Origin of the sequence: Psychrobacter sp. PSP, from assembly GCF_024085615.1 — a bacterium.
In the GTDB taxonomy this organism is placed as follows: Bacteria; Pseudomonadota; Gammaproteobacteria; order Pseudomonadales; family Moraxellaceae; genus Psychrobacter; species Psychrobacter pacificensis.
Map to the genome: position 1 here is coordinate 230,687 of NZ_JABLTF010000015.1, position 115,343 is coordinate 346,029.

Annotated in this window: 99 protein-coding genes and 2 tRNA genes (2 of these 101 running past the window's edge); 51 read left to right on the plus strand and 50 right to left on the minus strand. The window is 44.2% G+C overall.

The genetic code is table 11. From position 1 onward, the window contains the following. From HL061_RS05015 to HL061_RS05050, 9 genes are all read left to right on the plus strand, one after another. On the plus strand, positions 1-221 hold the end of the coding sequence (locus tag HL061_RS05015; protein ID WP_252962585.1) for a phage baseplate assembly protein. The gene continues 259 nt to the left of window position 1, outside the view; 221 of the gene's 480 nt are visible here — the last part of the coding sequence; the start codon falls outside the window, past its left edge; the stop codon is at positions 219-221. After that, positions 211-582 (plus strand): phage GP46 family protein, encoded by a 372-nt coding sequence (locus tag HL061_RS05020; protein ID WP_240366044.1) that lies wholly within the window; start codon positions 211-213, stop codon positions 580-582. Before HL061_RS05015 ends, HL061_RS05020 begins: the two co-directional genes overlap by 11 nt. Beyond that, complete coding sequence (locus HL061_RS05025; protein ID WP_240366043.1) at positions 582-1,628, plus strand: baseplate J/gp47 family protein; 1,047 nt, start codon at positions 582-584, stop codon at positions 1,626-1,628. Before HL061_RS05020 ends, HL061_RS05025 begins: the two co-directional genes overlap by 1 nt. Then, positions 1,625-2,149 (plus strand): hypothetical protein, encoded by a 525-nt coding sequence (locus HL061_RS05030; RefSeq protein ID WP_240366042.1) that lies wholly within the window; start codon positions 1,625-1,627, stop codon positions 2,147-2,149. The genes HL061_RS05025 and HL061_RS05030 overlap by 4 nt, the downstream gene beginning before the upstream one ends. 9 nt (positions 2,150-2,158) lie before the next feature. Continuing rightward, positions 2,159-2,869: a hypothetical protein gene (locus tag HL061_RS05035; protein WP_252962586.1), complete on the plus strand. Its 711-nt coding sequence runs from the start codon at positions 2,159-2,161 to the stop codon at positions 2,867-2,869. A 155-nt stretch (positions 2,870-3,024) separates the two neighbouring features. Beyond that, on the plus strand, positions 3,025-3,249 hold the full coding sequence (locus tag HL061_RS14030) for a Com family DNA-binding transcriptional regulator (protein ID WP_083328859.1): 225 nt from the start codon (positions 3,025-3,027) through the stop codon (positions 3,247-3,249). After that, entirely contained in the window at positions 3,200-3,373 is a 174-nt protein-coding gene (locus HL061_RS05040; protein WP_240366039.1) for a hypothetical protein, read from the plus strand. The genes HL061_RS14030 and HL061_RS05040 overlap by 50 nt, the downstream gene beginning before the upstream one ends. Continuing rightward, the gene (locus HL061_RS05045) at positions 3,370-4,461 is read left to right on the plus strand and encodes a GNAT family N-acetyltransferase (RefSeq protein ID WP_240366038.1); all 1,092 of its coding nucleotides are present in this window, start codon (positions 3,370-3,372) and stop codon (positions 4,459-4,461) included. Before HL061_RS05040 ends, HL061_RS05045 begins: the two co-directional genes overlap by 4 nt. Then, positions 4,454-4,984 carry a formyltransferase family protein gene (locus HL061_RS05050; protein ID WP_240366037.1) on the plus strand — a complete coding sequence of 177 codons (531 nt, stop codon included), beginning with the start codon at positions 4,454-4,456 and terminating at the stop codon, positions 4,982-4,984. Before HL061_RS05045 ends, HL061_RS05050 begins: the two co-directional genes overlap by 8 nt. Positions 4,985-5,218: 234 nt before the next feature. On the opposite strand, the gene HL061_RS05055 is transcribed toward HL061_RS05050, so the two are convergent. From HL061_RS05055 to HL061_RS05065, 3 genes are all read right to left on the minus strand, one after another. After that, a tRNA-Ser gene (locus HL061_RS05055) sits at positions 5,219-5,309 on the minus strand. 92 nt (positions 5,310-5,401) lie between these two features. After that, on the minus strand, positions 5,402-6,550 hold the full coding sequence (locus tag HL061_RS05060; protein ID WP_071002100.1) for a type I glyceraldehyde-3-phosphate dehydrogenase: 1,149 nt from the start codon (positions 6,548-6,550) through the stop codon (positions 5,402-5,404). Between the two features lie 144 nt (positions 6,551-6,694). After that, positions 6,695-8,632 carry an AAA family ATPase gene (locus tag HL061_RS05065; protein ID WP_252962587.1) on the minus strand — a complete coding sequence of 646 codons (1,938 nt, stop codon included), beginning with the start codon at positions 8,630-8,632 and terminating at the stop codon, positions 6,695-6,697. Between the two features lie 341 nt (positions 8,633-8,973). On the opposite strand from HL061_RS05065, the gene HL061_RS05070 reads away from it, so the two are divergent. The 8 genes from HL061_RS05070 to HL061_RS05105 all read left to right on the plus strand — a co-directional run bounded on the left by HL061_RS05070 (position 8,974) and on the right by HL061_RS05105 (position 18,919). Next, the gene (locus tag HL061_RS05070) at positions 8,974-10,500 is read left to right on the plus strand and encodes an aldehyde dehydrogenase family protein (protein ID WP_252962588.1); all 1,527 of its coding nucleotides are present in this window, start codon (positions 8,974-8,976) and stop codon (positions 10,498-10,500) included. A gap of 237 nt (positions 10,501-10,737) precedes the next feature. Next, entirely contained in the window at positions 10,738-11,766 is a 1,029-nt protein-coding gene (gene adhP / locus HL061_RS05075) for an alcohol dehydrogenase AdhP (protein WP_252962589.1), read from the plus strand. 203 nt (positions 11,767-11,969) lie between these two features. Beyond that, on the plus strand, positions 11,970-12,296 hold the full coding sequence (locus HL061_RS05080) for a DUF779 domain-containing protein (RefSeq protein WP_058023776.1): 327 nt from the start codon (positions 11,970-11,972) through the stop codon (positions 12,294-12,296). Positions 12,297-12,920: 624 nt separating this feature from the next. Beyond that, positions 12,921-14,561 carry an ABC transporter substrate-binding protein gene (locus HL061_RS05085; RefSeq protein WP_212564283.1) on the plus strand — a complete coding sequence of 547 codons (1,641 nt, stop codon included), beginning with the start codon at positions 12,921-12,923 and terminating at the stop codon, positions 14,559-14,561. Positions 14,562-14,803: 242 nt separating this feature from the next. Beyond that, the gene (locus HL061_RS05090; RefSeq protein WP_058023778.1) at positions 14,804-15,820 is read left to right on the plus strand and encodes an ABC transporter permease subunit; all 1,017 of its coding nucleotides are present in this window, start codon (positions 14,804-14,806) and stop codon (positions 15,818-15,820) included. Between the two features lie 141 nt (positions 15,821-15,961). Further along, positions 15,962-16,876, plus strand: coding sequence for an ABC transporter permease subunit (locus tag HL061_RS05095; protein WP_058023779.1), 915 nt, complete (start codon positions 15,962-15,964; stop codon positions 16,874-16,876). Between the two features lies 1 nt (position 16,877). Continuing rightward, positions 16,878-17,951: an ABC transporter ATP-binding protein gene (locus HL061_RS05100; RefSeq protein WP_252962590.1), complete on the plus strand. Its 1,074-nt coding sequence runs from the start codon at positions 16,878-16,880 to the stop codon at positions 17,949-17,951. Then, the gene (locus HL061_RS05105; protein WP_071002104.1) at positions 17,948-18,919 is read left to right on the plus strand and encodes a peptide ABC transporter ATP-binding protein; all 972 of its coding nucleotides are present in this window, start codon (positions 17,948-17,950) and stop codon (positions 18,917-18,919) included. Before HL061_RS05100 ends, HL061_RS05105 begins: the two co-directional genes overlap by 4 nt. A 12-nt stretch (positions 18,920-18,931) precedes the next feature. Here the strand turns inward: HL061_RS05105 and HL061_RS05110 are convergent, their stop codons facing one another. The 5 genes from HL061_RS05110 to serS all read right to left on the minus strand — a co-directional run bounded on the left by HL061_RS05110 (position 18,932) and on the right by serS (position 26,237). Then, entirely contained in the window at positions 18,932-19,927 is a 996-nt protein-coding gene (locus HL061_RS05110) for an NERD domain-containing protein (RefSeq protein WP_071002105.1), read from the minus strand. A 40-nt stretch (positions 19,928-19,967) separates the two neighbouring features. Next, the gene (locus tag HL061_RS05115) at positions 19,968-21,485 is read right to left on the minus strand and encodes a hypothetical protein (RefSeq protein WP_071002106.1); all 1,518 of its coding nucleotides are present in this window, start codon (positions 21,483-21,485) and stop codon (positions 19,968-19,970) included. A gap of 64 nt (positions 21,486-21,549) precedes the next feature. Next, positions 21,550-22,557, minus strand: a complete 1,008-nt coding sequence (locus tag HL061_RS05120) for a hypothetical protein (protein WP_071002107.1) — start codon at positions 22,555-22,557, stop codon at positions 21,550-21,552. Positions 22,558-22,639: 82 nt separating this feature from the next. Continuing rightward, positions 22,640-24,637, minus strand: coding sequence for a transketolase (gene tkt / locus HL061_RS05125; RefSeq protein WP_093071429.1), 1,998 nt, complete (start codon positions 24,635-24,637; stop codon positions 22,640-22,642). Between the two features lie 313 nt (positions 24,638-24,950). Continuing rightward, complete coding sequence (gene serS, locus HL061_RS05130; protein ID WP_093071428.1) at positions 24,951-26,237, minus strand: serine--tRNA ligase; 1,287 nt, start codon at positions 26,235-26,237, stop codon at positions 24,951-24,953. Between the two features lie 486 nt (positions 26,238-26,723). On the opposite strand from serS, the gene HL061_RS05135 reads away from it, so the two are divergent. Continuing rightward, on the plus strand, positions 26,724-27,383 hold the full coding sequence (locus tag HL061_RS05135) for a YcxB family protein (RefSeq protein WP_093071427.1): 660 nt from the start codon (positions 26,724-26,726) through the stop codon (positions 27,381-27,383). Between the two features lie 256 nt (positions 27,384-27,639). Continuing rightward, positions 27,640-28,125, plus strand: coding sequence for a Dps family protein (locus HL061_RS05140; protein WP_071002111.1), 486 nt, complete (start codon positions 27,640-27,642; stop codon positions 28,123-28,125). A 119-nt stretch (positions 28,126-28,244) separates the two neighbouring features. On the opposite strand, the gene HL061_RS05145 is transcribed toward HL061_RS05140, so the two are convergent. The 3 genes from HL061_RS05145 to HL061_RS05155 all read right to left on the minus strand — a co-directional run bounded on the left by HL061_RS05145 (position 28,245) and on the right by HL061_RS05155 (position 31,276). After that, entirely contained in the window at positions 28,245-28,946 is a 702-nt protein-coding gene (locus HL061_RS05145) for a DUF2057 family protein (RefSeq protein ID WP_071002112.1), read from the minus strand. A 103-nt stretch (positions 28,947-29,049) separates the two neighbouring features. Next, positions 29,050-29,853 (minus strand): DnaA regulatory inactivator Hda, encoded by an 804-nt coding sequence (gene hda / locus HL061_RS05150; RefSeq protein ID WP_071002113.1) that lies wholly within the window; start codon positions 29,851-29,853, stop codon positions 29,050-29,052. A 316-nt stretch (positions 29,854-30,169) separates the two neighbouring features. Then, the gene (locus HL061_RS05155; protein ID WP_071002114.1) at positions 30,170-31,276 is read right to left on the minus strand and encodes an AI-2E family transporter; all 1,107 of its coding nucleotides are present in this window, start codon (positions 31,274-31,276) and stop codon (positions 30,170-30,172) included. A 323-nt stretch (positions 31,277-31,599) separates the two neighbouring features. Between HL061_RS05155 and purM the strand changes: the two genes are divergently transcribed. Both purM and purN read left to right on the plus strand, forming a co-directional pair. Further along, entirely contained in the window at positions 31,600-32,649 is a 1,050-nt protein-coding gene (gene purM, locus HL061_RS05160; protein ID WP_071002115.1) for a phosphoribosylformylglycinamidine cyclo-ligase, read from the plus strand. Continuing rightward, positions 32,649-33,332: a phosphoribosylglycinamide formyltransferase gene (purN, locus tag HL061_RS05165; RefSeq protein WP_071002116.1), complete on the plus strand. Its 684-nt coding sequence runs from the start codon at positions 32,649-32,651 to the stop codon at positions 33,330-33,332. The genes purM and purN overlap by 1 nt, the downstream gene beginning before the upstream one ends. A 270-nt stretch (positions 33,333-33,602) precedes the next feature. Here purN and HL061_RS05170 read toward each other — a convergent pair whose 3' ends face one another. Next, on the minus strand, positions 33,603-34,982 hold the full coding sequence (locus HL061_RS05170) for an NAD-dependent succinate-semialdehyde dehydrogenase (RefSeq protein WP_071002117.1): 1,380 nt from the start codon (positions 34,980-34,982) through the stop codon (positions 33,603-33,605). Between the two features lie 366 nt (positions 34,983-35,348). Then, a complete protein-coding gene (locus tag HL061_RS05175) occupies positions 35,349-36,338 on the minus strand; it encodes a LysR family transcriptional regulator (protein ID WP_071002118.1) in 990 nt (329 codons plus the stop codon). 653 nt (positions 36,339-36,991) lie between these two features. Between HL061_RS05175 and HL061_RS05180 the strand changes: the two genes are divergently transcribed. Together HL061_RS05180 and HL061_RS05185 are read left to right on the plus strand one after the other, a co-directional pair. After that, entirely contained in the window at positions 36,992-38,578 is a 1,587-nt protein-coding gene (locus tag HL061_RS05180) for an isocitrate lyase (protein ID WP_071002119.1), read from the plus strand. Positions 38,579-38,732: 154 nt separating this feature from the next. Next, entirely contained in the window at positions 38,733-40,319 is a 1,587-nt protein-coding gene (locus HL061_RS05185; protein ID WP_071002120.1) for a CYTH and CHAD domain-containing protein, read from the plus strand. Positions 40,320-40,571: 252 nt separating this feature from the next. Here the strand turns inward: HL061_RS05185 and HL061_RS05190 are convergent, their stop codons facing one another. Beyond that, positions 40,572-41,087 (minus strand): L,D-transpeptidase, encoded by a 516-nt coding sequence (locus HL061_RS05190; RefSeq protein ID WP_071002121.1) that lies wholly within the window; start codon positions 41,085-41,087, stop codon positions 40,572-40,574. 141 nt (positions 41,088-41,228) lie between these two features. Here HL061_RS05190 and HL061_RS05195 point away from each other — a divergent pair, with 141 nt between their 5' ends. Further along, on the plus strand, positions 41,229-42,506 hold the full coding sequence (locus tag HL061_RS05195) for a hypothetical protein (protein ID WP_071002122.1): 1,278 nt from the start codon (positions 41,229-41,231) through the stop codon (positions 42,504-42,506). A 49-nt stretch (positions 42,507-42,555) separates the two neighbouring features. Here the strand turns inward: HL061_RS05195 and HL061_RS05200 are convergent, their stop codons facing one another. From HL061_RS05200 to HL061_RS05210, 3 genes are all read right to left on the minus strand, one after another. Further along, positions 42,556-43,119 (minus strand): transposase, encoded by a 564-nt coding sequence (locus tag HL061_RS05200; protein ID WP_197496735.1) that lies wholly within the window; start codon positions 43,117-43,119, stop codon positions 42,556-42,558. Next, on the minus strand, positions 43,094-43,399 hold the full coding sequence (locus tag HL061_RS05205) for an IS630 transposase-related protein (RefSeq protein ID WP_071002123.1): 306 nt from the start codon (positions 43,397-43,399) through the stop codon (positions 43,094-43,096). The genes HL061_RS05200 and HL061_RS05205 overlap by 26 nt, the downstream gene beginning before the upstream one ends. A gap of 165 nt (positions 43,400-43,564) precedes the next feature. Continuing rightward, complete coding sequence (locus HL061_RS05210) at positions 43,565-44,803, minus strand: argininosuccinate synthase (protein WP_071002124.1); 1,239 nt, start codon at positions 44,801-44,803, stop codon at positions 43,565-43,567. Positions 44,804-45,096: 293 nt separating this feature from the next. On the opposite strand from HL061_RS05210, the gene pyrC reads away from it, so the two are divergent. From pyrC to HL061_RS05225, 3 genes are all read left to right on the plus strand, one after another. Beyond that, entirely contained in the window at positions 45,097-46,167 is a 1,071-nt protein-coding gene (gene pyrC, locus HL061_RS05215; protein WP_252962591.1) for a dihydroorotase, read from the plus strand. 164 nt (positions 46,168-46,331) lie between these two features. Next, positions 46,332-47,111, plus strand: a complete 780-nt coding sequence (gene rnt, locus HL061_RS05220) for a ribonuclease T (RefSeq protein WP_252962592.1) — start codon at positions 46,332-46,334, stop codon at positions 47,109-47,111. Positions 47,112-47,642: 531 nt separating this feature from the next. Beyond that, positions 47,643-47,718: transfer RNA gene (locus HL061_RS05225), tRNA-Glu, on the plus strand. 275 nt (positions 47,719-47,993) lie between these two features. On the opposite strand, the gene HL061_RS05230 is transcribed toward HL061_RS05225, so the two are convergent. The 12 genes from HL061_RS05230 to HL061_RS05285 form a co-directional block, all read right to left on the minus strand. Continuing rightward, on the minus strand, positions 47,994-48,602 hold the full coding sequence (locus HL061_RS05230) for a BLUF domain-containing protein (RefSeq protein WP_071002126.1): 609 nt from the start codon (positions 48,600-48,602) through the stop codon (positions 47,994-47,996). A gap of 350 nt (positions 48,603-48,952) precedes the next feature. Continuing rightward, the gene (gene ispD, locus HL061_RS05235) at positions 48,953-49,687 is read right to left on the minus strand and encodes a 2-C-methyl-D-erythritol 4-phosphate cytidylyltransferase (RefSeq protein ID WP_071002127.1); all 735 of its coding nucleotides are present in this window, start codon (positions 49,685-49,687) and stop codon (positions 48,953-48,955) included. 130 nt (positions 49,688-49,817) lie between these two features. After that, positions 49,818-50,126 (minus strand): septum formation initiator family protein, encoded by a 309-nt coding sequence (locus HL061_RS05240; protein WP_058024088.1) that lies wholly within the window; start codon positions 50,124-50,126, stop codon positions 49,818-49,820. Positions 50,127-50,287: 161 nt separating this feature from the next. Continuing rightward, positions 50,288-51,604 (minus strand): phosphopyruvate hydratase, encoded by a 1,317-nt coding sequence (gene eno, locus HL061_RS05245; protein WP_058024089.1) that lies wholly within the window; start codon positions 51,602-51,604, stop codon positions 50,288-50,290. 325 nt (positions 51,605-51,929) lie between these two features. Continuing rightward, entirely contained in the window at positions 51,930-54,287 is a 2,358-nt protein-coding gene (locus HL061_RS05250; RefSeq protein ID WP_240366018.1) for a cation-translocating P-type ATPase, read from the minus strand. Positions 54,288-54,632: 345 nt separating this feature from the next. Beyond that, positions 54,633-54,857 carry a cation transporter gene (locus tag HL061_RS05255; protein WP_071002129.1) on the minus strand — a complete coding sequence of 75 codons (225 nt, stop codon included), beginning with the start codon at positions 54,855-54,857 and terminating at the stop codon, positions 54,633-54,635. 232 nt (positions 54,858-55,089) lie between these two features. Next, positions 55,090-55,344 (minus strand): heavy-metal-associated domain-containing protein, encoded by a 255-nt coding sequence (locus HL061_RS05260; protein WP_093071246.1) that lies wholly within the window; start codon positions 55,342-55,344, stop codon positions 55,090-55,092. A gap of 27 nt (positions 55,345-55,371) precedes the next feature. Continuing rightward, positions 55,372-56,247, minus strand: a complete 876-nt coding sequence (gene kdsA / locus HL061_RS05265; RefSeq protein ID WP_093071247.1) for a 3-deoxy-8-phosphooctulonate synthase — start codon at positions 56,245-56,247, stop codon at positions 55,372-55,374. Positions 56,248-56,480: 233 nt separating this feature from the next. Then, entirely contained in the window at positions 56,481-58,115 is a 1,635-nt protein-coding gene (locus HL061_RS05270) for a CTP synthase (RefSeq protein ID WP_252962593.1), read from the minus strand. Between the two features lie 230 nt (positions 58,116-58,345). Continuing rightward, complete coding sequence (locus HL061_RS05275; protein WP_240366017.1) at positions 58,346-59,533, minus strand: porin; 1,188 nt, start codon at positions 59,531-59,533, stop codon at positions 58,346-58,348. Positions 59,534-59,728: 195 nt separating this feature from the next. Then, positions 59,729-60,838 (minus strand): porin, encoded by a 1,110-nt coding sequence (locus HL061_RS05280; RefSeq protein WP_071002135.1) that lies wholly within the window; start codon positions 60,836-60,838, stop codon positions 59,729-59,731. A 610-nt stretch (positions 60,839-61,448) separates the two neighbouring features. Then, a complete protein-coding gene (locus tag HL061_RS05285; protein WP_071002136.1) occupies positions 61,449-63,647 on the minus strand; it encodes a malate synthase G in 2,199 nt (732 codons plus the stop codon). 872 nt (positions 63,648-64,519) lie between these two features. Here HL061_RS05285 and HL061_RS05290 point away from each other — a divergent pair. Further along, a complete protein-coding gene (locus HL061_RS05290; RefSeq protein ID WP_071003663.1) occupies positions 64,520-65,176 on the plus strand; it encodes a tRNA-(ms[2]io[6]A)-hydroxylase in 657 nt (218 codons plus the stop codon). Between the two features lie 173 nt (positions 65,177-65,349). Here HL061_RS05290 and HL061_RS05295 read toward each other — a convergent pair whose 3' ends face one another. The 6 genes from HL061_RS05295 to mtgA form a co-directional block, all read right to left on the minus strand. After that, on the minus strand, positions 65,350-65,544 hold the full coding sequence (locus tag HL061_RS05295) for a hypothetical protein (RefSeq protein WP_071002137.1): 195 nt from the start codon (positions 65,542-65,544) through the stop codon (positions 65,350-65,352). Positions 65,545-65,675: 131 nt separating this feature from the next. Beyond that, entirely contained in the window at positions 65,676-66,035 is a 360-nt protein-coding gene (locus HL061_RS05300; protein WP_252962594.1) for a hypothetical protein, read from the minus strand. 58 nt (positions 66,036-66,093) lie between these two features. Next, positions 66,094-66,339: a hypothetical protein gene (locus HL061_RS05305; RefSeq protein WP_252962595.1), complete on the minus strand. Its 246-nt coding sequence runs from the start codon at positions 66,337-66,339 to the stop codon at positions 66,094-66,096. Between the two features lie 69 nt (positions 66,340-66,408). Further along, positions 66,409-66,579 (minus strand): hypothetical protein, encoded by a 171-nt coding sequence (locus HL061_RS05310; protein ID WP_197496744.1) that lies wholly within the window; start codon positions 66,577-66,579, stop codon positions 66,409-66,411. Between the two features lie 360 nt (positions 66,580-66,939). Continuing rightward, positions 66,940-69,084 (minus strand): polyphosphate kinase 1, encoded by a 2,145-nt coding sequence (gene ppk1 / locus HL061_RS05315; protein ID WP_071003664.1) that lies wholly within the window; start codon positions 69,082-69,084, stop codon positions 66,940-66,942. Positions 69,085-69,441: 357 nt separating this feature from the next. Beyond that, on the minus strand, positions 69,442-70,128 hold the full coding sequence (gene mtgA / locus HL061_RS05320; protein WP_071002140.1) for a monofunctional biosynthetic peptidoglycan transglycosylase: 687 nt from the start codon (positions 70,126-70,128) through the stop codon (positions 69,442-69,444). Positions 70,129-70,336: 208 nt separating this feature from the next. On the opposite strand from mtgA, the gene HL061_RS05325 reads away from it, so the two are divergent. The 4 genes from HL061_RS05325 (at position 70,337) to HL061_RS05340 (ending at position 73,974) form a co-directional block, all read left to right on the plus strand. Then, the gene (locus HL061_RS05325) at positions 70,337-70,648 is read left to right on the plus strand and encodes a glutaredoxin family protein (RefSeq protein ID WP_058024101.1); all 312 of its coding nucleotides are present in this window, start codon (positions 70,337-70,339) and stop codon (positions 70,646-70,648) included. Between the two features lie 38 nt (positions 70,649-70,686). Next, on the plus strand, positions 70,687-71,874 hold the full coding sequence (locus tag HL061_RS05330) for an alpha-hydroxy acid oxidase (protein ID WP_071002141.1): 1,188 nt from the start codon (positions 70,687-70,689) through the stop codon (positions 71,872-71,874). Between the two features lie 106 nt (positions 71,875-71,980). After that, entirely contained in the window at positions 71,981-73,018 is a 1,038-nt protein-coding gene (locus HL061_RS05335; RefSeq protein WP_240366015.1) for a rhomboid family intramembrane serine protease, read from the plus strand. 140 nt (positions 73,019-73,158) lie between these two features. Continuing rightward, positions 73,159-73,974, plus strand: coding sequence for a MipA/OmpV family protein (locus HL061_RS05340; RefSeq protein WP_071002143.1), 816 nt, complete (start codon positions 73,159-73,161; stop codon positions 73,972-73,974). Positions 73,975-74,119: 145 nt separating this feature from the next. Here HL061_RS05340 and HL061_RS05345 read toward each other — a convergent pair whose 3' ends face one another. Both HL061_RS05345 and fumC read right to left on the minus strand, forming a co-directional pair. Continuing rightward, positions 74,120-75,211 (minus strand): DUF4238 domain-containing protein, encoded by a 1,092-nt coding sequence (locus tag HL061_RS05345; protein WP_071002144.1) that lies wholly within the window; start codon positions 75,209-75,211, stop codon positions 74,120-74,122. Positions 75,212-75,401: 190 nt separating this feature from the next. Then, positions 75,402-76,805 (minus strand): class II fumarate hydratase, encoded by a 1,404-nt coding sequence (gene fumC / locus HL061_RS05350; RefSeq protein WP_240366014.1) that lies wholly within the window; start codon positions 76,803-76,805, stop codon positions 75,402-75,404. A gap of 207 nt (positions 76,806-77,012) precedes the next feature. Between fumC and HL061_RS05355 the strand changes: the two genes are divergently transcribed. After that, a complete protein-coding gene (locus HL061_RS05355) occupies positions 77,013-77,678 on the plus strand; it encodes a 5-formyltetrahydrofolate cyclo-ligase (RefSeq protein ID WP_252962596.1) in 666 nt (221 codons plus the stop codon). Then, complete coding sequence (locus HL061_RS05360; RefSeq protein ID WP_240366012.1) at positions 77,678-77,932, plus strand: hypothetical protein; 255 nt, start codon at positions 77,678-77,680, stop codon at positions 77,930-77,932. Before HL061_RS05355 ends, HL061_RS05360 begins: the two co-directional genes overlap by 1 nt. Before the next feature lie 113 nt (positions 77,933-78,045). Here HL061_RS05360 and HL061_RS05365 read toward each other — a convergent pair whose 3' ends face one another. After that, positions 78,046-79,407: a Na+/H+ antiporter NhaC family protein gene (locus tag HL061_RS05365; RefSeq protein ID WP_252962597.1), complete on the minus strand. Its 1,362-nt coding sequence runs from the start codon at positions 79,405-79,407 to the stop codon at positions 78,046-78,048. Between the two features lie 425 nt (positions 79,408-79,832). Between HL061_RS05365 and lon the strand changes: the two genes are divergently transcribed. The 3 genes from lon to HL061_RS05380 all read left to right on the plus strand — a co-directional run bounded on the left by lon (position 79,833) and on the right by HL061_RS05380 (position 84,450). Further along, positions 79,833-82,433, plus strand: a complete 2,601-nt coding sequence (gene lon / locus HL061_RS05370) for an endopeptidase La (RefSeq protein ID WP_252962598.1) — start codon at positions 79,833-79,835, stop codon at positions 82,431-82,433. 142 nt (positions 82,434-82,575) lie between these two features. Further along, positions 82,576-83,697 carry an META domain-containing protein gene (locus HL061_RS05375; RefSeq protein WP_252962599.1) on the plus strand — a complete coding sequence of 374 codons (1,122 nt, stop codon included), beginning with the start codon at positions 82,576-82,578 and terminating at the stop codon, positions 83,695-83,697. A gap of 195 nt (positions 83,698-83,892) precedes the next feature. Next, positions 83,893-84,450 carry a superoxide dismutase family protein gene (locus tag HL061_RS05380; RefSeq protein WP_212564267.1) on the plus strand — a complete coding sequence of 186 codons (558 nt, stop codon included), beginning with the start codon at positions 83,893-83,895 and terminating at the stop codon, positions 84,448-84,450. An 80-nt stretch (positions 84,451-84,530) separates the two neighbouring features. Here the strand turns inward: HL061_RS05380 and topA are convergent, their stop codons facing one another. Continuing rightward, a complete protein-coding gene (gene topA, locus HL061_RS05385) occupies positions 84,531-87,197 on the minus strand; it encodes a type I DNA topoisomerase (RefSeq protein WP_252962600.1) in 2,667 nt (888 codons plus the stop codon). A 293-nt stretch (positions 87,198-87,490) separates the two neighbouring features. Continuing rightward, positions 87,491-88,093 (minus strand): hypothetical protein, encoded by a 603-nt coding sequence (locus HL061_RS05390; RefSeq protein ID WP_075106813.1) that lies wholly within the window; start codon positions 88,091-88,093, stop codon positions 87,491-87,493. A gap of 400 nt (positions 88,094-88,493) precedes the next feature. Here HL061_RS05390 and HL061_RS05395 point away from each other — a divergent pair, with 400 nt between their 5' ends. After that, positions 88,494-89,027, plus strand: coding sequence for a DUF2799 domain-containing protein (locus tag HL061_RS05395; protein WP_071002154.1), 534 nt, complete (start codon positions 88,494-88,496; stop codon positions 89,025-89,027). 200 nt (positions 89,028-89,227) lie between these two features. Here HL061_RS05395 and HL061_RS05400 read toward each other — a convergent pair whose 3' ends face one another. From HL061_RS05400 to HL061_RS05410, 3 genes are all read right to left on the minus strand, one after another. Continuing rightward, positions 89,228-89,629, minus strand: coding sequence for a biopolymer transporter ExbD (locus HL061_RS05400; RefSeq protein ID WP_240366009.1), 402 nt, complete (start codon positions 89,627-89,629; stop codon positions 89,228-89,230). A gap of 50 nt (positions 89,630-89,679) precedes the next feature. After that, a complete protein-coding gene (locus tag HL061_RS05405; protein ID WP_071002156.1) occupies positions 89,680-90,366 on the minus strand; it encodes a MotA/TolQ/ExbB proton channel family protein in 687 nt (228 codons plus the stop codon). A 108-nt stretch (positions 90,367-90,474) separates the two neighbouring features. Beyond that, positions 90,475-91,431, minus strand: a complete 957-nt coding sequence (locus HL061_RS05410; protein WP_252962601.1) for an energy transducer TonB — start codon at positions 91,429-91,431, stop codon at positions 90,475-90,477. A gap of 509 nt (positions 91,432-91,940) precedes the next feature. Here HL061_RS05410 and HL061_RS05415 point away from each other — a divergent pair. From HL061_RS05415 to HL061_RS05430, 4 genes are all read left to right on the plus strand, one after another. Continuing rightward, entirely contained in the window at positions 91,941-92,978 is a 1,038-nt protein-coding gene (locus HL061_RS05415; RefSeq protein ID WP_252962602.1) for an ABC transporter substrate-binding protein, read from the plus strand. Between the two features lie 82 nt (positions 92,979-93,060). Continuing rightward, on the plus strand, positions 93,061-94,155 hold the full coding sequence (locus HL061_RS05420; protein WP_083328863.1) for an iron chelate uptake ABC transporter family permease subunit: 1,095 nt from the start codon (positions 93,061-93,063) through the stop codon (positions 94,153-94,155). A 114-nt stretch (positions 94,156-94,269) separates the two neighbouring features. Beyond that, positions 94,270-95,355, plus strand: a complete 1,086-nt coding sequence (locus HL061_RS05425; RefSeq protein WP_093070511.1) for an iron chelate uptake ABC transporter family permease subunit — start codon at positions 94,270-94,272, stop codon at positions 95,353-95,355. Between the two features lie 75 nt (positions 95,356-95,430). Further along, positions 95,431-96,201 carry an ATP-binding cassette domain-containing protein gene (locus HL061_RS05430; protein ID WP_186473877.1) on the plus strand — a complete coding sequence of 257 codons (771 nt, stop codon included), beginning with the start codon at positions 95,431-95,433 and terminating at the stop codon, positions 96,199-96,201. 93 nt (positions 96,202-96,294) lie between these two features. On the opposite strand, the gene HL061_RS05435 is transcribed toward HL061_RS05430, so the two are convergent. Together HL061_RS05435 and HL061_RS05440 are read right to left on the minus strand one after the other, a co-directional pair. Continuing rightward, entirely contained in the window at positions 96,295-97,635 is a 1,341-nt protein-coding gene (locus tag HL061_RS05435; RefSeq protein WP_252962603.1) for a PepSY-associated TM helix domain-containing protein, read from the minus strand. 266 nt (positions 97,636-97,901) lie between these two features. Beyond that, positions 97,902-99,989, minus strand: coding sequence for a TonB-dependent receptor (locus HL061_RS05440; RefSeq protein ID WP_252962604.1), 2,088 nt, complete (start codon positions 99,987-99,989; stop codon positions 97,902-97,904). A gap of 514 nt (positions 99,990-100,503) precedes the next feature. Here HL061_RS05440 and HL061_RS05445 point away from each other — a divergent pair. The 4 genes from HL061_RS05445 (at position 100,504) to HL061_RS05460 (ending at position 104,285) form a co-directional block, all read left to right on the plus strand. Continuing rightward, positions 100,504-100,779: a Trp family transcriptional regulator gene (locus HL061_RS05445; RefSeq protein ID WP_093070521.1), complete on the plus strand. Its 276-nt coding sequence runs from the start codon at positions 100,504-100,506 to the stop codon at positions 100,777-100,779. Positions 100,780-100,866: 87 nt separating this feature from the next. Continuing rightward, on the plus strand, positions 100,867-102,285 hold the full coding sequence (locus HL061_RS05450; RefSeq protein ID WP_252962605.1) for an anthranilate synthase component I family protein: 1,419 nt from the start codon (positions 100,867-100,869) through the stop codon (positions 102,283-102,285). Between the two features lie 71 nt (positions 102,286-102,356). Further along, a complete protein-coding gene (locus tag HL061_RS05455) occupies positions 102,357-103,004 on the plus strand; it encodes an aminodeoxychorismate/anthranilate synthase component II (protein ID WP_102090496.1) in 648 nt (215 codons plus the stop codon). Between the two features lie 327 nt (positions 103,005-103,331). After that, on the plus strand, positions 103,332-104,285 hold the full coding sequence (locus tag HL061_RS05460) for an EamA family transporter (protein WP_186473863.1): 954 nt from the start codon (positions 103,332-103,334) through the stop codon (positions 104,283-104,285). Between the two features lie 132 nt (positions 104,286-104,417). On the opposite strand, the gene HL061_RS05465 is transcribed toward HL061_RS05460, so the two are convergent. The 5 genes from HL061_RS05465 to HL061_RS05485 all read right to left on the minus strand — a co-directional run bounded on the left by HL061_RS05465 (position 104,418) and on the right by HL061_RS05485 (position 108,737). Beyond that, the gene (locus HL061_RS05465) at positions 104,418-104,930 is read right to left on the minus strand and encodes a hypothetical protein (protein ID WP_152978606.1); all 513 of its coding nucleotides are present in this window, start codon (positions 104,928-104,930) and stop codon (positions 104,418-104,420) included. Positions 104,931-105,241: 311 nt separating this feature from the next. Continuing rightward, positions 105,242-105,985 carry an amino acid ABC transporter ATP-binding protein gene (locus tag HL061_RS05470; protein ID WP_240365996.1) on the minus strand — a complete coding sequence of 248 codons (744 nt, stop codon included), beginning with the start codon at positions 105,983-105,985 and terminating at the stop codon, positions 105,242-105,244. 76 nt (positions 105,986-106,061) lie between these two features. Next, positions 106,062-106,799 (minus strand): amino acid ABC transporter permease, encoded by a 738-nt coding sequence (locus HL061_RS05475; protein ID WP_071002167.1) that lies wholly within the window; start codon positions 106,797-106,799, stop codon positions 106,062-106,064. Then, positions 106,799-107,635, minus strand: a complete 837-nt coding sequence (locus HL061_RS05480) for an amino acid ABC transporter substrate-binding protein (RefSeq protein ID WP_071002168.1) — start codon at positions 107,633-107,635, stop codon at positions 106,799-106,801. Before HL061_RS05480 ends, HL061_RS05475 begins: the two co-directional genes overlap by 1 nt. Before the next feature lie 349 nt (positions 107,636-107,984). Continuing rightward, complete coding sequence (locus HL061_RS05485; protein WP_240365995.1) at positions 107,985-108,737, minus strand: UTRA domain-containing protein; 753 nt, start codon at positions 108,735-108,737, stop codon at positions 107,985-107,987. A 292-nt stretch (positions 108,738-109,029) separates the two neighbouring features. Between HL061_RS05485 and hutU the strand changes: the two genes are divergently transcribed. From hutU to HL061_RS05510, 5 genes are all read left to right on the plus strand, one after another. After that, positions 109,030-110,742, plus strand: coding sequence for a urocanate hydratase (hutU, locus tag HL061_RS05490; RefSeq protein ID WP_071002170.1), 1,713 nt, complete (start codon positions 109,030-109,032; stop codon positions 110,740-110,742). 63 nt (positions 110,743-110,805) lie between these two features. Further along, positions 110,806-112,368 (plus strand): histidine ammonia-lyase, encoded by a 1,563-nt coding sequence (gene hutH / locus HL061_RS05495; RefSeq protein WP_071002171.1) that lies wholly within the window; start codon positions 110,806-110,808, stop codon positions 112,366-112,368. A 42-nt stretch (positions 112,369-112,410) separates the two neighbouring features. Further along, positions 112,411-113,442 (plus strand): formimidoylglutamase, encoded by a 1,032-nt coding sequence (hutG, locus tag HL061_RS05500; protein ID WP_071003668.1) that lies wholly within the window; start codon positions 112,411-112,413, stop codon positions 113,440-113,442. Positions 113,443-113,504: 62 nt separating this feature from the next. Continuing rightward, entirely contained in the window at positions 113,505-114,830 is a 1,326-nt protein-coding gene (hutI, locus tag HL061_RS05505; protein WP_197496746.1) for an imidazolonepropionase, read from the plus strand. A gap of 243 nt (positions 114,831-115,073) precedes the next feature. Continuing rightward, positions 115,074-115,343: the 5' portion of a roadblock/LC7 domain-containing protein gene (locus tag HL061_RS05510; RefSeq protein WP_071002172.1), read on the plus strand. The gene runs 93 nt beyond the window's last position; only the first 270 of its 363 coding nucleotides appear in the window; it begins with the start codon at positions 115,074-115,076; the stop codon falls past the right edge of the window.

Consider the following 115,343-nt stretch of genomic DNA (forward strand, 5'->3'; position numbering starts at 1 on the left):
CAGTAGTCTATAACCAGCACGGCGTGGAACTAAGACTGCTTAAAGACAAAATAAAAAGTAATGTCAGCCTAGAAGTTGATGGCGATATCAAAGCCACAGGCGATGTATCAGACAAAGCTGGCTCTATGCAAATCATGCGCGGGGCATACAATATACACGGTCATACAGCTGAAGGCACATCACCGCCAACTGTACTAATGGGAGCTGCTGATGCGATTTGACCAAATCACTAATGACTACACACTGGATGGTATTAACGCGCCACCATTTACAGGTACTCAAGCACTAGCAGAAGCGGCCTATTTGCGCTTATTAACGCCAAAAGGGTCGTATTTTGGTGATAGTACGCTAGGTAGTGAATTGCACAAGCTTAGGCGTAGCAAAGATATACCACGTATGCGTAGGCAAGCACTAGCATGGGCAAAACAAGCGTTAGAACCATTACGAGCGCCTTACTATCTAAACAATATTATTGTGACTGCGGGCAATGTTGAGTCAGGCCATTTATTAATAAAAGCTGAATTGGTACAAGCGGACGGTAGTGCCACTAATACATCTATTAACGTACAGGTAGCTGGATAATGTATCAAACCCCTAAATATAGCAATATCAAAGCCGTCATCATGCAAGAGTATGTCAATCAAACTGGCATACTGCCCCAGCGTGATTCCGATGCAGACGTGCGCGCATCAGCCACAGCGGCAGTTGCTGAGGGCTTATACAGTCATCAAGAGTATATTTTAAAACAGCTTTTTATTCAGACGGCAGATGAGCCTTACCTCTATATACACGCCGATGAGCTGGATTTGCCCCGTCTTGGTGGCTCGACAGCAACGGGTCAGGTATGGGCTTCAGGTAACACTGATGGGATCATCTTGCCCGTTGGTAGCAAATTGACAGATGGTTTTGGGCGCTATTGGCAGACCACTACAAATGCCACTTTGTCTGCTAAAAAACAGGTGGCTGTACCAGTGCAAGCAAGCAATAACGGCGCGGCCTTTAATGTCACTGGCACGTTGAGATGGGTATCACCAGTCGCGGGACTACAAAGTATAGCAGGTGTAGATATAATCAGCGGTGGATCAGACGGAGAAAGCCTTGAGCGATGGCGCTCAAGGCTCTGGAACAAGAAAAAGCTGGGTAAAAGTTTGTCACGCACTGAAGACTTACGTCAGGCAGTATTGGGTGTGTCTGGTGTCGCTAATGCTTACGTTTATCCCTTACGTCGCGGCGCTGGTAGCGTTGATGTCGCCATCACCGCACAAGGTGCGGATGGGGCAACTTTACCAAGCGACAGCTTACTGGCTCAATCTGAGCAAGTTTTAAAAGACACTACCGCATTTTGGGAAGACGTCCGTACATTTAAACCTACCATTATTGCGTTTGATGTGACCGCCAAAATCACAGGCGTTAATGTTAATACGGGTGAGATTAGCGCAATCATCAATGACTATCTAAAAGCAATGATACCCGCTGAGAGCTACAAAGCAGCGGTGCTGTATAGTCTTATTATGGCTGTAGAAGGCATGATTGATGTGCAGTTAACGCCAAATGTCAATGTCAACCCCACCGTCAGTATGGAGCAAGTAGGCTGGATACGCCCTGCCAATGTCATGGTGACCTCATGAGTGAGACAAACAAAATAGCAGATGCGCTCATGCAACACCTACCATATGGGGCATATGACCATAGCCATAAGACAGTTATATATAAAGATATAGTAGCACATAGCAAAGCGTTAGAGTTGGTCAAGGTGTCAGCTGCGCGTATTTTTGCGGTATTAAATGGCATACCAGATGAGCTGATTGATGAGTTTGAGCGTGAGTACGGATTGCCATTATTGTGTGGTCAAAGTGATGTCGGCAATACAATCGATGATCGACGCGCCGAGATTGAGCGTGTCAAACGTGAAGGGCACGTACTGCTTAATTTAGCGGGTCTCTACAAGCTGTTTGCTCGCTACAATCAGACCGTGCTTGCAGTGCAAACTTACGTGCCTATGCAATGTTTAGGGTCGTGTGTCGATCCGCTTAATACGGCGCGATTGCGCTTTCGCGTGACGCTCACCCTTGCCAAACCTATCAAAGCTGATATGGACTGCTTATCTAAAAACTACCTACCGGCATCGCTCCGGCTTGATATAAAATAAGGACACACTATGCATCGTATAGATTCGGCTACCGCCCGCGCTGACGCCAACGGCGAGGGTAAAACGGGCTTCAGTGATAATAGCGATCTGCCCAATCAGGACGCGACTTATTTCACACCTGAATGGTCTAATGCGCTTCAGGAGGAGGTCGCAGGAGTCATTGAGGGTTTGGGGTTGACGCTTGATAAATCAGATAACGGTCAGTTACTTAAAGCGCTAGTACAGAATTTTGGCGAAAAGAAAGTGCTCCAAGATGCTATTAATGAGTATAAAGAAATGATTAAGGCGGATCGTAGGCGTTTAGAAGATCTTGAGTTACGCACATACGAGGACACACAAGTAGGGGAGCTGTTTTGGACGACAGAGCACTTTGAGACTGCCGATCAGGTTGCTATATATAAAGGCTATGGCACATGGGAGCGAGCACTACAGGGCCGTGTGGCGGTTGGTTTTTCAGATGATCCTGAGGATCATATAGATTTTAGGACACATGGTAAAGAGTACGGCGAGCATGAGCATATTTTGACTGTAGAAGAAATGCCAAGTCATGGTCATACCGCTGATATTCATTCGGGCAATATCGACGGCAATATACGTGCTGGTACACAGAATACGAGCGGTATGGAAGCTAATGTCGTTACAAGTAATACTGGTGGTGGTCAGGCTCACAATAACATGCAACCATCTAAGACACTTGATTGCTGGGAACGGATTGAATAAAGAAAACGGAGCGGTAATAAAATGTTGGAGCATTATATTACCACTCTTTGACAGACAGTACCTGTCGCAAAGCCGAGGCTCCGCCGCCGTGTACACAGCGAGCGGAGTTTAACACAGAATCTAACGCGATTCTAACGCTAAGCACAGGAAAAATTATGCAGTTTATTTCATGCCAAGAGTGTGGCAAAAAACTACTCAAAATCGGCAATTTTGACAAACTATCTATCAAATGTAGCCGTTGTAAAACTATTAATCTCTTGAGCGTCGAGAACGCCGCTAATTTCAGCAAAACAGAAGACCACGAGTCTCAAACTAAACAAGGAATATCTCGTGGCCACACGCAAAAAGACTCAAAAGGTCGACCCAAAAGCACCTGCTAAAAATGGCTTTAAATATAAGCCTAAGTTTGGTGTCATCGTAAATTGTGATGATGAATCTCATCAAAAATATGTGTACGATCAACTTAACACGCAAGGCTATAGCCTTAAGGTGGTGGTCGTATGAAGATTGATATCCATCATCAGTGTACTGATCACGATAGCTATCGAGCCGCTCGTATTAAAAGCCTGTTCAATGTTGAGCAAGGCGCAAACGTCCATATCACTGCCGACCTACCCATTGAAGACAATGATTGGCAGATTGGCGTCATTGTCGGTGGCTCAGGCACTGGTAAAACGAGTATCGGTAAGAAGCTATGGCGCGGTACTCCTATCCATAGCCCCAAATGGGATAAGACAAAACCCATCATTGATCAGATAGCCGTCGATGGCAGTATTGATGATGCCACCGCGTGTCTTTCAGCAGTCGGTCTAGGTACAGTACCCGCATGGCTACGACCATATCATGTGCTGAGTAATGGTGAGCAATTCCGTGCCAATCTTGCTCGTGCTTTAGCCGATGAGCCTGAACGACTAATCATAGATGAATTTAGTAGTGTCGTTGATCGTCAGATTGCTTGTATCGGGGCTAATGCCTTTGCAAAGTCTTGGCGTCGTACAAAAGGTAAGCAGGCGGTACTTTTAACCTGCCATTATGATGTGCTTGATTGGCTACAGCCAGATTGGGTGTATGACACCTCCAAAGGTGAATTTACACGGGGGCGTCTTTGGCAACGCCCACCTATTACATTCGAAATCTATCAAACCAACTGGCAGTTTTGGCACTTGTTTGAGCCGCATCACTATCTAAAAATGCCACTTATGATTGCTGCTACCAACTATGTGGCTGTAGTCGATGGAGAGCTAGTCGCTCATCTTGCAGTCTCAACGCGCCCTGGTCTCATCGAAGCACGAGCATGTCGACTGGTAGTAATGCCTGAGTGGCAAGGTGCAGGCATCGGTATGCGTTTTCTTAATCAGGTATGTGAACACTGGTTAAATGCTGAAAATCGTTATAACAAGCCATTGCGTACTATATTTCACACTAGCCATCCAAACTTGGCGACTGCTCTAAGACGCAATCCGAAATGGACGCAGATTAGCGGGCAGCTACATGGTGGTAGAGCTTCCCGCGCGCTCACTGCTGGTGGTAAATACGGCGGCCACTTTCGCGCCGTACAAGGATTTCGTTATTTAGGGGCTGACTATGATTAAAGTGATGATAGTCGGTCAAAAATGGTTAGCTGAGCAACTGCTTAAGCGTTGCACTGATATAGATAGTATTGAGGTCATATTAGTATCAGTACCGTGTATTGATGATAGAACGGCGATACTGGCTGATAGGTTAGCTATCCCCGTGACTACTCATAGTAAAACGTTGATGACAAACGCAGTACCAGATGGCATCGACGTGATATTGATGGCACATGCTTACTGCTTTGTGGATGCTGATGCTCGAGCTAAGGCTAGACTTGGTGCTGTAGGCTATCATCCAAGTCTCTTGCCAGCTTATAAAGGGAAAAATGCTATCGCCGATGCCTTTAATGCAGGTGAAGTTGTGACAGGTGGCTCTTTATACCAGTTAGATGATGGGTGGGACACGGGTGTGGTTGTTGATCAAGCTAGTGTAAAGATAGATAATAACGATACTATCAAATCACTTTGGCAGGATAAATTAGCGCCGTTGGGTTTGCTGCTTTTTGAGAATTATTTAAAGAGTATCAGGCATGAGCTATAGTTATTAACTATATAGTAGTGGTGCGAGGCATTTATGTCATCGCACTATTTTTTTTGAATGGAACACCTAGTGCAGAATAATTTATAAAAACTTAGTGCAGAATGAACTACAAATTAGTGCAAAATAAATTCGCAAATTACACTTTTATGAGGTTTATAGAGCCTGTCGTCCAGTATTTATAAAATATACCATAAAAAAAGCCCCAATCATCACTGATTGGGGCTTTTTAGCATTTGGCGGAGACGGAGAGATTCGAACTCTCGAAGGGCTATGAACCCTTGCCGGTTTTCAAGACCGGTGCATTCAACCGCTCTGCCACGTCTCCATTGGTGCATCATTATATAGATATACTTTTATAATGCAAGCCCCTAATCTAAAAAAATTCAATTAATTTGCAAATACCTTTGAACCACTGGTTTATCGCTTGCTTGAGGCCAGATGCAGGCACATATCGAGCAGTCTGTTGGCATAACCCCATTCATTATCGTACCACGCAAAAACCTTGTACTGCTCGCCTACCTGCATGAGCTGCTGACCATCTATGATAAGCGATTCAGTTTGATGAATAAAATCACTAGAGACCAATGGCTCATCCGTATAAGCCATGATGTCACGTAAATGCGTCTGACTGGCAGATTGAAGGACGTCACGGATAATATCAACGCTGACCTCTGGCGTATCAAATACAAAGGTCACATCAATCGCTGCCACATCGATGGTGGGCACCCGTATTGAATGTCCATTTATTTTGCCCGCCATCGCTGGCAATACCCGCTCCGTCGCAGCAATACTACTCGAGGTCGTTGGGATAATATTGTAGCCAGAAGCACGCGCCCGTCTGGGATCTCGATGCGCTTGATCGAGCACCGTCTGATCGGCGGTAACCGCATGAATCTCTGTCATCATAGCGGACTTGACGCCGAACGCTTTATCCAATGTGTCAATCAGCGGCACCAATGCCTGCGTGGTACAAGAAACGCTGGAGATAATCGGTAAATCAAGCATGAGCGCATCTGTATTGACCCCCATAACGATACAAGCATCCACATTATCGAATGGCGCTGCACCGATGATCACCTGCTGTGCGCCTGCATGGATGTGCAGCATCGCTTGCTCATACGAGCGAAAGTGACCGGTGCACTCTAGTACCACATCGACCCCTAGCGACTGCCAAGGTAGGTTTTGTGGATTGGGTTCTGAAAGCATATTGATACAATAAGTCAAAGTGTTTTTGGTGAGACAGAGCTGAGTTTTATGCTCATTATCGGCCCCGCTCTCGATAATATCAGCACTGACCCCCAAGCGGCTTAAGCGACCATGCGTGCTATCAAATTTTAATAAATGCAACAAAATATCTGCTGGTGCCAAGTCATTAATCGCGACGACATGGATTGCACGTCCTAATACTTCAAAGCGCTCTAGCAAGGCACGCAGTACATTGCGCCCGATACGACCAAAACCATTAATAGCCACTCTCAATGGCTGTGAGTGCTCACCAGTGGTACGATAGGTCGCCGCTATTGGGTCAGAGGTCAATTGATAAGTGGCGCTAGAAAAATCAGGCATAAAAGATATCGCTATAAAGGGATATAAAGAATGGGCGTTGTCGCTTTAGACGTGCTCTAACAGTTGGTTCAATATTTTTTGTTCAAAAAACCGACAGTGTCGTAAAATCTATCTTGTCATAACAAACTATCTTGTCATAACAAACTATGGCGTGATAAAAATCAATGCCAAACGAATGGTGTTGTAGTCAATGCTTTGCTTGAGATGATCGAATATCGGACGCAGTTTGATACTGCCATCATCATTAAAATCGTTTGGGTTATTGGCAACTTTGATGGCGACATAAGCGTTGCCAACCGCTGTCATGACCTCATCCTCTGGACGCAGATGATCGCAGGCAAGGCTTGGATCTTGTGATTTTAGCTCGCCGATGTGGCGCATGATGGTGGACTGCGATAGTTGACGCGCTTGCGAGATTTCCGCAATAGTCAAGCTCTCTTCTAATAGCACTCTGGTTGCAAGCAAAGTGCTCTCTGATTTGTCAGAGACTTGATTGCCTAATTTCTGTTTTTTATCGATTTGCGCTTGTTGCTGTTCGCGGCGCTTTTTTTGCAGCGCGGCATAGGCGTCAATCACGGATTGACTGAGCGTACCACCTGACTTTAAAACAAACTTCTCATGCGCCTGCTGCATACTTTCTTCATCCAGCATCGCATAGTTGGCATCAGCCTCTTCAGACAGGACCAAAAACCGCTTGTCTGCGCCGCGTGCCAGTGGATCAAGTTGCAAGCTCATATCATTCATACCCAGTAGCTGCAATCCTGCCAGCGATTTGAGACGTGATAAGGCCACATAACCTTGTCCCAACTCAAAGGTACGCGATAAATCAATCTCAGCGGCATCGAGGGTCATGCCTTGCGACTTGTGAATGGTGATCGCCCATGCCAGACACAGCGGTACTTGTAAGTAACTTGCTAGCACCTCACCCGTCTCATCTTCGATGATCCACTCCTCAGGCTCAGCGATGACTTCTCGTCCTGAATTAAGCCGCACGACAGGCATTTTCTGGGTCGTTGGTTTCTTCGACTTTGGCTTTTCTTTGTCTTTTTTAGCAGCGGACTTCTTAGCTTTTGCCGTTTTTTCGCCAGCAGCTTCCTCATCAATGTCATCGCTGCTATCGTCTTCGATTAACGCGTCACTACTTTCCTTATCCTCTATTTTGACCGCAGCAAAACCAATCAGCTCACCCATCGTCCCGTTGGACACCCCAAGCTCGGCATTGTTTTTGATAAACATGACCTTGGCGCCCACCTTGAGAACCAACTCGTCTTGAGTACGTACGGTCTTTTTTAAGGTTTCAACCAGCTTACTATCGCCCGTGGTTGTGGCTTCAAAACGCATCATCTCACCGTCTAACAGTGCCAGCTCCTTGTCATTAATCTTATTGACATTGAGATTGTGCGTGTACAGGCGAGTACGCTTGATATCGACGCTTTGATCGTAAGTATTCTCTAAAGCGGCAATCGCCTCAAAGGTCACTTCCTGACGACGGATTTGGTTGAGAATATCATCTAAGTCTAAACCGCCATTTGCCGCTTCGCTAACCTGTCGATGCTGCTCTGACAGATAGCAAATATGAAATTTGGCATCGAGCCACGCCTCAGACATAAAGGCGAACTTTTCACGATTGCTCTCGCCTTTACTACCAATCGGTGGCAACTGAAAAAAATCTCCTGCGACGACGACTTGGATGCCGCCAAAGGCTTTGTCGTTTTTGCGGACATGCTTGAGTACTTGATTGACTAAGTTGAGCTGCTTGGCATGTAGCATCGATATCTCATCGATGACCAGTACTGCCGTGTCTTTTAATCTGTCTGCCAAAAACTGCTTACGAGATAAATTGGTCAAATCTCGGTCGCTCAGCTCATCTTTGATACCAATACCCGACCAACTATGAATCGTCGTGCCGTTCATGTGGGTAGCAGCGATACCGGTACTGGCTGTGACTGCAACCGGTACACGGCGAGCGCGCAGATAATCGATGTATTGATTGAGGGTATACGTCTTACCTGAACCTGCTGAGCCAGTCAAAAAGACGTTTTGACCTGTTTTTAGAATATCAAGAGCAGAAGATTGACGCATAGACCCAAACCAACCAATATTATGAAAAGAAATAGTATAAAAAAGAAAGCCGCTCTGGTTAATTAATTGACCACAGCAAGCCAAAGTAGATGCTCACAATTATAACAGCTGCATCCGCTTTGCGAACCACTTTAACCGCCCTATATCGTATAACCGAAAGTTTTGTGATACAAATTATATCATTAGAAAAAGTCATTATCGTCCTGTACAAAAGTTCAGTACGATAGAATAATAAATTGGTTAGGAATACCAAGGGTTTATTTTTCAATGGCTATCTCTAAAATGGCTATCTCTAAATAGTCATATTTTAAATAACCAACATACACAACAAGGAGTGGTTAATGTTATACGCTTATCCCAACACTGAAAACAGTCCGGTCCAATTCCGCGAAAAATACGATAACTTTATTAATGGTGAGTGGACCGCTCCTGTCGATGGAGAGTATTTTGATAACACAAGCCCCATCGATGGTAAAACTATTTGCCAAGTCGCCCGCTCAAAAGAAGCCGATATCGAAAAAGCCCTAGACGCGGCGCATGCTGCCAAAGACGCATGGGGCAAAACCAGTGTTACTGAACGTGCCAACTTGTTACTCAAAATAGCTGACAGCATGGAAGCCAACCTAGAAGCGATTGCGATTGCCGAATGTTACGAAAACGGCAAACCTGTTCGTGAGACACTCGCAGCCGACATCCCTCTAGCCATTGATCACTTCCGTTATTTTGCCAGCGCCATTCGCGCACAAGAAGGCGGTATCAGTCAGATTGACGAAGACACTGTGGCTTATCATTTTCATGAGCCACTTGGTGTCGTCGGTCAAATCATTCCTTGGAACTTTCCTATCCTAATGGCCGTATGGAAGCTAGCACCTGCCCTTGCTGCTGGTAACTGTGTCGTTCTAAAGCCAGCCGAACAAACGCCAGTTTCTATTCTGTTCATGTTAGAGACCATCGGCATCGCTGATATCTTGCCAAAAGGCGTGCTAAACGTCGTCAATGGCTTTGGTGTCGAAGCGGGTAAACCACTTGCCTCAAACCCTCGTATCAATAAAGTTGCCTTTACAGGTGAGACTACCACTGGCCGCCTCATTATGCAGTACGCGAGCGAAAACATCATTCCAGTGACGTTAGAGCTTGGTGGCAAAAGCCCTAACATCTTCTTTGCCGATGTTATGGATGAGGACGATGACTTCTTGGACAAAGCTGTCGAAGGTCTAGTGATGTTTGCACTGAACCAAGGTGAAATCTGCACCTGTCCATCGCGGGCACTCGTTCATGAGAGCATCTATGATGAATTCATCAAACGCTGTATCGCCCGCGTTGAAGCCATCAAGATGGGTAACCCATTAGATACCGACACCATGATTGGCGCGCAAGCCAGCTCAGATCAATTAGAGAAAATCCTATCTTATCTTGATATCGGTAAAAAAGAAGGCGCAAAAGTGCTCGTCGGCGGCGAACAGGCTAAGCACGATGGCGATTTGACCGACGGTTACTACGTCAAACCAACGATCTTTGAAGGCACCAACGATATGCGCGTGTTCCAAGAAGAGATCTTTGGACCTGTCCTTGCCGTGACTACTTTTAAAGACGATGACGAAGCCATGCAGATTGCCAATGACACCTTGTATGGTTTAGGCGCGGGCGTATGGACACGTAGCGTACACAAAGCTTACCGCTTCGGACGTGGTATTCAAGCTGGACGCGTATGGACCAACTGCTATCACATCTACCCTGCGCATTCTGCATTCGGCGGTTATAAGCAATCCGGTATTGGACGCGAAAACCACTTAATGATGCTCGACCATTATCAGCAAACCAAAAACATGCTGGTGTCGTACAGCCCTAAAAAAATGGGCTTCTTCTAAACCATCATTTCTAATCATGGAGCGGGTTATCACAAGTGTTACATAGCCCGCTCGCTACAACGATCTAAATAAAAAAACTGAAACGAATTTTTATATCCTCTAATGCGCTTAGGCGCACAGCAGGAAAAATTTGTAGCAGTCTTGCGTTCAAAATAAGGTGTTTGCATATTTTGAATGCAACATCGCAACAACTTTTTATATCGACATCTATCAATCACCCATAAAAGAGAACTTATCATGACTAACAAAATGAAAGCCGCTGTATTACATGAGTTCGGTCAAGACTTAAAAATCGAAGAAGTCGACATCCCAACCGTAGGTGCCGGTCAGATTTTAGTAAAAATGGAGGCCTCAGGCGTCTGTCATACTGATTTACATGCGGTTGAGGGGGACTGGCCTGTTAAGCCAAACCCGCCATTCATCCCAGGCCATGAAGGTGTTGGCGTAATCACGGCGGTCGGTGACAACGTCCATCACGTCAAAGAAGGCGACCGAGTCGGTGTGCCCTGGCTCTATTCTGCTTGTGGTCACTGTACGCATTGTCTGGGTGGCTGGGAAACCTTATGTAAAAAGCAAGAAAACTCTGGTTACTCAGTGAACGGTAGCTTTGCAGAATACGTCCTTGCAGATGCCGACTATGTCGGTATCATCCCTGAAGGCGTCGACTCTATCGAGATTGCCCCTGTTTTATGTGCGGGCGTCACGGTATATAAAGGACTTAAAATGACCGACACCAAGCCAGGCGACTGGGTTGTTATTTCAGGTATCGGCGGCCTTGGTCACATGGCTGTACAATATGCCATTGCCATGGGGCTCAATGTTGCTGCTGTTGATATTGATGACGAAAAACTTGAATTCGCCAAAAAGCTGGGGGCAACAGTGACGGTAAATGCCAAAAATACAGACCCAGGCGAGTTGCTACAAGAAAAAATCGGTGGCGCTCATGGCGTGTTAGTCACTGCAGTATCATCAAAAGCTTTTGATCAAGCCTTAAGCATGTTACGTCGCGGTGGTACTTTAGTATGTAACGGGCTCCCCACTGGCGACTTCCCGGTGTCAATCTTTGATACTGTACTCAATGGTATCACTATACGCGGCTCTATCGTTGGCACACGTCTTGACTTACAAGAGTCGTTAGATATGGCAGCGGCTGGCAAAGTCAAAGCGACCGTCAAAGCTGAGCCGCTTGAGAACATCAATGATATTTTTGAGCGGATGCGTAATGGCAAAATCGAAGGTCGTATCGTCATCGACTATAATCAATAACGGATAGCAAAATGACAGTGTTATAAGCTTCTTATTACATAGTTATTCCAACTGTCAATTATCAGCCGAAGGTCGTATCTTTTTAGTCATATGCCAGTTGTGATGTGTCTGAAGATGATGCGACCTTTTTGATTTGACTGTGGCATACTGATACTAGAGAGCAATTATATAAACCATGGATGGGCCATAAGAAGGAGTACGATATGAAACTGGCAGCAACAGAGTCGTGTAAGGCGTTGATTGAGCTACTAAAGTCCAAGCATGGAAAGCTGATGTTTCATCAGTCAGGTGGCTGCTGTGATGGTAGCTCGCCGATGTGCTATCCATTAGGAGAGTTTAAGGTAGGCGGTCAGGATGTGCTGGTTGGTGAGCTTGTTGGCTGTCCATTTTATATGGGACGCGCACAATACAATCTATGGCAGCATACCGATTTGACCATTGATGTCGTCAATGGTCGCGGTGCGAGTTTTTCGTTAGAAATCCCTGAAGGCAAACGCTTTATCGTACGCTCAGAAATCTGTACGATATAAGGACGTTTGACGCAAAACTAGGTAGCATTAATCTTAAATAATGTACCCCATATGACAGTCTTAGCTTGTCCTATGATATTGGGGAAAAACTGGCTGATTTAATAAAAACAAATCATAGCAGCACTTAATAACCACAGCATCTAATAGCTACCGCACCAAATAGTCAGCAGCTGCTCAATAATTCACTGATTTTTACAAATCATTGTCATTTATACGTTTGTCTATCATCACAACAATAAAAATATTTGTATCCGAAAAGTAACTAATTTATTAATATATATGTATATTAATAACTTTTTATTATGAATTTTACTGTCAAAATTCGTAAAAGTTACCTTTTTTGGGTGTATTAGCTCTCTAAAATAATAGAAATCGTCTTTTTTATTAAATTATTTCAAAGATTTCTTGCATTATCGCTATTTATGAGAGTATATTCAAACGACTTATTTATAACGATATGTTCTACATTATATAAATTAAATCTTTCTCAACTTTATATATGTATCTTTTTGTAAAGAATATATCTTCAAAATAAATATACCAAAAGCAGTTGAAAGTTTGCTAATTCTTTAAACAGGCATAGCACTTTATAAGCAACTACCTATCATTACATGGGACGTAATAATGCAAAAATCATTCTTTAAACTGACGCTGTTGACCACGCTTATCTTGGGTATGAGTGCTTGTAGTGGCGACAATAAAACCACTGACGAGTCTGCTGCCAGCTCAGATGCAAAAGCCGCTAAAACCCTACTTTATTGTTCAGAAGGCAGCCCAGCTGGTTTCGATCCCGCACAGTACACCGCCGGCACCGATTTTGATGCGAGTGCTTATCCTATCTATAACGGTTTGGTACAGTTTAAAAGAGATGGGACTGAAATTCAGCCAGGACTCGCTGAAAGCTGGGATATTAGCGAAGATGGTAAGACTTACACCTTTAATCTACGTAAAGGCGTCAAGTTCGGTAAAACCGATTATTTCACACCAAGTCGCGATTTCAACGCAGACGATCTGATTTTTACATTAAAACGTCTCACCAACCCAGACTTTGAATTTAACAAAGCTTACCCTGCAGAGTTTCCCTATTCAGTTGGCATGGGATTACCTGATATCATCTCAAATATCGAAAAGGTCGACGACTATACTGTCAAAGTCACGCTTAACGAAGTCAATGCCCCATTTTTACAAAACCTAGCGATGCCATTTGCTTATATCAACTCTGCTGAATATGCAGATCAGTTGATGGCCTCTGGTAATGAGCCTGATATCAATAACAAACCTGTTGGTACTGGGCCTTTCGTCTTTACGTCCTATCAAAAAGACGCGCAAATCCGTTATACCAAAAACCCAGACTATTGGGACAAAGATAACATCTACATCGACAACCTTGTGTTTGTTATTACTAAAGATTCAGCCGTTCGTGCGCAAAAAGTTCAAGCGGGTGAATGTCATGTATCGGCATATCCAAAACCTGCCGAAATTGAATCGGTCAAAAAATCTGGTAAAGCCACCGTTCTTGATCAACCAGGTTTTAACGTCGGTTATGTCGGCTATAACGTTGAAAAGCCGAAGCTAAGTGATCTTAAAGTACGTCAAGCACTGGATATGGCGATCAATAAAGACGCAATCATCAATGCTGTCTATCAAAGCGAAGGTCTCAAGGCAACCAACCCAATGCCGCCTACGCAGTGGGGTTATGACGACTCTTTAAAAGATGCACCTTATGATGTTGAAAAAGCAAAAGCGCTGATTAAAGAAGCTGGCGCGGACAATATGAACATCAACTTATGGTACATGCCTGTTCAACGTCCATATAACCCTAATGCCAAACTCATGGCTGAAATGCTCCAAGCAGATTGGGCGAAGATTGGCGTCAATGCCAAACTGGTTACTTATGAGTGGGGCGAATACCTAAAACGCGCGGCAAAAGGCGAGCCTGATGTGATCTTGGCAGGTTGGACGGGGGATAATGGTGATCCGGATAACTGGTTGGGCTCATTACTGTCTTGTGACGCGGTCGGTGGTAATAACTACTCACGTTGGTGTAATAAAGACTTTGATAATTTAGTCATGAAAGGACGTCAGGTCACCAATCAAGATGAACGTATGGATGACTATGTACAAGCTCAGCAGATCTTCAAAGAGCAGCTTCCTTGGACGACTATGGCGCATTCGGTAGTCACCGTATTCACTGCACCAAACGTTGTGGATTTCAAAATCAGTCCACTTGGTGCTGTACGCTTCGATGGCGTGAACGTTGAATAACCTTAGCTAATTACGTCCGGTACGACATGCACTATTATTTGATTTGTATTCGGCTGGCTCAGAATCTCTGTTCCAGCCGTATTTATATGGGTTGATTGCTTTTTGACTCACATACTTTTCATTTGAGCAACTTTCACTTGAGTACTTTTGATTTAAGTGCTTGGTCATTTAAGGGCATGGTCACGGACGACCTCATTCATTGCTACTACTCCACTCATTGAATCACAACTATTGAGCAGCCCATGCTACTTTATATTCTGCGCCGTATCGCCATTCTTATTCCTGTCTATCTTGGCCTCACGCTATCGACTTTTACTCTGATCCGTCTCGTACCAGGCGATGCAGTCGAGATCATGATGGGTGAGCGTATGGTGGATCCAGAGCTACATGCTCGCGCCCTAGAAAGACTGGGATTAGACAAACCCCTTATCGTTCAATACTGGGATTACTTGACGGGTATATTGACGGGTGACTTTGGTCAATCCTTTCGTACTCGCTCTCCTGTGTTACAAGACTTTTTTGCGCACTTCGTTCCAACGTTAGAGTTGGCGCTATGTGCGATTGTCATTGCTAGTGTGATTGGTGTGAGCTTGGGTATCTTTGCCGCGCTACGCCGTGGTACTTGGATTGACTATACTCTGATGTCAGGGGCGCTGGCAGGATACTCGATGCCGATCTACTTACTAGGCCCTATTCTGACAGGTATATTCGCTCACTATCTTGGCCTTTTACCCGTTGCTGGTGTGATCTCTGTCGCACAGTTCTTGGATGTCCATCCCTTGTACGGCTCATGGTTGCTTGGCTCTCTCACATCAGGGGAACCGGGCGCTTTTTGGAATGTGGTCAAACACTTTATCTTGCCATCGATTGCCTTATCGACCATTCCACTCGCGATGATCGCGCGGATGACACGCTCTGCGATGTTGGAAGTGTTGGATGAAGACTATGTGCGTACGGCTCGCGCCAAGGGCTTATCGCCACGCCGCGTGATCATGGTACACGTGATGCGTAACGCGCTAATCACTGTCGTCACTGTGGTTGGCTTACAAATGGCAACCTTGCTTGCAGGCGCGATTATTACCGAGACTATCTTTAGCTGGCCGGGTGTTGGTAATTGGCTTCTCGATGGCTTTTTCACTCGTGATTACCCCATTGTGCAAAACGGCATTTTGTTGGTCGCCACTGCCTTGATTTTGGTCAGTTTATTTATTGATATTTTGTATGGTCTGATCAATCCGCGTATTCGACATACCTCTTAATGTTGCAATGTCACATTGATAAATACTCATATGATAAATAGTGATGATTGGCGCTGAAGTGATGTTTTAGCAATGCTTAGTACTTTTTTAGGAACAAAATTCTAAAAAATGTCACTGCGCTAGCCACTATAGGAACTGCTCATGAAGCCTTCTGTTCTCCCCTCTGATGTCAATCTGATGGCTGCCACACCGCCATCGTCTTGGCAGCTATTTTTATCGACCTTTTGCCGAAACAAGGGCGCGGTGTTGGGTTTTATTATTCTCATGCTAATGGTTATTGTTGCCATACTCGCGCCCGCAATTGCCCCCCATGACCCTTACGAGTTGTTTACGGGTCAAGAGCAGCTGCCGCCAGCCTTTTTAAGTGGTGGTGATGCGATGTTTTGGCTAGGCACGGATGATGCTGGACGAGATACCTTGTCTCGGGTGATGTATGGCGCGCGTTACTCTCTGTTTATCGGTCTGAGCGCGACGACCCTTGCGATGTTGGTCGGCATCTCTTTAGGACTTAGTGCTGCCTTTTGGCCCAAAGTTTGGGGCAAAGCGGTCATGCTGGTCAATGATATTTTGATGTCATACCCAAGCTTACTACTAGCGATCATCATTGCCGCTATCTTAGGGCCCTCTATGACCAATACGATTATTACGATTGCACTGGTCTGTACGCCGCCTTTTATTCGTCTGACTCGCGCCACCGCGATGGTGGAGTTGCAACGTGAGTACTTTATCGCTTCGCAGGTGATGGGTGCTGGTGTGCTGCGTTTATTATTTATCACGATTCTACCCAACTGCATGGCACCGCTCATCGTACAAGCAACGATGATTTTTTCCTCTGCTATTTTAGAAGCGGGTGCGATTGGTTTCTTAGGCTTTGGGGTACAGCCACCTGATGCTGAATGGGGCGCGATGCTCGGTACGGCTCGTCAATACATTCAAAGTAACGTTTGGCTCGCTATTTGGCCAGGTGTCGCTATCTTCTTGGCTGCATTGTCGATTAACTTGACGGGTGATGGCCTGCGTGACGCGCTCGATCCCAAATTAAAGCAGGTGACCTAAGATGACTGATACTTTAATTAAAACGCCTACCGCTCATACTTCTATGAATGGTGCATCAACAACAGACGCGCCGCTGTTATTGGACATCGAAAATCTGTCGGTCACTTTTGGTCAAGGAAAGCGTGCCTTTCGTGCTGTCGATGATGTGTCTTTAAAAATCACACAAGGTGAAGTCATCGCTGTCGTTGGTGAATCCGGCTCAGGTAAGTCAGTCACGATGATGGCGCTAATGGGGCTACTGCCGCCGTCTGCCACCGTCCGCGCAAAGCGTGTGATGTTTGATAATAAAGATATGATCAGTATGCCTGCCAAAGAAAAACGCGGCATCATTGGCAAAGACATCTCCATGATCTTTCAAAACGCGATGTCTTGCCTCAATCCAAGCTTTACCGTTGAGATGCAGTTAGGTGAAGTACTGCGCAAGCATTTAGGCTTGCGCGGTTCGGCAGTACAGGCACGCATATTAGAGCTGTTAGAGTTGGTCGAAATGCCTGACGCCAAAAACCGACTCAAAGTGTATCCACATCAACTCTCAGGCGGTATGAGCCAGCGCGTTATGATTGCGATGGCGCTTGCGTGTGAACCAAAACTGCTCATCGCCGATGAACCGACCACCGCACTTGATGTCACCGTACAAGCGCAGATTATGGACTTGCTCGGTCGATTGCAACGCGAAAAACAAATGGCGATGGTTTTGATTACCCATGATTTGGGCCTTGTTGCACAAAACTCGCGTGATGTCGCGGTCATGTATGCTGGACAAGTGGTTGAAACCAGTACCGTGCCAGAGGTTTTCCAACATCCTGCACACCCTTATACAGAGGCCCTTTTACAAGCCATTCCTGAGCTGGCTATCGGACAAGAACGATTAAATAGCTTGCCTGGGGTCGTACCAAGTCAATATGATCGCCCAAGCGGGTGCTTATTATCTCCTCGCTGCCCATATAAAGAGCCTGCTTGTGACGTGCCGCCGCCTATTTTGGACACACCAAATGGCAAAGTGCGCTGCATTTATGCCGATCCTACTGCTCGCACCCCTATCTCTCACGCTGCTATTTTGGAGTCACAAGTATGAGTAATAAAGTGGTTTTAAAAGCAGACAATCTACATAAGCACTATCCGGTATCACAAGGATTGGGCAAACCAAAAGCGCACGTCAAAGCGCTGAACGGTATCTCTTTTGAGCTTGAGGCTGGCAAGACATTGGCAGTCGTTGGTGAATCTGGCTGCGGCAAATCTACCCTTGCCCGCCAGCTGACACTCATTGAGCAGCCGACGCAGGGCGAGCTTTTTATCAACGATGAAGGCACCACTGGCTATAGTAGAAAGGCGCTCAAAAACTTACGTACCGAAATTCAAATGGTCTTCCAAAACCCTTATGGTAGCTTGAATCCGCGCCATACTATCGCCTATCAATTGACAGAGCCGTTGAATATTCATACCAACCTGTCGAAAGAAGAAAAGCGTGACAAAATCAATGAGATGATGAGAAACGTGGGTCTACGTCCTGAACATGCTGGGCGTTTCCCACATATGTTTTCGGGTGGTCAGCGCCAGCGGATTGCCCTTGCCCGTGCCATGATGCTCAATCCAAAAATTGTCGTCGCTGATGAGCCGACCTCCGCGCTCGACGTATCGATTCAGGCGCAGGTCTTAAATCTGTTTATGGATTTGCAGGATGAGTATCGTACCGCTTACGTCTTTATCTCACACAACTTGTCAGTCGTACGTCATGTCGCTGATGATGTGATGGTGATGTATTTGGGTCAAGCGGTCGAGCACGGGCCCAAAGAAGCGATCTATAATGCGCCAAAACATCCGTATACCATCGCATTACTGGCGGCCGCACCAACAGTAAATGGCCAAAAGAAAGATTTGACGCTACAAGGTGAGCTACCAAGCCCGCTTAATCCGCCAAGCGGGTGCGCTCTACATAAACGCTGTCCATATGCGACCTCGCAGTGCAGCGAAATCGAGCCACAACTGCGCGAATGGGATGGTCGATTGGTGGCTTGTCTGCGCTTGGAAGAGATATACGGGTAATGTGACTAGTAGTTAATCAATATTTACTACGCCGCGGCATTTAGGAAATTGGATACAACCAAAAAAGGTCTGACTTTGATTCTGGCCTTTTTTTGCTACTCTCTTAATCATCTCGCCGTTGCATCTTGGGCAGATTGGCGCTTGATCGATATTAGCGTCATGATCTGTCGCTTTAAGTATCTCAGGTTTATTCACTTTTGGCTCAGATTCTACAATCTCAAACGGCGTCATAAACAGTTTATTGGCCATGTCATGCGACATACTGGTAGGCGGTGTGATGGTCTGCTGAGTATTCAAACTATCGATCGGTAACTCGCTAGATTCAATCTCAGTTTGACCAGACCATCGATGCACTTCTCTACTCTTTAGGATAGTTCTATCAACGGTTTCTTTTATTATAGACTCAGGTGTAGGGTTATCAGTATTCTTGCTAGCATTGCTATGCTTGTCTTTTAGATAGGCTTTGTGTTGGCGATTGGTGCGCCATGACTTGCTAAATTTATTGCTCTCGATCTGCTCGACGATAGATGTGACCTCGTCTTCGGTGAGTATTTTATCTTGCTTCTTCTTCACATAAGATACCATACCACCTGTTAACACGTGTTCGGGTAGCTCATCACGGGTTTTTAGCTCGCACTCACCGATAAAAGCAATCATCGAATGAAAGTAGCTCAGCTCCAAGTCTAATAAATCAGCGAGCGTCTTTATGTGCAAGTAGTTCTGACGCAATGGATTTTGGAATTTGAATTTACTTCCATTTTGGAAAACTTGTGTCCACTGCTTTTGCTTCTCGCTACCGTATATCCAACCTTTATAGTTTTTGGTTTCAATCACAAAGATGCCGTATACGGAGACGATAACATGATCGATTTGCGTACTACCACCATTGGCTAATGGCAAAGTGACATTGTTTAGACGGTGATAGATGTCTTTTTCAAGCTTGAGCCACATGGCGACGTTGATGACGGTTTCACCGAGGAAACCTTTAAAGCTAGATTTTAGGGACATGGTGGATTTCTCAAAGCATGGCTTATTAGGTTGACATCTACTAAACAAAAGATTTAAGCCCATATAAGATATTTATAAATATGATTACACCAATGACAATTTTCATGAAGCTTGTACTTTCTTGTTTTGCTTCTGCAAAATTCTGCTGAATTGAAGCTGTAACGAAGGCTATATCGGTTGAAGTAGGCTTATAGCTGTTGAAGGTGACTTCATTAGCTAAGCTTGGAATGTCATCAATAAGCTCAGTCACTTGTGGCCGAAGGTGCTTCTCATATCCTTTCCAAGGATTATCACTCTCATAAAGTTTTCGTACGCCATAATACATATCTTCTTCAAAATAACTGTCTTGAATCCATTGATCGTAATAAGCTGGGTCCCAAAATTTGGCAGGAAGTACAGTAACCTCAGCTGTTTCATCACTGATTAAAATAGGGAATGAGCTTTGTAAAATACCATTGGGTAAATGTAACCGCCAAACGAATATACTGGTAGACTTTAATGGTAAAGGCGTGATGCTATTAGGAATGTCAAAACCATGCATTCTAGTATGTTCGTCAGTTATGTGCTCGGCATACTTTGATATTTCTATATCATCCGTATCAGGAATGGTATTTTTAAAAGTATAAAGTTCATGTGCAATTTCTGCTAGATAAGAAACTGGTGTTCGCCCTGTTGGATCGTATAAGACTTCAGCAGGACAAGAATATGTCTGATCAAAAGACCATAGCATTTTATTTGCTTGGACGACATGAGCCCATACTACTTTGCCTGTTTTATATAGCTTAGCCAATTGATTCATTTGTTCATACAAGACGTCGTCTTTCATCCATTTTGGAGGCATCATTTGTAAGTAAGCTAAATCCGCTCGATCTAAATTAGCAAATTCAATCTCCCTGTCAAACTTCAACTCCATAGTGGATACGGGTGGCAAAGGCTGGTTGAAATCAGTATTGCTTAATATAGTAGATGGAACTAGCTCCAACACACTTTGCCAAATTGTTTGGTCTTGTAATGCCCCATCGTCACTAGCTATTATCAATGCTTGGTAAATCACTTGCTTAGGAACGAAAAAATCACACAAATCTTGGATATCACTATCAAAATCGACAAACATGTTTTCAGCCAGTGCGGCCTGATCTCCTATACAATGATCGCTTGCATCAGAGTACCAAACTGGGACTTCTCTACGAGCTCGCCCAATGACTTCACCTAAATAATAGCTCAATATCTCAATAGTCGAGCTATTGTGCAGCGGGTATTCTAAAGAAAAGATTCGATGTTCTGTAAATTCAGGCAGTCTATTTTTAACCGTTAGCAACCAATCATCAACTCGCTTAAGACTGTTTATCGAATAATCAAGATTACAGTTACGAAGCTCTCTTTCATATTTAAAGTCCTGATGTCTGGTCAAACCATCTAACTCATCAGGATTCGCCTGTTCTGACCTATCGGAGAAAAAATCATCTAACGTTAAGAGCACGTTTACCGTTTCAACAGTCGGTTGATTAGACGTAAGGAATGGCTTTTGCGAGTTAATAGAAGTCGTGCAACTTGTCATGATTTTATCATCTTAGAAAATATTGAATTTTAGTTTATGTCGTTTAATAGTTAGCTACCGATGACTACCTGTCTACTAAATGTTTCTTCTTCCATTGCACATAATTAAAGTTGTCTTTAGCAATGTCTATATGCCAATCATAAGGAAATAAGTCTGATTGTATTTCTTGTGGAATACTATTTTTATGTATAAAACACCGATTAACTAATAACTCTTTCGCAGCTGGTACCGATACTGGTATTTCATCATTATATTGCTGATAATGTTGTTTATAGCTTTCAGCACTTGAAAGATCTTCTTCTCCATCTACGTTGAATTTCCATTCTTTTTCTGTCTCGTAGTTTCTAACAAAGTCTGTTCGCCAGCGCGAATTATGTCCCCAGCCATGAGATAAGTCATGACATAATCGGTTATCTCTATGATTGGTGAAATACATATCACTTTTTTCAGCCAAGCTTTTATCTACGCATGGATGATTGTAGATAATTACTCCACCCCTCGAAAACTGTAATGCACCAAACATAATAGTCGGATACAGCTGCTCTTTGATAATTATTTGCTCATGCTCACCTACTCTTACTACGTCATCAACATAATATATTTCATGGTAAAAAGGATGATAGTAAGGTTGGTCTATAGATGACACTTGCATCCCTATCTCTGTAAAAAAAGAACGATATTCAGCTACTGTTAATTCCCCTCGATTCAATAACCACAATAGATGATCATTACAAACGCTGAGAGCAAAAAGACTCCATAGTTTAGATGTCAGCCTTTCATGGATGTCAACCTCGTTACATTCTTCTATACGCTCTTTTACGAAAGTAAAGTTTAGCTTATTATTCTTAATACTTAATTTAGTAAATACTGATTTGAGTAGACCATCTTCTGTATTCTTTATAGGCTCTTCTATGTCTGTAGATATTACTTTAGTTAAATTAGCATCATAATTTTTTAAAGCCTCGCAGTCTTTTAGTATGCGTCTAATATCCTCAATATGTGCAGCTAAGACTTCTTGATAGACATCTTTCCCTTCATAATTTGCTAAGTCGAGATATAGAGCTACACTCATAATTTTACCCAAAAAAAAGATAGACTGAACGCATTCAGTCTATCTTATATGTGCTGTCTTACAAACGGTTTTTAGTTCAAAATTACACCAAACTATTCACCGCTTCAACCACAGCGTCAGTCGTAATACCAAACTCTTTATACAAGTCACTTGCAGGTGCAGATTCGCCATAAGTGGTCATCCCGATGACTTTGCCATCGAGACCGACAAACTTATACCAGTAGTCTACGTGCGCCGCTTCTACTGCGACGCGGGCGCGGATGGTGGCAGGCAATACCGCTTCGCGATAGCTAGCATCTTGCTCAACGAAAATCTCGGCACATGGCATAGACACCACACGGACGCCAATACCATTTTCGCTAAGCGTCTTGTGCGCTTGCATCGCTAGGCCAACTTCTGAACCGGTTGCGATGATGATGGCTTGTAGCTCGCCTTGCTCTTTCGCCAGTACATAACCACCTTTGGTGATGTTCGCGACTTGCTCGCTATCACGTGCTTGATGTGGCAAGCTTTGACGGCTAAAGATCAATGCTGATGGGTTATTTTCTGATTTGATTGCTTCTACCCAAGCGCTTGCAGATTCGGTAGCATCACAAGGGCGCCATGTACGTAGGTTTGGCGTGGTACGTAGGCTCGTCAATTGCTCAACTGGCTGATGCGTTGGGCCGTCTTCACCCAGACCGATAGAGTCATGCGTATAGACGTGGATGACGCGCTGCTTCATCAGTGCGCCCATGCGTACCGCGTTACGTGCATATTCCATAAACATCAGGAACGTCGCTACGTAAGGGATAAAGCCGCCATGCAATGCAATACCATTGGCAATCGCGGTCATACCGAACTCGCGCACACCATAATAGATATAGTTGCCATCGCTGTCTTTCTCGATGCCTTTAGCGCCTTTGAATAACGTGAGGTTTGAGCCCGCTAAATCTGCTGAGCCGCCTAGTAGTTCTGGCAGTAATGGCTGCAAGCTGTTGATCGCGTTTTGGCTGGCTTTACGACTAGCAACATCACCGCCCGCTTCTTGCGTTTGCTGAATGTACGCTTGCGCTTGGCTAGCAAAGTCAGCAGGCAACTCACCATTTAGACGACGTGACAATTCTGCGGCAAGCTCTGGATAGGCTTTTTTATATGCTGCAAAGTCAGCATCCCAGTTCTTTTGCTGCACATCGCCTTTGGCTTTGGCATCCCACGCTTCATAGATTTCATCGTCTAGCTCAAATGGGGCATGTTTCCAAGACAGCGCATCACGAGTCAAGGCAATTTCATCATCACCAAGTGGCGCGCCATGACTGGCCGCAAGACCTTGTTTGTTCGGGCTACCAGCACCGATAGTCGTTTTGCAAATAATTAGGCTTGGCTTAGCAGTCTCTGCAATTGCTTGCTCAGTTGCTTGCGTAATGGCATCAGTATCATGACCATCAACTTTGATCACTTGCCAGCCGTACGACTCAAAGCGAGCTTCGGTATCATCAGTGAACCAACCTTCAACATTACCATCGATTGAGATGCCATTGTCATCATAGAAGAATACCAATTTGCCAAGACCTAATGTGCCAGCGAGCGAGCACACTTCATGACTGATACCTTCCATCAAGCAGCCATCGCCTAAGAACGCATAGGTATGATGATCAACGATATTATGACCGTCACGGTTGAACTGCGCTGCGAGTGTCTTCTCTGCAATCGCAAAACCAACAGCATTGGCAATACCTTGTCCTAGAGGACCAGTCGTCGTCTCAACACCAGGGGTATAGCCATACTCAGGGTGACCTGGGGTTTTTGAATGCAGCTGACGAAAGCCTTTTAGGTCATCAACGCTGACATCATAACCTGATAAATGTAGCAATGAATAAATAAGCATAGAGCCATGACCGTTTGACAGTACAAAGCGGTCACGGTTGTGCCAATTAGGATCAGCTGGATTGTGCTTCAAAAATTTGCGCCACAAAACCTCGGCAATATCAGCCATACCCATTGGCGCACCCGGATGTCCAGAGTTGGCTTTTTGAACCGCGTCAAACGACAGTACACGGATGGCATTGGCTAGTTTACGTTCGCTAATTGGAGCTGGCATAGAGTGTCCTAATATTCGAATGAGTCGTATAAAGATAAGAGGAGAGTTTACTCAGAGGATGATCCACCAAAAACGCGGCGTGCGTCCTCAGTGGATAGGGTATAAAATAAAAATGCAATATTAACATATTTGCTATGAGCCTAGCCAAAAATGCGGTGACAATACCGTTTCTATTTAGCAATGACTCACATCAGTTTTGTTAAACGATAGACAGTCATAGATTTTAATTTAAGCTATCAGTAACAAGCTGCAAGTGACCTAAGTGACCTAAGTGACCTAAGTGACAAGCAGCTCATTACTTATAGTCCATTTATTAAACTGAAATAGTCTCAGCACCGCCCATAAATGGACGCAATACTTCTGGAATCGTAATGCTACCATCAGCGTTTTGATGATTTTCCATCACTGCTAGTAGCGTACGACCAACCGCCAATCCTGAACCGTTCAAAGTATGAGCTAAGCTGGTTTGCTTGCCATCTTTGACACGCGTACCCATACGGCGCGCTTGGAAATCGCCACAGTTAGAGCAGCTAGAGATTTCGCGGTAGGTATCTTGGCTTGGTAGCCATACTTCGATGTCATAGGTCTTTTGTGCGGCAAAACCCATATCGCCCGTACATAGCTGTACCGTGCGGTATGGCAACTCAAGCTGCTGCAAGATATATTCGGCCTGCCCTGTCATTGCCTCTAGCAAGTCATCAGACTGATCGCTGGTGCCAACATTGACCATTTCGACTTTTTCAAACTGATGCTGGCGGATCAGACCACGGGTATCACGACCGTGCGAGCCCGCTTCACTACGGAAACATGGCGTATGCGCGGTGAATTTTAGCGGTAGCTCTTTGATATCCAAACGCTCTCCGCGTACCAAGTTGGTCATCGGCACTTCTGCAGTCGGAATCAGATAAAAATCCATCTCATCGTTATTCGTGTGATTGCTTAGCTTAAACAAATCCTCTTCAAACTTAGGCAGCTGACCCGTTCCTTTTAGACTATCGCTATTGACAATATAAGGCACATAGGTCTCAAGATAGCCGTATTTCATGGTATGGGTGTTGAGCATAAACTGGATCAGTGCACGATGCAGCTGCGCCAATTGGCCTTTTAGCACGTTAAAACGGCTACCTGTCAGTTTGGTTGCGGCCTCAAAGTCGAGCATGCCAAGCGTCTCACCGATATGCGTGTGATCTTGAATCTCAAAATCAAACGTACGCGGCGTGCCCCACTTACGCACTTCTACGTTATCGTCTTCTGACGTACCCACTGGTACATCTGCCGCTGGAATATTTGGAATCTGCAGCGCCGCTTGAGTGATGCGCTCTTGCAGAGTACGTAGCTCGTCTTCAGCAGCTTTGATCTCACCGCTAACGCTTTGCATTTCAGCCAATAGCTCACTGGCATCTTCGCCTGATTTTTTTAGAGCGCCGACTTGCTTAGCCCCAGCGTTACGGCGCGATTGCCATTCTTCTGTTTTGACTTGCAATGACTTACGCTCGGATTCAATCGACTGCCAAAACTCCATATCAAGCGTATAGCCACGAGTGGCCAGTTGTTGCTGTAAATCGCTTAAATCGCCGCGTAAGAGTTTTGGATCAATCATAATCGTTGCCTGTAACACTAAGAGTGAATAAGAAGTTTAAACATTATTAGTATGATTATTGGTCAGCTTATACTTATTGCAAAGCTTCATAACTCAATAACTACCTTGCCATGCTGCCATATTTTTTATCAAACCATATGGGTGCCGCTATCATACCAAGACCCAGCAGATTTGACCATGCTTTGAGCTTTTTTGAGCGCTTTTAGCGTGATTTTGGGCTACTACTTTCATTATTCATAGCCAGTCATACTTACCCGAAATGCATATCCTATATGTTCAACTTACTTTAATAAGGATCATCTACCTTTATTAAAGCCATTAATATCGCCGCTATCAGTGAACAGATCCGCTTATATGTTTCATTTAAGAGTACTTTTCGGTAAGATAAGCGCATACCTTTATTTACCTACAGCCAAGTAGTAAATCATGACTTGGCTTTGGCGATGTAAACCCAAAACTTTTAACATAAGCATCTGAGAAACCTTTATGGCCCTGTATCCTTACACGCTCCAACCTGTCGCCTTAAACCTAACTGAAGCTGAATTCCTTCAAGCCCAATATGAACTGTTTGCCAGTGCCAGCCCCTCTTTTGGTCTGTCAAGCTTTAAGACCAAAGAATGGATCATTATGGCTGTGGTTGTGGTACTGGCTATTGCAGGACTGATCTTTGTAACAGGCTACTCAACCATCATTTTTTGGTTGATGCTCGTTGGTGTGGTGATTTATCTATTGGCGCGTACTTTAGGCTTTAGATGGTATGTAAAAAGAGAGTTTGAAAAACAAATTGCTGATCAAGAGATGCCAGATGAAATGCGTCAAATGAAGCTAGGTGTACAAAAACATGGTCTGGTCATGGCAATGCCAAGCAACCAGCCTGAGATGATGAAAAACTCGCAAATGCGCGGTATGCAAATGCGTGCAGGTGCGACCCAGCAAGCGGTTATTCCGTGGACTGCTATCAAGAGCTGGGACGAGACTGACGACTATATCTTTATGATGTTTGAGATGAAAGGCCAGCAAGGTAGCCAAATTCTTCCGAAACGTTTGCAAGCGCAAAAATTCCCTATCGATACGGTACGTCAACATCTACAAGAAGTGGTTCCGGTCAAAGGCTTAAATCCTGAAAACTTGCAGCCGCCAGTATAACGGTTATCAGCTCTCTCTATCGTTTAGAAAAACAATAGAAAAAGCTAATTATAGTTTTATAAAATAAATCGTAAAAGTGAATTTATTATATTTAACTTACTAATGATAGTTTGCTATTATTATAAGCATCAAAGGAAGAGCTAGAGCTTATATAGATATTAATAAAAGTTAAGATATTTTTATTTTTATGCTAATTAACTACTACTCGTCTTTCTTCAATTTTATATAACAACACTCACACTATAAGGACAATATTATGAGTAATACTAATAACGCTACTAACCAGATCGGTTTAGAAAAAGCTGACATGAGCGAAGTTATCGCTCAATTAAACAATCTGCTATCAACGTACCATGTGTTTTACTTAAATGTACGTGGCTATCATTGGAATGTAAAAGGTGAGCACTTCTTTACTTTGCATCCAAAGTTTGAAGAATTATACACATCGCTACAGTTACAGATTGATGAGATCGCTGAGCGTATTTTAACGCTGGGTGGTACACCACTTCACGCTTACAGCGATTTTGCACAACACACGAGCATCAGCGAAGACAAAAACGTCAAAGATGGTACATCTTGCGTTAAAGGCGTAGTAACTGGTTTACAAGCGCTCATTGCCGAGCAGCGTCAAGTATCGTCATTAGCAGCAGAAAGCGACGATCAGGGTACCGCTGATCTGGTTGATGAATACGTACAAGAGCAAGAAAAGCTGGTATGGATGTACAATGCCTTTTTGGGTTAATACTTTACTAAGCTGATCACACTTAGCTTAAATAAATCCAAATAACAGTAAAACTTAGAACCATAAAAAAGCACCCAGCTGGGTGCTTTTTTATGCTCAGCGATCTGTAACAGATTGATTTACTGTTGAATCCATTGACGCATCTTTTCACGCTCAGCAGGTGTTGCTTGTAGCCAAATCTGCATAAATGAATCTAAGGTATTGGTAGAGGTATTCACACTCGTGGTTTGCTTGATATTGGTCGTACCAACATTAGTATTGTTTGGCATTGCTGCTGGTTGATCTAATGCTGCTATCGCACGTTGGTTTTGTAATTCTGCATCGCCCGCCCCACCAAACACACCACCTAGCGCCTTACCAAGTCCTGAAAGCAGTCCACCTTGATTACCAGCCATACCCTGTTGACTTGCGATAACTGTATTGTTCTGCTGAATAGCGAGTGTTGGCTGCTTAGCATAATCTTTAGCGGCTTCGTAATCTTCTGGCTGGTTCGGCATCGTCAAACGATACGTTTGGTTATCTGCCAATTCCGCCGTCACGCTGACGTTACCTGAACGCAGGTAATCATGCTCATCACGCTGCAAGTTATATAAGCGGTCATACTTAGCAGTGATAGCGTGTTGACCTGGCTCAAGGGTAAACTTTTTAGTTAGTGGTTGAAATAGACTTTGCTGAACTTCTTGTCCATTGATGGCAGTCACTTTGATATGGTCATCAACCAATAGCGTCACAGCGGCTTGTGACATCACAGAGACTGAGGTCGCACCCACAAACAACAGTCCAATAGTCAATTTTTTTAGCAAAGAAGCATTCGATTTCATAGGTTATTCCATTAATAGTGAAAGCAGGTTGGATAAAAAGTTCGTATTCTTACTGTTATTTGTATTTTTGCTGCTAAAAGTCTTACAATTAAAAATTTTACGACTAAAAATCAAGTGGCATCGTATGTTGGTCTTGATCCGTCGTCACATTGTCTACTTGCGTCTCTTGGGCTATATCAGCCAGCTCTGCTGCAAGCGTTTGCTCATCAATGGTACGCAGCGCGTCACTGATCACCGCTTTTGATATATTACTGCGGCCAAGGTTAGAAAACATTGGCTGTATATAATTGAGCACTTCCATCATTGCACCGATACGATGTGGCCCTTCAGTCAATAAATGATTAATAATTCGATCATCAAACTGCCAGCCGCGCCGACGCAAAATGGACTGAAGCAGTGCTTGACGGTCTGCTAAATCATGACCAGTAGGCACCTTAAAAGCTGGTGCTTGTGCTAGGCGCGTTAATAAATCTCTCAATTGAAACGGTAAGTCGCCAGCCGGCTTATTGGCTGCAAATAAAAGCTGGCGCTGCCCTTCGCGGCTACGATTGATTAGATGAAACAGCGCTTCTTGCCACTGACTACTTTGCTCAAGCACTTCTAAATCATCGATAGCGATCAGATCAAAGTTTTCTAAAGAAGATAATACATGGACGTCGGTATGGATCAATTCATTGAGCGACAAGCAAATGGCTGATTTGTCCATTTCAATAAATGACTCACAAATAGCGGAGAGCAAGTGAGACTTACCCGTCGCAGGGCTACCAAACAGGTATAACTGACCAATCAGGCCGACATGTAATTGCCGCACTGCATCAATAATAGACATCCAACCAGGACCGGCAAAGTCACTAAGACTTGCATCATGCTTAATGTCCAGATTGAGACTTAGCTGTGCTTCTGCCATGGATCATCAACTCGTGTTGCGTAGTGCAATATAAAAGTGCAGTAGAAAAAGGAATAAATTGCTATTCAGTACTATCCATACTACCTGATAAAAATATGTGCAGTGGATATATAGCTTTTTTATGATGGATGAATTGCCCTAATTAGGCTAATCTTGATAAAAAATATAGCAACGGCTGATACGATCAACACTGCGACTATATATAACATATTTGCAAAATGACTGACAAGTCTTTTACCTACTAAGCCTGATCAACCATTTGCTTTTTTCTTCCCATTTGTACGCTATCCGCTCACTATATTCAATAATAAAATATTTACTTCTTCTCAAACAGTAGCAATTGCTTACGACCTTTATAAAAATCTGTCGTAAGATAATACGCATATAGGTGGCGGAACAATACATTTAAGACAGCAGAGACTGGTAGCGCAATTAACATACCCACAAAACCCAATAGACTGGCGCCTGCTAATACCGCAAAGATAACCCATAATGGTGATAAACCAATTTTATCACCTAATAGTAGCGGCTGCAGAATATAACCTTCTGCAGCTTGCCCGACCAAAAACGCCCCAACAACCAATAACAAATAGGTCCAATCCAACCCAAACTGAAACAAGCAAGCGATGATAGCGGCCACAAATCCAATGCCAAAACCCAAGTAAGGTACAAAGCTTGCAATACCCGCTACCATACCGATGATAAGTCCAAGCTCTAGACCAATAAGCTGCAGCTGTATTGCATAAATAGCACCCAGTAGCACCATCACCAACAGCTGGCCTTTAATAAACGCCATTAAAGCCTGATCGCACTCTTTGGCGATGCCAATGACTTGTTTGCAGTATGCTCCTGGTATCGCCATCTTCCACGTCTGTAAACGCTGATCCCAATTGAACAAAAAATAAAACGTTAAAATTGGCACCAACACGATCAGTCCTGCACTGTTAATAAAGTTCATACTTGAAGTCAGTACTTGGCTCATCATGGTACTGGCATCAGCAAACTTATAATTCGTTTGCATATACTCGACCAGCGTCTCAGAAAAATCCTTCGACTCTAAGACAGGCAATTGAAAACGAGTATTACTGTTGAACCACTCTCGTACCACTTGATTATACCAACTAGATATCTTAGGTAGATACTCCCAAGCGGCTTGCAGCTGATGCCACAATGTCGGTACCAACCACCAGAGCAACAGCGCCATCCCTACAGTGATGGTAGAGTACACAATAATAATTGCGATCCAACGTTTGAGATGTTTTGACAATCGCTTTACCAAAGGATTGAACAAGTAGGCCAGCATAAAAGCAAATATAAACGGCACAATGACTGGTATCATCAGGTAGAGAAGGAATAGCGCCACAACCAAAACGACGACGATAAATAAACGTCTGAAAAAAGGGTCGATTGGTTGGTTTATCATGATAAGTAATCCTATATGTGGGCTGATTTGAGATAGTGACAAAAATTGCGGTACTTGAGCCGTCAGGAGTCGTAAATCTAGTGTTTTATTATCGCAGAGTACAACAAAAAATCAGTCATTTTTTGTTTCTTAATCGCTTATTTGCCATTTAATGCAAAACTTAGCCAAATATCGGTAAGTTGCTTTGCGAGTGTGGTCAGTTTTTGGGTATAATGCGCGCACTATCTTTAAACTTTGCCTTTAAACTTTATCTCGCTGATTGTAGCGTGATTGACTCCCTTACTTTTTAATTCCAATTATCTATCCCCAACTGTGAGATGACTATGAGTGACAAGCCTTCTTTAAGCTACAAAGACGCCGGCGTTGATATCGATGCAGGCGATGCTTTGGTTCAGCGAATCAAGTCCGTTGCAAAAGCCACTACTCGTCCTGAAGTCGTGGGTGGACTTGGCGGTTTTGGTGCGTTATGCCGTATCCCAACAGGCTACACTTCTCCGTTATTGGTGTCTGGTACTGATGGTGTGGGCACCAAACTAAAATTGGCATTACAGCTCAATCGTCACGATACCATCGGTATTGATTTGGTCGCGATGTGTGTCAATGATTTGTTGGTTTGCGGTGCAGAGCCACTATTTTTCTTAGATTATTACGCAACAGGCAAGCTTGATGTTGATGTAGCTGCGACTGTGGTCACTGGTATCGGCGATGGTTGTAAACTTGCCAACTGCGCGCTTATCGGTGGTGAAACTGCTGAAATGCCAGGTATGTATCAAGACGACGATTATGACCTCGCTGGATTCTGCGTGGGCGTGGTTGAAGAAAGCGAGGTCGTGACTGGTGACAACGTTACCGAAGGCGATGTTCTGATTGCACTTGCCTCAAGTGGGGCACACTCAAACGGCTACTCACTAGTGCGTAAAGTCATCGAAGTTAGCGGTGTTGACGTGGCTACTAGCGATGAGCAACTAGATGGTCAACCTATTCAAGATGCCTTGATGGCCCCTACTCGTATCTATGTCAAAGCAATCAAGGCATTGCAGGATACCCTTGGTAGCTCAGCGCTTCATGCCATGTCACACATCACAGGTGGCGGTCTCACTGACAACTTGCCACGAGTGCTCCCTGATGACCTAGCGGCTAGCATCGATACCAGCAGCTGGCAGTTCTCAGAGTTATTCACTTGGTTACAGACCCAAGGCAATATTGAGCAAAGTGAGATGTACCGCACCTTTAACTGCGGCGTTGGTTTTGTCATCGTGGTGCCTAAAGACAAAGCTGAAGCAACGATCAAGACGTTGACTGACGCTGGTGAAAACGCTTGGCAACTTGGCGAAATGGTCAAACGTGAAGCCGATGCCGTGGTATACCGTTAATGTCAATTGATCAGACAAGCCAACCTGTCAAACCATTACGCATTGCGGTTTTGGTATCAGGAAGTGGCAGTAATCTACAAGTCCTCATAGACGCCATGCAAGCAGGTGCGCTACCGATTGAAATCGTTGGTGTCATTAGTAATCGCGACGACGCTTATGCCGTCACCCGCGCCAAAGACTCAGGCATCGAGGTCGCCGTACTCTCGCACGTAGAGAGCGGCAAGCGCATGGGCATCAAAACCTTTGAAAAGCACGCCACCGCACAGCTTGAAGCGTGGCAGCCTGACTTGGTCGTTTTGGCAGGCTTTATGCGGGTATTGAGTGCAGACTTTATTGATAACGCGCCTGCACCGATGATTAACCTGCACCCATCGCTACTTCCCGCTTATAAAGGGCTAGATACGCATACCCGTGTACTCTGCTCAGGTGAGCGTGAGCACGGCTGTAGTATCCATGTGGTCACCGCCGAGCTGGATGCAGGACAAGTGTTAAGCCAAGGGGTCTTGCTTATTCGTCATACCGACACGCCTGATAGTTTGCAAAAGCGCGTACAAGTGCTGGAGCATCAACTATTGCCGTGGACGATATTACAAATCGCTATTGGCGGCGTGTCATTAACGCCAAGTGAGCAAGCCTCTAGCATCTTGCCGGCCCTGCCCTTACGTCTATTGATTGACGCTTAGTTGTTTTAAGATATTAGAGCGTGCGCCTAATTCAAGTGTTTATGACTAAATGGGCTAAAAATGGCTAAATCTTTGGCAAACGGTGTCAAATAGCTGGTCAATATCTTGATATTACCTGCGTTATTTTCCTTGTTTGCCTATGATTTATCTCATTTTTATCACCATTTTTAAAATAGGGACACGCCCTATTTTCAACCGCACAAAAAACCCAGCTATTAAGTAGCTGGGTTTTTCTTTTTAGTCTTTAACAGTTTTACGTATTATTCTCTGTTATTTTCCAAATACGTGTACTGCTTTGATGTTGACAAACTCTTTAATACCAAAGCCGCCGTGCTCGCGACCATAGCCTGAGTTCTTCACACCACCAAATGGCAGTGCAGGATTGGCAAGACCGTAACCATTGATATAGACCATACCAGTATCGAATTGCTCACTGGCTAAGCGAATGGCTTTTTCTTCATCTTTTGAGAAGATAGCGCCGCCTAGGCCGTAACGACTGTCATTTGCAATGCGCATTGCATCGTCGTCATCTTTGGCGCGAATCAATGACGCCACTGGGCCAAACAATTCATCGTCGTAGGCAGGTTGACCTTTCTCGACATTTTCTAAGATAGTTGCTGGATAGAAACTGCCTTTACCTTCTGGTACTTTACCGCCAACAGCAATCGTTGCACCTTTTGCTACGCTTTGTTCTACTTGCTCATGCAACTGATCTCGTAAGTCTGCACGCGCCAATGGACCGATGTCTGAGCTGTCATCCATTGGGTCGCCAGATTTTGTACCTTCAAATTTTTCTACGATACGCTTGCGGAATTCATCATACACGCTATCGACCACGATGAAGCGTTTCGCTGCTACGCAAGTTTCACCGTTATTGACTAAACGGGCTTGGGTACAGGTCTCTACAGCGGTTTCTATATCGGCGTCTTCTAGTACGATAAAGGCGTCATTTGAACCGAGCTCTAGTACTGATTTTTTGATTGCTTTGGCCGCTTGTTGACCAACGATACGACCAGCAGCATCACTACCTGTGAGCGTTACGCCACGTACTTTGTCATTTTCAATCAATTTTTCTGATTGGTCATGGTCAATCAAAATTGTACGGAATAAATCATTTGGCAGTTCAGACTCGTGGAATATTTTTTCGATCAATAAGCCAGAACCTGTGACGTTTGCTGCATGCTTAAGTAGCACGCTGTTACCTGCCATCAAGTTAGCAATGGCATAGCGAAAGACTTGGTACGCTGGGAAATTCCATGGCTGCATACCATAGATAACACCGATTGGCTGATAAGTCACGATACCTTTTTTCATGCTTTCGATATCTCGCTCATCATCGGCAAGCGCAGCAACACCATTTTCAGCAGTGTAATCACAAATTGCTTTACATAGATCAACTTCTTGCTGGCTTTGCCCATAGAGCTTACCGCGCTCTTCGGTCATAAGGCGAGAAAGCTCTTCTTTATATTCCATCAGCTTGTCACCGATAGATTGAATGATACGGCCACGCTCTTCATGGCTCACCGTACGCCACTCTAAAAATGCATTATGTGACGCATCAACGATTTTGTTAACTTCGTCGTTGGTCATATAGTCATAATTTTTAATGTCTTCACCCGTTGCTGGGTTAACAGTAGTAATATCTGACATGTAGATGTCCTTATTATTTGATTTTATATATTCAGTATTATTGGCACTTTTAATTGTTTGGTATTGCGTTGATAGGATAACTCAATAAATGAATCGATAAGTCGTTTTCTATCTGTGCTTATCATAACAAGGTATTTGGCGAAGAGTTTTACAATATATTGTGAAGTGTGTTGAAGATGTTAACAGTGTAACCCTCTTATTAAGAATAGCTAAATATTGAATAAGACTACATAGCAACACTAAACAAAAAAACCAGCCTAGTGGCTGGTTTGGTTCGTTGAATATACCAAATATAGGTTAAACAATAATATTCAAAATGAGTTGATTACTTACTATAAGATACTTACTACTTTGTAAAAAGTCTCATTAAAACAAGTGATTAATGACAGGTATTTCTTGTGGTGGATTTTCTTCCTCAGCCACTACTTGCCGTGCCACATGCATGATTAATTGACGCAACCAACGGTGAGCAGGATGGTGCTGTAGCAATGGTGACCATGCCATGGTCAGCTCAAACTCAGGAATAAAAAAAGGCGGTTCTTCCATAATAATACTGTCGTTATTAGCCTGCATACGAGCCACACGGGTTGGCAATGTCGCTATCAAGTCTTTATTTGCGGCAAGCATGGCTGGCATCTGATAATGACGAGTGAAGACGCTAATTTGGCGTTTTTGGCCCAAACGTTGCAATGCCTGATCAATAGATCCTAGGCCACCTGATTTTTCTGGATTAACCCCAAATCCCACGCCCATCCCTGTTTTAGATACCCAAACATGTTGCGCTTTTAGGTAGTTTTTCAGATTAAAGCGGTTGGCATAAGGGCTTTCAGACGATAGCAGGCAACTAAACGTATCACGCCATACCAATACTTGATGAAAGCTCTGTGGTATCTCATTAAAACGATTAATCGCCAAATCAACACGTCCCTGCTCCATGTCTCGATAAGAGACATCTGAGGGTGTCAAAAAATCCAAAATGACGTTGGGTGCTTCCGAACGTAGTGCCTTCACTAGCCTCGGTACCAAAGTCGCCTCAGCATAATCTGATGTCATGATTCGAAAAACACGAGAGGTACTATAAGGACGGAATTCGGTACGCGGCTCTAGTACTTGAGTCAAATCTGCAAGTATCTCACGGATGCGTGGCTGCAACTCAAGGGCGCGCTCAGTCGGTGTCATCCCTTCAGAGGAGCGCACAAGCAATGGATCATTAAATAACTTACGCAAACGGCGCAAGATATTGCTCATGGCAGGCTGGGTGATACCAAGCTGCTCAGCTGCGCGAGTGACGTTTTTTTCTCGTAGCAACACATCTAGATGGACTAATAAATTTAAATCAACCCGCTGCAAATTCATATGTATTTCTCTTAGCTTTTAAAAGATAAGCACCACGGCATGCTTGGTGTTATCAGTACTGAAATTGTGATTTTCGATCTAGGACCGCATAATTTTGCGAATTTTTATTGGTTTTACCGCAAAAGATACTCAGCACAACTCAATTTCATCACCATAAGATACTGTTATAACTACATTATAACCTATAAAAATACTAAAGATAAGTATCATAAATTAGATAAATCTTGGTAAGGCAGTTATAGTGAGTTCCATAAAGGATTTGCGGTACAGACTACAAACCTGAGTTTTACGAACGGGTTATCGTCCAAAAAACAACCTAGTTAAATAGCATAGTAACGGTTTATCTCGACAGTGAAACACTACCAAGTGTCAGTATAATTGTAACATCTCTTGTTGCTAATTATGACAACGCTGTTTATTAAATGCTCAAACACCTTTGATAGACATGGACAAGCTGAATCAACACTATACATCAGTAATTATTTGTCAACTGCTGAGTTCAGCAATCTTCTTGTATTCATGCACAGGTTTGTTTAGGGTAAAGAAGACCTTTACGAGGTATTGATAGCACCACTACCAAATTTATTGATAACGCAAATTATTACTTTAACGCTCAATTTATTATTTTTTACACCCTACCAAGGAGACTATAGATGTCAACTGCATATAAATCAGCGATCGACCTAGTACGTGAATTAAAGCAAAAGCACGGCAACTGGCAGAACATTAGCGAGACTGATGCCGCACGTATGATGTCACAAAACCGTTTTAAAACGGGCTTGGATATCGCAAAGTATACTGCAAAAATCATGCGTCAAGACATGGAAGATTATGACAATGATACGTCTCAGTATACACAGTCTCTAGGTGCATGGCATGGTTTTGTGGCACAGCAAACCATGTATGCTAAGAAAAAGTACTTCGGTACGACCTCTAAAACTTATATCTATCTTTCAGGTTGGATGGTAGCGGCGTTACGCTCCGAGTTTGGCCCATTACCTGACCAATCTATGCACGAAAAAACATCAGTACCTAAGCTAATCGAAGAAATCTACACGTTTTTGCGTCAAGCTGACGCTAAAGTATTGAACGACTACTTCCGTGAGCTAAATGCTGCTGAAGAAGCGGGTCAAGACACCTCAGCTATCCTAGAAAAAATCGAAAACTTTGATTCACATGTTGTGCCAATCATCGCTGATATCGATGCAGGTTTCGGTAACGAAGAAGCGACTTACTTGCTAACCAAGCAAATGATCGAAGCTGGTGCTTGTGCCATTCAGATCGAAAACCAAGTATCTGATGTGAAGCAGTGTGGTCACCAAGCGGGTAAAGTGACTGTACCGCACGAAGACTTTATCGCCAAACTAAACGCCATCCGCTATGCATTCTTAGAGCTTGGTGTCGAAGACGGTGTTATCGTTGCTCGTACTGACTCTGAAGGCGCATCGTTGACGCAAAAAATCCCAGTATCAAACGAACCAGGTGATCTTGCTTCTAAGTACATCGACTTCCTTGAAGTTGAAGAGATTGAAATCGACGAAGCAAAAGAAAATGACATGCTGCTCAAACGTGATGGCAAATTGGTACGCCCAGTACGCCTAGCAAACGGTCTGTACCAATTCCGCGAAGACACCAACATCGACCGCGTTGTACTTGACTGTGTAACAGCTCTTGAAAACGGTGCTGACTTACTATGGATTGAGACGCCAACGCCAGATGTTGCGCACATCAAATCAATGGTTGACCGTATCAAAGAGCAACAGCCTAAAGCCAAGCTTGTATACAACAACAGCCCATCATTCAACTGGACGCTTAACTTCCGTAAGCAAGTCATCGCGAAATGGGAAGAAGAAGGTAAAGACATCTCTGCATACAATAAAGATGACTTGATGAGTGCTGACTACGATGGTACTGAGCTTGATGCAGCAGCTGACGTTGCCGCTAAGAACTTCCAACGTGATGCGTCACGTGAAGCTGGTGTATTCCATCATCTAATCACGCTACCGACTTACCACACGACTGCTCTTAGCGTTCATGAACTTGCTAAAGGTTACTTCGGTGAAGAAGGCATGCTTGCTTATGCAGCTGGCGTACAACGTAAAGAAATCCGCGAAGGCATCTCTTGTGTTAAGCACCAAGCAATGGCTGGTTCTGACCTTGGCGATGACCACAAAGAAATCTTCTCAGGTGACAACGCACTAAAAGCTGGTGGTGGCAAAAACACGATGAACCAGTTCTAATAAACCCTAGACTAGCAGTACGTACTTAAAAAACCGCCCTATATCATGTAGGGCGGTTTTTTATTGCGGTTTAAATAATCAGAGAGTGGTAGACTAATAATTATCAAGCAAAACCGTCAATCAAAGCCATCAGTCAGAATTATTAGGAGCCAATATGCAAGAGATAGAGCTGAAGTTTTTGGTACCAGAGTCACGTCTAAAGGGTTTAATGCGGCAAGTAAAAGTTAAATCTTCCCAAGTGACGCAACTGGCTGCACATTACTACGATACTCCTGACCAGCAGCTTGCACAGGCAGGTATCGGTCTGCGTATTCGCAAAGAAGGCGATACTTGGGTACAAACCATCAAAGCTGGTGGCGATGGCATTGCCGCTCGTTTGGAGCACAACGCTGTGTTAGATGACAAGCAAGTGCAGGAAATGCTTGATAATAACGAGCTGATACCTGATTTGACGATATATGAAGACACTCCAATCGCTGAGGCACTGGCTGACTTTAAACTCGAAAAGTTAGCAAAAAACCTGACCCGACTGTACGTCACTGACGTCGAGCGCACCACGCGCTTACTGACAGAAGATAATGGTGACGAAACTGATAGTTGTATCGAGATGGCTTACGATCATGGAGAAATTGTCCATGGTACTGATGACTCTCAGCGAAAAACCATTCAGGAGATAGAGTTCGAGTTGGTGTCAGGAGATTTAGATTTTTTGTTTACGACAGCCAAAACATGGTGCAAACGCTACAAGCTGTGTCTATCTACCGTGACCAAAGCTGAGAACGGTGGCTTGCTCATCAATGAACAGAACCACAGTCCAGCGGTTGGCGCTGACCTAAGCCCACTGGATGTGAACAAAGACAGTAGCATGCCCGCCTTTATACGTGCGGTCGTACACAACTGTTTATTGCAGATACTGCCAAATAGCAGTGCTATCGTCGCTGGAAGCATTGATCACGAGCATATTTTGCAAACACGCATCGGTATTGATCGTATGCAAGCTGCATTAACCGCATTTGCTGAATTCTCTGATGAGATTAACCCTGAATGGCTAACGATACTAAAGCAAACCTCGACCTTGCTTGACAATTATTACCAACTCGCTCATATCAAAGCCTATATCGAGCCTGAGCTACAGGCACTCGGAGCCCCTGCTGTTGATTGGACGACAGATATCGAGAACATAAAAATCACACCGATCAATACACTGCAAGCCAATGACTTTCAGCTAACCTTGCTAGAGCTGATTGCCTTTACCATGAGTGACCCTAGTATTGAGCCTCAAACGGATAAACTTGCTCTCGACAAGCTAGCAAAAATTCTATCGAAACAATATAACAAGTGCCTCAAAGCAGATAAAGAAACTGATGAAGTAAGCAGTACCGAGATTGTGAGCAATGATGTAAATGTTGATACGGATATCTCTGAGGATAATCAAGACGAAGCGCTACTATGCGATCACCTAAAAGCGTTACGCTATATAAGTGAGTTCTCTGCGCCTTTGTTAAGTAAGAAAAAAGCCAAGAAGAAAACCAAGCGTTGGTTAAAGCGTCTGATAAAAGCGCACATAGCGTTAGAGCAACGCAATGATGACAATCAATATCAACAGTTTTACGCGCTAAAATCGACCACAGATATTAATGCACTATATGGTGCAGGTTGGTTTGCTGCCATGCTCACCGATGACCCAATTTATATCGAAACGCGTTTGGCTAAATTTAAAGACAGCTCAACATTTTGGTAAAACGTATTACTCGGTAAAGATACCTCGATAAAGATACCTCGGTAAAAATACATCGCTTAGTAAAAAGGACAGCTTTTATCAATAAAGCTGTCCTTTTTTATAGATAAACCATTTTATTTTTTTCTCTGATCTTATCGTTCAATATTTATACCTTTCACTACCATCCTTAGCCGTCATCGGATTTTTTGGCTCAAATACCGATAAATAAATATGCTATAGAAATATAGAAATAATAAGCACAATTAATCTTAGTTAATCTGCAACGATCATTACCGGCATACCCTCTTCGACTTGCTCAAATAATTCCACGATATCTGTATTACGCATACGTATACAGCCATGTGAAAGCGGTATACCCATCGGCTCAGTATCTGGTGTGCCGTGGATATAGATGTAGCGCTCATAAGTATCACAGCCGCCTTGACTGTTGCTACCTTTATTCGAGCCTTCTTCCAAACCGCTCAACCAAAGAATACGGCTCAGTATCCAATCACGCTTGGGATGTAACGTGCTAAGAGCGGCATCATACACCTCGCCAGTCGGCACACGGCCCACAAACACAGCATTCATAGGCTCACTGCCGCCTATTTTTTTTGCAATGATATGCTGACCAAGTGGCGTGCAACCACTATCTTGCTGACTACCGAAGCCATTTTTTGCCGTAGAGACGGTATATTCAGTGACCTCAGCTTGCTGCTTATGCATTGTTAATGTCTGCTTAGCAATATTAATCACTAGATGTTTATTAAAAGTTTCATTATTCGTCATAAATGCTTCCCGCTATCAATCATCCATAAGATAACTGTTAAGGTAATTAGTAAAACTGATTCAAAATTTCTATTATCAAGGGATTGTGTCAATGCTTTTGGCACCGTAATATAGAGGCACACTTTTTGATGCTAGCAGATTATGACGACTATTTCACCGACACGTGTGTCGATGTATGATTTTTTATATCATGATACCAAGCCTATGCTGCCACTTTTGGCTGATGCCGCACAGCTCTCATTGCCACAAGCGAGGCTGGCGATGGATGCCAGTCTACAAGCTATTGTGAGCGCGCTTCTTGCCTATCAGCAGCAACATCAAGAACAAGCACTCAGCAAAAGACTATTTGGACGTGCTGCTGTCAAAGAGTTACGACAATACAACTCCATGAATTTTGCGACTCTTAAGGCGACGTTATATCACCGAAACGATGCAGCAGATGCCGTTTTTAATAACAGCGCCCGTGTGATAAAAATCAGTGATCATATTGCTGAAGATATTCATGCAAAAACGCAGCAAGTTCAAATCTTACTCACCTCTTTGTGCGTGATTGTCCTTCGAGAATTGGCTATCTTGGCAGAATACAGTCAACTCGATAGTGACGAGATGAATAAATGGTTTGCCCTACAGCCACAGTTTTTGTCCGCAGCACGCTTTAACAATGTACAAACGCAAGCAGTGCCTACTCTTGAGTCAGAGCGTGCTAACAGCGAGCCGGCCACACTGACAGAGTCTGTAGAAGACAAAGAGTCTTTGGAAAATCATGCGCAGAGTGTAGAACTCAAGCTATTACACGCTGAGCAGTTATCAAGCACCCCGCCACCTTTTGATAGCCACTGGTACGAGTTGACAGGGTTCGAGCCTAAAAACCATGAACCTGTACAAGACATGCAATTGGCAACGGGTAATTACTTAAAAGCTATTGGACGCTCACCGGAGAACTTGCCGCAGGGTCGTCATAACGACATGCTAGTATTTGAAGAGATGCATGCTATTGCCTTGCCACATCAGCGCTGGTTACTGCAGTTGGCAAAAATCTCTGACATCTATCTCAGCAGAAACCGTCTGCGTATCAATTCTGAACCGACCACCCCGCCAAAGCCGCCGTTGGTAAGCTTAGGATTGATCGGTGGCAATAATGACAACACGCCAGCGACAACGAGCGAAAAGCCGATAGAATATGACGCTTCCACACCGCTTTGGAAAAACCCTGTCATTCTTATTATTATACTTGTCATCGGTGTACTGGGGGCGCTCGCTACGCTCAAATATCAATCGCAAAAGTCTGATGGCGTCGTGCTCGCCACCGAAGAAATATTAGCCCAAGATATCACTGATGAGCGGCAGCAACAAGATGTCGCTATTGTGAGAGTGGACGATGAAGAGTCTGATACGGCAGAGACAGCACAAGCTCAATAAAGACATGTGCTTTCAATAAACTAATGTTCAAAACAGAGTCTTGATATAGTCACTGCACTACAAAAGAGTTATGTTTTGGATGAATATCATAAAACAATTTAGATAAGTCATTTTCCATCCAATCTTGGCGTAAAAACTTCACTTGAGCCCACTTTTTCTCGATGGGATTTAAGTCAGGACTATAAGGTGGTAAGAATAGAAGCCTGTGACCATGCCTGTTAAGCAGCTTTTGAACGCGCTTATGAAAGGCTGCATTATCCATAACGATCACACATTTTCTCTTAAGCTTTGGTATCAGCGTGAACTTGCACCAGTGATAGAAAATCTTTTTATTAATGTTGGTCTTTAAGCAATCGAGTGCAAACAGCGTTTTGCCATATAGTGCACCAATGACGTTGGTTCGATCTTTGGCTTGCCAATTGTAACTGCCAATGCAGGGGCTACCAATGGGTGCATAACCACAAGGACGCATCGTTTCACTCTCAAACCCACTTTCGTCCATATAGACAATAGCAAAGCCTTGAGCAATGTAGTGGTTAAGCTTGGCTAGATAAGTCGCTCTTTTCACAGGACAGGCTTTGGGATGCTCAAGTGTCTTTTTTTTTGCTAACACCAATACGCTTTAAGGCTTTACTGATGCCTGTTGGGCTACAATTAAAACGCTGTGCTCGCTCATAGTGATAATCGTCAGGGTGGTCTTTGACATCTTGAGCTAAGGCTTCATCCTCTATTTTGTAGGGCTTAATATATCGAGTGGTTTTACTATGAAGACGCTTTTTCCACTTCTGGATAGTCGTTGGACTGATATCATAGAAAACAGCAGCTTCAGCAAAGGTCATGCCCTCATCTAAGCTTTTTAAGACTTGTTTGCGATAATCTAGGGAGTAAGTCATGGTTATTTATTGTGGTAATCGTTTAGTTGATTTATTTTATAACATTTTTGTGGTCATCTGACTATAGAAACGCATCAGCCATAAAAAAAGAGGCGCTATTTATATAGGCCTCTTTTTTATTGCTGTTGAGCTAAATACTTAGTTAACTATGTATAATCGAAACGCTTATTTAGACAAATCGCGACCACGGCTAGCTTCGATAGCCAAACGCAGACCATTTAGACGGATAAAACCTTCTGCGTCTTTTTGATCGTAAGCACCTGCATCATCTTCGAAAGTTGCAATTTTTTCGTCAAATAACGAATCATCTGACTTGCGACCGACGACGCTCACAGCACCTTTGTATAATTTTACACGTACCGTACCGTTGACGTATTCTTGTGATTTGTCAATCAATGCCTGTAGCATCATACGCTCAGGGCTGAACCAATAGCCATTGTAGATGATTTTTGCATAGCGTGGCATGAGCTCATCTTTTAGGTGGGCAGCTTCACGATCAAGCGTTAGTGACTCGATACCGCGATGGGCTTTTAGCATAATTGTGCCAGCTGGCGTCTCGTAGCAACCACGTGACTTCATGCCAACATAACGGTTCTCAACGATATCTAAACGGCCGATACCATGTTTACCGCCGATTTCATTCAGCTTAATCATGACTTCATAAGGCTTTAGGGCTTCGCCATCGATAGCAACGATATCGCCTTTCTTGTATTCTAGTTCTAGATATTGCGCTTCATCAGGCGCGTCTTCTGGACTGACAGACCAGCGCCACATGTCTTCTTCTGCTTCAGTGTACGGCTCTTCTAGAACGCCACCTTCATAAGAGATATGTAGCAAGTTGGCATCCATTGAATAAGGAGATTTTTTCTTATTGCCTGCATAATCAATAGCGATGTCATGCTCTTTGGCATATTGCATTAAGCTTTCACGGCTTGATAAATCCCACTCACGCCAAGGAGCAATCGTTACCACGTCTGGTGACAAAGCGACAGCACCTAGCTCAAAACGAACTTGGTCATTCCCTTTACCAGTTGCGCCATGACTGATGGCATCGGCATTGTGTTCTTTAGCAATCTCAACCAAACGCTTGGCAATCAGTGGACGTGCAATCGATGTGCCAAGTAAGTACTCACCTTCATAAATGGCATTGGCACGGAACATCGGGAATACGTAATCACGGGCAAACTCTTCGCGCAAATCTTCGATATGGATGTGCTTGATACCCATTGCTTGAGCTTTGGCTCTTGCTGGCTCAACTTCTTCGCCTTGACCGATATCAGCGGTAAAGGTGATCACTTCCGCATCATAGGTTTCTTGCAGCCATTTAGCGATGATTGAGGTATCAAGACCACCTGAGTATGCCAATACGATTTTATTAATATTTTTTGGATCAAGTTGAGCCATGAAAAACTCCTGTTATGAGAATTTAGTTTTAGTAAACGCGCTAAGATCAAATCGTAAGCAAGTTAAAAAGAAATTACCTGCTCAGTGTACATCATATTTACTATAGGCAAAAGTCTAACTGCCATAAGGCGTGTGCTTTTGGCTTAAATCTTAAAAAGGGTTAAATAGTACTCAATGAATTATGTACAGATATTTCGCCTTATATTTAGTCAACTGGGTAAATCTGTTATGATAGTCGCACAGTATTATCCTCTTTTTTTCCTTTATTTGACGATATAGAGCGCTTTGACACTATGACTGATTCGATTAGAGAATTAACCATCCTTCAGCCAGATGATTGGCATATTCACTTGCGCGACGATCAGGCTTTGAGCACCACTGTGCCACACGCAGCAGGTAGCTTTAACCGTGTGATCTGTATGCCAAACCTTGTGCCACCAGTCAAAAATGCACATGATGCGCAGGCCTATCGCGCGCGTATCATGAAAACTTTGGCAGCAAGCGATTTAAGTCTTGAGCGAAAATCAGCCTTTGATCCACGTATGACTCTGTACTTAACGGACAATACCACCGCTCAAGATATCGAATTGGCCGCTCAGTCAGGCATCGTACAAGCGGTCAAACTTTATCCTGCTGGAGCGACCACCAACTCTGCCGATGGTGTTACCAATATCAATGCCTGTGTCGATGTATTTGAAGCACTAGAAAAGCACAATTTACCACTATTGATACATGGTGAAGTGACGCAAGACCATATAGATATCTTTGATCGCGAAAAACGCTTTTTAGATGAAGTGCTGGCGCAAATCATCGTCAAATTTCCAACATTAAAAATCGTGGTAGAGCATATAACGACCAGCGATGCAGCAGATTTTGTATTGGCTCAAGGCAACCATGTTGCTGCTACTATTACGCCGCAGCATTTAATGTTTAATCGCAACCATCTATTAGTTGGTGGTATCAAACCGCACTTTTATTGCTTACCTATCTTGAAGCGTGAAAGCCATCAAAAAGTCCTGTTGGATGTGGCCACGAGTGGTAATCCAAAATTCTTCTTGGGTACCGACTCTGCGCCACATGCTACCGACAAGAAAGAAGCCGCTTGCGGCTGTGCTGGTTGCTATAGTTCAGCAACTGCCCTGCCGTTATATGCCACTGCGTTTGATAGCGTTGGCAAAATAGATAAGCTAGAAGGCTTTGCCAGTCGCTTTGGCGCGCAGTTCTACGGTCTACCTCTAAACGAGAGTACCATTACGCTTGTCAACACGCCTATGCAAGTACCAAACGACTACCCTTACTTTGATGGTGCATCATTAACGCCGCTCATGGCAGGTGAAACGTTACCTTGGTCGCTTAAGATTTAGTAGCCACACAGCCTAGCACTAACAAAGCAACCTATTATTTTTTCTATAATGCCAATGATACCTTTGTACTAAACCTCATTAGTGCAAAGGCGTTATCGATGTTATGAAATAATGATGTGCAATTCCATATACCAGCACGACTGATAAAAGTGATTGAACTTGATATGACCAATCAAAATACAGCAACCTTGCCTGACGCAGATGTCTCAAATTCCACGGATGACGACCTGAACGTAATTCCAAGTGCTGCTACTGAAGACAAGGGCGACGATGAGCAAACACCCTTGAGTCTAAAAGACCGATTTCGTAAGTTTTTGCCTGTCGTCGTCGATGTCGAGACAGCGGGTTTTAACTCTCAGACTGATGCGCTATTAGAAATCGCCTGTATCCCTGTACTACTTGATGAGCATGGCGTATTTTACCCAGGTGAGGCATTCAATGCGCATATTGAACCGTTTGAAGGGGCGAATTTAGAGCCCAGTGCCCTTGCCTTTACTGGCATCGATCCTAACAACCTAATGCGCAAAGCCATTGCTGAAGATGAAAAAACGGCCCTTCGCCGTATCTTCAAAGGCTTAAAAGAAGTACGCCGCGAAGAAGAGTGCCGTCAATGTGTTCTGATTGGACACAACGCGCATTTCGATTTGGCATTTCTAAATGCAGCTGTGCTACGTACCAATAGTAAGAATCACAATCCTTTTCACAATTTTTCAGTGTTTGATACCGTGACTTTGTCTGCACTGGCATTTGGACAAACTGTACTAGCACGGGCATGTAAGGCAGCAGGACTCGAGTTTGATGGTAAAAATGCTCACTCAGCACTGTATGACACTCAAAAGACAGCCGAGCTGTTCTGTCACATACTCAATAATTATCCTATGCTCGCTAATGCGATGCACAATGAAGAAGCTACAGAAGCATCAGCTGATAACGATAGTGAATAAGTCACATATCATATATTGCCAATCATACATAATAGTGCTATTTGTAATATTTGATGACTTTGACATCTTGATTTGATAATCAATAGGGATATGATTGATATCACGATAAGCAGATGGAATTATTTTGTATAATAATAAATGTCATATTTTTGGACGACTAATATGACTACTTATGATGAATGTCGCGCCTAAGCGATGCAGTTATATCCTATAGATAGTTCAAGTTGCTCACTTTGCCTTGTTAGCGAATACTATCGAGGCCTAATAGGAGGGACTTTATTATGGATCCACAACTTAAGTTATGGGGAACCATCCTAGGCTATATGTTGCTCGCTTTAACTATTAGTGTTTGTACTTCCCTATGGATTCGGTATCATTTAAAGCGCAATGATCTCCATCCTCGCCGTGCAATTAAAAAAAGATATTTAATTTTAAAAAGACGTAGAAAAAGGCTTGACAGGAAACGCAGACGCTACTAAAATACGCACCACTTCAGCATAAATGGTGAAAGCAGTTGAAGTGTTGTTACTAGTCCCCATCGTCTAGAGGCCTAGGACACCGCCCTTTCACGGCGGTAACGGGGGTTCGAATCCCCCTGGGGACGCCACTATTTGGCGTCACTTGTTAGCATCCAATAAGACTAACAATGGTACCACCGAAACCCCAACTCATAATATGTTATGAGTTGGGGTTTTTTATGTCTGCTCTTTCTTAATATCCAAGCTAGTTGTTTAATTAGAAAAAGCCAGCATTGAATCAATGCTGGCTTTTTCTTGTTTGTCTGCTCAACTAGATATAATTAGTATTTAGCTCGATGAGCAATCGTATGAACATACTTAAAATCATAAGAGAATTAACGCCTATAACTATATTATTTATCGATTACAGTATTAGCCATAGCAATGTGGCAGCTATCATCAAGCCGAGTACCGTCTGAATTAAAAAGAATGCTTGGTGTTGACCAACGACCTTACTCAACGTCACCCCTAGCGTACTGTATTTGACAGGAGGCGTATCAACGTTACCTGTTCTCGTTTGCTCTTCATAGTAGCCCTGCAATATGTCCAAGAACTTCTGCCACTCATTAGAATCCCACTCATACGGCTTAAATGGCATTAACTTTTTAAGTTCAGGCTCTTTAGTCATCCAACGCTCAAGGGTAATTGAACGTAATGACCAACTGGCAAAACGACGTTTGGTAATCTCAGAAAAATCTAAAACCTTCAATTCTTTATGTCGATCATCTATCAACAAACGATTTTTTAGGTTGGTTAGTGCCTGCTCTGAGCCTTCGACACACTGCAAAAAGTAGCCATTGCCATAGCAAAGAATACCCGTGATATTATCTATTTGATTGCGTTCGACCGAGGTCTCTGAGATGTCATTAAGCGTGCTAGGACTTGAAAGACCAGTAGAGGTAATCCGGCTTATATATACAAGCTGGCAGAGATCTGTCGTTACTGGATTTGTTGAATCGTTGATTGTTGACAATCAGCTTCTCCCTATTATCAGGTAAATGTCGCTAAAACAATCATACTAACTTCAGAAAATATAGAGACAACATAACTAAGCGTAATAAATCGGCCTGATATATTATTGATTTTATAAGTTTTTATATTAATTGTATTAAGTTAGTTACATCATAGTTTAGATTGGTCATCAAAGCAACCTTTTATTAATTAATAGTCTTGCTTATATACAAAAAACATGTTTTAAATATATATTAAATTAATATATATTAACTTTTATTGAATCTAAAACTTGCCGTGAAATTGATGCGATATTGACAGTCATTACCTTGAGCTATCTGATATAAATACGAAGCAAATCTATAAATTTGATTAATGTGAGAATTGGATATCAAGAATTGCTGCCAGTAATATAGCATCATCAGGATACGTAAGCTTGATGTTTTGTCGACTACCCGGCACCAAACGTATAGGTAGCTCTAAGTGCTCAAAAGCACTGGCTTCGTCTGTAATACTGAGCTGATGTTCAGATACATAGCGTAGGACGCGTTTCAGCTGACCTAAACGAAAAACTTGCGGGGTTTGGGCTTGCCATATGTTGCTACGGTCAATAGTGCATTTCGCATAAGGAATGAGTCTATCTTCCTCAGTAGGTGTGATTTTCTGATAGGAGCTCTTCAACGTATCGGCCACCGGTGTCGCTAAGATAGCACCATAAGGCTCCCTCATCGCCGCTTTAATAACTTGATCGATATCCACACTCGGTACAGCGGGACGTGCCGCATCATGAATGAGTACTAAATCCGTATCATCGGCGCCTGACTCACTGATGGCCTCTACCCCTGCCTGCACTGATTGCCAACGCTCGGCCCCACCAACTGCGTAATATATAGGAAGCTCAAACTCTAGCTCCTGCGCTGTGCTGTCGTCTGCTGCTACGACCAATAGGCATTTATTAATATAATCGCTATGACCAAGCCTAGCCACGCTGTGCTGCAACAAAGTCTGCTCTTGTAGCGTTGTGTACTGTTTGGCAATGGATGCACCAAAACGGCTGCCGCGACCAGCTGCGACGATCATGGCGTGTATATTAGGGGTTTTATTCATAGTGTGATACTCATGGTTGAACCCATGACGATATATTTAAAGAGAGATAGTGAAAATGATAAGAATGACGGATGGCTTTATAATAAATGATAATGCTTGATATCACATCATACAGACCGATAGCTATAGCTTAATAGCTACTATGCGTCGTTGGTGCAGTTGATACTTGGACAAAAGTTTCATTTGGTTTGATTAAGCCCAAATCTAAGCGAGCGTGCTCTTCTACCGCCTCAAGTCCAGTTTTTAGATCTTGCACATCGGTACGTAATAGATTGTTTGCTGCCACTTGGTTATCATTTAAGCGTTGTTGCTCTTCAATTTGAGCCGTCAACTTGTTATGTTCAAAATGGCCATTTTCCCCCAGCCAATACTGATATTGCAATCCCAAAAGCACTGCAACGGCTAGAGCAAGTAGTATAAATTGGCTAAAATATTTCATAAGGTGACAACGCCAAACAACATAGAAAAAATGATATAAGAGTTTTAAGATGATTAGGCGATACACAAATGATTATATATCGCCTAGATTCAATGATAAGTTCGGCTTTTGAGCTTAGACTTTTTGACGTATATTACGCGTTAAAAAGCCAAGTCAGTCTGTTAACCACGTAGACCGATAAACTCTTCACGGCCACGGTAGCTTGCACGTACTTGCTGCTCGATGCGTAGCAATTGGTTGTACTTAGCAACGCGGTCTGAGCGGCATAGTGAGCCTGTTTTGATCTGACCGGCAGCGGTACCAACTGCTAAATCTGCAATGGTGCTGTCTTCGGTTTCGCCTGAACGATGCGAGATGATGGTTGCATAGCCATTTTTCTTCGCCATATAAATCGCATCTAGCGTTTCTGACAATGTACCGATTTGGTTGAACTTAATCAAAATGGCATTGGCAATATGCTTATCGATACCTTCTTGCAAGATTGTAGGATTGGTCACAAATAGATCATCACCGACCAACTGGACTTTATCACCAATCTGCTCGGTCAGATACTTCCAACCATCCCAATCTGACTCATCAAGACCGTCTTCGATAGAGATAATAGGATACTGACGCGTGAGCCCAACGAGATAGTCTGAGAACCCTTGGCTATCGAAAGCTTTGTTGCCTTCGCCTGCCAATACGTATTGACCGTTCTTGTAAAACTCACTAGCCGCACAGTCTAGCGCAAGATGAATATCTTCACCCGCTTTGTAGCCGACTTGTTCGATCGCCTGCATAATAACCGTGATGGCTTCTTCGTTGCTACGTAGATTTGGTGCAAAACCACCTTCATCACCAACAGCGGTATTTAAGCCTTGTGATTTCAATACAGACTTTAAGCTGTGGAAAATCTCTGTACCAGCACGTAGCGCTTCTGAAAAGCTGGTAAAGCCAACTGGCTCAATCATAAACTCTTGAATATCAACGGTATTGTCCGCGTGCTCGCCACCATTTAGGATGTTCATCATTGGCACAGGCATGGTCAATGACGTCTGATTACGCAAGTTAGCAATATACTGATGCAATGGCAGATTCTGTGACTTGGCAGCCGCTTTGGCCGTCGCAAGTGACACCGCTAGCATGGCATTCGCACCAAGGCTCTCTTTGTTTTCTGTGCCGTCTAGCGCAATCATGGCATCATCAATACCCTGCTGCTCAGTCACATCTTTATCAATCAAAGCACTGCGAATCTGACTGTTGACGTTGGAAACGGCTTTTTTGACGCCTTTACCCATATAGCGAGATTTGTCGCCATCACGTAACTCAAGCGCTTCACGTGAGCCTGTGGATGCGCCACTTGGCGCCGCAGCACGGCCGACAGTGCCATCAGCTAAGATCACATCAGCTTCGATAGTTGGGTTGCCGCGCGAGTCTAAAATTTCACGAGCGCGAATGTCTTTAATTGCGGTGACGTTGTTGGTTTCTTCAGCGTACATAATGTCTGTTAATTCCTTTGGTCATGCCAAGTTTGTGAGATAAATAACGGCAGCTAGCATACAAAAAAGATAAAGCAAAATATCGTATAGCTCATATACCTAGAATCCCTTCAAGCCTTTCTGCCATATGGCTGTATTTGCATATGAAGAAAGGCTTATTGAACAGATTAACGGTTGGCTATCGTGCTTGGCATCATAGCATATATTTTATCAAACTTCCCTTATCTTACACTGACTTGCGGTCATAAATATCATCATAGATAGGTATATCTCAAATACTCGTTTGGTCTGCGTTGATGAAATATCATTGCTAATACAGCAATTATTATTTCGCTAAACGCGTTTCATTGGTGTGCGGGGCAGATACCGTATTCTCAAGCGCAGCCTCTGTCTTAAATCGTGTCAAGCGTAATGCATTCATCAAAACTGAGATAGAGCTGAGTGCCATCGCTGCTGCTGCAATCATCGGATTTAAGAAGCCCAAAGCGGCAAGCGGGATACCAAGGCAGTTATAAATGAAAGCAAAAAACAGATTTTGTTTAATATTGCGTAGCGTTGCTTGGGCAATCTTCTGCGCCGCATCAATATGCATGAGCGACTCGCCCATTAGACGGGCAGAAGCGCTGTGCTGCGCGACATCTGTTCCCTCAAACATTGCAAAGCTGGCATCGGCAGTGGCCATCGCTGGCGCATCATTGACCCCGTCTCCTGCCATCGCCACCTTATGACCAGCAGTTTGCAGCCGTGCAATTTGACTGGCCTTATCGCGTGGACTCATTTTGCCGTAAGCTTTTTCAATACCCAGCTGCCCTGCCACATGATCGACGACCGACTGCTTATCACCACTCATCAAGATCACATTAATACCCGCATTTTGTAGCGCAGTGATTGCTTGCGGGGTATCCGCTTTCAAGTCATCTGCTAAGGCAAATGCGCCTAGTGGCTCATCATTGATACTAATGGCAACGGTACTGGCAATTTGCCATACTTTTGGCATCAGCTTAGGTAACGTCATATTAGCAAATTCAGCCGTCCCGACGTTTACTCGTCCAAGTCCTTCGATGTTTGCCTGTATACCAGATCCTTTTATCACACTGATATCAGTCACATCGAACAAAGACAGCTGACGCTCTTTAGCCGCGTTGGTCAAAGCAGTTGCCAATGGATGACTGGCATGTGCTTCGACACTGGCGGCGATCTGCAAGACATCATTAACAGCGATCGACTTATCCATCATGACATGATCGACGATAGTGGGTCTGCCAATGGTCAGCGTGCCTGTCTTATCGAGCACCACCGTGTCAATATTCCCTGCCGCCTCGAGACTTTGCGCGTCTTTGAACCACACGCCATGACGCGCCGCAACCCCCATACCCGCCATGATAGCTGCTGGCGTGGCCAAACCAAGGGCACAAGGGCATGCAATGACCAATACTGATACGGCGTGCATCAAGGCAGTATCGACCATACCAGTCAGCCACCATGTTAGGCCAAAAGTAACCAACGCAATAGTGACCACGATTGGCACAAACACAGCAGTCACTCTATCCGCCAATCTTGCCAAGTTAGCTTTTGAGCCTTGCGCATCACTCAATGCTTGTACCATATCGCCCAGCTTGGTGTCACTACCCTTGGCACTGACGCGATAGAGCAAACTACCATTCTCCACCAAAGCACCTGCCAGTAATCCATCGCCCACTTCTTTTTTAAGGGCAATTGACTCACCTGTTAAGTGACTCTCCACGCACCAGCCGCTACCATCTGTGACGATGCCATCGGTCGCGATACGGCTACCTTGCTTGGCACGTAGGATGTCACCTACTTGTACATCAGACAGTGCAATAGAGTGAAAATCACCATTTGGCTGCTGCTGCTCGACTTCATCAGGCGTTAATGACAATAATAAATCAATGCTGTTGAGGCTATGCTTCTTGGTACGTTCCTCTAAGTATTTACCAGTCCGCACAAACGCAATGACCATCACCCCTGCTTCAAAATATACGGCTGGGCTATTACTAGCACCGTGTCCGCCCATGTGTCCACTTTGCAAGAGGCTCCCCAAAGTGCCATCGCCATGAGTAAGCCACAGATAAGCCGAATATGCCCATATCGTCACGGTACCAATCACCACCAGTACATCCATATTGGCAAGACCGCCTTTGATGGATGCCCATGCGCTCTTATAGAATGGTAACGCAAAGCCAAACTGTACAATCGTCGCTAAAATAAACTGAATCCAAATGGGCGGCATCCACGCCATCCCAGCACCCACCAACATGCCTGCCATACCCACCAAAAATGGCACCAAACACAACCATAAACCAATCAATCGCCATGGATATTGGGTGGCTGTGTCTTCATCTGTTTTTGCAAATAAACTGTCGCTGGCCTGTAGATTGGCAACAAAACCCGTCTTGTTTACCCATTCTGTGACCTGTTCTGGCGTCGTTTGCGTCGGATCATAATCTACATTTGCCGTCTCACCAGCAAAATTCACACTCACTTCATACACCGAAGGCTTTTTATTCAGCACCTTTTCGATTCGTGAAGCACAGGCCTGACACGTCATGCCATCAATCGCCAATTGCAGATGCGCACGTTGCGGTGCAAGTGGCGTATTTGATTGAATGTCAGTCTCGACATCGTAGGATCCATCACTAGTGGTACGGGTAGTATCATTCATAAAAATAACTCTTTATAGCGTCTATATACTCATAGAAGCCATAATAAAATATCAGTGGATTGACAAAAAAATCAAATGAAACAAGTAAAACACGATAACAATCAGTATGAATACGCTGTTTAGGCTACCCAGTTATTATAGACAGACATATTGCAATATATTCAGGTAGCACCTATTAGATGGTCACAACCATCATCTATTCAAGTAAGCCTCAATCATTTAGTAAATAGCAGCAAACTAGGACAGCCATGGACGTAATCTATAGTCAGAATTTTTAACCATTAAAAAACCAGCTAACATGCCAGTAATAACATGGTAGCTGGTTTTGTAGATAGATGACGACATTTATGAATTAGCGACAGTCGCCTCAAATCCAGCCTCATCAATGGCCGAAGCAATCGCTTCTGCACTGGTTTTGCTATCATCAAAGGTGACCGTCGCTAGATTGTCAGCTAGATCAACGGTGATCGTATCTAAACCGTCGATGTCGGCAGTAGCAGTATGTACACTTGCCACACAGCCGCTGCAAGTCATGCCATCAATTTGAATAATACGTGTTTGGCTTGCCATGGTTAGCTCCTTATTTTTATTAGTGAAAAGTAGCCTTGATAGCTGTTCTTCAATATTTACTTCTCAAAACCTATCAAAGTACCACTAAACAAGCATAAGCCCTATCATCAGCGACAGCAAGACACTTTGGTTGTTACTTTATTAACGAGATGCTATTAACAAGACAGGAACTTCTTAATAAAAACCTGAACGCTACTCATTGCTTATGTAGCATTCAGATCGTCCATATATCTTAGTCTCTATGATGCGGATTTTGCGGCGCATCGATAGGAAATGGCTGAGTCACATAATCAACCATACTAATCGCCGCCGTCAAAGCATGAATACTCGTATCCGTATCATCATAACTGACCGTTGCAACATCATGCACAGGATCTAGATCGATAGCAGTCACGCCTGAGATATTCTTAAGAGCGGTCATTACACTATCTAGACCATCTTCATCGTCGATATTTTCTATACTGACTTGTGCGGTTTGAATCGCCATTGCATCACCCTCTTATCATTTATAATATCAATGAGTATCTAATGTCTCAAAGCCTTTGACCAAATCATCAATTTGCTTAAGCTGACGCAAAAACGGCTCTAGCTGGCTCATGCGCAGCGCACATGGCCCATCACATTTCGCCGTTTCTGGATTTGGGTGCGCCTCTAAGAAAAGCCCTGCCAATCCTGTCGCCATACCAGCACGTGCCAGTGTCGTAATCTGCTCACGGCGCCCACCTGCACTGTCACTACGCGCGCCTGGCTGCTGCAAGCTATGTGTCACGTCAAAGAATACGGGGATATCCATCTGCTTCATGGTATCAAATCCGAGCATATCAACGACTAAGTTGTTATAACCAAAGGCGCTGCCACGCTCACAAAGTATCAGCTTATCATTACCGCCTTCTAGACACTTATTGACAATATGTCGCATCTCATGCGGCGCCAAAAACTGTGCCTTTTTGATATTAATAATCGCGTTTGTCTTTGCCATCGCATGAACCAAGTCCGTCTGACGTGACAAAAAAGCTGGCAACTGGATAATATCAGCAACTTCAGCGACTGGTGCTGCTTGATGAGGTTCATGTACATCAGTGATAATCGGTACTTGGAATTTTTCTTTGATTTGCCCGAGCCAATCGATACCTTGCGCGAGTCCCGGCCCTCGGTATGAATGCAGGCTTGAGCGGTTGGCTTTATCAAAACTCGCTTTAAACACATAGCCGATACCCAAGCGCTCACATATCTCAACGTATTGCTCAGCAATCTCAAACGCCAACTCTTTAGATTCTAAGACGTTCATCCCACCAAATAATACAAAGGGTTGATCATTACCAATGTTGATCGTCTTATTATTAGGCGTGTTAAGTGCAATGTGTGATTGCGCCGTTAATAGGTTTTCCATTTAGCCACTACCTCTTATTTTGTTATTAATATCTCCATCCCATATTGTAACCGATAGCCTGATTAAAAAAAGTATGCAAGCGTAATTAGAGATTATTAATGAGGATATTGACTCGTTAATAACAACAAACAACCTGAGTTGAGCAAAAAAAAGACCAATCCGAAGATCAGTCTTTTTTATAATAAATACTTTTACTTTACACTACATTATATAGAGTTACTCTATTATGAAGACTATTTTGCTTCGCTATGGTTCTTCGCCGCTTTGACAAAACTATTAAACAGTGGATGACCACCGCGTGGTGAGCTAGTAAATTCAGGATGGAACTGTACAGCAACAAACCATGGATGCTCGCTAATCTCTACCGACTCTACCAAATGCTGCTTGGCAGAATAACCAGATATAGTCATACCCGCTTGCTCTAATGGCTCAATATAACGGTTATTCATCTCATAACGATGGCGATGGCGCTCAGTGATATTGTTAGCACCATAAATCTGAGCAAGCTTGCTACCAGAAACCAGCTCTGCTTGCTGCGCGCCTAGGCGCATGGTACCGCCGAGGTCTGAGTCATCGCTACGAATCTGTAGCTCGCCGCGCTCATCTAACCATTCGGTGATAAGCCCAATGATAGGCTCAGCTGTCTTACGATCAAACTCAGAAGAGTTGGCATTGATATTCAGTACATTGCGCGCATACTCTATCACGGCCAGCTGCATACCAAGGCAAATACCTAGATACGGCACATTATTTTCACGAGCATAGGTGATGGCTTTTATTTTACCCATCGTACCGCGCTCACCAAAACCGCCTGGTACTAAGATAGCATTGGCTTCTTTTAGCTGCGCTAGTAGAGTGTCGTCATCTTCTAAACGCTCAGCATCGATGTAGTCGATTTTGACATCGACTTTATGCGTGATACCTGCGTGTAGCAATGCTTCGTTGATCGACTTATAAGCATCTGGTAGCTCAACGTATTTGCCAACCATCGCAACTGTCACTGTTCCTTCAGGATTTAGCTGGGCTTCAACCACTTTATCCCAATCGCTCAAATCCGCTTCGGGCACATCAAGACCGAAACGCTCACAGATGAGATCATCAAGGTCTTGCTCATGTAGCGTGCGCGGGATCTGATAGATACTTTGTGCATCTTCACACATGATAACGGCACGCTCTTCGACATTGGTAAACAGCGCAATCTTGCGGCGGTTGTCTTGCGAGATATGGTGGTCAGAGCGGCAGATCAAGATATCTGGCTGCAGACCGATAGAACGTAACTCTTTTACCGAATGCTGGGTAGGTTTGGTTTTGGTTTCACCTGCACTAGCGATATAAGGCACCAGCGTTAGATGCATGAGCATAGCGCGATTGCGCCCCAGCTCTACTTGCATCTGACGGACAGCTTCCATAAAAGGAAGGGATTCGATATCACCGACGGTACCGCCAATCTCAATAATAGCAATATCATATCCTTCGCCGCTCGCGAGGATTTTGTTTTTGATTTCATCGGTAATATGCGGAATAACCTGTACCGTACCGCCAAGGTATTCACCGCGACGTTCTTTATTTAAAACATTTTGATAAATACGGCCACTGGTGAAGTTATTACTTTTACTCATTTTTGAGTGACGTAAAAAACGCTCATAATAACCCAAATCCAAATCTGTCTCTGCGCCATCTTCGGTGACGAACACCTCACCATGCTGAAACGGACTCATCGTACCTGGATCGACGTTGATATACGGATCCATTTTGGTCATCGTCACGCTCACGCCACGTGCTTCAAGGACTGCGGCAAGAGAGGCTGCGGTAATACCTTTTCCTAGTGAGGACACTACCCCACCGGTCACAAATATAAACTTGGTCATAGTACTCTGTCGGTAATTGGTAAAGAAGGATTTTACTAAAAATACGCTACAAAATATAGGGCAAAAGCGCAAACTCTTTAAAACACTCAGTTTTTAACGCTTAATTGTCATAAGTGCGTAATCATCGTAAATACGTAGCTATTATAACCCACTGCGGCTTTAAAAAGGTCACAACAAAAAAACTCACCCCGAAGGATGAGTTTTTTATAATACGTTTTCTAATGTTTAGATTAGAATTTGTATTCAATACCCGTACCTACAATCAAGTCATCTTTGTTATTGTCACGGCTGATTTGCCCTGCATAAATATGACCCGTGGTCGCTTTATTGAATGCATATTCTCCACCAACTGCGATTTCATTTACATCAGCATCTTTTACGCCTTTTTCGTCAGTGGTATTAACATACTGTGCTTTAACTGCCCAAGGTGTTGCACCAACTTTATATTTACCACTAATTAGCCAAGATTTTTCATCTTCACTGGCTTTGTTAACGCGGTTGTTGTTAACGATGCTATAATTATCGTAGTATTGGCTTTGTTGGTATAGAGCACCTAAAGTTAAGCCCGAAACCATATTCATTTTGCCCATATCTAAACCAGCAACCAAACGCCACGTATTATCAATCACGCCAGTATTTACATTGTTAGCACCCATGTCTTTGTCATAAGCACCGGCTAGATAAACACCATTTTTGTCATAGGCTAATAAAGCAGAATAACCGTTATCTTTTACTTTTCTATCACGATAGACTGCAGGCTTCGTACCAGATTCTGCGGAAACGAGAATATCACCGTCGGCATCAGTTTCTGATAATGCGGTAGCTGCCATAAAACTCACTGGCATACCGACAATAACAGGTGATTGATAGGCCACCATATTGTTAGCACGGTATTCACCTGAAACACCCGCATTTTTAATATCAAATAAGCTATCATTAAACACGTCAACTTTGTTTTGTGCAAGTTTCAATGGGGTATCATGGCGTCCCGCTAGTACAGTACCTAAAGTGTTGTGGGCTAAGCCTACATAAGTATTACGTGATCTAAACTGTTGGCTATCGTCATCAACATCAATACCATATTCCAATTGATAGACTAATTTAGTGGTATCAGTAAGATCATCTTCACCTTTAAAACCAATACGTGATTGATTAGAGTTAAGTTTAAATGTATCTTCATCTGTCTTGTTAGCTGCATCGTAGTCTGTACTAACATAATCTAAGGTTAAAAATGCTTTACCATATACAGTTGGCGCAGCATGGGCAGCAGAAACTGAAAGTGCAGCGACGGCTGTGGCTAAAAGTAATTTTTTCAAAGGATATCTCCACTTTACGATTTGAGTGATAAATGGTCTAAGATCATTAGATATATAATGGCAAGGTCCTATACCTTCGAAACCATATATATAGCGAGCCATAAGAACTGCTTAGACATAACTTTACCAAGCAAATATTACAGTAAGATGAAAAAACCAAAGTTTACACAAATGTTATTATTAATTTTACGGATTCTGTTATTTAAGACACGCTGTTGTTCAAGACACAGTATTGATTACAAAACAAAAAAACCCACCCCGAAGGATGAGTTTTTTATTTAGATTCTAATGGTTAGATTAGAATAAGTACTCTAGACCACCACCGATAGCGAGTACGTCAATATCACCACGTAAGTCGATTTCATTAACATTGCCGTCTTCGTCTCTCGAACCAAAACGACCATTGTTTAATTCCGCTGAATTTAGACCAGCATAGGCATGAGCGATCATATTATTTTTAAACGCATATTTGCCACCTACAACGACTTGATTTGAGTCATTATTCTCAAGACCACTGATATTGTCGGTTTTGTCATACTGAATATAAACAGAGGCTGGACGGGCAAAATTCGAAAGACCCATTTCAGCACTCACCACTAAACCGTCCTCTGTTGCAGTAGTAGTACCGGCATAGTCAGCTTCTTGATATAGAACGCCTAACTTTACAGGAGCTGCGATATATTTACCTAAATCGACGCTAGCACTGCCACGGATAATATCACCACTAACACTCATGTCTTGCTCATAAGCAATACCAGCGGTAATGCCTGTACCTGGATCAAACATCAATGAGGCACCATAGCCTGCGTCACGACCACTCTCAGATATAAAGTCTTCATCAGCACCATACATCAGCGCAAGCGCTAATGGTAGATCGTTGTATTTAGGAGCAAACCAGATGATAGAGTTGTTGATACGGTTACCAACGGTCGGGGTCAAAATATTAGCAAAGCTGTCGTTGTTGTTCAGAGTACTAGAGCCAAGATTATCCCAATAACCTTCATTAACTGATACGTTATTGATATAGTCAATGACTGTGTAGTTACGACCAAAACGGAACTGACCGAAATCTTTGTTGACTAGACCAAGATAAGTGTCACGGCTTTTGAAGCCAATGTTATCGCTACCACTATCATCAACTTTAACGCCGTACTCTAATTGGTAAATTACGTCAGTGTTGGCCGTTATCGCTTCAGAGCCTCTGAAGCCTAAACGTGAAATATTAGAATTAACTTGTAATGAACCGTTGTCTTCATTAATTCTGTTATTATTATCCATATTCTGACCATCAATTTCAGCATTAACGTAATCAGTAGTAACGAATACTTTACCATAAACGGTAGGTGCTGCCTGTGCGGCAGATACAGATAGGGCTGCGATTGCTGTAGCTAAAAGTAACTTTTTCATGGGGTATCTCCACTTTACAATTGTAGTAATGAGCAAGCCATTATTAGCTGGCGCCCATAATGGTATCGTCACAAATCCTCAAAGATATAATGTGTAACTGGCTACCAAGTTTAGTCAGAAACAAGTATGGCGAATTTCTATTACAGTTAAGATAAAAAACCATGACTCACATAACTGGGATTAAAAACGTAACTGCCATGTAAACTTAAGTCTTATGCGTCCTACTGCGTAACATCCGTTACCAAACTCATACTTCGAGTACAAGCATAACAACTTTGACATAATTTGCAACATATTTTTTCGCTTTTTCGATACCCCCAGTATCAAATGACAAGTCACCTATAAAATCCAAATAGCTACAAAAAAAAGCACTATCTACTCAAGCAGATAGCGCTTTTATTGATTAATATCATTACTTATAGTATTAAAATATTTTAATAAAAACAAAATAATTGCCCAAGAAATAGCGCTATCCATTGATAAATAAATAGCGCTTATGAAGAATCGACCAACGTATTTATGACATATTTAGCGTTACAAACGAGCAAGATTAGATACTACACCTTAGACTTCAGCATACGCTAAAATACCCATTGCTAAGCCGGCCTCTCTAAGCATTGGCTTTTAGATCAAGGCGCGCTTGATGCAACAATGGTTCAGTATAGCCGCTAGGTTGCGCGCGTCCTTTAAAGACCAAATCACAGGCTGCTTTAAATGCATAAGAGTTATCAAAGTTATCTGCCATTGGCTGGTAATCACTATCGCCTGCATTTTGCTCATCGACGACTTTTGCCATACGTTTCATTGTGTCCATCACTTGCTGCTCGCTTACCACATCATGATGTAACCAATTGGCAATATGCTGGCTAGAGATACGTAAGGTAGCACGATCTTCCATCAAGCCAACATCATTGATATCAGGTACTTTGGAACAGCCTACGCCTTGGTTTACCCAACGTACCACATACCCTAAGATACCTTGAGCATTATTTTCAAGCTCTTGCTGCTTCTCTTCTTCTGTCCAATTGGTATTTTTTGCCAATGGAATGGTCAAAATATCATCTAAGCTCGCACGCTCACGTGATTTAAGCGTATCTTGTACATCGGCCACGCTAACTTGATGATAGTGTATGCTGTGCAAGGTAGCGCCCGTTGGTGAGGGTACCCAAGCCGTACTGGCACCAGATTTCGGATGAGCCGCTTTGGTGTCCATCATCTCTTTCATCTCATCAGGTTTTGCCCACATACCTTTACCAATTTGAGCATGACCTTGCAGACCAGTCTCTAGACCGATATCAACGTTCCACTGCTCATACGCAGGTAGCCATGCTTGCGACTTCATGTCGCCTTTTGGCACGAACGGACCGGCATTCATACTGGTATGCATCTCATCACCCGTACGATCTAAGAAACCTGTATTAATAAAGATAACACGCTCTTTTGCTTGGCGAATCGCTTCTTTCAGATTGACTGTGGTACGGCGCTCTTCGTCCATGATACCGATTTTGAGCGTATTACGCTCTAGACCCAATAAGTCCTCTGATGCGTTGAACAAATCATTGGCCATTTTAACTTCTTCAGGGCCATGCATTTTTGGCTTCACAATATACATAGAGCCTTGGCGTGAGTTTGATAGCTCGTTTTTGCCTTTGATATCATTGAGTGATAATAATGGTGTGATTAAACCATCCATTAAGCCTTCAAATATTTGCTCTTGGCCATTGCCTAAATCAACCAAAATTGCGGGGTTCTGCATGAGATGACCCACGTTACGAATCAAGAGTAGCGAACGACCTGGCAAAATCAGCTTACCGCCATCAGGTGTATTATATTCACGATCTGGGTTTTGTTTGCGAGTACGGGTTTTGCCACCTTTTTCAAAGGTCTCTTGTAGATCGCCGTTCATCAAGCCAAGCCAATTGCGATAGACTTCCACTTTTTCTTCTGCATCTACAGCAGCGACCGAATCTTCACAATCTTGAATCGCAGTCATGGCTGACTCAAGTAGCACGTCTTTGATATTTGCTGGGTCATCTTTGCCAACTGGATGATTACTATCGATCTGAATCTCAGCATGCAAGCCATTGTTTTTGAGCAAAATACCAGAGGGGCTATCTGCCTCGCCGACATAACCGACGAACTTAGCCGTATCTTTTAGCTCGGTACTGCTATCACCCTGTACGACTTCAAGCTTGCCATCGATCACTTTAAAACTGGTCACATCATTGTAAGAGCCTGATGCTAGTGTGAAATGCTCATCTAAAAATGCTTTGGCATAAGCGACAACAGCAGCACCGCGAGTAGGATTATAGCTACCACCCGCTTCTTGACCATTGTCACTACTGATAACATCGGTGCCATACAACGCATCATATAGGCTACCCCAACGTGCGTTGGTCGCATTTAATGCATAACGAGCGTTACGTACTGGTACGACCAGCTGCGGCCCTGCGATGTGCGCGATTTCGTCATCGACATTTTCTGTACTGACCGTAAAGTCATCACCTTCTGGCAGCAGATAACCAATCTCTTGCAAGAATGTCTTATAAGCTGGATAATCGATTTCGCCATCTTTTGCAGGGTGTTGTAGGTGCCACTCATCAATCTGTGCTTGAATCTTGTCTCGAGTTTCTAGCAACGCTTTATTACGTGGCGTAAATTCCTTGATAACCTTCTCAAAACCTGACCAATAACTGTCTGAATCAACACCAACTTTTGGCAGCACTTCGTTTTCAATAAAGTCATACAACTGTTGGTCGATGGCAAGAATGCCTTTTTGAATGCGATTGGCGTTAGAAGACTGGCCCATGTCGTTATCCTTATCTATTGGTGAGTATTGGTAATACTAAATTGCTACAGCGACTATTTGAGACTCGTTATTTTTATCAACAATTATTTATACAATGAAAGATATCATTGCTACCTACGACAACCTATGGTATTTAATGCTGATAAATAATTATTCATTAAAGAGTTTTTCATCAGCCCTAAAATAGACTGTATAAATCTTCTGTTTTGATACAAGAATTGTCATTGGTATAATGCTTGCCATTCTCTACTAAGTGCTATTGATAGCAAGACACTGTGACTAAAGAGCAAAATCCCATCCTACTATCAAATAATAAAATAAACAAGCAAACGCCATTTAGAAAATAAATATTGGGGTTGTATAATAATGATATCGTATAAGATGTAAGCCTCACAGACCATGAATACTATCTAGAAATTAATGAATGCTCAGTTGAGACTAAACTGTAAGTAATCATTACCATCTATAGTTATATAGTGAAACCATTATAAAAATGGTATAGCAAGATTAAACGCTATTTTTCGTAGCCTCTGGAGACGCAGTCACAGCAAGCAAGAAAAGTAGCATTTAATCGAGCGCGTTTTCTATGCTGTATCAATTTTATTGAGGTTCTACTATACTTAAATACTGTCCATGATCTAGACAACTTACTTAGCCGTAGTAACTGTAGCCCATTATTTTGAAAGCATCTATAAATTAGCTGCTTTAAACTCTCATTTATAAAAAAGCCCTTTTAGATTATGACTATAAACCAGCCCGACCTCTCGTCCTTACAATCATCAGCGCATGGTACTGATCACTACGATATTCATAAGGATAACCTCGAAAAAGAAGCGCCCCTTTCACCAGTAAATGTCGTTGACGAAAGCAGTATGGACGTAGGGGAAGACAGTGTCGATATCACTCACCTGCGCACACCTATAAAAGTTGATCTATCCCCTATTTATAATTTTTTGGGGGCGCGCACGACGCAAGCTTGGGTCGATGCGGCTATAGATAACCTACCATTTATCATTCAGGATCATGCCAATTGCGAAAAAAAAGCCGCTGGCACTGCGATGAATTTGATATTTCGGTATGAGTTCTCTTATGATTTGCAACGTAAATTGGCACAGCTCATACGTGAAGAGATGCTACATTACGAGCAGGTGCTTGGCATCATGAACGAACGCGGCCAGGACTGGAAGTATTTGAGTGCAGGTCGCTATGCCAAGGGTATGCTGAAACATAAGCGTACTTATGAGCCAGCAGCGATGGTCGATGTACTGATCATTGGGGCGTTCATTGAAGCGCGCTCTTGTGAACGTTTTGCAGCGTTGGCGGAAGTCATTGATGATGCGCGTTTAGCAAAATACTATCGCTATCTACTAAAGTCAGAGAGCCGCCATTTTGAAGATTACCTTGCGCTTGCCCAGTCATTATCAGATGATAATATCGATGAGCGCGTTGCGTTTTTTAAAGAAGTAGAAGCAGAATTAATAGACAGTCCTGATGCGGAGCTACGCTTTCATAGTGGTACGCCTGCTTAATAGACAGGCATCATTCATTTGTACTTTGAAATCTATAGGTTATAGACACAAAAAAGGCATTACCGTTATTCGGGTTATATTTGAACAACGGTAATGCCTCTTTATTTATGCTGATTATTTTCTGACGATCAGCGATACTTTTATGGATCAGAGATACTGGTATATAAATAGTATTACTTATCATCTTCCATCAATGGGCTGTCGTACTGCTTGGCACTCTTAGCCACATTATGCGGATCATGATCGCCTGCTGCTTTGTCTGCTGCCGCTGGATTTACTTTTTGTAGAGCGTCGTCTGGTACGATACCGTTGTTGTCATCTGCATCTTTTAGACTATACTCATCAGTGACGGGCTTGTCATTTGGCATATTTGTCTTACTCCCTATTATAACTATTCATCCAATATTGTAAGCGCCTTTAACTGTTATCTAAATAATATAGATATCAGTCGATAATTACGCAAATATCATAGTCTTCTGCTCAGCTTTCTATTGTCGGTCTAATCTTTATCATCAGGATTTAAGGTGCGAGTCTGAGCATTATCAACATTAGCATAGCGATTCATGTTGTTAATTTTTTGGCTATCAGGCCCTTCGCTTGCAACGGTGCTTTCATTGATATTATCATCAAAACCATTACCTGGTTGATCGCGGCGGTCGGGCTGGCGCGCTGGGTTGTCACCATCATTGACGTGCTCAGACTCCACTACACCCTCTTCAAAAGTGTCGGTACCTTTATTTTCATTGACGTTTTCTTCGAGCTCCTCATGGTTTTTCACCGTTTGAGCACTGTCTAAAGTTTCATGCGTGTCCGTTTCTGCGATTCGAGTTTTACTTAAAGCAGGATCTCTGGTTTCCATTGTTTTGTCCTTATTATAATTATTGTTCGTATCGATAACATATTGTGCTTATCATTTGTTAGTCGTCTTGACTTAGATCATAAGCATTTAGGTCCGATACGTTTTTGCCACCCGCAGGCAGATTTTCTTCTTTGCGCGGGTCGACATAGACCTCGTCTGTCTCCTGTGAGGCTTGTTCCGGCCCATCTATATTTGGCTGGTACTTTCGGCCTTCGTAGCTGCCTTGAGGATTTTCTTGCGTCGTAACGGCGGGATCCTCTACAAGGAATTTTTCTTCAGTATTGTTTTTTTCTGGCATGGTCATGGCGTCTCCCTCGCATTATTTATTATCGTTATCTGATTAGTGCTTTGGACGTATGCTGCAAACACACTCTTATTTGTCAGTGCGTAGGTCATCCTCAATGAACGCTGTTTGCTCTTCTTCACTTAGTGATTCAGGCGCATCGACTTTTTTATTGTCTTTTAGATTTTTCTCAATCTCTTGACCGTTTGCTTGCTCTGCTGCTTTTTTGATGTCTGAGGTATCATTGTTCGTCGTACTCATGATGTATTTCCTATTTTTATTGTTGACTGAATTTAGAATTTCTCCGGTGCGGCATCATTATGTACTCAGCCACTTTTAGTCAGTTGCTTTTGTTCAGTTACTTTTAGATAGATGAGTGATGAGGTTTTTGATAAAAATAATAAACTGCACCAGAACTGATGTTAATTATAGGTAGGATACTGTGAGATTCACCAGTGTACTGCCGTATCAATATGTGAATAAATGTGAGGTTACAACACAGTTTGTAACTTTTACAGCGCATTAACCAGAAAAACCAAGCACTGGTATGTACCAATACTTGGTTAAATAGTGTTTGACTAAATAGTGCTTGGTCAAATGATGAAGATAGCACTCAATCAGTTAGCTGGACTCTTCAACACCATTAATCACTTTCAATAAGTGTTCTTGAGCAACGTGTGGCGTCTCCCCTGCTGCTGGCTGAAGCTGCTGCCAAACGCCTGTGCCATCCAGTGTCCACGCTTGCGTGTTGTCTTGTAAGTAATTGATCAAACCATCTTGATATATCTGCTTAAAAAGCTTCTTATTTTCGATTGGAAAGGCCACCTCAACGCGGTGGAACAGGTTACGATCCATCCAGTCTGCGCTGCCACAATACAAACGCTCATCCCCATTATTATAGAAATAATAAATACGGGTATGCTCCAAAAATCGGCCAATAATAGAGCGTACAGTGATGTTTTCAGATAGGCCTTTTACTTGCGGACGCAAGCAACACATAGAGCGCAGGATCAGCTCAATTTTGACGCCTACCTGCGACGCATCATACAATTTGTCAATCAGGCGACGCTCAGTGAGCGCATTGGCTTTGACGATAATATGAGCGCGCTTGCCTGTTTTAGCATGGGCAATCTCATCATCGATAAAGCTCATTAGTTTTTCGTGCAACGTAAAAGGGGCATGTAGCAGTTTTTTGAGATTGGCAGGTTTGCCCATACCAGTGAGCTCTTGAAATATCTTATGCACATCTTCTGAGATATCAGGATCGGCACTGAATAAACCATAATCTGTATAGACCTTGGCATTGGCCGCATGATAGTTGCCTGTGCCTAGGTGGACATAGCGGCGGATTCGATCTTCTTCACGGCGCACGATGAGCATGAGCTTGGCATGGGTCTTGTAGCCGACGATGCCATAAACCACAACCGCACCTGCTTCTTGTAAATAGTTGGCGACAGCAATATTGGAAGCTTCATCGAAACGCGCACGCAACTCAATGACGGCAGTGACTTCTTTGCCATTTCGAGCGGCAGCGGCAAGCGCTTTGACGATCTCTGAGTTGGTACCTGAGCGGTATAATGTCTGCTTGATCGCCAACACTTTGGGATCGCTAGCTGCCTGCCAAAGCAGATTAATAATGGGTAAAAATGCATGAAACGGATGATGCACCAGTACATCGCTTTTACGCATAGCGGCAAACATACTGGATGATTTATCTGATTTATCCATATCTCGGCGAAAGGCTTTTGGCACGGCATAAGTAAATGGCTGATAACGCAGTCCCGGAATATTAAAATCAAACAATAAGCGCGTCAGATTCACAGGGCCATTGACACGATACAGCTGATTGTCATGCAACTCAAACTCATTGAGCAGATACTCACTGATGTGCGCTGGGCAGTCGGTTGTGACCTCAAGACGGACTTTGTCACCGAAACGGCGGTTTTCAAGCTCGCCCTCGAGTGCCTTGGCGATATCTTCTACATCATCCGCCAGATCTAAATCTGCATTACGCGTGAGCCTGAACTGATGACAACCCGTCACACTCATACCAGGGAACAGCTCACCGATATGCTCATGAATGATGGCTGATAGCATCACATGATGCTCTTTACCACCCGTTAGCTCATCTGGCAGACGAATCACACGCGGCAGACTGCGCGGCGCTGGTACAATCGCCAAGTTGATGTCGCGACCAAAAGCATCTTTGCCTTCTAATGTGGCAATAAAGTTCAGGCTTTTATTGACCAATCGCGGGAATGGATGCGCAGGATCAATGCTTATCGGCGTCAATACTGGCACGACTTGCTCGGTAAAATAACGCTTCATCCAAGCAGACTGCTCGGCATTGAGCTCATCACGTTTTAGGTAGCGGATATCCTCGAGCGCAAGAGCGGGCAAAATATCTTCATTCAGAATGCGATATTGCTCATTGATAGCGTCGTGAGTGATCGCAGAGATCTCGTTTAACACCTCGCTTGGGCGCATACCATGCGCACTGGTCGATACGTCACCGATATTGAGCTTTTGCATGATACCTGCAACACGAATCTCAAAGAATTCATCGAGATTCGATGAAAAAATAATGAGAAAAAACAAGCGCTCAAGCAGTGGGTGACGAGGACTGGCTGCCTGCGCCAATACACGCAGATGAAACTGTAATAAAGACAAATCTCGATTGATATAACTGCTGGGTGAATAGCTGCCGTCTTCTGAGCGTTGCCAGTCGATGTCGGTCAGATCATTATAGTTACTGCTTACGCTCATATTTTTATCAACGTTTTCGTTGCCATCTTCACTCACACTATTAACGTCGATAATCTCGTTCATATCACCGCTGTTCTGATTATTATTTATCTCTACCACGTTACTACTCCTTTTGCGTTATCGATGCGCCGTCGTCTTTATACTATCGTCTTAAAGGTTATTAACTATAGTCGGTTCACTATAAAATCGATACAATAAGATTAAACGCTATTTTTCTTGCTTGCTGTGACTATGTCTCCAGAGGCTGCGAAAAATAGCGTTTAATCAAATGAATTTATTATCCTGTATCGTTTTTATTTAGACTTAACTATATTATTCTTTCCCGTTATTCTTGTTGTTAAGGCTTCTTTTAAAAGATTAAGACGCTTGCGGTAATACGGCGTTTTTCATGCGTTTTTTGATAATACGTTGCTTGTTGCGCAAGCCTCTGTCACCTTGATTGTCTTCGTAATACTTCGGATTGGTAAGCATCCCAATGAGGAGCGCTGATTCGTCTCGGTTCAGATTGGCCGCAGATTTATCAAAATAATGGTGCGCGGCGGCATCGATACCATAGATACCATTACCAAATTCTGCCACATTAAGATAAGCGGTCAAGATACGCTCCTTGTCCCACAGTGTTTCTATCATGACAGTAATGACAGCTTCTTCTGCCTTACGTACATAAGAGCGATGCGAGGTCAAAAACAGGTTTTTTGCCAGCTGTTGGGTGATGGTTGAACCACCAGCGGACATTTTGCCCGTTTCTTCATTTTTCTTTTGTGCCGCTTTGATACCGTCGATATCGAAGCCATTGTGCTGGCTAAACGTGGAATCTTCACTCACGATCGCTGCTTGTTTGACAGACTTGGCGATGGCATCGTACTCAGCCCATGTCTGCGTAACGGTACCGCCCGTTAGACGATGGGTTAACATAAACATGCTATTGTTGATTGGCTGTGTTTTCCAAATTAACAGTAGTCCGGTGACTAGAATATGAAATGCCACAACCAATAATACAATTGCCAACAACAGACGTTTTATGAACTTACCAAAACTTGTCATGCGTGATATCCGAGTGATTAAAAAAGTAATAAGCTGAGAGAAAATGAATAATCTTAGACAGGAACTCATCTTACCTAATCTCACAATCGCTGTCATTATTTACACCACTTCTTTATGATGTAATAATGAACCAACTATTTTTTACTTTTTATCAAAATAGCCTAATAATCAGCATTTTTTGGCATACTTTAAGCTCAGAGATCTCACCATGCATAATAATAGTATAGAAGTATTACGAGCGCGTGTTATTGCCGCAAGCCCAAACCTCAATACTACTGAGAATAGCAATCAATGGTGGCTACTAGGGACCTCTGGCTGTCATTTATGTGATATCGCTGAGCAAATACTTGCACAGTTTCAGTCGGTACAACCAATCACTTACCAAAATGTCGATATTGCAGACTTTGATGAGGCGCTTATGATGGATTTTGCCACGTCTATCCCTGTGATTTTGACTCCATCACAGCGATTAAATTATCCGTTTTCAGTGATGGATTTGCAGCAACTGCTTACGTCATAACATCAAACCGTCTATACATTATTTGTAGTGAGGATCCTATGATAAATCTAGAAAAAATGACCGATATTGAAGATCTGCGCCGTGTCGCTGAGCGTAAAGTGCCGCGTATGTTCTATGACTATGTCGATTCAGGCTCGTGGACTGAGACCACCTATCGTAATAACGAGACTGACTTTGACCGTATCAAGCTGCGCCAGCGCGTATTGGTCGATATGGATAACCGCAGTCTGGCAACGAGTATGATCGGTGAGCCAGTCAAGATGCCTGTAGCCATCGCCCCAACGGGATTTACCGGCATGATGTGGGCAGATGGTGAGATACATGCCGCACGCGCCGCTGAAAAATTCGGCGTGCCCTTTTCACTCTCAACCATGAGCATTTGCTCTATCGAAGATGTCGCCACTCATACTAGTAAGCCGTTTTGGTTTCAGCTCTATGTCATGCGCGATCAAGACTTTATGGCCAATCTGATTCGCCGTGCCAGAGATGCCAATTGCTCAGCACTTATCTTGACCGCCGACTTACAAGTGCTTGGACAACGTCACAAAGACATCAAAAATGGTCTATCCGCACCGCCCAAACCCACATTAACCAATATCATCAACCTCATGACCAAGCCGCAATGGTGTATGAATATGCTGGGCACCAAACGTCGCACGTTTGGTAATATCGTCGGTCATGCACAAAATGTTGAGGATCTGTCATCACTCTCTGCTTGGACGGCAGAGCAATTCGATCCACGTCTGAGCTGGGACGATGTAGCGCGTATCAAAGACATGTGGGGCGGTAAACTTATCATAAAAGGTATCATGGAGCCTGAAGATGCTATTATGGCGGCTCGCAGTGGCGCGGATGCCCTAGTCGTCTCAAACCATGGCGGTCGTCAGTTGGATGGCGCGTTATCTTCTATCTCTGCCCTCGCAGACATCGTACAGGCAGTCCATGCCGAAAACAGCGACATCGAGGTGTGGCTCGATAGCGGGATTCGCTCAGGTCAAGATGTACTAAAGGCTATCGCATTGGGCGCAAAAGGCACGATGATCGGTCGCGCTTTTCTCTACGGATTGGGAGCGTATGGTGAAGACGGGGTGCGCCGCGCGCTTGAGATTATCTATAAAGAGTGTGATATATCTATGGCATTCTGTGGTCATACCGATATCAATACTGTCACGGATAATATCTTGGTAAAAGGCACGTATGAAAACCTCAAAGTGGGTCGTTTTTAGAGCGGCTTAATGTCTAGCGATCGACGTTTAAAACTGGCTATACATAACATAATTTGCTCATACCCTTTATACTGTCTCTATAACTTTTTGATGACAGTTAGCCTTTATGACCATTCAACAATTATTAAAAACAGCGCCCGTCACTACCCTGCTATTAGCCAGCTTTATCGGGCTATTTGTCATGCAGCTAGTCACGGGCGTCGATGCCAATAACCCGTCAACTGAAGCGTTAGTTAAATGGGGTGCCAACGCCTTACCCTTAACGATGATGGATGATCCATGGCGCTTGGTGAGTAGTGCGTTTTTGCACATTGGTCTCATGCATCTCCTATTTAACGGCTTTGCCATGTATTTTTTTGGGCAGATTGCCGAGCCGATATTTGGCTCAGCCAAGTTTTTGGCATTGTTTTTACTAGCAGCCATCGGTGGTAACTTGCTCAATAACTATGTCACATGGCAAAGTATCATAGAAGGAACAGGACAGCCCGGCCTATCAGCGGGAGCTTCTGGTGGTATCATGGGTATCGGTGCGGCGTTACTGATCGCTGCCCTGTTTAAAATATCGGTCAATGGCATGGTACTCAATCTCAAGAGCTTGATCATCATCATGGCGATTAATTTGGTTTATGGCTTTGCCGTACCGGGTATCGATAATGCCGGTCACATCGGCGGCGCGATTACTGGCTTGCTTATCGCCTTGCCTATTGCTCTCGTTTATCGTAAGCGAGAGCTGGCACAGCAAGCAGCTATGGCGCAAGCTCAGCAAGCTTATCAAAACGCGGTCCAAGCGAGCTATGCAAGCAATCATCAGCCAAGCTATCAAACGAGCTTACACGATAATCAGCGCGGTAATCCGCCGCTTACCAATATATTTGCTGATAATAATATCCAACCCCCTGTAGACTTAAACAACACCGCGGATACTGCCGATTTCGACCAAAGTGGTGGCTATATAAATAACTACCCCATAAATAACTACCCCACTTATATTGATCCCAAGAAATTTGCGCCAGGGCCTGTTAACGTGAGCATAATCTGGCAACTATTGCCATGGCTTGCGATGCTGATTATTAGTATTGGCTTTGTCTGGTGGTGGCAAGATATTCATCAGCAAATCCTACAAGTGCTAAAAGCCATTGAGTAAATGCGCGTATTTATCTATCATTGCTAAATAACTACCAATAACAGCCGAATTATTTAGACCATTTATTCTTATTCGCTTTTTGCTCGTTTTTTACCTGATCTTACTACCCCGTTATTTATACTCACTTACGAGACCCAATTATGTTAAAACTTGCAGCGCAACCTCACTTCTCTACGCGAGCCATGCTGAGCACGTTAACTGCTACGGCATTACTCAGTGTGTCTAGCCTGTCTAGTGCCATCCCTTTTCTTAATAAAAACCTACCGACTGACAAAGACGCCGAATTGAGCGTTGGGGTCAATGTCATGGCGGTAAAATCCGCCTATGATCTCGAAGACAGCACTGAAGTGCGTGTGCTACCGGGCATTTTTTATGACAATAATAGGATCTATGCGCGCGGTGCTCAAGCGGGTGCGTACTTGATCAATGATGGTGTCAATCAGCTCTCTGCTTACGCGCAGCTCGCAGGGAATTCGTTTGATCCTGATGATGCTAATGGTGCCCTGCAAGGTCTCGATGAGCGTAAACTATCTGCAGAAGCAGGTATAAGCTACCAGCGTCGCACGCCTATCGGTGCGTTTCGTGGTCAGTTTGCGACCGATGTGTTGGACGAAAGTGGCGGTAATACTGGTCGCTTAACTTACCTTGCCAAAATTACTAGAAACAAGCTGACGGTCTATCCAAGCATCGGCTTTGAGTATCATGACGCGGCCTACAATGAATACTACTATGGCGTCAGTGAAGAAGAGTCAGCGGAGACAGGCGTTGCCGCTTATAAATCTAACTCGAGCTTGAATCCGTATGTCAGCGTTAGTGCCAACTACGACTTTAACGATAAATGGGCAGGGTTTGCCAATCAAAGCGTGAGCTATGTACCTAATGAGCAATACGATAGCCCAATGGTTGACTCGCGTACTGATGCTACGACCACGCTTGGATTGCTTTATAAGTTTTAATTGAGATTAGATTTTTGATATGAAAAAGCCGAGCATTTTGCTTGGCTTTTTTGTAGGTAGTTTAGATAAAAACATATTTTGAGTTTTAAGAAATCAGAGAAATTTAGTTTAGTTGTTCGAATAAGATTACTTTTACTGACTCTAGCTAGCCTTTGCGGATCGACATTTTATAAAAATCACTTCGCCCTGTTTTTTTTACTACTGCTTGACGAACAAAATCATCATACGTGTCATTTGTCATTATAAACCCATTTGGCTTCCAATTTATTACTCTAGGCCATATTGGTGGTGCAGCGTAAACAGTTTGAGAGACTTTGAAGAATTTTTGGTTCACTTTAATTTCAGAAACGTCAATTCGATTTTCATCTTTTATCTTGCCATCAGAATTATCTGAAATGTAAAATTCTGTTTTATGACCTTGCAAAGATTTTGAATACTCTACTTCGTTATGAAGACTCTCTATATATAGGGCACTATCTGGATTTGCTGTGTATATATTAGCTCGACAATTCAGTAACTGAAGATAGTTAAAAGCATCTATATCATACCTATTTTTAAGCTGAACCCACCCTTTTATATTAGCAATACTATAAACATCTTTATCATAGGCCAACATAAGAATTCTAGGAGTAAGAGGTAAAATAAATAGTGCTCCTGATGACTGTAATCCAAAAGACCTAAATTGCACTTTTTTATTGAGAAAATACCATCGATTTGTGAGTACTGCTGGATGGTCTGAGGTTATGAAATCAGTTTTAGTATTGTTCTTTAAAATACAAACCTTTAAGTCATGAATTAAATGCCTATTTTTTAAGATCGACTGTATTACTTTGTGAACAACTTTTTTAACTTCCATTTTAATGTCAATAGAAAGCAAGGTTTTTATATCTTGTTCAGTTGATTCAGCAGTAGACTTAGCGAACTCCTCAGTTCTTGCACGTTGAAGTAGCCAAAATTCTATGAGAAATAGCTTGTCATTGTCTGTCAGAACGTGATTTATGTTTTCAAGATTGCGAACTATTTCAGAGAACTGACCTTCAATCGGCTGTAACGCTTTTTCCAATGCAAGATCTTCACCATAGAAATAGTTCCTCGAACATTGATTTTTTATAGGTGCATTTTTAATTAGCTTTTTTCTGTCCAAGTTATAAACACAGATGGCCGCTTTTGATTCATCTATGGAGAAATTTTTTAGATAACACTGAGGTACATAATGTTGGTTCTTATTGGAAGCCATTTTTTGCCTCATTGAATGTAATTTTGATATTGAGAGTAAACTTAATACGATAATAAGTAAATCGTATTATCTCTATAGCAAATGAAACAACTAATAGTTAAAAGTAGTATCAGATCCAAAATCGAAAACAAAAAAAAGACCTTGCCATACGACAAGGTCTTTTTACTATTCTAAAAAACTATTAGATAGCTTACTTAGGATGTACCATATCAGCAGGAATGACCCACTCATCAAACTGCGCTTCAGTTAATAGCTCCAGCTCAACCGCCACCTGCTTCAACGTTTTGTTTTCTTTATAAGCCGTCTTAGCGATTTTTGCCGCGTTTTCATAACCAACATGACGGTTCAATGACGTCACTAGCATCAATGAGTTATGCAAGAAGTCATCGATTTTTTCTTTGACTGGCTCGATACCAACCGCACAGTTTTCGTTGAAACTGTTGCACGCATCGCCCAGTAGCTTGATAGACTGTAATAGGTTAAAGGCGATCACTGGCTTATACACGTTTAGCTCAAAGTTACCTGACGCGCCCGCCATGCTGATAGTCGTATCGTTACCCATGACCTGAGCGACAACCATAGTCATTGCTTCTGACTGCGTTGGGTTTACTTTGCCTGGCATGATAGAAGAGCCTGGCTCATTTTCAGGAATCGTCAACTCACCCAAACCACAACGAGGACCTGATGCCAACCAACGTACGTCGTTAGCGATTTTGTTTAAGCTAGCGGCTAGTGTTTTGAGTGCGCCTGATGCAAATACTTCTGCATCACGAGCGGCTAGTGCTTCAAATTTATTTGGGGATGTGACAAATGGCAAGCCCGTCAAAGTCGCTAGTTGCTCAGCTGCTTTTACTGCATAGTCAGGATGGGCGTTTAGACCAGTACCAACCGCAGTACCGCCTAGTGGCAATTCATATAGACCTTGTAGCGCATTGTCGATGCGAGTCAATGCATGGTCAAGTTGGCTGACATAACCGCTGAACTCTTGACCTAAGGTCAAAGGTGTAGCGTCCTGCAAATGTGTACGACCAATTTTAACAATGCTATCGAATTCTTTGGACTTTTTATCTAAGGTATCGCGTAGTGCTTTTACCGCTGGAATCAATAAGCTGTTGATTTGACGCGCAGCCGCCACACGAATCGCCGTTGGGAAGCTGTCGTTGGTAGACTGTGCATGGTTCACATGGTCATTTGGGTGAATTGGCGTGTAGCTGCCACGCTCAGAACCCGCGATTTCGTTAGCACGGTTGGCCAGCACTTCGTTCATGTTCATGTTTGACTGCGTACCAGAACCGGTCTGCCATACCACGAGCGGGAACTGATCGGTAAGACCACCATTGATGATTTCATCTGCCGCTTGTACGATAAGGTCGCGCTTGTCGCCTTCGATACGCTCTAGGCTTGCATTGGTAATCGCAGCGGCTTTTTTGACCAGTGCCATCGCTTCAATCATTGGACGCGGCAATGTCTCGCCACCGATTTTGAAGTTTTCGCGGCTACGCTGTGTTTGCGCTCCCCAATAGGCATCAGCTGGGACTTCTACGTTACCCATGGTGTCTTTCTCAAGTCGTGTTGCCTGATTCTGTGTCGACATAACTACCCTCTTTGATGGTTTGTTGTTTTATGACTGCTCTAAAAAATGCAACATCCGCTGCACATAAAGGAGAATACGATATAAAGTGGCGTTATGATAGCATGACTAGGACGTGTTGAATATTCACAAATCGCTTTGGTCAATGCCTAAAAACGAATCTCTAAAAGCGCCCCTCATCAATCTGATATGTCATTGGATAAGATACCTATGCACTCTGAAACCATGCCCACTGAGTCAAAAATGCTTAACTCACAAGAACCTACGCTAAGTAATCCACCCAGACGGCACTTTACTCGCCAGCGTCGTCAATTAAGTGATGGCGCGCGTAGAAATTTGGCGCAAGCAGCGAGCTTGCATTTGAGCAAATTACAGCAGCGGCTATCAAAAAATGCGCGTATTGGGCTATATTATGATGGATTTGGCGAGCTACCCACTCAGCCACTGCTGGATTGGTGCATATGCTTAGGCTATTCTCCTTATTTACCTGTCGTTGGTTCTCTCGGACGTACTAGTAATGGCAGTGATAATAAACGGTTGCGTTTTGTGCCTGTTTACCACTCAAAACTCGTCAACCTCCCCACTCGCATTCATCAGCTCGGAATGAAACAAAATCATAGCCGCGCTCTATTATGGGCGTCAGAATTAGACGTTATTATCTGTCCTTTAGTCGCGGTAGATAAACACGGTAATCGTATGGGCATGGGTGGCGGTTTTTATGATACGACGCTTGGCAAAAGCTATCGCTCAGGGGTCAAGAAACCATTAAAAATTGGCTGGTGTTATGACTTTCAAGTGGTTGAACAATTAGCGCGTCAGCCGTGGGATGTGCCATTAGATGGCTTAATTACGCCAAACGGCATAAGGTGGTTTTAATGAAAGACGATAAACAATTTGAAAAAGTCTCTAGCGCTGCTGATTCCAGTGCAGACCGTGTGGATGAATATTTGCAAAGGTTAGGTAGCGATGACGCTAGAGAGCAACGTTACTACAGTCAAGAGCAACCGTTTAGCGCTGATGAGATGACACGATTAGTCAATGAAGTACGCTTAAATGAGCTGCTCGCGCAAAGTGATGCGTTTTTGAGCAGTTTGAATGGTGAGATTAAGGATTTTGATGAAGATTGTTAAAAATATAGGCAGTTTGAGCAATTAATAGAAACGAAAAAAGGCGAGTATAGTAACTCTTTATGCTAGTTGCTATACCCACCTTTTATATCAAACCCAATCATTCAAATCATTTACTAAAGCACCATCGCCGCAATCCAGCCAAATGCCAGTAGCGGAATATTGTAGTGAATAAAGGTTGGCACCACACTGTCTTTGATATGGTCGTGCTGTCCATCGATGTTAAGACCCGATGTGGGACCCAATGTCGAATCTGACGCAGGAGAACCGGCATCACCCAGCGCGCCAGCTGTACCGATAATTGCAACCGTTGCTAATGGCGAAAACTCTAAAGAGATACATAGCGGCACATAGATCGCGGCCAAAATAGGAATGGTCGAGAAGGACGAGCCGATACCCATAGTCACAATCAAACCGATCAAGAGCATGATAAATGCTGCCATCGCTTTATTACCACCGAACAGTGACGCCGCCCCATCAACGAGTGGCTGAATCTGCTCTGTCGCTTTCATGACTTCAGCAAAACCTTGCGCGGTAATCATAATAAAGCCAATCATCGCCATCAATTTGATACCATCATTAAAGACACCATCAGCATCACGCCATTTCACCACGCCTGTCGCCATAAACACGCCAAAGCCAAATATCGAGCCAAGTAGTAGCGAATCAGTGTATAGCTGCACGACGAAAGCCGTCACGATAGCAGCCAATGCAACCAGCGTCTTTAGCTTGCTTTGCGACTGAGCGCCAGCGGCTGTTTTACTTAATGCATCGCCTTCTACGACGGCATCATGCGCTTGCTGATCTATCGCAATCTGCTGATACTCGCGCGGCTTACGGTAACTGATAAATACCGCGACCAGCAGACCAATGAGCATGCCAAGCGCAGGAATTGCCATGGCTTTCACCACAGAAATATTGGCAACATCAATGCCCGCTTCACCGACGTTTTTTAGCATAATTTGATTGAGGTAAATATCACCGAACCCATACGGTATAAACATATAAGTGGTGACAAGGCCAAAGGTAATCAGACAGGCAATCAGGCGGCGATCTATCTGCATACGGTTGAACGCCAAAAGCAGCGGCGGTACCAGCAGTGGAATAAAGGCAATATGAATAGGGATTAGGTTTTGGCTAAAGCAGCTCATGGTAATGAGGCCTGCAAACAGCATATATTTAATCATGCCACTCGTGCCCGCAGCATCAATGCGTCTAATCACCGCCCCTGCCAATGACTGCGGCAATCCCGAGTGCGCGATCGCCACGGCAAACGCCCCTAGCAAGGCATACGATAGCGCAATCTGTGCGCCATTACGGATACCTTCTTGAAAAGCATTGAGCGTATCGGTAATACCCAGACCTGCTAACAATCCACCTGCTAGCGCCCCGATTAATAAACTGAGCACCACGTGCACGCGCGAAAGTGACAGTCCTAGCATAATAATAACTGCCAGCAGTACCGCATTGATGGCCATGTATTGCCCCTTGCTCTTTATAACTTGGTCTCATTGAGACCGATGAATAGTAACACTGATGAATATCGCTGTGCTGTCTAAAACGTCTTAATGTCGGCTCGTTTCTCAGACGCGTTTTTAGACGGGCGCCAGTTTACCTTATTTTGGATATAAAGCCCATGCATAGAACCGAATTAGACACCCGCATCTCACACACGCTCTCGCTATCTAATGGTGAGATTTTACTTATTTAATGCAGACACAGCATTTTTAATCCAACTTTTTAATCCAATAACCGCATTGAAACGTCGGTGTTTGTCGCACTATTTAACAAAGATAACTGTGCATCTTTGCCAATGAGACTTGCAATTTTATCTGTGGACACCATTTATCTAGACATGAACCACGAACTTGACTTTACAAGTCCGGGGAAAGAGGAAAAATATATGAGTGAACATAAAATTACCCAAGACAATATCGACATTGATGTCGACGCTTCATCTACTGCTACAAACAACAATGAGGCAGAGGCCTTGTCGAATGCAGCACAAAAAGCGGCGTCAACCAATGAGACAGACACTGGTCTTGATAACACTGACTCTAATAATAAAGATGTAAACGACAACCAAGATGAAAGCTACTTGCCACTCTTGGCATTGCGAGATGTGGTTGTCTACCCGCACATGCAGATTGCCTTGTTTGTGGGACGTGCGCCATCGGTGAAAGCCGTTGAGCTGGCACAAGCTGAGTATGGCAACAAAGTACTGGTCGTCGCCCAAAAAGACTCATTGACCGAAGACATTGATCAAGACAACTTGTATCAATACGGTACGGTGTGCCGCATCGTCAGCACCATGCCGCACGATAGCGATGAGAACTGCATCAAAGTACTCATCGAAGGTCAATATCGCGCCCGTGTCGACAATATCGAAAGTCATGACGACTTATTGATGGCGAGATTTGAGCGTGCTGATCTTGATGTCAGCATGGATGAGAGCCAGAAGAAAAACACTATTCAGGCGTTGACCACCCTGTTTGAAGGCTATGCGGATGCGCGTCTGCGTAATGCCCGTGAGCTAACTCGCGTGGCCAAACGCATCGATGATTTGCTTGAACTGGTTTATTTCATCTCAACCCGCGTGTCAATGGATTTGGATGTTAAACAGTCGTTCTTAGAAGAAAATAATATCAAAACGCATATCAACACCTTGACGGAATATCTGGTCAAGCAAAGTGCTGAGCAAAATATCGAGCAAGATATTCAAGATGCGGTCCGTCAGCAGATGGAAGACAATCAGCGCGAGTACTTCTTAAATGAGAAGATGAAAGCGATCAAAAACGAGCTATCAGATCTCAATGATGGCGCGTTTGATGGCGAAGATGATGTCGCTGAGCTAGAGCAGCGTCTAGAAGATGCTGACTTGCCAGACGATGTGCGCAAAAAAGCGGAGCAAGAGTTTAAAAAGCTTAAAATGATGCCACCTGCATCAAGCGAATCGTCAGTGGTACGCAACTACATTGAGTGGATTTTGGATACGCCGTGGAATGCGACGACCAAAGTCTCAATCAATCTAGACAAGGCAAAAACGGTCTTAGACGAAGATCACTATGGCTTACAAGATGTCAAAGATCGCATCTTAGAATATCTCGCCGTACAATCACGCGTGAAAAAACTGCGTGGCCCGATTCTATGTCTCGTCGGTCCTCCAGGTGTTGGTAAAACCTCGTTGGGTGAGTCGATTGCGCGCGCAACGGGTCGTAAATTTGTCCGTATGGCACTAGGCGGCGTACGTGATGAAGCGGAAATCCGCGGTCATCGCCGTACTTATATCGGTGCGATGCCGGGTAAAATCGTGCAGTCACTGGCAAAAGTCGAAGTGAAAAACCCACTATTCTTATTGGATGAAATCGATAAGATGGCGCAAGACTTCCGCGGCGATCCAGCATCAGCATTGCTTGAAGTATTAGACCCATCACAGAACGACACCTTTAACGACCATTATTTAGATATGGACTTAGATTTGTCGCAAGTGATGTTTATCTGTACGGCTAACAGCATGGATATTCCACCTGCGCTACTTGACCGTATGGAAGTCATTCGTCTGCCGGGTTATACCGAAGAAGAAAAGGTCAACATCGCACAGAAATACCTCGTACCAAAAGCGATCAAGAATAACGGTCTCAAAGAAGGCGAGATTGAGATTGTTGAAGCGGCCCTACACAGTATCGTACGAAGCTATACCCGTGAAGCAGGTGTACGTAACCTTGAGCGTGAAGTCAATAAAATCTGCCGCAAAGTCGTTCGCGATTCGGTTGAAACTCATGGCGCGCGCGCTCCGAAAAAAGCGGAACGTCAGCTAGTGACCGTCGATGACAAGAACATCGATGATTATCTAGGTGTGCACCAGTATGACTACGGTCTGGCGGAAGAAGAGCCTGAGATTGGTCGTGTCACTGGTCTTGCGTGGACACAAGTGGGCGGCGAGCTGCTTACTATTGAAGCGGTCGCTATGAAAGGTAAAGGTGAGCTTAGCTTCACCGGCTCACTTGGCGATGTGATGAAAGAGTCGATTCGTGCGGCGATGAGTGTGGTGCGTGCTCGCGGTGACAGTCTTGGCATTGACTATGAGACAGTCAAAACCACAGATATCCATGTGCACATGCCAGAAGGCGCCACGCCAAAAGACGGTCCTTCTGCTGGTGGTGCATTGACGACTGCACTGGTCTCTGCCTTGACAGGTATTGCCATTCGTCCAGATATCGCCATGACAGGTGAGATTACCTTGCGCGGCAAAATCCTACGTATCGGTGGTCTCAAAGAGAAGCTACTGGCAGCGCATCGCGGCGGCATCAAGCATGTCCTGATTCCAGAGAGTAACGAGCGCGACCTAGCTGATATCCCCGACAATGTCAAAGAAGGCTTGACTATTCAGCCAGTTGCGACGATTGAAGAGATTTTAAAGGTTGCTTTGGTAGATATGCCAAAACCGCTCAAGCCTGCAAAAGTGACGGTTGATAAAACGGCAGGCAAAGCGCTACACAACTAATTGAGTATTCGTTAGTCAATGCTTAAAAAATAAGAGCCGCTCATCACTATGATGGGCGGCTTTTTTTTGGCAATAATAAACAACAATCTCTCTAGAACCTTGTGATATATTTTAGACAAATGTCTATTTATTGGAAATTATAATGTCAAATAATTTACGGATGCCTTTAGCGATAATAAGCGCCTTATTACCTCTCGCCCTACTAGGTTGCCAAACAAACAGCTTCAATCATTCAGCGCAAACCAGTACCGTCATTGACGATAAAAACTGGTCAGCGGCTACCCTCAAACCCAGACTGTTTCAAACCATCACAGGCTATAACTGGCAATTAACACAGGTTAGTAATGATAAAGGCAAACTCACACGCCTCAACCTTCAGCCGCCCCTAACGATGGACGTTCGCCCAGACCTGTTAACTTTTGATGACGGCTGTTATCGATACATCGTGTCCTTTGATATGTGGCTGCCTCTACCTTATCCTTATACACAAGCATCAATACAAGATACAACTAAATCACCAGTCACGGCTGCTGACTGCACTGCGATATATCAAGCAACTACCCAAGATTGGCGCGGTAATACAATCATCCCTAGCGATACAGCATATCTATTAAACGCAACTTTTAAGCCTTATGCAGGAACGAATTTTACATTTGTTCCCGCGCTGCCTCAGTCAGTACGTGCTACCAAAACCTTAGAAAAACAGCTGGCTTTAAGAACGGATAAGGGCAAAACCCTAATCTTTACGGGCACGCCTAAACCTGAACGCCCCGTAGCTGGCATACTACTCACCAATGAATTATTAGAGGGCTATCGTTGGCAACTATTACAAGTGACGGACCAAACAGGCGCCGTCATGAGCGAATTTACGCAGACAGAAAAGCCCATCACCCTTTCCTACGGTTTGGATAACTATGGTGACGATGAAAGTGACGAAAAAAATGGTTTTGAGTCAGGTATATATGGTCAAAGCTTTGGTATCTCTGTTGGCTGCAACGGCGTTAGTGGGCCTTACACCCTCTCTATCAATCAAAATTTACTCACTGGCGGTTTTCCTTCCACAATGATGAGCTGCGGTGACACTATTGATGACATTGAGTCACGGCTTCGACATATGATGGCCTATAGCACGAGTCGACTGATCTTAACGCACGCGGATAATAAGGCAACTATAGCGCAGTCAGAGCAAAGCTATTTACTCACCCAAACGCTAGATTCTGGCGAGACATTAATTTGGAAAAATGAGCCAAAGAAAATCCCTTAATACACTTTCAAACCCATACGTTACTTACATTTATTAACCGATTGTTGCGCATTTAATGAATAACTATAGGGTTTGCTTGGCTATACTGACGATGATGTTAACGAATATCGATACGCGCTCTAACAGAACAATAAATACAGATATTTGTAACTTTAACTACGTTCTAAATAATGAATAAAATAACTGGAGATAATAATGAATAAGACAATGCTTGCAAGTGCCCTACTATGCGGATCAGCGTTAGCCATGACTGGTTGCCAAACGGTCGAAGGTCAAATGCAAACAGGCAATCCTGTCAATCAGCCAGCACTAAAATCTACCATCAAAGCAGTGAGCGGTGATAAGAACGAAGTCGGACAGATGTTCCTGCGTCCTGTCGATGGCGGTGTACAAGTCTACGGTAAGCTCATGAATCTACAGCCGGGCCAAACGGTTGCACTACATATTCATGAGACAGGTAGCTGTGCTGATATGGGTAAAGCGGCAGGCGGTCACTTCAATCCTGACAACAAACCACATTCTAATCCCGATGATATGAATGGTCATGCAGGTGACCTACCTAACCTGACAGCCAATGAAGATGGCGTCGCTACTATCAACTATGTGAACAAAAAAATCACGGCCGATAAAGCAGGTAAGTATAGCGTGAATCGCCGCGCCTTTATCGTACATTCTGGCGCTGACGATTACACCAGCCAACCATCAGGCGCATCAGGTGACCGTGTTGCTTGCGGTATTATCGAGATGAACTAATACTATATATATTAGCCATAAAAAACCTCTTAACTATTGTATACGGTTAAGAGGTTTTTTTATGACCGGTAGAAAAGTGGTTACTCTTCTACCCACTCGCCTTTACGCCAGTACACACCCCAACGGGTGGCCTTGCCGTTTTTCTCAGAGCCGATGTACTGCTCTTTTTTCTTACGTGACCAACGTAATATAGTTGGGTTACCCTCAGGATCTTCATCTGGCCCTGCAAACAGATATTGGAACTTGTCTTCCATCTTGTCTTTTATTTCACGTAGCTCAGCGAGCTTGGGCGCACGAGTCTCGCGCACCTTTGGAAATTTAGAGGCCGCAAGGAACATGCCAGCCGCCCCTTCACGCAAGATGAAGTAATCATCATGCTTGGTCGATTTTAGCTCTGGTAGATGAATAGGATCCATACGCGGCGGTGCTGCTTCGCCTGTTTTTAGCACCTTGCGGGTGTTGTCGCAGTTCTGACAAGCAAAGTATGGGCCAAAGCGACCTGTCTTTAGCTCCATCTGACCATCACACTTGTCACAGTCGATGGTTGGCGCATCTGAGCCTGGTACTTCAAACTTACCTTCTTCTAGAATATAACCGTCACAATCAGGGTTATTACCGCAGATGTGTAGCTTGAGACCACCATCGACGATATAACCATTCATGGCGGTGCCGCATTTCGGACAGCGTTTTTTCTCCATCAAATCTTTGACTTCTGCCGCTTCGTCATCACCTTCTGCATCATCTAAGTTGGCAAACGCTTCGACTGGCATTAGATTTTTGGTGCCTTTACAGCGCTCTTTCGGCGGCAAGTTATAGCCAGTACAACCCAAAAATACGCCTGTTGACCCTGTACGCAGCTGCATCGGACGATCACAGATATCACAATGGACATCTGGCACGTCGGTTGGATCATTCGGACGCATGCCATCTTTGCCTTTGGCATGCTCAAGGGTGGTTTTGAACTCACCATAGAAATTATCGAGCACGTCTTTCCAATCTTGCTCACCCTCGGCGACATGATCGAGCTTGTCTTCAAGCGCAGCAGTAAAGGTATAATCCATCAAATCTGGGAAGCTTGCGGTCAATCTATCGGTGACGATATCGCCCATTTTTTCGGCAAACAAGCGCTTGTTTTCGAGCTTGACATAGCCGCGGTCTTGAATGGTGGAGATAATTGAGGCATAAGTCGAGGGACGACCAATACCTTTTTTCTCAAGCTCTTTGACAAGGCTTGCCTCAGTATAGCGCGGTGGCGGCTTGGTAAAGTGTTGGCTCGGATCGAGCTTATCTAGGGTGAGCTTATCGCCTTTTTTGACATCAGGGAGCAGCGTATCATCAGTTTTGGCCGGCGGCATAACACGAGTATAGCCATCAAAAGTCATCGTACGGCCGCGCGCTTTTAGCTCGACATTACCCGCCTCTACCAAAAGATTGACTGATAGATATTTGGCAGGCAACATCTGACACGCCACAAACTGCCGCCAGATTAGCTCGTATAGACGTATGGCATCACGCTCAACGCCTTTCATTTGCGTTGACTTTAAGTTGACATTAGAAGGACGAATCGCTTCATGCGCCTCTTGTGCGCCTTGCTTATTGCCATAAAAATTTGGCTTTTCTGGTACGTATTTTGCGCCATAGCTGTCTTCGATATGACCACGGACAGCCGCGAGCGCATCACCAGACAAGAACGTCGAGTCGGTACGCATATAAGTGATGTGACCCGCCTCATATAGACGCTGCGCCAAAATCATGGTCTTTTTAACAGAAAATCCCAAACGTGTACTGGCGGCTTGCTGCAAAGTCGAGGTGATAAAAGGCGCACTTGGACGTGACTGGGTTGGCTTCTCTTCACGCTCTTTAACGATAAAATCGCTTGCCTTGAGTATCTCAAGCACTTTATCGGTTTGCTCTTTATTGCCAAGCTTTAGCGTTTTACCGCCTTGTTTGGTCGCCTCTAAACGGATACCGATTTGCTCCGCATCTGAGGCTTTTTTGGTTTTATCATGAGCGACATGTGTATCTGCATGGATTTGCCAGTATTCTTCTGGAATGAACGCGCGAATTTCATGCTCACGCTCAACGACCAAGCGCATAGCGACTGACTGCACACGGCCTGCTGATAGTCCGCGAGCAATCTTTTGCCATAATAGTGGCGATATCATAAAGCCAACGACACGGTCCAAGAATCTGCGCGCTTGCTGAGCATTGACGCGATCGATATCAAGCTTTGAGGGTTGTTTAAAGGCATTTTGGATGGCTGATTTGGTAATCTCATTAAAGACCACACGTTGATACTTGCTATCAGGGCCGCCGATAACTTCTTTTAGATGCCAAGCGATCGCCTCCCCTTCTCTATCCATATCCGTTGCCAGATAGATTTTGTCAGCGTCTTTGGCCAGTGCTTTGAGCTCTTTGATGACCTTGGTTTTGTTTGGCAATACTTCATAGACCGCCGCCCAGTCGTGTTCTGGATCTACGCCCATACGGCGTACCAGTGCTTGCTGTGCTTTTTCTTCTTTTGTCAGGTTGTCATCTTTTTTGGTCGTGGTTGCTTTTTTTGCGCTTTTATTTGCACTAACTGGTAAATCACGGACATGACCGATGCTCGAGCGTACGATAAAATCATCGCCAAGATATTTATTAATGGTTTTTGCTTTGGCTGGTGATTCTACAATCACCAAAGACTTGCCCTTTGGGCTGTCAGCAGCTGATGCTGCGGTTTTTTTGGTTGTGGTTTTTGCCATATTTGACGACACCATAATATAAGTGATTAAAAGTATAAGTAGATTGAAAGTAACATTACAGTCAGCAGCGGAGTAATTTATGGGTGCTGATGATCAGGGGTTAGCCATGACCCAGCTATTTATAGTAATAGTAGCTGCTGATAAAAAAGGTTATAAAACAAATTATAACCATAAAATAAAGATATAGTTATAAAGACGTTACACTGCTAAGCGTTAAACTGTCAACTTTAAATAAATTGAATATAAAAAACTGCTTGTATATAGGCTGTTAATGGAGACAAAAAAGCGCTTTACTAGCCTTTCACGTCTTTTTGCATTTGTATCGCCCATTTCTCAAGATTGGCTTTGAGCACTAACAGATCTGCCTCAATCCGTTGCTGATGATACGTGGGATTAGAGTTTGGGCGCACGTAAGCAATGTCTTCCCAATAGATGATAATGCTATTTGCCTTGGTCATCAGCCCTTTAACAAACGGCTCAATGCTCACTGGTAGCTCTAATGGCGCTTTGTCCAAGCTAAAATCGGTTTTTTTCACCGTCACATTATTGCTGCTTTGCGTAGAGCGAATGGCACTTGGAATATGGAGTGTTTTTGCATCATCGCTGGTATCAACAAAACTACTATCTGGTCGCCATTGTCCATCGATCACTTGATAGCGTGTGTGCGGCAGTTTGGTCTCTTCTAATATCAGACAATACTGTCCAAGCATACCGCGGCCATATTCATTATCACGACCTTTGATCCAATCAGGGCAAGCAACGAGCTTTGGATTAAGCTGCAAACGGCGTGCGGTCATACGCAGCTTGTCTAAACGCTGATCGATACCATTCGGTTTGAGCGCCATCATACTCCCTAAGACGAATAGTACAATGATAACGCCAATCAATGTTCCCATGATGCTCTGGCCTTTTAACTAAATAAAAATGATGCTAAACAATATCAATATAACTGCCACGGCTGATAACCGCTGTCTACGCTAACAGTAAAAATAACGGCTTTATAAATAACTATCCTATAAATCGTTAACGTGAACTGGCTGCTACTCACATGACAGATAACGATATAGCAAGACTTATAATGAGCTCGAACCCGCAAAAATCAAGCACTGCCACTCAACTACTATTCAAAAACTGGCTATATGGCTCACTCTTTATTTGTCAGTTATACTGTTAAATCAGACATTTAGCGTGCCTAATCATCAGTAGCATAGCCACATACAAAAACCAGATACAAAAAGTGGTCGGCGTAAAAAAGTGCTATGATAAACCATAATTTTAAACGCGCGCAGGTTTATTATGAATTATCTTATTAAGTCAAACTCGTCAAGCGCTTATATCGCTAGCAAGCTGACAGGTAAACTCCTGAGCAACACTGTCATAAGCTTATCATTACTTGGCGCAATCGTGCTAACAGTGTCAGGCTGTGCCACCACCCAAAGCCTGACCCCGCAGCAATGTCAAAGCAGTAACTGGCAAGAAGTCGGTTATGCCGATGGTCTACAAGGTCGTTCAGGGGCTTACTTCGGGCATTATACCAACAGCTGCGCCAGTGTTGGCGGCGCAAGTCCCAATCGCATACAGTGGGAGCAAGGACGACAGCAAGGTCTCAAAAACTACTGTACCGAACTGAATGCTTATAAGCTCGGTCGCGAAGGCTATGACTGGCAGCCAGTCTGTCCATTAGAAGGTATTGAGAAATTAGAAGAAGCTTACTCTCAAGGACGCTACTACTATATCCGTCAGCGCGATCTGGATTACTTGCGCTCGCCTTATCCGTTTGGTTACGGACATCTGGGCTTTGGCTACCGTCCATTTGGCTATGGCTGGTAAAAAGAAAACCTCAGTGATGACTTAATTTGAGGTTTAAGTCGTCACTGAGGTCGGAGAGAAGCTTATTATTTTGATCGTTCTTATTATTGTTATGGCGCTCGTGCTATTCATTGGCTTGTTGATTTATATCGCCAATTTTTTGCTGTAACGGACGTTGCATTTCGCTGCTTATTACTACTTACTACCGTTTATCGCTGCTATTATTCATTGACAAAGGCAATCTTGGTAAGTCCTGCTTGACTGGCAGCCGCCAAGACCTGAGCAACCGTATCATACTTACCTTCTTTATCGGCGCGCAGTTGTACTGAAGGATCTTTGCCGGTTGCGCCTTGCTCTTGCAGACGCGCCTCTAGCGCTTCCATGCTGATGGGATCGCTGTCCCAAAATATTCCCGCGTCTTTATCAATACTGATTTGAATGGCTTCTGGCGGCGTTTGATTGACCTCAGCACTGGTCTTTGGCAAATCTAAAGGAACCGTCGGATTCAGCACGGTCGCTGTCAATAAAAAGATAATCATCAATACCAGCATGATATCGATAAGCGGAATGAGGTTCATCTCATTCATACCTTGAACGTCATTATCACCCAGTTGAAATGCCATAATTATTCTCAATATTTGTGTTTATTGTCATGCCGCCAAGAGGTGCTTTTTTATTCTGCCACAGAGCTGCTGTAGTGGCGCGCTTGCTGCGTGTCTACTGCTGCATCGATAGTATTTGAGCGATTGCCTTTAACCGCCTGCACCGATGTTGCGCCCGCATTCGGGCTAGTAGACGATGGCACAGGCTCAGCAGACCCGGACAACAGATCATGTGCTCTATCATTGGCTTGATACATCACACGGCGATTGATACGTACTGCTAGGTTGTAAAACACCACAGCTGGAATAGCCACAGCGATACCAAGACCCGTCATAATTAGTGCCTCACCAACGGGGCCTGCCACTTGTCCCAATCCTGCCTGTCCACTCATACCAATATTATGCAGCGCGTGGAAAATGCCCCACACCGTGCCAAATAAGCCGATAAATGGCGCGATGGCGGCTGTCGTGCCAAGAATAGGTAAGCCGCGCTCGCTCGCAAAACGGTAGCGCCCTATGTGCTTGAGTAACGTCTGTTCAGTGACCAAACGACGAGCGGCAGCATCGGAGCCGACCAAATCGGCCTGCTTTGCTTGTAGTTGTTGACTCAAGTCATCTGCCACACTGGTCGCCAGTTTGCGACTTTGCAATACGCGGACGATACCTGTCACCCAAGAGAGAATAGATAACGCAAGTAACAAAAAGAATAACGTCTTTGTCACCATGTCGCTGATCTGCCAGTATTGCATAAAGTCCATATCAGACTCCTTAATGTTTTATGCCATCACATGCTACTAAAATGAGTATCATGCCTTGTCTTATTATGAAAAATTATCAATAAATACGTTGTTATATAATATAAATACTTAAGGAACTACATAGCTGATCGGCAAGGTCACATTGCCCACCACTGGTGCGCCATTCTTGGTAAAGGGTTTGAACTTGCCAAAGCGTACTTGACGCTGGGCTTCTTTATCCAGCAAAGTATTGCCTGAAGACTGCGCCACTCGCACGCTATCGATACCACCTTGTTTATTGACACGCAATACCAATACCACGTTGAGCGTATCACCTGAACGCGCTCTACGTGCTGCACGATCAGGAAAGCTAAAGTTTGGCGCAGAGGCCCAATTGGCAGCGCTCGCAGTAAAGCTTACAGGCTCATTACTCTGTGCTCGAGCAGCAGCTTCTGCAGCTGCCTCAGCTGCTTCTCTAGCGGCTTGTGCTTGGGCGGCGGCTTCTGCTTCTCTAGCAGCTTTTGCTTGTGCCGCAGCCTTAGCATCCGCGACTCTTTTGGCTTCTTGCGCTGCTCTGTCTTGTGCTTCTTGAGCGGCTTTTTTGGCTCGAGCAGCAGCCGATGTATCGACTATCGGTTCTGAGCTGATCTTTTTGGGTGCTGCTTCTTTTGGTACAGGCTTTTGACTACTCTCAGTAGATGTTTTTTCGGTTGCGATGATTGGCGGTGTTTCAGATACTTTTTTCACCACAGGCTTCGCTGGTTCTATAGGTGTCTCGACACGCTTCTTAGGCGGTGGCTCTGCTTTTGGCTTTTGTACAGGCTTAGGTTGCACTTCTTTTTTGACGGTGACCTTTTTGACCTGCTGCACAGGTTCTTTCGTTTCTACTTTCGCTACTGCATTATTAGCAGGTAACGTCACAAACTCTATTTCGACAGGCGTGATATCTTTTTTTGGCGCAAGCTGTGGTTTGGGCGTTTTGATCACCGCCAAGGCGACTGCGGTGAGTACATGCAACCCTACCACTACGAGAAGAGATAGCAGTATCAATCTGGTTGGTGGTGTCTCTAAATCCGTTGAACTCATAACAGCCTAATGTTTATTATCCGAGGTGGAATGGCGTTGATAATAATGCAAACGATAATTATTATCAATAATAATTTATAATATTTTTTTTTGCTTTGTGAACTCATTGCCTCTTATCTCTGACAGATACCCTATAACTATTGAGCATTACTGCCATCTCGCCCGTATTTAGCTCGCTTTTTTAATAAGTCTTTTAGATAAGTACTTATCGCCAATAAAAATCATTATCATTATTATTGATAATGAGTCTCAACTACTTTATCATAACGGCTGTTTGGTTTTTTCGTATCATGATCAAAAACTGATGCGCATAAAAATATCCAAACCATAAAACGCTCAACCCAAAAGAATAAGGCTAGAGAGTAAAACTGACAGGCGCTCTATCGGCACCCCTTTGATATGAGCATTACTCTGCTCAGCTGCTCTCATCATTTTCTATTTTTATTGTGCTACCTGTGCAGTTATCTTATTAACAGACTGCTTAAACATCCTGATATACCGAGTCCCTTATGTCTACTACCCCATTATCACACCGTCGTACTATTCCTATTTTTAAACGTCCATTATTGATGATGACAGCTTTAATCGCTGCTATCAGTGTGACAGGTTGTAGCTCGCCTGAGACTGAATCAGCTGATGCGACAGCTACCAATCAAACGGCCAATGAGTCGTCAAACGTGGCCAATAACGATGCCGTATCTGCTGAAAAAATCACGGTGAATACGGTTAAGGGTGATGTTGAATTGGCAATGAGTCCCTCACCATTGGTGGTTTATGACATGACCTTGATGCAAGACTTGGCAGCACTAGATGTGGCTGTTGACGGTATGCCAGGCAGTTTGCTGTTAGACAATTTACACTCAAAAACGCAGCCTGAACCAAAAGCGGTCGGCACTGTGTTTGAGCCAGATCTTGAGGCATTGAATGCCATGCAACCACAAGCAATATTGGTGGGCTCACGCATGGCAGAAAAATATAATGAGCTGTCAAACATCGCGCCGACGTTGGATATGTCTATCGACACGGCTAATATTTATGAGTCGAGTAAGCAGCGTTTGCATGATTTGGGTGCGTTGTTTGGCAAAAGCGATCAGGCCGCTAGATTGCAACAAAACATAGATACGCTTATTGACGAGACAAAGGGTGTCACTAAAGATAAAGGCACTGGTCTGGTCGTTATGGTTAATGGCAATAAAATGTCAGCATATGGCGATAAATCTCGTTACGGGTTTATCCATACGGTGCTAGATGTGCCAATGGCAGATAAGCAGATTGCCGATGCCCCTCATGGACAGCCGGTCTCTTTTGAATATATCCAAAAAGCCAACCCAGACTGGTTGTTTGTTATCGATCGCAGCGCCGCGATTGGTGAAGATGGTATCGGTGCCAAAGCCGTATTGGACAATCCGCTGGTCGCGCAAACCAACGCTTGGAGCAAGCAGCAAGTGGTTTATCTAAGCCCAGACTCTTACCTAGCGTTTGGTGGCTATTACCAATGGATGCAGGATCTCACAACGATTAAAGATGCTTTTGCTAACGCTAAATAACGTCGTTCTCTATACAAGCGATTATTGCACAAGTAGGTAATTATTACCGTTAACCTTGCTCATTTTTAAGCCAATAAAGATTATGTCGTTATTTTCACACCGTGCTCGTGCTAGGCTCAAACCTAACGCTTCTCTGCCAGTATCAAATTGGCAAGGAAGCGCTAGCCATACTTTAGGCTCGAAATATCGACGTGCTGCCATGCCACCGTGGTTAATCAACACCGCAAGCCTCATTATCATGGGGCTTTTGGTGTTATTGAGCTTATCTATTGGTGTGGCTGACTTTTCGTGGTCGGGTATCTTACAAAGTATCATTAGTCATAGTGCAAACTCTGATAGCTCGCTACTACTGGTCAGCCGTATCCCGCGCACCGTTGCGATTATTTTGACGGGCATTGCGATGGCAGTGGCGGGAATGATCATCCAAGTGGTGCTAAAAAACCGCTTTGTAGAGCCGTCCATGGTCGGTGCTACCCAAAGCGCCGCGCTCGGTTTGCTGGTAGTCAGTCTGCTATTTCCTGCCAGTGCGCTCATTGTGAAGATGAGCGTAGCGACCATCGCCGCTGTATTCGGCATGATGCTATTTATGCTATTGATTCACCGTATTCCGCCGACTGATTTTTTGATGGTTCCACTGATTGGTATTGTCTTCGGCGGCATTATCGAAGCAGTCACTACCTTTATCGCCTATCAAACCGAATCGCTACAGATGCTCAGCGTGTGGCAGTTTGGGGATTTCTCAGGCGTCTTGGCAGGTCGTTATGAGCTTTTGTGGCTCACGGGCGCGCTGTGTGTACTCGCCTATATCATCGCCGATAAGCTAACCATCGTTGGTTTGGGTGACAATATCGCCTTGAACTTAGGTATTAGTAAACGCCAAGTGACGTGGATTGGTGTGGGGATGGTGGCCATGATGAGTGCCGTTGTCGTCGTGACGGTCGGTATGATTCCTTTTATTGGCCTCGTCGTGCCAAACATTGTGAGCCGACTGATGGGAGATAAGTTGCGTCGTAGCTTGCCTGCAGTCGCGCTACTTGGTGCTTCGGCAGTATTGCTGTGCGATATTATCGGTCGCTCGATTCGCTATCCATTTGAAGTGCCTGTTGCCACCATATTTGGCGTGGTCGGTACAGTGCTGTTTTTATGGCTATTACTGCGCGCGCCAGCTGAGCAATAAGACTAAGCAGTAAAGCTGAATAATAAAACAGCAATCTTTAATCGATTAACCACTCACTTACCGTCGTTCATTTTTTGCCTTATTTAGATAAGCTTGGCATCATAGGATTTATTTATGTTCTCATCAACTAAGCTTAGTGCCACAAAGGCTCGTTCTACGGAAACCAACACAGCGATAGATAACTCATCTGCAGCAGATGGTCAGTATTCAGCTGCTGCCCAAGGTCAGTTGGCAAAGCTTTGGGCATGGATAGCTGCGCATCCGAAATCCATTGCAGCTATTATTCTACTGATCTCGATGACCTTGTTTATGACACTCAATGTCAATGGCTATTGGGACTTTGCGCTACCGCTACGCGGCAAAAAACTGCTGGCACTGATGGTGGTTGGCTATGCGATTGGCGTGTCGACGTTATTGTTTCAAACGTTGACTCACAATCCAATTCTAACGCCCTCCCTACTCGGGTTTGATTCGCTCTATGTTTTGCTACAAAGCTTACTGGTTTTCTTTTTAGGGGCGATTAGTTTTACCAGTCTCGATCCTATTGCCAAGTTCACGCTAGAGATTGTCCTGATGTTTGGGGCATCTTTATTATTATTTAAGCTATTATTTTCTAAAAGCAGTCAGGATCTGACACGCTTGATATTGGTGGGCGTTATCTTTGGTGTGTTGTTCCGCAGTTTATCAGCACTCATTGCACGGCTGATTAACCCTGATGATTTTGTGGTCGTACAGTCCGCTAGCTACGCGCAGTTCAATACGGTCAATCCTCAGCTATTAGGCATTAGCCTATTTATCTGTATCATCACTGCGGTGTTTGTCTGGCGCTGGCGCTACCAATGCGATGTGCTGATGCTCGGACAAGCCCAAGCCATTAACCTTGGTATCCATTATCAACGTCTGGCATTTGGCCTATTAACTGTTATCGCAGTGCTAGTCGCCACAGCCACGGCACTGGTCGGTCCAGTGACTTTCTTTGGTCTATTGGTTTGTGCATTGACCAATCGTATCGCTCGACACATGTATCATACTGAGCGGCTGATATTGGTCAGTTTGGTCGCTATGATTTGCTTGGTGTTGGGTCAGACACTCTTTGAGCAAGTGCTAGATATGGCAGGCGTATTGTCCGTTGTGATAGAGCTCGCAGGTGGCCTCGTGTTCTTGGCATTGATATTTATGTCCCAGCGCCGTTCGTTATAACGACTTAGCCGACATTGTTTATTTGGCTGATGCTGTTGATAAAGAAAGCCCTAAGACTTTTTAAATAAGACGATTATGATTAAACTGAATAATATCTCTCACCATATTGGCAAACAAAAAATCTTGCATGACATTACGCTTTCTCTACCAACGGCACAGGTCATTGCTTTGATTGGGCCTAACGGCGCTGGAAAATCGACGTTGTTTTCTGTCATGGCTCGCTTGCAACCACTGCAATCTGGGCAAGTGAGCTTCGCTGTAGATAATGAAGAACGTGATATTGTCAGTTGTCAGGCGCGCACACTTGCCAAGACGGTCGCGATGCTCGGACAAGACAACCATGTACAAGGACGACTGCGCGTGCATGAGCTGCTGATGTTTGGTCGTTACCCTTATCATCAAGGACAACCAACCGCAGAAGATCAGCAAAAAGTACAGGAAATCCTCGAACGCTTTGAGCTTGAGCCACTTGCCGAGCGTTTCTTGTCAACGCTATCAGGTGGACAGCGTCAGCGCGTGCTGATTGCGATGATTGTCTGCCAAGATACGCCCTATCTATTGCTTGATGAGCCACTCAATAACCTAGATATGTATCATGCTGGTCGACTCATGCGTGAGCTACGTACGCTTAGCCACAGCCAGCAAAAAACCGTGGTGATCGTCCTACATGATATCAATCAAGCAGCACAATTTGCCGATACGGTCGTTACAATGAAAGCAGGAGAAGTGATGGCTGTTGGTCGCCCTGCTGATGTTATTACTCAAGAGACAATGAAAGATTTATACAATGTCGATGTGACTGTGCTCAATCATCAGGGTCGTCCTGTGATTGTTGATACGGTGTAAAACCCCACTTCTTCTTATGTAAAAAAGCTCAATATAATGCTAGTACATTGGTACTAGCACTATATTGAGCACATCAATTTCATGTTTTAATATCTATTTGAGCTTTTGCAACACCTTTAAACGCTGCTGTCGGCCTTTCCACCATAGATACACACCTGTCCCTGATAGCACCGCAACTGCCAGTCCAATCATTGCCAAAAATGCTTGATACAGTCGATGGCTCCAACCTTGACCGACATGTCCCATATGCAGCGTTGACAGCCATTGGTCTACTTTATTACCAAAACCGCTTTGATAACCAAAACTAACACGCGCAACCTCTCCTGTGGCAGCATCAAACGTAATAGATGACGCGCCGCTGTGTGTACCAATATCTCTATCTGTTTTGAAACGCATTTGCCATTGCTCGTCCTCTGCAACCCAGCGGATACCCAATAACTGCTGTACAGCCGTGCCATTCTGCCGCGCCGCAATATCGGCTTGGACACTCAGATAGGCAATGCTGTTGCTCTTATTGACTGCTTGAGCAATGGCATCCGCTGTATTGCGGCTATCGTTAACAGTCGTATTTGAGTTTATAGACTTATCTGCCCTACCCTGATTTTCTACTGTTTTATTCGGTTCAGGCTTGGTTGGCGGTCGCCCTCTTTCTCTTGGCGTCAGTCCGACCACTGCCTGCATCACAGGCTGATAAACGGGTTTTAGATTAAACCCAACGCTTGACCAAGCGATGACAAACAGCATCACCCATAGCCACAGACCAAACGCATGATGCACATCATAGTTAAGCTTAAAGGTATTGGTTTTACGGCGAATTTTCCATGCAGGTAGCCAGCGCTTAAACAGTGAGGCGCGTTTTTTGCTAGAGACTTGTTTTGACTGACTCGATTTGACTGCTCGAGGAAACGTTAAGTAAAAGCCAATAAAGCAATTAATCGTCCAAACTAGCGAGACGATGCCCAAAAGCCATTTACCAATATTACCCAGCAATAAATCACGATGCAGCCAAAACACCTTCCACATGGTGTTATGCCATGCCCATGCCTCCTTATCACGCGTACCGATAATCGCGCCGGTATAAGGGTCAACATACACCTCATGGAAGGTTGGCTCAGGTGCGTCTGAACTGGCATTGCCGCGCCATCTATCTACCGAAAACACCGCTGACTTGCCCGCCTCAATGGTCGTCGGCAAACTTGAAAAACCATACTGCGGATAGGTACGGATCACACTATCATGCAGCGCAGCGACAGACTGTATCGGCGTGTTTTGTGCCTCGACACGCGCCAGTTTATGGTTAAACAAGTCATCTAACTCATGATGAAAAGCGAGCAGCGCACCCGTGAGACTGGCAATGATTAAAAAGCCTGCCATCACAAGACCCGTATAGCGATGAATCCACAAGCAGGCTTGACGAGGATTGAATGTAATCATTGGTCTTGGTTCTTTATTATATGTTGTTTGGGTAGGTATTTATCCATTAGCGTCATTGCTGCTATAGCCAATCCAAAAGCCAATAGGCAATAAAAAGCCAGCTCCCATGTACAGACAGCTGACTCTATAAGTACGATTAGACTCAAACCAGATAAGCTATAGTCGAACCACTATTAAAGTGTTACAGCGTTAGACTCGTTTAGCCTACTACTGTAGTACTTGCAATCGTCTGCCTTGTACCACTTTTAATATTGATTGACTATATATTAGAACTGATACGTTAAAGACGTTTTGATATTACGTCCCATCTCAAAATCAGTATAAGCATCATCGATAGAGTTGCGAGATGCATGACTTGCATAAGTCTCATCAAAGATATTGTAAACACCTAGCGTGGCCTTTAGACCTTCGATTTGAGTTGGTGCATAAGTCATAAAGATATCATGCACGTCATAGCCTGGTTTTTCGTTGTCATCACCAGCGGTATTTGGTGTCACATCGGCGACATAAGTACTGCGCCAGCCAAGCTCGGTGGTACTGGTTGGAGCGTAACCAAGATTGACCATGTACTTGCCACCAGACTCTGAGCCACTGCCGCTGACAGAAGAGATATTGTAACCCGTATCTTCGCCTTTGCTACGTGCACGAGCATAGCTTAGACCCATGTTGAAATTATCTGCGCGATAATCAGCTGATAACTCTACGCCTTTGATCTTAAAATCTTCGTCATTGTTGATGACACCTTGGCAGGCTTCAGGGGCAGCACTTGTACCTAGTTGCCCAGTGGTACAATTCATACCAGTTCTACTGCCACCTGCACGTACGAACTCAATATAGTTTTCGATATTGGTTTCAAAGTACTTAGCGCTCAGTTTTAAAGAGTCATCAGCCATGGTCAAACCACGCAGCGTTGTCGCAATACCGACTTCTGCATTGTCACCTTCTTCTGCTTTTAGGACATTGTTTACATAGGTATCAACACCGTCGGAATTAAAGATCGTTTGGCTAAGATCTGGGCCATTAAATAACTGCGTATAGCTCGCAAATAGCTGGGTACGCGGTGCAATCTCATAACTGGCGGCCAATGCGCCAACGACATTGTCGTAAGTCTTGCCAGCCGATACGTACTCTGGAGATTCATAACGGTCATAGCGGACGCCTGGCGTTAAACTAAGCTTGCCCATCTGCCATTGGTCTTCCAGATAGACTGAGGTATTGGTTGCCTCATCAGTGCTCGCTTTGCCAAAATCACGTGTCATCTCAGATTCTTTTTTGTAATGCTCAACCCCAGCGATGAACTTATGAGTCCCTGGCAAACCATTGATAATAGTGCTATCAACGATACTGGTGTTCTGTATTTTGCCGCCTGTGGTTTTGACTTCCGCATCAAACTCAAACCCAGGTACGCCATCAGAGTTACGCAAAATCTGCGTGCTGGTCTGATATACATTGGCGTCTACATTGACCAACTGGTTGGCAGGACTGTATGCGTAGTCAAGCGCATAGGTATCGCGTTTGACTTCCTGCGGGATGATTGGGTTCCAACCACCAGCAGGAAAATCTGGACGTAATGGGAACTTGCCTTTGTTTTCAGTACGGCTAAAGCTAGCGCCCACATGATGATCACTACCGACATACGCACCCGCTTTTAATAAGATGTTTTCGCCTTCGCTATCTTCCGTTTGGATTTTACGGCCTTTACCATCTTCACCAGCATTAGCATCACGTTTGCCATAATAAGCCAGTAAATCAACATTTTCTGTTGGCGCACCATACACAGTAGCTGAGGTTAGCAGTTCATCATTGTTGCTGCCGTAGCCTGCATGCAGCTTAGCACCTACTTTTTGACCAGGCTTAAGTAAATCTGCCGCGTCGACTGTCTCAAAAGCAACCGCACCGCCAATGGCATCATTACCGAGCGTCACTGAGTTATTGCCTACCGACACCTCTGCTTGTTTTAGCAGATCTGGATCAATCGTGACATCACCCATATGGTAGAACAACGCGCCTTCTTGACGTGCGCCATCAATCGTTACTTTTAGATTGGTATCATCAAGACCACGTACACGAATACGTTGGTTGACTGATGAGGTACCGCCTACGCTTACCCCCGGTACGACGTCCAGAAAATCGCTCAGATGGCTTGCTTGAGCTGCTGGCGTATAGTCATCTATATAGACAGAGTCTTCTTGTACACTATCGCGGACAGAGCTATTTGCTGTCACGGTAATCGTTTGCAACGTCGTATTTGGCATATCTGCTGCCGTTGCAGCACTGGCAGCTTGTGCACACAATGCCGCTGCTACACCCATAGATAGCACAGTCAATCTGCTAGATAACTTTACTTCGCGCATAACACATCTACTCACTTTATTTACTGTCAAAAATTAGAATTATTTTTAAAACCTATCATCGAATAGTCCTGAAAATAACGCCTATCAGAAGATTCATTACCTTAAAAACACTCAATCATGTCGTGCAAATAACACTATTAATACTAATGATAATGATTAGCGTTTAAATAATGAGAGGCATAATAACTAAGTATTAACAATTTGGCAATAATTAATATCATACATTCTCAATTCTAGTACTTAGTACGCCAGGTGGACGTAGCAATACAACGCAGCAACGCTTGGTACTAACTATAAATATGCTATCGAATATGATGCTGGCCACGAGTTGAATCTATATAAACAAAGCTTAAAAATCATCACTTCTATCATCACGTCTATAGCAGCCTGCTATTAACTTAGCTCATCACTTGTATTTCTTGTACTACTGTACTAGAATGCTGATACAAGCCAAAAATATCATGGTTATCCTGGCTATTTTTGATTAAGACGACTGATTATAAGACGATAAATTATGAGTACCGACCCTTATCACAGCTTACTGAGTCATCTGGCAAACTGTACTGATAGCACAGAGATTGAAAAGCTACTCAGTGCCCTGCTGACAGATAAAGAGCAGCATGATATTGCTAACCGCATTCGTATCTTTGACTTGCTTGATCGAGGTATCACGCAGCGTGACATCTCTGAGCAACTAGGCGTTGGTATTGCTACTGTCTCTCGCGGTGCTAGAGCCATGCACAGCCATGATGTGAGTGCATTACTTGCGACTCATAGAGAACGGTCTTAAACCACCGATCCCAATACCGTTTACCCTTTTCCTCATTACTTTATTAATTGTTGATTGACACATATTTGAACCATTTTGGACTTTATTATGACTGCTAGTACGCCCATACATACCCAACCTGCACCTATCGATATCCCGAGCAAACCACAACGTATCAAGCTCACGCAAGATATCGATTTTTTTGCATTATTCAAACGTATTGAGAGCGCTTTTGACACCTGTTATTTGCTCGAATCATTGGGTGAAGAAAGCCACATCTCACGCCACCATGCCATCGGCTTTGATCCTGTGACCACCATCGCTGCTATTGACCGTAATACGCTCGCTATCACGGACAATAAAACGGCTGAAACGACTCGTTATCAAACTGAAAATCCTTATCAATTGCTCCGCGCCATCACGCCGCAACACGTCATCGCGCGCGATCAAAGTGGTGGTCTCGTTGGCTACTTGGGTTATGACTGCGTCAATTTTTTTGAGCCAAGCCTGACGGCCAAAGCCAGTGACGACTTTGAGCCGTTCAAATTCGGTGTCTATTTAGATGGATTGACGCTCGATAAAATGACGGGTGAGATTTTCTACTTTTATTATCCAACCGCTCAACAGAATAATCGTATTGAGCAAATCAAAGCCCTACTTGATGAGCCAGTTCCCAGCTACGAAGCGCCCACCGTTGAATTTTTGGGCGATGGTATGAGTCAAGAGGAGCATGCCAAGGTAGTGATGCAGGTCAAAGAAGACATCATCTCTGGTCGTATCTTTCAGTGTGAGGTTGGCTTTAAGTCCAAATATCGCATTACTGGCGACAAGATGCCGATTTATGAAAAACTACGCGCGGTGAATCCTTCACCGCACATGTATTTTATGAAATTTGCTCAGCAGTGCATCATTGGCGCTTCCCCTGAGCTACTGTTTCGCTTGCGTCAAGGCGAGATGGAAACTTACCCACTCGCAGGTACTGCCAAGCGTGGCGTCGATGTAGCAGAAGATCGCAAACTTGCTCGCGCCCTACTCAACGATGATAAAGAAATTGCCGAGCACAATATGTTAGTCGACTTGCATCGTAATGATATTGGCCGCGTGGCGCGATTTGGCACGGTAAAAGTGCGTAGTTTGATGGACATCAAGCGCTTCTCGCACGTACAGCATATTTCCTCTGAGATCGTCGGCATCCTGCACCCTGACGAAGATATGTTCAGTGCCCTTGCCAGCAACTTCCCCGCTGGTACGTTATCAGGCGCTCCTAAGGTAGAGGCTATTAAGGTGATTAACGAGCTTGAACCAGATGGTCGCGGCGCGTATGGCGGCGCGCTGGGTTCATTTAACTTCAATGGTGATTGCATCTTTGCCATTCCAATTCGTAGCCTGTTTATTAGCGGCGAGTCAGCCTACGCGCAGACGTGCGGCGGCAACGTCTATGACTCAAACCCAGCGGATGAGTATTTGGAGATTCAGCGCAAACTATCAGCAATGAAAGTGGTGCTCGACAGCTTTATGACAGCATAATTCATACTAAGCATCATCGCCAGCTGACACTATTTTACCCAGTTATATTTTTACAAAAGAGTTTATACACCATGAATGTTTTAATTATCGATAACTACGACTCGTTTACCTTCAATCTCTACCAATATGTGGGTGAGATTTTGCAAACCTTAGACAGTGATAAAGAGGCCAGCGTCATCGTTAAACGCAATAACGAAATCACCCTAGCAGATGTGCAAGCGATGAATCTTGATAGAATTATCATTTCACCTGGCCCTGGCTCCCCTGATGATCCCGCTTACTTTGGTATCTGTAGCGAGGTCATTGAGACACTGGGCAAAACTGTGCCGCTACTAGGTGTCTGCTTGGGTATGCAAGGCATTGCTCATGTATTTGGCGGTGATGTGGTACGCGCCAGTGTGCCGATGCATGGCAAAGTCTCATCAATTCGCCATGATAACTCAGGTATTTATCAAGGCTTACCACAAGAGCTTGAGATCATGCGCTATCACTCTCTGGTGGTAAAAGCCGACACCATCCCAAGCTGTCTGACGATTACCTCAGTAGTCGCCAATGATAGCTGTGCTGAATTGAGCTTTGCTGAGTCAGCATTGACTGGTGATGAGATTATGGGACTGGCGCACAAAGAGTATCCAATCCAAGGCGTACAGTTTCATCCTGAGTCATTTGCTACTGAAGGCGCCAAGCGATTGCTAAGTAACTTTTTGCTGCAGGTGTAAATGCTACTATCCCGCCACGTCTTCCATTTTAAATGACAGTCGATTAAATTTACACCACGCCCTAGTAGCAGTTTATAATCTTTTAATGATAGACTGAAATAACAAACAAAAGACAGCCCTTGAACCGGTTGTCTTTTCTTATTGCAGTATGGCTTGGTGCCTTTACATCACAGGCGCTTTAGCAATATAGTCGAACCACTATTAAAATGTTACAGCGTTAGACTCGTTTAGCCTACTACTGTAGCACTTGCACTCGTCCGCCTTGTACCACTTTTAATATTGATTGACTATAGCCCAATGTCATTTAGATCGTAAGAAGAAACCATTATGGCAAATATCGACAGTACAGCGGCGATACACTCGCATCAGTCATGGATGGGCATTGTCCAAATCATCACCGCGGCAACCTGCTGGGGGACGCTTGGGATATTCTCAACCTACCTCAATCAAATGGGCTTTAGTGGTTGGCAAGTCACGATATTACGCATTGTGACGGCAGCAGTGATTATCTTAGCCATGCTACCGACCCTATGGCCACAGCTGATCAAACTACGACCCAAGCAGTGGTTTGGGCTAGCACTTCAGTCCTTGATTGGTGTGCTGGGGATGTCCGTCTGCTATTTTTTTGCTGTCAGTTATGTTGGCGCGGGCCCTGCGGTGGCTTTGCTTTATACCGCGCCTGTGTTTAGCTTGTTATTCTCAAAGTTTTTGCTCAGTGAGTCCATTACGCGAAAATCTATCGCGCTGGCATTCATGGCGGTTTTTGGGGTTGGGTTGACGATGCTGGGTGAGCAAGCGGAGGTCAATTGGGGTGTTTTGCTCGGATTGGCAGCAGGGATGTGCTACTCACTATACGGCGTACTCGGTAAGCGCGCGATGCATGACGCGCATCCAGCTCCTTTGGTGTTTTTTACCTCTGTGGTCATCAGCGCGTGCGGGCTGCTACTACTGCCTGAAACGTATCAGACGTACGCGCAGCTAGTTACCTTGCCGTTATCGACTTGGGGTTATGTATTAGGACTATCGCTCTTGGGTACTGTCGTGCCCTTTGGCCTTTATATGAAAGCATTAGAGAAGCTGCCCGCCTCTCGTGCGTCTGTTTTTACGATTTTTGAGCCGTTGACGGCGATTGCGCTGGCAATGATACTGCTACATCAAGCTTTGTCTTGGATTCAATATCTGGGCGTGACACTGATTTTGCTGGCGGCGTTGTTAAATGCAGTGGTCAATGGCACGACCACGCGCGTTCCTCGCTGGCTTAAAAGACGGCAAACGGTCTAGCCTTATTATTTGGTTGTCTGGCAGGGTGCGATAGCCAAATTTGGATTAAAAAACGACGCAATAGATAGGCTTGATTAATGGTATAAACTTCAAGTTAAATTAAAATGATCATTTATAATCTATGAATTAGAACTATTTATCATGCAACGCTCTTCCATCTGGCAATCCAAATAAAACTAAGATCTTATCCAAGTTGCACTTATCTGAAGGTGTGGTTTTTAAGCCTTTTAGAATATAGCCGTTAGGATTATCTTTAGAAGTTAGAGTCCCTCCAGCGCTTATAGTATCGCCTACTTGGTAAATGACATTAAAATATTTTAAAGTCTGATTCTTTTTATCCCAGCTCGAAACCCCGTATGGTAGCAGCGGTACGGCTTTGTGTGGGCCATACTGGAAATAAATACATTCATTTTCGTATTTAAGCTGTACATTTACACCTTGTAAAATTTCACTCTCATTGAGATCGGAAAAATTGAAAGGGTAAGTATAAAATAAACCCTGACCACTAGTAGAAGAGTAATGAACTAAAGGCATAGTACTTTGAGAATAGTCCTTTGCTACTTTCATGTCTTTCGAAGGAGAGGTTGTAACTTGACAAGCAGTCAACAAAACGCAAAAGAAAATTGATACGTTACGAATATTCAAACCAGCTCCTTTAAGCACTAGGTTAAGAGTGTTTTTAACTTTATTAAAACATCAATATAAATAAAAAAAAGTTTTAATATATTACTATTTTGTTAAGGTGGCTATGATGCTTAGAATAGTCAAGTATGAGTATATGTATTCTTAACCTTACCGACTTGGCTTTTAAAAAAGGTATTTTTCTCGCTTGCTGTATCTACGCTAACAGAGGCTATATAAAATTTATCCAAAACCGTCAAACTAAAATTATAAACACAAAAAAAACCCTCAATGGGCTTCTTTCTAACTAAACATATTGCAACGATATAAATCGCTTACTGCTCGATACGCTGCAAAAATGCCTGCGTACGCGGATGCGTTGAGTCTTCAAACAGCTGCTTAGCGCTGCCCTCTTCGACTACAACGCCGTCTTCGATCAAGACCACATGATCGGCAACGTCACGGGCAAAGTTAATTTCGTGAGTGACCACGACCATCGTCCAGCCCTCAGAGGCAAGCTGCTTCATCGTCTCAAGGACATCCTGTACCAGCTCTGGATCTAGTGCAGACGTTGGCTCATCAAACAATAACAATGAAGGCTCAATCGCGAGCGCACGAGCAATCCCAATACGCTGCTGCTGACCACCAGATAGCTGGAACGGGTACAGCTCAGCTTTGTCCGCCAGTCCGACTTTTTCAAGCAATACCAGCGCGTCTTTACGCATCTCAGCCTTGTTTTTACCTTGTACCACTGTCGGGCCGAGCATGAGATTTTCGATCGCAGTCTTGTGCGGAAACAAATTATAAGACTGAAATACCATACCTGATTTACGCTGCAAGGCAAGCAGCGTTTTTTTGCTTGGCTTAGTTGCAAAGTCAACTTTTAAGCTGTCATCATCAAATGCAATGACACCTTTATCAGGAATCTCCAGCGCATTGAGACAGCGCAAAAACGTGGTTTTACCCGAGCCTGAAGGTCCTAATATGACGACCACTTTACCTTTATGAATGGTCAAGTCGATGCCTTTTAGCACCTGATTGCCACCAAAGGCTTTATGAATATTAGTGACTTTGATCATAAAAATTCCTATTGTACTGGTCTATATGTACGATGGTCGGTTGCTAAGCGCTCTTGTCAAGCAGCTCAGCTATGACTTACTTTGCCACGTAACGGTCTAATCGAGTCTCAAGCTTGCCTTGGATAAAGGTCAAGAACAGACAGATACCCCAATAAATAATCGCCGCTTCGGTATACACCAGCATAAATTCATAGTTACGAGCTGTGATGATCTGCGCTTGTTTAAACAGCTCAGTGACCAATACCAGTGATGCAAGTGAAGTGTCTTTTACCAAGCTGATAAAGGTATTAGACAATGGCGGCACTGACACGCGCAGCGCTTGCGGTAAAATCACATGACGGAAAGTCTGTAAATACGTCAAGCCGACAGTTGAACCCGCTTCCCATTGCCCTTTTGGAATCGACAAAATCGAGGCGCGCACCGTCTCTGATGCATAAGCACCAATATTGAGCGAGAATGCAATGATCGCTGAGGGAAACGGGTCGAGCTTGACGCCCACACTTGGTAAACCGTAGAAAATAATAAACAGCTGAACCAGCATCGGTGTACCCCGAATCGCGGATACATAGATACGAGCCAAGCGATAAATGATCTCATGGAACCAACCAGTACGCGGTACAATTCGAATCAAAGCAACGGTCAGGGCAATCGCCATACCGATAGAAAACGAGATCAATGCCAGCGGTATCGAATAATAGATACCGCCTTTGAGCATTGGCCAAAACGACGAGATGACGATCTGCGCCCGATCAGGACTCATAAATGGCAATAATGCCAATAGTTCTGCGAGCACAGATGTGATAGAAGCCAACATTACTTTTGTTGACTTACATCAGCACCAAAGAACTCTTTACTAAGTTTGGTGAGTGTACCATCAGCGGCGAGTGCGGCCATTGCTTCATCCAGTTTTGCCACCACTTCATCGTTGCCTTTGATGAGCACGAGACCTGAGCCTGTTTGTTCACTTGGTGGGGCTGTCAATTTGATCTCAAGATCAGAATCTGGGAATTTTTTGAGATAATCAAGCACGGCTAGATTGTCATTCATCGTGAAGTCAGCGCGGTCTTGCTTGACCAATTGGATCGCTTGTGCCATACCATCGACAGGGACGATTTCTGCGCCGTATTTTTCTGCCAGCTCGCCGTAGTTACTGCTGAGTGATTGAGCCGTACGTAAACCTTTTAGGTCATCCCAAGAGCTATAACGGTTGTCATCAGTCGGTGCCAATGCAACCGCGCCTGACCAGCTATAAGCCATAGATTTGTCATATTTGGCTTGACGCTCAGGCGTCGTTAAGCTGACTTGGTTGGCCACCATATCAAAGCGTTTTGAATCCAAACCTGCTAGCATCGCATCCCACTGAGTCTCTTTAAACTCAACATCAACGCCTAGCTTGTCAGCGACCGCACGAGTCACTTCGACGTCATAGCCTGTCAGCTTGCCACTCTCATCATGATAGGTAAATGGAGGGTACGTACCCTCTGTACCGACGTTAATCGTACCACCGTTATTGATACGTTGCAGCAAATCAGAACCGCCAGTCGAGGTGGTGTCAGTGGCAGTAGTGTCAGCTTCATTAGTATTAGACTGACCACAAGCAGCAAGTAACACAGTACTAGCAGCAAGGGCTAAAAGAGTACGACGTTTCATAAGACGTCCTTATAAAATATAAAAGTAGATAAATGAGATAAAAGGGTTTACATGAAAACAGTTAGCGCCAATAAATAGGGAAAAGCTGATACAAGAGGGCAATATAATAATCGCCCTGCAAAATTCGGCTTTGGTTGCTCGATTTGAGGTTAGTCAGCATATTTTTCAATGCGGCGACCCTATTATTTTCGAATTTTTATAGCGTATGATCATTCAATAGGCAGCCGATCAAACGTTCATAGTTGCTACTGGATCAATCGCTGCTCATAAATATAATATCTTACTTTAGATAAAAAAGCGTACAAACTCCGTGAGCGTGCGTCAGGTAATGACCGCCATTAGCGCAAAACTACAGCTCACCCGAGAATTGATAGCGATCTCCTGCATGCCACATCTTCACAAAAGTGACGACTTGACCAGCTGAATAAGTCTGGCGACGCAATACCAATGTCGGCGACTGCGGCGCAATCTGCAACGCATCTGCCACCTCGTTTGGCGCCGCTAGCGCACGTATGGTGTAGCTGCCACTCTCTAGCGGTATTTTGGCGACCAGATAATCACTGGTATTAACCACGGTAAAATCCTGATCAATAAAATGTGGCACTTTTTTGGCATCGACCCAGCGCTCTTCAAATTGTATGGGCTGACCATCTGCAACGTGAATGATTTTCACCTCATATAAAACGGGCGTATCACTGCGGTTATCTAGCGTTGTATCGGGCGTATTGGTCGTCTCTTCAATACCAAACTTGCGGCGTAGCTCATCATCGAGCAGCGAGGCTGTGACCGCGCGCTTACTCACCACTTTTGCTTCATAATCGCGATTGGCAGATTTGAGATCCTCTGCGATATTACGCACTTCTACAAAGGTATGGTTGAATTGCTGCTGCGCGACAAAGGTTCCTGAGCCTTGACGCCGCTCCAATACACGCTCTTCGCTTAGCTCTTTGAGCGCGCGATTCACCGTCATCCGTGAGACACCAAACTCTGTCGCCAGTGCCATTTCTGTAGTGATCGCACTGCCCGCTTGCCATTTGCCAGAGTGAATATTGTCTAATATCGCATTTTTAATCCGCTGATACGCCGGAATCGTTTTTGTCATATTTGTTTTAAACCGTCAGTTCCGCTAATAAGAGTAGCGCCATAATATCACGACAATCATGCGAACTTTTATTCATATCATTCTATCAGTTATGCTCTTTTTTTCATTAATTCTAATTTTTATCAAAAATCCTTGCATGAAAAAAGCATCTTTGATAATTTGTATATACAATTTATAGCAAGTCTAAAAATCTTGATCTAGCTACTCTATATTTCGATGCCTTTATAGACTGCCTATAAAACACTTACTCTTATTATTTTATCGCCCTATGAGCTACCACAAGGATATGACCATGACTACTGAAAACGGAACCAACAAAAAACTTACCCGCCGTGATGAGTCTCGCGATATCGCCGCCCCTACTGGCAGCACGTTGCACTGTAAAAGCTGGCTGACCGAAGCGCCGTATCGCATGCTACAAAACAATCTACATCCTGATGTGGCAGAAAACCCAAAAAGTCTTGTGGTATACGGTGGTATTGGACGCGCCGCGCGTAACTGGGAGAGCTATGATCAAATCCTAGAGTCGCTCAAAGAATTAGAAGATGACGAAACCTTACTCGTACAATCAGGCAAGCCTGTGGGCGTGTTTCAAACTCATGAGAACGCACCGCGCGTATTGATTGCCAACTCAAACCTTGTGCCACGCTGGGCAACGTGGGAGCACTTCAATGAGCTCGATCGCAAAGACTTATTTATGTACGGACAGATGACCGCAGGTAGCTGGATTTATATCGGTACGCAAGGCATCGTGCAAGGCACATACGAGACTTTTGTTGAAGCAGGTCGTCAGCATTATAATGGCAGCTGGGCGGGTCGTTGGATTTTGACCGCAGGTCTTGGCGGTATGGGTGGGGCGCAGCCACTGGCCGCAACCTTTGCAGGCGCAACCTCATTGAACATCGAATGCCAGCAGTCTAGTATCGATTTCCGTTTGCGCACGGGTTATGTCGATAAGCAAGCGCGCGATCTTGACCATGCTTATGAATTGATTGAGCAGCATACCAAAGCAGGCGAGGCGATCTCTATCGCGCTACTTGGTAACGCTGCAGATATCTTGCCTGAAATCGTTAAGCGCGCTCGTGAAGGAGACATCAAACCTGATTTGGTGACCGATCAAACCTCAGCGCATGACCTGATCAATGGCTATCTACCAAGCGGCTGGACGGTCGAAGAATGGAGGTCCGCTCAAGAAGATCCAGAGCAACATGCAGCTCTCACCAAAGCCGCTGCTCAATCTTGTGCCGTACACGTCCAAGCGATTTTAGACTTGCAAGCGATGGATATTCCAGCGACCGATTACGGTAATAATATCCGTCAGGTGGCGTTTGATGAAGGCGTCAAAGATGCCTTTAATTTCCCCGGTTTTGTCCCTGCTTATATTCGTCCGCTGTTTTGCCAAGGCAAAGGCCCATTCCGCTGGGTAGCGCTCTCAGGTGATCCAGAAGACATCTATAAGACCGATCAAAAAATCAAAGAGCTGTTCCCAGAAAACACCCACGTCCACCGCTGGCTCGATATGGCAAAAGAGCGTATTCAGTTCCAAGGCTTGCCTGCACGTATCTGCTGGTTGGGTCTTGGCGAACGTGATAAAGCAGGTTTGGCATTTAATGAAATGGTCAAAAACGGTGAGCTAAAAGGCCCAATCGTTATCGGTCGTGACCACCTCGACACGGGCTCGGTCGCCAGCCCCAACCGCGAGACCGAAAGCATGAAAGACGGCTCAGATGCGGTATCTGATTGGGCACTGTTGAACGGTATGCTAAACGTAGCAGGCGGCGCAACGTGGGTATCACTACATCATGGCGGCGGTGTCGGCATGGGCTACTCGCAGCATTCAGGCATGGTCATCGTGGCGGACGGTACAGATGCCGCAGCCAAACGCTTGTCACGCGTACTGGTCAATGACTGCGGCTCAGGCGTCATGCGTCATGCCGATGCAGGTTATGAGTTGGCGATTAAGACAGCGCAAGATTATGGTTTAAATCTGCCAATGATCAAATAGTTTGAACTACCTTAATATTATAAAGACAAACACTTATATGTCTATGCAACTAGGATTACCCTTATGAGCAACATCAAACAACTTACCCTACATCCACGCCAGCTTAGCTTCAAGATGCTACGCGACATCTACGATCAGCCCGTGGTATTGAGCTTGCCTGAGAGTGCGTATGAGGCGATTGACGCCTCGCATAACAATGTCAAAACCATTATTGAGCGTGATAAGAGCGCCTACGGCATTAACACCGGCTTTGGTCTGCTTGCCAAAACCCGCATCAGTGATGACCAGCTTGAGCTGCTACAGCGTAACCTAATCATTTCTCACTCGGTAGGTACAGGTGACGCGCTACCAGAGGGCGTGGTGCGCCTGATTATGGTGATGAAAGTTGCTAGCCTAGCACAAGGTGTGTCTGGCGTACGTCGCGAGGTGGTAGATAGTTTACTTGGTTTAATCAACAATCAAATCACCCCAAATATCCCAGCCAAAGGCTCAGTTGGTGCCTCTGGTGACTTAGCGCCACTATCACATATGACACTTGCGATGATGGGTGAAGGTGATGTGTTTGTCGCTGGTAAAAAAGTGCCAGCTGCTGATGCCCTAGCAAAGCATGGACTTGAGCCAATCACATTGGCAGCCAAAGAAGGCCTTGCGCTTATCAACGGTACGCAAGTCTCAACTGCGCTAGCATTACGTGGTTATTTCTTAGCGCGTGATTTACTTGAGACTGCTACTATCGTCGGCTCACTGTCAATTGATGCCGCCAAAGGCTCAGATTCACCATTTGATGCGCGTATTCACGAAGTACGCGGTCATCATGGTCAGATAGAGATCGCCAAAGCACACCGTCAACTGATCAAAGGCAGTGCTATCCGTGCCTCGCACGATGGCGAACAAGATGATCGCGTTCAAGACCCTTATTGCTTACGCTGTCAGCCACAAGTCATGGGTGCTTGTCTTGATATTATCAACCAAGCAGGGAAAACGCTGCTCATCGAATCTAATGCGGTAACAGACAATCCGCTTATCTTTAATAATGAAGATGGTCCGGTCGCCATATCAGGTGGTAACTTCCATGCTGAGCCAGTCGCTTTTGCCGCGGATATTTTAGCATTGGCTATCGCTGAGATTGGCTCGATGTCTGAGCGCCGTGTCGCTTTGCTGATCGATGCAACTTTGTCAGGTGGTCTGCCACCATTCCTAGTCGATAACGCTGGGGTCAACTCAGGCTTTATGATTGCGCATGTGACCGCTGCTGCACTGGCTTCAGAAAACAAATCTATCGCCCATCCAGGTAGCGTCGATAGCATCCCAACCTCTGCCAACCAAGAAGACCATGTATCCATGGCTACCTATTGCGCACGCCGCCTATATGAGATGGCGCAAAACACTGCGACTATCATAGGTATTGAGCTACTGGCTGCTGGTCAAGGTATTGATTTTCATCGAGGACTCGAGACATCAGAGCCGTTGACTGTGGCACATCAAAAACTACGTGAGAAAGTGACGTTCTATGATAAAGATCGCTACCTCGCCCCTGATATCGAAGCGGCCAAGCAGTTAGTACTAGACGGTACACTTGCTGAGCATTGGCAAGAACTACGTCAGAACTGGTACGAGTCTAAATAAGCATTGGCTGGTAAAAGGAGAGCCATGATGGCAGTCACAAACATGACCACACCCATTTGCCATACACCTGCTGATATGACTCAGTGGACAGGACGCGCAGAGCCGTTTGAGACTGCACGCGCCCGTTATTGGTATCAGCTTGCTCAGCCTTATGAGGCTCAACATATTGGGCTAATTGGCTTTGCCTGTGATCAAGGCGTCAGACGCAATCAAGGACGCGTGGGTGCTAGAGCTGCCCCGCCATTGATTCGTCGAGCTTTTGCTACGCTGCCAGTCATCGCTGATTTGCAACAACGCTTTGATAGTCAATTATCAACCTTATTGGGTGATGCTGGCGACATTCATTGTGATGACAATGATGGCTTTGCCGACAGTATTCTTGAGCAAGCTCAGATCAAATATGCCGATGCAGTGAGCACTATCGTCAAGCAAGGTGGATTACCCATCGGGCTTGGCGGTGGTCATGCCATTGCTTATGGTAGCTTTTTGGGATTATGGCAGGCCTTAGAAAAGGCAAACGATACAACTATCAGCACAAACACAGCGCCTACTATCGGGATTATTAATTTCGATGCCCATCTTGATATTCGTCAGTCTGATGTGGCGACTTCTGGTACACCGTTTCGCCAGATTGCCGAGCATCTTGACGCACACGATCAGCCCTTTCATTATTGCTGTATTGGCGTCAGTCGCTTTTCTAATACCGCCGCGCTCTTTGATCGCGCTGAGCAACTTGGCGTACAGGTTATTAGTGATGAAGACTGTCATTATAAGCCTTGGGACACCATTGCCGAGCAGGTCAAAAGCTTCATAGATCAGGTTGATATTATTTATCTCACTATTGATATGGACTGTCTCCCCTCTAGTATCGTTCCGGGTGTCAGTGCGCCTGCTGCTTTTGGTATTGAGCTTGGTTTTGTTGAGCGTATGGTCAAGCTGATTGTGTCATCAGGCAAAGTAAAAATGGCAGATATTGCTGAGATCAACCCAACCTTTGATGTGGATAGTCGTAGCTGCAAAGTCGCTGCTCGATTGCTGGCAACGATTGTAGAACAGCACTTACTTGTCACTTAGATCTTACAAGCAAAGGTCTTGCAAACAAAGATCGCTCGCCTCCCAATTATTAGGAGCATACTATGAATGAATCAGAAAATTTTAAAGAGCAGACGCTCGACGAATCTACTATGACATCGTTTGACCACCTTATTATCAATGCCAATATTGCGACGTTTTCAGCGCACTATGGTTTTAATCTTTATGAAAATTCAGATACTAATAACGTCCCATACGGTCAGCTAGAGAGCGCGGCTATCGGTATTAAAGACGGCAAGATTGCATGGATTGGGGCACAAGAGCAAATCACGACGCATCTGCCACATTATCACGAGAACCAAATCACAGACGCCGATGGCAAATGGCTAACGCCTGGGCTTATCGATTGTCATACGCACATTGTCTATGGTGGCAACCGCAGCAATGAATTCGAAGCGCGTTTGCAAGGGGCCAGTTACCAAGACATCGCAGCACAAGGCGGCGGTATTGTCGCAACCGTGAGTGCCACCCGCACGGCCAGTATTGAATCGCTATTTACCCAAAGTGAAAAGCGCCTACTTGCGCTGATGAAAGAAGGCGTCACCAGCATCGAAATCAAATCAGGTTATGGTCTTGACTTAGATACTGAGCGCAAAATGCTCACCGTCGCACGCCAGCTTGGCGAAAAATACGACATCCACGTCAGCACCACGTATCTTGCAGCGCACGCCTTACCACCTGAATATAAGTCCCATATGCAGGACCGTGCGGACGACTATATCGAGCAAGTCTGTGAGTGGCTACCAATCCTGCATGCAGAAGGCTTGGTTGATGCGGTCGATGGCTTTTGTGAAAACATTGCGTTTAGTAGCGATCAGATTAGACACGTTTTTGAGGTTGCACGCTCCTTAGACCTGCCGGTCAAACTACACGCTGAGCAGTTATCTGACATCGGCGGTAGCGCTTTAGTTGCCGAATACAAAGGGCTATCTAGCGACCATTTAGAACATTTATCAGAAACTGACATAGAGAAAATGGCTGCTAGCAACACGGTTGCGGTGATATTGCCCGGAGCGTTTTATACCTTGCGTGACACCAAGCTGCCACCGATTGAGGCACTTCGCAAGCATCAAGTTCCTATAGCGATTTCAACCGATTGCAACCCCGGTACATCACCTTTGACATCGCTGTTGTTGGCAATGAATATGGGCTGTACGCTGTTTTACCTCACGCCTGAAGAGGTATTGGCAGGATCAACCGTTTATGCAGCCAAGGCTTTGGGTCTATCTAATAAAGGCAAAATAGAAGTGGGCTGTGATGCTGATTTAGCACTATGGGACATCGCCCGCCCTGCTGATTTGGCCTATCAGATGGGACTGAACCCTATTGCAGGCACTATGTTTCAAGGTCAATGGCGTAATAAAGCTTAACGAATACGCCTTGATTTATCGTCACTAAAAAAGCCCCTATCATTGAATGATGGGGGCTTTTTGGTCGTTACATTGCAAGTTTTATGAAATAGCAGAAAAAACTTATCATAACCTTAGTTTAAATAGGGATTTACTATATCAATATTTTTAGTAAGGATTTATAATACCCTTTTTCAAACAGGGTTATTTTTGGCTAACTATAGTTCATAAATAAAAATTAACACACAGTATAGAGAAAGCGATATGCGTACAGATTCATTTCAACAGATATTGGAAGACTTAAACAGCTCATCAGCAGATGTTGAAGCATCTGCCCTAATCTCTAACGATGGTCTGATGATTGCCTCAGCTCTACCAACTGGCGTTGATGAAGATCGTGTGGGTGCGATGTCAGCAGCACTGCTATCATTAGGCGACCGTGCAGGCCGCGAATTGGCACGCGGTAGTATCGATCGCATCATGATTCAAGGCGAGATGGGCTACGTAATCATGACGTCATCAGGCGATGAAGCG

Excerpts from the sequence above, each read along its gene's own strand:
- HL061_RS05025 (WP_240366043.1), top strand. The coding sequence starts at position 582 with ATGTATCAAACCCCTAAATATAGCAATATCAAAGCCGTCATCATGCAA.
- serS (WP_093071428.1), bottom strand. The coding sequence starts at position 26,237 with ATGATTGATCCAAAACTCTTACGCGGCGATTTAAGCGATTTACAGCAA.
- lon (WP_252962598.1), top strand. The coding sequence starts at position 79,833 with ATGAGTGAACATAAAATTACCCAAGACAATATCGACATTGATGTCGAC.
- HL061_RS05405 (WP_071002156.1), bottom strand. The coding sequence starts at position 90,366 with ATGGACTTTATGCAATACTGGCAGATCAGCGACATGGTGACAAAGACG.
- HL061_RS05065 (WP_252962587.1), bottom strand. The coding sequence starts at position 8,632 with ATGCGTCAATCTTCTGCTCTTGATATTCTAAAAACAGGTCAAAACGTC.
- HL061_RS05090 (WP_058023778.1), top strand. The coding sequence starts at position 14,804 with ATGCTACTTTATATTCTGCGCCGTATCGCCATTCTTATTCCTGTCTAT.
- topA (WP_252962600.1), bottom strand. The coding sequence starts at position 87,197 with ATGGCAAAAACCACAACCAAAAAAACCGCAGCATCAGCTGCTGACAGC.
- HL061_RS05460 (WP_186473863.1), top strand. The coding sequence starts at position 103,332 with ATGGCAAATATCGACAGTACAGCGGCGATACACTCGCATCAGTCATGG.
- HL061_RS05305 (WP_252962595.1), bottom strand. The coding sequence starts at position 66,339 with ATGACCATGCCAGAAAAAAACAATACTGAAGAAAAATTCCTTGTAGAG.
- HL061_RS05250 (WP_240366018.1), bottom strand. The coding sequence starts at position 54,287 with ATGAATGATACTACCCGTACCACTAGTGATGGATCCTACGATGTCGAG.
- HL061_RS05365 (WP_252962597.1), bottom strand. The coding sequence starts at position 79,407 with ATGGCCATCAATGCGGTACTGCTGGCAGTTATTATTATGCTAGGACTG.
- purM (WP_071002115.1), top strand. The coding sequence starts at position 31,600 with ATGAGTGACAAGCCTTCTTTAAGCTACAAAGACGCCGGCGTTGATATC.
- HL061_RS05330 (WP_071002141.1), top strand. The coding sequence starts at position 70,687 with ATGATAAATCTAGAAAAAATGACCGATATTGAAGATCTGCGCCGTGTC.
- HL061_RS05430 (WP_186473877.1), top strand. The coding sequence starts at position 95,431 with ATGATTAAACTGAATAATATCTCTCACCATATTGGCAAACAAAAAATC.
- hutH (WP_071002171.1), top strand. The coding sequence starts at position 110,806 with ATGAGCAACATCAAACAACTTACCCTACATCCACGCCAGCTTAGCTTC.
- HL061_RS05110 (WP_071002105.1), bottom strand. The coding sequence starts at position 19,927 with ATGTCCCTAAAATCTAGCTTTAAAGGTTTCCTCGGTGAAACCGTCATC.
- HL061_RS05445 (WP_093070521.1), top strand. The coding sequence starts at position 100,504 with ATGAGTACCGACCCTTATCACAGCTTACTGAGTCATCTGGCAAACTGT.
- HL061_RS05290 (WP_071003663.1), top strand. The coding sequence starts at position 64,520 with ATGGACGTAGGGGAAGACAGTGTCGATATCACTCACCTGCGCACACCT.
- HL061_RS05155 (WP_071002114.1), bottom strand. The coding sequence starts at position 31,276 with ATGATAAACCAACCAATCGACCCTTTTTTCAGACGTTTATTTATCGTC.
- HL061_RS05425 (WP_093070511.1), top strand. The coding sequence starts at position 94,270 with ATGTTCTCATCAACTAAGCTTAGTGCCACAAAGGCTCGTTCTACGGAA.
- HL061_RS05170 (WP_071002117.1), bottom strand. The coding sequence starts at position 34,982 with ATGTCAGATATTACTACTGTTAACCCAGCAACGGGTGAAGACATTAAA.
- HL061_RS05345 (WP_071002144.1), bottom strand. The coding sequence starts at position 75,211 with ATGGCTTCCAATAAGAACCAACATTATGTACCTCAGTGTTATCTAAAA.
- hda (WP_071002113.1), bottom strand. The coding sequence starts at position 29,853 with ATGGCAGAAGCACAGCTAAGTCTCAATCTGGACATTAAGCATGATGCA.
- HL061_RS05100 (WP_252962590.1), top strand. The coding sequence starts at position 16,878 with ATGACTGATACTTTAATTAAAACGCCTACCGCTCATACTTCTATGAAT.
- HL061_RS05300 (WP_252962594.1), bottom strand. The coding sequence starts at position 66,035 with ATGGAAACCAGAGATCCTGCTTTAAGTAAAACTCGAATCGCAGAAACG.
- HL061_RS05145 (WP_071002112.1), bottom strand. The coding sequence starts at position 28,946 with ATGAAATCGAATGCTTCTTTGCTAAAAAAATTGACTATTGGACTGTTG.
- HL061_RS05085 (WP_212564283.1), top strand. The coding sequence starts at position 12,921 with ATGCAAAAATCATTCTTTAAACTGACGCTGTTGACCACGCTTATCTTG.
- HL061_RS05175 (WP_071002118.1), bottom strand. The coding sequence starts at position 36,338 with ATGAATTTGCAGCGGGTTGATTTAAATTTATTAGTCCATCTAGATGTG.
- HL061_RS05120 (WP_071002107.1), bottom strand. The coding sequence starts at position 22,557 with ATGAGTGTAGCTCTATATCTCGACTTAGCAAATTATGAAGGGAAAGAT.
- HL061_RS05400 (WP_240366009.1), bottom strand. The coding sequence starts at position 89,629 with ATGGCATTTCAACTGGGTGATAATGACGTTCAAGGTATGAATGAGATG.
- HL061_RS05270 (WP_252962593.1), bottom strand. The coding sequence starts at position 58,115 with ATGACCAAGTTTATATTTGTGACCGGTGGGGTAGTGTCCTCACTAGGA.
- mtgA (WP_071002140.1), bottom strand. The coding sequence starts at position 70,128 with ATGACAAGTTTTGGTAAGTTCATAAAACGTCTGTTGTTGGCAATTGTA.
- HL061_RS05210 (WP_071002124.1), bottom strand. The coding sequence starts at position 44,803 with ATGGCTCAACTTGATCCAAAAAATATTAATAAAATCGTATTGGCATAC.
- HL061_RS05435 (WP_252962603.1), bottom strand. The coding sequence starts at position 97,635 with ATGATTACATTCAATCCTCGTCAAGCCTGCTTGTGGATTCATCGCTAT.
- HL061_RS05440 (WP_252962604.1), bottom strand. The coding sequence starts at position 99,989 with ATGCGCGAAGTAAAGTTATCTAGCAGATTGACTGTGCTATCTATGGGT.
- HL061_RS05335 (WP_240366015.1), top strand. The coding sequence starts at position 71,981 with ATGACCATTCAACAATTATTAAAAACAGCGCCCGTCACTACCCTGCTA.
- HL061_RS05450 (WP_252962605.1), top strand. The coding sequence starts at position 100,867 with ATGACTGCTAGTACGCCCATACATACCCAACCTGCACCTATCGATATC.
- HL061_RS05410 (WP_252962601.1), bottom strand. The coding sequence starts at position 91,431 with ATGAGTTCAACGGATTTAGAGACACCACCAACCAGATTGATACTGCTA.
- HL061_RS05035 (WP_252962586.1), top strand. The coding sequence starts at position 2,159 with ATGCATCGTATAGATTCGGCTACCGCCCGCGCTGACGCCAACGGCGAG.
- HL061_RS05045 (WP_240366038.1), top strand. The coding sequence starts at position 3,370 with ATGAAGATTGATATCCATCATCAGTGTACTGATCACGATAGCTATCGA.
- HL061_RS05105 (WP_071002104.1), top strand. The coding sequence starts at position 17,948 with ATGAGTAATAAAGTGGTTTTAAAAGCAGACAATCTACATAAGCACTAT.
- HL061_RS05030 (WP_240366042.1), top strand. The coding sequence starts at position 1,625 with ATGAGTGAGACAAACAAAATAGCAGATGCGCTCATGCAACACCTACCA.
- HL061_RS05135 (WP_093071427.1), top strand. The coding sequence starts at position 26,724 with ATGGCCCTGTATCCTTACACGCTCCAACCTGTCGCCTTAAACCTAACT.
- HL061_RS05375 (WP_252962599.1), top strand. The coding sequence starts at position 82,576 with ATGTCAAATAATTTACGGATGCCTTTAGCGATAATAAGCGCCTTATTA.
- HL061_RS05380 (WP_212564267.1), top strand. The coding sequence starts at position 83,893 with ATGAATAAGACAATGCTTGCAAGTGCCCTACTATGCGGATCAGCGTTA.
- HL061_RS05340 (WP_071002143.1), top strand. The coding sequence starts at position 73,159 with ATGTTAAAACTTGCAGCGCAACCTCACTTCTCTACGCGAGCCATGCTG.
- HL061_RS05205 (WP_071002123.1), bottom strand. The coding sequence starts at position 43,399 with ATGACTTACTCCCTAGATTATCGCAAACAAGTCTTAAAAAGCTTAGAT.
- ppk1 (WP_071003664.1), bottom strand. The coding sequence starts at position 69,084 with ATGAGCGTAAGCAGTAACTATAATGATCTGACCGACATCGACTGGCAA.
- HL061_RS05260 (WP_093071246.1), bottom strand. The coding sequence starts at position 55,344 with ATGGCGATTCAAACCGCACAAGTCAGTATAGAAAATATCGACGATGAA.
- fumC (WP_240366014.1), bottom strand. The coding sequence starts at position 76,805 with ATGTCGACACAGAATCAGGCAACACGACTTGAGAAAGACACCATGGGT.
- HL061_RS05280 (WP_071002135.1), bottom strand. The coding sequence starts at position 60,838 with ATGAAAAAGTTACTTTTAGCTACAGCAATCGCAGCCCTATCTGTATCT.
- HL061_RS05310 (WP_197496744.1), bottom strand. The coding sequence starts at position 66,579 with ATGAGTACGACGAACAATGATACCTCAGACATCAAAAAAGCAGCAGAG.
- HL061_RS05185 (WP_071002120.1), top strand. The coding sequence starts at position 38,733 with ATGCAAGAGATAGAGCTGAAGTTTTTGGTACCAGAGTCACGTCTAAAG.
- HL061_RS05295 (WP_071002137.1), bottom strand. The coding sequence starts at position 65,544 with ATGCCAAATGACAAGCCCGTCACTGATGAGTATAGTCTAAAAGATGCA.
- HL061_RS05395 (WP_071002154.1), top strand. The coding sequence starts at position 88,494 with ATGAATTATCTTATTAAGTCAAACTCGTCAAGCGCTTATATCGCTAGC.
- adhP (WP_252962589.1), top strand. The coding sequence starts at position 10,738 with ATGACTAACAAAATGAAAGCCGCTGTATTACATGAGTTCGGTCAAGAC.
- HL061_RS05470 (WP_240365996.1), bottom strand. The coding sequence starts at position 105,985 with ATGATCAAAGTCACTAATATTCATAAAGCCTTTGGTGGCAATCAGGTG.
- purN (WP_071002116.1), top strand. The coding sequence starts at position 32,649 with ATGTCAATTGATCAGACAAGCCAACCTGTCAAACCATTACGCATTGCG.
- HL061_RS05060 (WP_071002100.1), bottom strand. The coding sequence starts at position 6,550 with ATGCCTGATTTTTCTAGCGCCACTTATCAATTGACCTCTGACCCAATA.
- HL061_RS05355 (WP_252962596.1), top strand. The coding sequence starts at position 77,013 with ATGCACTCTGAAACCATGCCCACTGAGTCAAAAATGCTTAACTCACAA.
- hutG (WP_071003668.1), top strand. The coding sequence starts at position 112,411 with ATGACCACACCCATTTGCCATACACCTGCTGATATGACTCAGTGGACA.
- HL061_RS05095 (WP_058023779.1), top strand. The coding sequence starts at position 15,962 with ATGAAGCCTTCTGTTCTCCCCTCTGATGTCAATCTGATGGCTGCCACA.
- HL061_RS05420 (WP_083328863.1), top strand. The coding sequence starts at position 93,061 with ATGTCGTTATTTTCACACCGTGCTCGTGCTAGGCTCAAACCTAACGCT.
- HL061_RS05360 (WP_240366012.1), top strand. The coding sequence starts at position 77,678 with ATGAAAGACGATAAACAATTTGAAAAAGTCTCTAGCGCTGCTGATTCC.
- HL061_RS05070 (WP_252962588.1), top strand. The coding sequence starts at position 8,974 with ATGTTATACGCTTATCCCAACACTGAAAACAGTCCGGTCCAATTCCGC.
- HL061_RS05195 (WP_071002122.1), top strand. The coding sequence starts at position 41,229 with ATGACGACTATTTCACCGACACGTGTGTCGATGTATGATTTTTTATAT.
- hutI (WP_197496746.1), top strand. The coding sequence starts at position 113,505 with ATGAATGAATCAGAAAATTTTAAAGAGCAGACGCTCGACGAATCTACT.
- HL061_RS05140 (WP_071002111.1), top strand. The coding sequence starts at position 27,640 with ATGAGTAATACTAATAACGCTACTAACCAGATCGGTTTAGAAAAAGCT.
- HL061_RS05115 (WP_071002106.1), bottom strand. The coding sequence starts at position 21,485 with ATGACAAGTTGCACGACTTCTATTAACTCGCAAAAGCCATTCCTTACG.
- rnt (WP_252962592.1), top strand. The coding sequence starts at position 46,332 with ATGACCAATCAAAATACAGCAACCTTGCCTGACGCAGATGTCTCAAAT.
- HL061_RS05050 (WP_240366037.1), top strand. The coding sequence starts at position 4,454 with ATGATTAAAGTGATGATAGTCGGTCAAAAATGGTTAGCTGAGCAACTG.
- hutU (WP_071002170.1), top strand. The coding sequence starts at position 109,030 with ATGACTACTGAAAACGGAACCAACAAAAAACTTACCCGCCGTGATGAG.
- HL061_RS05255 (WP_071002129.1), bottom strand. The coding sequence starts at position 54,857 with ATGGCAAGCCAAACACGTATTATTCAAATTGATGGCATGACTTGCAGC.
- HL061_RS05325 (WP_058024101.1), top strand. The coding sequence starts at position 70,337 with ATGCATAATAATAGTATAGAAGTATTACGAGCGCGTGTTATTGCCGCA.
- HL061_RS05390 (WP_075106813.1), bottom strand. The coding sequence starts at position 88,093 with ATGGGAACATTGATTGGCGTTATCATTGTACTATTCGTCTTAGGGAGT.
- HL061_RS05240 (WP_058024088.1), bottom strand. The coding sequence starts at position 50,126 with ATGAAATATTTTAGCCAATTTATACTACTTGCTCTAGCCGTTGCAGTG.
- HL061_RS05020 (WP_240366044.1), top strand. The coding sequence starts at position 211 with ATGCGATTTGACCAAATCACTAATGACTACACACTGGATGGTATTAAC.
- HL061_RS05180 (WP_071002119.1), top strand. The coding sequence starts at position 36,992 with ATGTCAACTGCATATAAATCAGCGATCGACCTAGTACGTGAATTAAAG.
- ispD (WP_071002127.1), bottom strand. The coding sequence starts at position 49,687 with ATGAATAAAACCCCTAATATACACGCCATGATCGTCGCAGCTGGTCGC.
- HL061_RS05455 (WP_102090496.1), top strand. The coding sequence starts at position 102,357 with ATGAATGTTTTAATTATCGATAACTACGACTCGTTTACCTTCAATCTC.
- pyrC (WP_252962591.1), top strand. The coding sequence starts at position 45,097 with ATGACTGATTCGATTAGAGAATTAACCATCCTTCAGCCAGATGATTGG.
- HL061_RS05485 (WP_240365995.1), bottom strand. The coding sequence starts at position 108,737 with ATGACAAAAACGATTCCGGCGTATCAGCGGATTAAAAATGCGATATTA.
- HL061_RS05480 (WP_071002168.1), bottom strand. The coding sequence starts at position 107,635 with ATGAAACGTCGTACTCTTTTAGCCCTTGCTGCTAGTACTGTGTTACTT.
- eno (WP_058024089.1), bottom strand. The coding sequence starts at position 51,604 with ATGTACGCTGAAGAAACCAACAACGTCACCGCAATTAAAGACATTCGC.
- kdsA (WP_093071247.1), bottom strand. The coding sequence starts at position 56,247 with ATGGAAAACCTATTAACGGCGCAATCACACATTGCACTTAACACGCCT.
- HL061_RS05475 (WP_071002167.1), bottom strand. The coding sequence starts at position 106,799 with ATGTTGGCTTCTATCACATCTGTGCTCGCAGAACTATTGGCATTATTG.
- tkt (WP_093071429.1), bottom strand. The coding sequence starts at position 24,637 with ATGCCAGCTCCAATTAGCGAACGTAAACTAGCCAATGCCATCCGTGTA.
- HL061_RS05080 (WP_058023776.1), top strand. The coding sequence starts at position 11,970 with ATGAAACTGGCAGCAACAGAGTCGTGTAAGGCGTTGATTGAGCTACTA.
- HL061_RS05275 (WP_240366017.1), bottom strand. The coding sequence starts at position 59,533 with ATGGCTCGCTATATATATGGTTTCGAAGGTATAGGACCTTGCCATTAT.
- HL061_RS05415 (WP_252962602.1), top strand. The coding sequence starts at position 91,941 with ATGTCTACTACCCCATTATCACACCGTCGTACTATTCCTATTTTTAAA.
- HL061_RS05190 (WP_071002121.1), bottom strand. The coding sequence starts at position 41,087 with ATGACGAATAATGAAACTTTTAATAAACATCTAGTGATTAATATTGCT.
- HL061_RS14030 (WP_083328859.1), top strand. The coding sequence starts at position 3,025 with ATGCAGTTTATTTCATGCCAAGAGTGTGGCAAAAAACTACTCAAAATC.
- HL061_RS05285 (WP_071002136.1), bottom strand. The coding sequence starts at position 63,647 with ATGGGCCAGTCTTCTAACGCCAATCGCATTCAAAAAGGCATTCTTGCC.